The organism is Glycomyces sambucus (assembly GCF_900102815.1).
In the GTDB taxonomy this organism is placed as follows: Bacteria; Actinomycetota; Actinomycetes; order Mycobacteriales; family Micromonosporaceae; genus Glycomyces; species Glycomyces sambucus.
The window spans coordinates 113,385-224,301 of record NZ_FNGF01000004.1; the positions used below are offsets into that span (position 1 = coordinate 113,385).

At 73.1% G+C, this 110,917-nt stretch carries 104 protein-coding genes and 1 pseudogene (2 of these 105 only partly in view); 39 read left to right on the forward strand and 66 right to left on the reverse strand.

The window, feature by feature from the left end; translation table 11 throughout:
* Positions 1-639, forward strand: the 3' portion of a protein-coding gene (locus tag BLS99_RS13000) for an SAM-dependent methyltransferase (protein ID WP_091050016.1). Its footprint begins 108 nt before the window's first position; 639 of the gene's 747 nt are visible here — the last part of the coding sequence; its start codon lies beyond the left edge, outside the window; it ends in the stop codon at positions 637-639.
* 60 nt (positions 640-699) lie between these two features.
* Here the strand turns inward: BLS99_RS13000 and BLS99_RS13005 are convergent, their stop codons facing one another.
* Together BLS99_RS13005 and BLS99_RS13010 are read right to left on the reverse strand one after the other, a co-directional pair.
* Positions 700-936 (reverse strand): hypothetical protein, encoded by a 237-nt coding sequence (locus BLS99_RS13005; protein ID WP_091050019.1) that lies wholly within the window; start codon positions 934-936, stop codon positions 700-702.
* Positions 937-1,069: 133 nt separating this feature from the next.
* Positions 1,070-2,524: a family 43 glycosylhydrolase gene (locus BLS99_RS13010; RefSeq protein WP_091050023.1), complete on the reverse strand. Its 1,455-nt coding sequence runs from the start codon at positions 2,522-2,524 to the stop codon at positions 1,070-1,072.
* Positions 2,525-2,773: 249 nt separating this feature from the next.
* On the opposite strand from BLS99_RS13010, the gene BLS99_RS13015 reads away from it, so the two are divergent.
* The 3 genes from BLS99_RS13015 to BLS99_RS13025 are packed head-to-tail and all read left to right on the forward strand — an operon-like array spanning position 2,774 to position 6,736.
* Entirely contained in the window at positions 2,774-4,747 is a 1,974-nt protein-coding gene (locus tag BLS99_RS13015) for a serine hydrolase domain-containing protein (protein ID WP_091050026.1), read from the forward strand.
* Between the two features lie 31 nt (positions 4,748-4,778).
* Complete coding sequence (locus BLS99_RS13020; RefSeq protein WP_091050029.1) at positions 4,779-6,092, forward strand: sensor histidine kinase; 1,314 nt, start codon at positions 4,779-4,781, stop codon at positions 6,090-6,092.
* A complete protein-coding gene (locus tag BLS99_RS13025) occupies positions 6,089-6,736 on the forward strand; it encodes a response regulator (RefSeq protein WP_091050032.1) in 648 nt (215 codons plus the stop codon). The genes BLS99_RS13020 and BLS99_RS13025 overlap by 4 nt, the downstream gene beginning before the upstream one ends.
* Before the next feature lie 61 nt (positions 6,737-6,797).
* Here the strand turns inward: BLS99_RS13025 and BLS99_RS13030 are convergent, their stop codons facing one another.
* The 8 genes from BLS99_RS13030 to BLS99_RS13065 all read right to left on the reverse strand — a co-directional run bounded on the left by BLS99_RS13030 (position 6,798) and on the right by BLS99_RS13065 (position 14,906).
* Positions 6,798-7,724 carry an NAD-dependent epimerase/dehydratase family protein gene (locus BLS99_RS13030; RefSeq protein WP_091050036.1) on the reverse strand — a complete coding sequence of 309 codons (927 nt, stop codon included), beginning with the start codon at positions 7,722-7,724 and terminating at the stop codon, positions 6,798-6,800.
* Positions 7,725-7,796: 72 nt separating this feature from the next.
* Complete coding sequence (locus BLS99_RS13035; protein WP_091050040.1) at positions 7,797-8,729, reverse strand: N-acetylglucosamine kinase; 933 nt, start codon at positions 8,727-8,729, stop codon at positions 7,797-7,799.
* Between the two features lie 4 nt (positions 8,730-8,733).
* Positions 8,734-9,930 carry a family 16 glycosylhydrolase gene (locus tag BLS99_RS13040; RefSeq protein WP_091050043.1) on the reverse strand — a complete coding sequence of 399 codons (1,197 nt, stop codon included), beginning with the start codon at positions 9,928-9,930 and terminating at the stop codon, positions 8,734-8,736.
* A 48-nt stretch (positions 9,931-9,978) separates the two neighbouring features.
* Complete coding sequence (locus tag BLS99_RS13045; RefSeq protein WP_091050047.1) at positions 9,979-10,821, reverse strand: carbohydrate ABC transporter permease; 843 nt, start codon at positions 10,819-10,821, stop codon at positions 9,979-9,981.
* Positions 10,818-11,732 (reverse strand): carbohydrate ABC transporter permease, encoded by a 915-nt coding sequence (locus BLS99_RS13050; protein WP_091050050.1) that lies wholly within the window; start codon positions 11,730-11,732, stop codon positions 10,818-10,820. Before BLS99_RS13050 ends, BLS99_RS13045 begins: the two co-directional genes overlap by 4 nt.
* 22 nt (positions 11,733-11,754) lie before the next feature.
* Positions 11,755-13,107 (reverse strand): N-acetylglucosamine/diacetylchitobiose ABC transporter substrate-binding protein, encoded by a 1,353-nt coding sequence (ngcE, locus tag BLS99_RS13055; RefSeq protein WP_218126466.1) that lies wholly within the window; start codon positions 13,105-13,107, stop codon positions 11,755-11,757.
* A gap of 114 nt (positions 13,108-13,221) precedes the next feature.
* On the reverse strand, positions 13,222-13,992 hold the full coding sequence (locus BLS99_RS13060; protein ID WP_091050056.1) for a sugar isomerase domain-containing protein: 771 nt from the start codon (positions 13,990-13,992) through the stop codon (positions 13,222-13,224).
* Complete coding sequence (locus BLS99_RS13065; protein WP_091051370.1) at positions 13,989-14,906, reverse strand: MurR/RpiR family transcriptional regulator; 918 nt, start codon at positions 14,904-14,906, stop codon at positions 13,989-13,991. The genes BLS99_RS13060 and BLS99_RS13065 overlap by 4 nt, the downstream gene beginning before the upstream one ends.
* Before the next feature lie 277 nt (positions 14,907-15,183).
* On the opposite strand from BLS99_RS13065, the gene BLS99_RS13070 reads away from it, so the two are divergent.
* Positions 15,184-16,149 carry an NAD(P)-dependent alcohol dehydrogenase gene (locus BLS99_RS13070; protein ID WP_176953342.1) on the forward strand — a complete coding sequence of 322 codons (966 nt, stop codon included), beginning with the start codon at positions 15,184-15,186 and terminating at the stop codon, positions 16,147-16,149.
* A 71-nt stretch (positions 16,150-16,220) separates the two neighbouring features.
* Positions 16,221-17,150 (forward strand): diacylglycerol/lipid kinase family protein, encoded by a 930-nt coding sequence (locus tag BLS99_RS13075; protein WP_091050063.1) that lies wholly within the window; start codon positions 16,221-16,223, stop codon positions 17,148-17,150.
* A 70-nt stretch (positions 17,151-17,220) separates the two neighbouring features.
* Here the strand turns inward: BLS99_RS13075 and BLS99_RS13080 are convergent, their stop codons facing one another.
* The gene (locus tag BLS99_RS13080) at positions 17,221-18,237 is read right to left on the reverse strand and encodes a LacI family DNA-binding transcriptional regulator (protein ID WP_176953343.1); all 1,017 of its coding nucleotides are present in this window, start codon (positions 18,235-18,237) and stop codon (positions 17,221-17,223) included.
* Between the two features lie 246 nt (positions 18,238-18,483).
* Positions 18,484-19,041 (reverse strand): TetR/AcrR family transcriptional regulator, encoded by a 558-nt coding sequence (locus tag BLS99_RS13085; protein WP_091050072.1) that lies wholly within the window; start codon positions 19,039-19,041, stop codon positions 18,484-18,486.
* A 182-nt stretch (positions 19,042-19,223) separates the two neighbouring features.
* On the opposite strand from BLS99_RS13085, the gene BLS99_RS13090 reads away from it, so the two are divergent.
* Positions 19,224-20,435: an MFS transporter gene (locus tag BLS99_RS13090; protein ID WP_091050076.1), complete on the forward strand. Its 1,212-nt coding sequence runs from the start codon at positions 19,224-19,226 to the stop codon at positions 20,433-20,435.
* 91 nt (positions 20,436-20,526) lie between these two features.
* Here BLS99_RS13090 and BLS99_RS13095 read toward each other — a convergent pair whose 3' ends face one another.
* A complete protein-coding gene (locus tag BLS99_RS13095) occupies positions 20,527-21,552 on the reverse strand; it encodes a GNAT family N-acetyltransferase (protein WP_176953344.1) in 1,026 nt (341 codons plus the stop codon).
* Between the two features lie 267 nt (positions 21,553-21,819).
* On the opposite strand from BLS99_RS13095, the gene BLS99_RS13100 reads away from it, so the two are divergent.
* The 4 genes and pseudogenes from BLS99_RS13100 to BLS99_RS26975 form a co-directional block, all read left to right on the forward strand.
* The gene (locus BLS99_RS13100) at positions 21,820-22,815 is read left to right on the forward strand and encodes a LacI family DNA-binding transcriptional regulator (protein WP_143034787.1); all 996 of its coding nucleotides are present in this window, start codon (positions 21,820-21,822) and stop codon (positions 22,813-22,815) included.
* A gap of 278 nt (positions 22,816-23,093) precedes the next feature.
* Positions 23,094-24,479, forward strand: coding sequence for a ribokinase (locus BLS99_RS13105; RefSeq protein WP_091050086.1), 1,386 nt, complete (start codon positions 23,094-23,096; stop codon positions 24,477-24,479).
* Complete coding sequence (locus tag BLS99_RS13110) at positions 24,479-24,934, forward strand: RpiB/LacA/LacB family sugar-phosphate isomerase (RefSeq protein ID WP_091050089.1); 456 nt, start codon at positions 24,479-24,481, stop codon at positions 24,932-24,934. The genes BLS99_RS13105 and BLS99_RS13110 overlap by 1 nt, the downstream gene beginning before the upstream one ends.
* 52 nt (positions 24,935-24,986) lie before the next feature.
* Positions 24,987-26,243: pseudogene (locus BLS99_RS26975) on the forward strand (MFS transporter); the annotation flags it as partial.
* A gap of 113 nt (positions 26,244-26,356) precedes the next feature.
* On the opposite strand, the gene BLS99_RS27650 reads toward BLS99_RS26975, so the two are convergent.
* The 6 genes from BLS99_RS27650 to BLS99_RS13145 form a co-directional block, all read right to left on the reverse strand.
* The gene (locus tag BLS99_RS27650) at positions 26,357-27,091 is read right to left on the reverse strand and encodes a VOC family protein (RefSeq protein WP_091050093.1); all 735 of its coding nucleotides are present in this window, start codon (positions 27,089-27,091) and stop codon (positions 26,357-26,359) included.
* Between the two features lie 87 nt (positions 27,092-27,178).
* Positions 27,179-28,345: an ROK family transcriptional regulator gene (locus tag BLS99_RS13125; RefSeq protein ID WP_091050096.1), complete on the reverse strand. Its 1,167-nt coding sequence runs from the start codon at positions 28,343-28,345 to the stop codon at positions 27,179-27,181.
* Positions 28,346-28,421: 76 nt separating this feature from the next.
* Positions 28,422-29,756, reverse strand: coding sequence for an ABC transporter substrate-binding protein (locus tag BLS99_RS13130; RefSeq protein ID WP_218126468.1), 1,335 nt, complete (start codon positions 29,754-29,756; stop codon positions 28,422-28,424).
* The gene (locus BLS99_RS13135) at positions 29,753-32,143 is read right to left on the reverse strand and encodes a glycosyl hydrolase family 95 catalytic domain-containing protein (protein WP_091050103.1); all 2,391 of its coding nucleotides are present in this window, start codon (positions 32,141-32,143) and stop codon (positions 29,753-29,755) included. Before BLS99_RS13135 ends, BLS99_RS13130 begins: the two co-directional genes overlap by 4 nt.
* Positions 32,140-33,024 carry a carbohydrate ABC transporter permease gene (locus BLS99_RS13140; protein ID WP_091050106.1) on the reverse strand — a complete coding sequence of 295 codons (885 nt, stop codon included), beginning with the start codon at positions 33,022-33,024 and terminating at the stop codon, positions 32,140-32,142. Before BLS99_RS13140 ends, BLS99_RS13135 begins: the two co-directional genes overlap by 4 nt.
* Positions 33,024-33,977 (reverse strand): carbohydrate ABC transporter permease, encoded by a 954-nt coding sequence (locus BLS99_RS13145; protein WP_091050109.1) that lies wholly within the window; start codon positions 33,975-33,977, stop codon positions 33,024-33,026. The genes BLS99_RS13140 and BLS99_RS13145 overlap by 1 nt, the downstream gene beginning before the upstream one ends.
* A gap of 135 nt (positions 33,978-34,112) precedes the next feature.
* On the opposite strand from BLS99_RS13145, the gene BLS99_RS13150 reads away from it, so the two are divergent.
* Genes BLS99_RS13150 through BLS99_RS13165 form a run of 4 tightly spaced genes read left to right on the forward strand, consistent with a single transcriptional unit; the run spans position 34,113 to position 40,462 of the window.
* Positions 34,113-36,314, forward strand: coding sequence for an alpha-galactosidase (locus tag BLS99_RS13150; RefSeq protein WP_245712261.1), 2,202 nt, complete (start codon positions 34,113-34,115; stop codon positions 36,312-36,314).
* Entirely contained in the window at positions 36,311-36,916 is a 606-nt protein-coding gene (locus BLS99_RS13155) for an SGNH/GDSL hydrolase family protein (protein WP_091050117.1), read from the forward strand. The genes BLS99_RS13150 and BLS99_RS13155 overlap by 4 nt, the downstream gene beginning before the upstream one ends.
* Positions 36,913-38,004, forward strand: coding sequence for a mandelate racemase/muconate lactonizing enzyme family protein (locus BLS99_RS13160; protein WP_218126470.1), 1,092 nt, complete (start codon positions 36,913-36,915; stop codon positions 38,002-38,004). The genes BLS99_RS13155 and BLS99_RS13160 overlap by 4 nt, the downstream gene beginning before the upstream one ends.
* 52 nt (positions 38,005-38,056) lie before the next feature.
* A complete protein-coding gene (locus BLS99_RS13165) occupies positions 38,057-40,462 on the forward strand; it encodes a X2-like carbohydrate binding domain-containing protein (protein ID WP_091050121.1) in 2,406 nt (801 codons plus the stop codon).
* A 48-nt stretch (positions 40,463-40,510) separates the two neighbouring features.
* Here the strand turns inward: BLS99_RS13165 and BLS99_RS13170 are convergent, their stop codons facing one another.
* The gene (locus BLS99_RS13170) at positions 40,511-41,452 is read right to left on the reverse strand and encodes an anti-sigma factor RsbA family regulatory protein (RefSeq protein WP_091050123.1); all 942 of its coding nucleotides are present in this window, start codon (positions 41,450-41,452) and stop codon (positions 40,511-40,513) included.
* Positions 41,453-41,803: 351 nt separating this feature from the next.
* On the opposite strand from BLS99_RS13170, the gene BLS99_RS13175 reads away from it, so the two are divergent.
* Positions 41,804-42,604 (forward strand): SigB/SigF/SigG family RNA polymerase sigma factor, encoded by an 801-nt coding sequence (locus BLS99_RS13175; RefSeq protein ID WP_091050125.1) that lies wholly within the window; start codon positions 41,804-41,806, stop codon positions 42,602-42,604.
* Between the two features lie 63 nt (positions 42,605-42,667).
* Here the strand turns inward: BLS99_RS13175 and BLS99_RS13180 are convergent, their stop codons facing one another.
* The 3 genes from BLS99_RS13180 to BLS99_RS26230 form a co-directional block, all read right to left on the reverse strand.
* Positions 42,668-43,627 carry an anti-sigma factor RsbA family regulatory protein gene (locus BLS99_RS13180; protein WP_091050128.1) on the reverse strand — a complete coding sequence of 320 codons (960 nt, stop codon included), beginning with the start codon at positions 43,625-43,627 and terminating at the stop codon, positions 42,668-42,670.
* Complete coding sequence (locus BLS99_RS13185) at positions 43,624-43,965, reverse strand: STAS domain-containing protein (RefSeq protein WP_176953346.1); 342 nt, start codon at positions 43,963-43,965, stop codon at positions 43,624-43,626. The genes BLS99_RS13180 and BLS99_RS13185 overlap by 4 nt, the downstream gene beginning before the upstream one ends.
* A gap of 125 nt (positions 43,966-44,090) precedes the next feature.
* Complete coding sequence (locus BLS99_RS26230) at positions 44,091-44,240, reverse strand: hypothetical protein (protein WP_176953347.1); 150 nt, start codon at positions 44,238-44,240, stop codon at positions 44,091-44,093.
* Between the two features lie 140 nt (positions 44,241-44,380).
* On the opposite strand from BLS99_RS26230, the gene BLS99_RS13190 reads away from it, so the two are divergent.
* Positions 44,381-45,205: an alpha/beta fold hydrolase gene (locus tag BLS99_RS13190; protein WP_091050136.1), complete on the forward strand. Its 825-nt coding sequence runs from the start codon at positions 44,381-44,383 to the stop codon at positions 45,203-45,205.
* Positions 45,206-45,305: 100 nt separating this feature from the next.
* Here BLS99_RS13190 and BLS99_RS13195 read toward each other — a convergent pair whose 3' ends face one another.
* On the reverse strand, positions 45,306-46,058 hold the full coding sequence (locus tag BLS99_RS13195) for a TetR/AcrR family transcriptional regulator (protein ID WP_091050140.1): 753 nt from the start codon (positions 46,056-46,058) through the stop codon (positions 45,306-45,308).
* Between the two features lie 129 nt (positions 46,059-46,187).
* On the opposite strand from BLS99_RS13195, the gene BLS99_RS13200 reads away from it, so the two are divergent.
* Both BLS99_RS13200 and BLS99_RS13205 read left to right on the forward strand, forming a co-directional pair.
* The gene (locus BLS99_RS13200; RefSeq protein ID WP_091050141.1) at positions 46,188-47,423 is read left to right on the forward strand and encodes a DUF418 domain-containing protein; all 1,236 of its coding nucleotides are present in this window, start codon (positions 46,188-46,190) and stop codon (positions 47,421-47,423) included.
* Positions 47,424-47,583: 160 nt separating this feature from the next.
* Positions 47,584-48,840 carry an erythromycin esterase family protein gene (locus BLS99_RS13205; protein WP_091050143.1) on the forward strand — a complete coding sequence of 419 codons (1,257 nt, stop codon included), beginning with the start codon at positions 47,584-47,586 and terminating at the stop codon, positions 48,838-48,840.
* A gap of 48 nt (positions 48,841-48,888) precedes the next feature.
* Here BLS99_RS13205 and BLS99_RS13210 read toward each other — a convergent pair whose 3' ends face one another.
* On the reverse strand, positions 48,889-49,551 hold the full coding sequence (locus BLS99_RS13210) for a polysaccharide lyase family 7 protein (RefSeq protein WP_218126471.1): 663 nt from the start codon (positions 49,549-49,551) through the stop codon (positions 48,889-48,891).
* Positions 49,552-49,843: 292 nt separating this feature from the next.
* Between BLS99_RS13210 and BLS99_RS13215 the strand changes: the two genes are divergently transcribed.
* From BLS99_RS13215 to BLS99_RS13225, 3 genes are read left to right on the forward strand one after another with little or no spacing between them, the layout of a single operon-like run.
* Positions 49,844-50,680 carry a CPBP family intramembrane glutamic endopeptidase gene (locus BLS99_RS13215; RefSeq protein ID WP_091050144.1) on the forward strand — a complete coding sequence of 279 codons (837 nt, stop codon included), beginning with the start codon at positions 49,844-49,846 and terminating at the stop codon, positions 50,678-50,680.
* The gene (locus BLS99_RS13220; RefSeq protein WP_218126472.1) at positions 50,677-51,822 is read left to right on the forward strand and encodes a sensor histidine kinase; all 1,146 of its coding nucleotides are present in this window, start codon (positions 50,677-50,679) and stop codon (positions 51,820-51,822) included. The genes BLS99_RS13215 and BLS99_RS13220 overlap by 4 nt, the downstream gene beginning before the upstream one ends.
* Positions 51,819-52,478, forward strand: coding sequence for a response regulator (locus BLS99_RS13225; RefSeq protein WP_091050151.1), 660 nt, complete (start codon positions 51,819-51,821; stop codon positions 52,476-52,478). The genes BLS99_RS13220 and BLS99_RS13225 overlap by 4 nt, the downstream gene beginning before the upstream one ends.
* On the opposite strand, the gene BLS99_RS13230 is transcribed toward BLS99_RS13225, so the two are convergent.
* Complete coding sequence (locus tag BLS99_RS13230; protein WP_176953349.1) at positions 52,471-53,172, reverse strand: MerR family transcriptional regulator; 702 nt, start codon at positions 53,170-53,172, stop codon at positions 52,471-52,473. The two genes, BLS99_RS13225 and BLS99_RS13230, sit on opposite strands and share 8 nt — an antisense overlap.
* Before the next feature lie 58 nt (positions 53,173-53,230).
* Here BLS99_RS13230 and BLS99_RS26235 point away from each other — a divergent pair, with 58 nt between their 5' ends.
* Positions 53,231-53,866 carry a hypothetical protein gene (locus BLS99_RS26235; RefSeq protein WP_176953350.1) on the forward strand — a complete coding sequence of 212 codons (636 nt, stop codon included), beginning with the start codon at positions 53,231-53,233 and terminating at the stop codon, positions 53,864-53,866.
* 1 nt (position 53,867) lies between these two features.
* Here the strand turns inward: BLS99_RS26235 and BLS99_RS13240 are convergent, their stop codons facing one another.
* The gene (locus BLS99_RS13240) at positions 53,868-54,413 is read right to left on the reverse strand and encodes an NUDIX domain-containing protein (protein ID WP_091050161.1); all 546 of its coding nucleotides are present in this window, start codon (positions 54,411-54,413) and stop codon (positions 53,868-53,870) included.
* A 169-nt stretch (positions 54,414-54,582) separates the two neighbouring features.
* Between BLS99_RS13240 and BLS99_RS13245 the strand changes: the two genes are divergently transcribed.
* Positions 54,583-56,547 (forward strand): ABC1 kinase family protein, encoded by a 1,965-nt coding sequence (locus tag BLS99_RS13245; RefSeq protein ID WP_091050164.1) that lies wholly within the window; start codon positions 54,583-54,585, stop codon positions 56,545-56,547.
* A 91-nt stretch (positions 56,548-56,638) separates the two neighbouring features.
* On the opposite strand, the gene BLS99_RS13250 is transcribed toward BLS99_RS13245, so the two are convergent.
* The 3 genes from BLS99_RS13250 to BLS99_RS13260 are packed head-to-tail and all read right to left on the reverse strand — an operon-like array spanning position 56,639 to position 57,913.
* Positions 56,639-57,082, reverse strand: a complete 444-nt coding sequence (locus BLS99_RS13250; RefSeq protein ID WP_091050166.1) for an SRPBCC family protein — start codon at positions 57,080-57,082, stop codon at positions 56,639-56,641.
* 13 nt (positions 57,083-57,095) lie between these two features.
* The gene (locus tag BLS99_RS13255; RefSeq protein ID WP_091050169.1) at positions 57,096-57,461 is read right to left on the reverse strand and encodes an ArsR/SmtB family transcription factor; all 366 of its coding nucleotides are present in this window, start codon (positions 57,459-57,461) and stop codon (positions 57,096-57,098) included.
* Positions 57,458-57,913: an SRPBCC domain-containing protein gene (locus BLS99_RS13260; RefSeq protein ID WP_091050172.1), complete on the reverse strand. Its 456-nt coding sequence runs from the start codon at positions 57,911-57,913 to the stop codon at positions 57,458-57,460. The genes BLS99_RS13255 and BLS99_RS13260 overlap by 4 nt, the downstream gene beginning before the upstream one ends.
* 103 nt (positions 57,914-58,016) lie before the next feature.
* On the opposite strand from BLS99_RS13260, the gene BLS99_RS13265 reads away from it, so the two are divergent.
* Positions 58,017-58,547 (forward strand): P-loop nucleotide/nucleoside kinase family protein, encoded by a 531-nt coding sequence (locus BLS99_RS13265; RefSeq protein ID WP_091050176.1) that lies wholly within the window; start codon positions 58,017-58,019, stop codon positions 58,545-58,547.
* 43 nt (positions 58,548-58,590) lie between these two features.
* On the opposite strand, the gene BLS99_RS13270 is transcribed toward BLS99_RS13265, so the two are convergent.
* The gene (locus BLS99_RS13270) at positions 58,591-59,136 is read right to left on the reverse strand and encodes a hypothetical protein (RefSeq protein ID WP_143034788.1); all 546 of its coding nucleotides are present in this window, start codon (positions 59,134-59,136) and stop codon (positions 58,591-58,593) included.
* 67 nt (positions 59,137-59,203) lie between these two features.
* Between BLS99_RS13270 and BLS99_RS13275 the strand changes: the two genes are divergently transcribed.
* Both BLS99_RS13275 and BLS99_RS13280 read left to right on the forward strand, forming a co-directional pair.
* Positions 59,204-60,088 (forward strand): class I SAM-dependent methyltransferase, encoded by an 885-nt coding sequence (locus BLS99_RS13275; RefSeq protein WP_218126473.1) that lies wholly within the window; start codon positions 59,204-59,206, stop codon positions 60,086-60,088.
* Between the two features lie 3 nt (positions 60,089-60,091).
* A complete protein-coding gene (locus BLS99_RS13280) occupies positions 60,092-61,054 on the forward strand; it encodes a DMT family transporter (RefSeq protein ID WP_091050186.1) in 963 nt (320 codons plus the stop codon).
* Here the strand turns inward: BLS99_RS13280 and BLS99_RS13285 are convergent.
* The 18 genes from BLS99_RS13285 to BLS99_RS13370 all read right to left on the reverse strand — a co-directional run bounded on the left by BLS99_RS13285 (position 61,011) and on the right by BLS99_RS13370 (position 82,539).
* Positions 61,011-61,421 carry a VOC family protein gene (locus BLS99_RS13285; RefSeq protein WP_091050189.1) on the reverse strand — a complete coding sequence of 137 codons (411 nt, stop codon included), beginning with the start codon at positions 61,419-61,421 and terminating at the stop codon, positions 61,011-61,013. The two genes, BLS99_RS13280 and BLS99_RS13285, sit on opposite strands and share 44 nt — an antisense overlap.
* A 48-nt stretch (positions 61,422-61,469) precedes the next feature.
* Complete coding sequence (locus BLS99_RS13290) at positions 61,470-62,228, reverse strand: helix-turn-helix domain-containing protein (protein ID WP_176953351.1); 759 nt, start codon at positions 62,226-62,228, stop codon at positions 61,470-61,472.
* Between the two features lie 23 nt (positions 62,229-62,251).
* Positions 62,252-62,773: an acyl-CoA thioesterase gene (locus BLS99_RS13295; protein ID WP_091050192.1), complete on the reverse strand. Its 522-nt coding sequence runs from the start codon at positions 62,771-62,773 to the stop codon at positions 62,252-62,254.
* Positions 62,774-62,883: 110 nt separating this feature from the next.
* Positions 62,884-64,365 carry an aldehyde dehydrogenase family protein gene (locus BLS99_RS13300; protein WP_091050195.1) on the reverse strand — a complete coding sequence of 494 codons (1,482 nt, stop codon included), beginning with the start codon at positions 64,363-64,365 and terminating at the stop codon, positions 62,884-62,886.
* Between the two features lie 8 nt (positions 64,366-64,373).
* A complete protein-coding gene (locus BLS99_RS13305) occupies positions 64,374-65,375 on the reverse strand; it encodes a proline racemase family protein (RefSeq protein ID WP_091050198.1) in 1,002 nt (333 codons plus the stop codon).
* A gap of 55 nt (positions 65,376-65,430) precedes the next feature.
* Entirely contained in the window at positions 65,431-66,393 is a 963-nt protein-coding gene (locus BLS99_RS13310) for a dihydrodipicolinate synthase family protein (RefSeq protein ID WP_091050202.1), read from the reverse strand.
* Positions 66,386-67,801, reverse strand: a complete 1,416-nt coding sequence (locus BLS99_RS13315; RefSeq protein WP_218126474.1) for an FAD-dependent oxidoreductase — start codon at positions 67,799-67,801, stop codon at positions 66,386-66,388. Before BLS99_RS13315 ends, BLS99_RS13310 begins: the two co-directional genes overlap by 8 nt.
* Positions 67,798-68,112 (reverse strand): (2Fe-2S)-binding protein, encoded by a 315-nt coding sequence (locus tag BLS99_RS26615; protein ID WP_218126475.1) that lies wholly within the window; start codon positions 68,110-68,112, stop codon positions 67,798-67,800. The genes BLS99_RS13315 and BLS99_RS26615 overlap by 4 nt, the downstream gene beginning before the upstream one ends.
* The gene (locus BLS99_RS26620) at positions 68,109-70,007 is read right to left on the reverse strand and encodes an FAD-dependent oxidoreductase (RefSeq protein WP_218126476.1); all 1,899 of its coding nucleotides are present in this window, start codon (positions 70,005-70,007) and stop codon (positions 68,109-68,111) included. Before BLS99_RS26620 ends, BLS99_RS26615 begins: the two co-directional genes overlap by 4 nt.
* A gap of 478 nt (positions 70,008-70,485) precedes the next feature.
* Positions 70,486-71,163, reverse strand: a complete 678-nt coding sequence (locus tag BLS99_RS13330; protein WP_091050209.1) for a GntR family transcriptional regulator — start codon at positions 71,161-71,163, stop codon at positions 70,486-70,488.
* A 160-nt stretch (positions 71,164-71,323) separates the two neighbouring features.
* A complete protein-coding gene (locus BLS99_RS13335) occupies positions 71,324-74,428 on the reverse strand; it encodes a beta-L-arabinofuranosidase domain-containing protein (RefSeq protein WP_091050213.1) in 3,105 nt (1,034 codons plus the stop codon).
* Positions 74,425-75,840, reverse strand: coding sequence for an aminopeptidase P family protein (locus BLS99_RS13340; RefSeq protein WP_091050216.1), 1,416 nt, complete (start codon positions 75,838-75,840; stop codon positions 74,425-74,427). The genes BLS99_RS13335 and BLS99_RS13340 overlap by 4 nt, the downstream gene beginning before the upstream one ends.
* Entirely contained in the window at positions 75,837-77,141 is a 1,305-nt protein-coding gene (locus BLS99_RS13345) for an alpha/beta fold hydrolase (RefSeq protein ID WP_218126477.1), read from the reverse strand. Before BLS99_RS13345 ends, BLS99_RS13340 begins: the two co-directional genes overlap by 4 nt.
* Positions 77,138-77,995 carry an ATP-binding cassette domain-containing protein gene (locus BLS99_RS13350; protein WP_091050220.1) on the reverse strand — a complete coding sequence of 286 codons (858 nt, stop codon included), beginning with the start codon at positions 77,993-77,995 and terminating at the stop codon, positions 77,138-77,140. Before BLS99_RS13350 ends, BLS99_RS13345 begins: the two co-directional genes overlap by 4 nt.
* On the reverse strand, positions 77,992-78,885 hold the full coding sequence (locus BLS99_RS13355) for an ABC transporter ATP-binding protein (RefSeq protein WP_091050223.1): 894 nt from the start codon (positions 78,883-78,885) through the stop codon (positions 77,992-77,994). The genes BLS99_RS13350 and BLS99_RS13355 overlap by 4 nt, the downstream gene beginning before the upstream one ends.
* Entirely contained in the window at positions 78,882-79,880 is a 999-nt protein-coding gene (locus BLS99_RS13360; protein WP_091050226.1) for an ABC transporter permease, read from the reverse strand. The genes BLS99_RS13355 and BLS99_RS13360 overlap by 4 nt, the downstream gene beginning before the upstream one ends.
* Entirely contained in the window at positions 79,877-80,851 is a 975-nt protein-coding gene (locus BLS99_RS13365) for an ABC transporter permease (protein WP_091050229.1), read from the reverse strand. Before BLS99_RS13365 ends, BLS99_RS13360 begins: the two co-directional genes overlap by 4 nt.
* Positions 80,852-80,856: 5 nt before the next feature.
* Positions 80,857-82,539 carry an ABC transporter substrate-binding protein gene (locus BLS99_RS13370; protein WP_091050234.1) on the reverse strand — a complete coding sequence of 561 codons (1,683 nt, stop codon included), beginning with the start codon at positions 82,537-82,539 and terminating at the stop codon, positions 80,857-80,859.
* A 265-nt stretch (positions 82,540-82,804) separates the two neighbouring features.
* Here BLS99_RS13370 and BLS99_RS13375 point away from each other — a divergent pair, with 265 nt between their 5' ends.
* Complete coding sequence (locus BLS99_RS13375) at positions 82,805-84,208, forward strand: MFS transporter (protein WP_091050239.1); 1,404 nt, start codon at positions 82,805-82,807, stop codon at positions 84,206-84,208.
* 79 nt (positions 84,209-84,287) lie between these two features.
* On the opposite strand, the gene BLS99_RS13380 is transcribed toward BLS99_RS13375, so the two are convergent.
* Entirely contained in the window at positions 84,288-85,280 is a 993-nt protein-coding gene (locus BLS99_RS13380) for a HEAT repeat domain-containing protein (protein WP_091050243.1), read from the reverse strand.
* A complete protein-coding gene (locus BLS99_RS13385) occupies positions 85,267-85,941 on the reverse strand; it encodes a HEAT repeat domain-containing protein (protein WP_091050245.1) in 675 nt (224 codons plus the stop codon). Before BLS99_RS13385 ends, BLS99_RS13380 begins: the two co-directional genes overlap by 14 nt.
* Positions 85,942-86,274: 333 nt before the next feature.
* Between BLS99_RS13385 and BLS99_RS13390 the strand changes: the two genes are divergently transcribed.
* Complete coding sequence (locus BLS99_RS13390; RefSeq protein ID WP_091050249.1) at positions 86,275-86,634, forward strand: hypothetical protein; 360 nt, start codon at positions 86,275-86,277, stop codon at positions 86,632-86,634.
* 72 nt (positions 86,635-86,706) lie between these two features.
* Here the strand turns inward: BLS99_RS13390 and BLS99_RS13395 are convergent, their stop codons facing one another.
* Entirely contained in the window at positions 86,707-87,579 is an 873-nt protein-coding gene (locus tag BLS99_RS13395) for an alpha/beta fold hydrolase (protein ID WP_091050253.1), read from the reverse strand.
* A 98-nt stretch (positions 87,580-87,677) separates the two neighbouring features.
* Here BLS99_RS13395 and BLS99_RS13400 point away from each other — a divergent pair, with 98 nt between their 5' ends.
* Together BLS99_RS13400 and BLS99_RS13405 are read left to right on the forward strand one after the other, a co-directional pair.
* On the forward strand, positions 87,678-89,621 hold the full coding sequence (locus BLS99_RS13400) for an AfsR/SARP family transcriptional regulator (RefSeq protein ID WP_091050256.1): 1,944 nt from the start codon (positions 87,678-87,680) through the stop codon (positions 89,619-89,621).
* 152 nt (positions 89,622-89,773) lie between these two features.
* Positions 89,774-91,264, forward strand: a complete 1,491-nt coding sequence (locus tag BLS99_RS13405; RefSeq protein ID WP_091050260.1) for an Hsp70 family protein — start codon at positions 89,774-89,776, stop codon at positions 91,262-91,264.
* Between the two features lie 27 nt (positions 91,265-91,291).
* On the opposite strand, the gene BLS99_RS13410 is transcribed toward BLS99_RS13405, so the two are convergent.
* Complete coding sequence (locus tag BLS99_RS13410) at positions 91,292-92,038, reverse strand: arginase family protein (protein ID WP_091050263.1); 747 nt, start codon at positions 92,036-92,038, stop codon at positions 91,292-91,294.
* A gap of 34 nt (positions 92,039-92,072) precedes the next feature.
* Entirely contained in the window at positions 92,073-93,002 is a 930-nt protein-coding gene (locus BLS99_RS13415) for a LysR family transcriptional regulator (RefSeq protein WP_091050266.1), read from the reverse strand.
* Between the two features lie 119 nt (positions 93,003-93,121).
* On the opposite strand from BLS99_RS13415, the gene BLS99_RS13420 reads away from it, so the two are divergent.
* The 3 genes from BLS99_RS13420 (at position 93,122) to BLS99_RS13430 (ending at position 96,863) form a co-directional block, all read left to right on the forward strand.
* Complete coding sequence (locus tag BLS99_RS13420; RefSeq protein ID WP_091050270.1) at positions 93,122-94,522, forward strand: MFS transporter; 1,401 nt, start codon at positions 93,122-93,124, stop codon at positions 94,520-94,522.
* Positions 94,523-94,696: 174 nt separating this feature from the next.
* Positions 94,697-95,599, forward strand: a complete 903-nt coding sequence (locus BLS99_RS13425; RefSeq protein ID WP_091050273.1) for a 2-hydroxyacid dehydrogenase — start codon at positions 94,697-94,699, stop codon at positions 95,597-95,599.
* A gap of 82 nt (positions 95,600-95,681) precedes the next feature.
* On the forward strand, positions 95,682-96,863 hold the full coding sequence (locus tag BLS99_RS13430; protein WP_091050277.1) for a serine hydrolase domain-containing protein: 1,182 nt from the start codon (positions 95,682-95,684) through the stop codon (positions 96,861-96,863).
* 40 nt (positions 96,864-96,903) lie between these two features.
* Here BLS99_RS13430 and BLS99_RS13435 read toward each other — a convergent pair whose 3' ends face one another.
* The 11 genes from BLS99_RS13435 to BLS99_RS13485 form a co-directional block, all read right to left on the reverse strand.
* Complete coding sequence (locus tag BLS99_RS13435; protein WP_091050281.1) at positions 96,904-98,148, reverse strand: DUF2786 domain-containing protein; 1,245 nt, start codon at positions 98,146-98,148, stop codon at positions 96,904-96,906.
* A 50-nt stretch (positions 98,149-98,198) separates the two neighbouring features.
* The gene (locus BLS99_RS13440) at positions 98,199-98,453 is read right to left on the reverse strand and encodes a hypothetical protein (RefSeq protein ID WP_091050284.1); all 255 of its coding nucleotides are present in this window, start codon (positions 98,451-98,453) and stop codon (positions 98,199-98,201) included.
* 25 nt (positions 98,454-98,478) lie between these two features.
* On the reverse strand, positions 98,479-99,831 hold the full coding sequence (locus BLS99_RS13445) for a TRAP transporter large permease subunit (RefSeq protein WP_245712246.1): 1,353 nt from the start codon (positions 99,829-99,831) through the stop codon (positions 98,479-98,481).
* A gap of 241 nt (positions 99,832-100,072) precedes the next feature.
* A complete protein-coding gene (locus BLS99_RS13450; RefSeq protein ID WP_245712247.1) occupies positions 100,073-100,738 on the reverse strand; it encodes a GntR family transcriptional regulator in 666 nt (221 codons plus the stop codon).
* Positions 100,739-100,853: 115 nt separating this feature from the next.
* The gene (locus tag BLS99_RS13455) at positions 100,854-101,546 is read right to left on the reverse strand and encodes a molybdate ABC transporter substrate-binding protein (RefSeq protein ID WP_091050288.1); all 693 of its coding nucleotides are present in this window, start codon (positions 101,544-101,546) and stop codon (positions 100,854-100,856) included.
* Positions 101,547-101,588: 42 nt separating this feature from the next.
* Positions 101,589-102,212: a 3-oxo-tetronate 4-phosphate decarboxylase gene (gene otnC, locus BLS99_RS13460; protein WP_091050291.1), complete on the reverse strand. Its 624-nt coding sequence runs from the start codon at positions 102,210-102,212 to the stop codon at positions 101,589-101,591.
* Entirely contained in the window at positions 102,209-103,447 is a 1,239-nt protein-coding gene (gene otnK, locus BLS99_RS27435) for a 3-oxo-tetronate kinase (protein ID WP_091050295.1), read from the reverse strand. The genes otnC and otnK overlap by 4 nt, the downstream gene beginning before the upstream one ends.
* Positions 103,444-104,106 carry a hypothetical protein gene (locus tag BLS99_RS13470; protein WP_091050298.1) on the reverse strand — a complete coding sequence of 221 codons (663 nt, stop codon included), beginning with the start codon at positions 104,104-104,106 and terminating at the stop codon, positions 103,444-103,446. Before BLS99_RS13470 ends, otnK begins: the two co-directional genes overlap by 4 nt.
* A complete protein-coding gene (locus BLS99_RS13475) occupies positions 104,103-104,888 on the reverse strand; it encodes a hydroxypyruvate isomerase family protein (RefSeq protein WP_091050301.1) in 786 nt (261 codons plus the stop codon). The genes BLS99_RS13470 and BLS99_RS13475 overlap by 4 nt, the downstream gene beginning before the upstream one ends.
* 10 nt (positions 104,889-104,898) lie before the next feature.
* Positions 104,899-105,885: a phosphoglycerate dehydrogenase gene (locus BLS99_RS13480; RefSeq protein WP_091050305.1), complete on the reverse strand. Its 987-nt coding sequence runs from the start codon at positions 105,883-105,885 to the stop codon at positions 104,899-104,901.
* Between the two features lie 132 nt (positions 105,886-106,017).
* Complete coding sequence (locus BLS99_RS13485; RefSeq protein ID WP_091050308.1) at positions 106,018-106,602, reverse strand: TetR/AcrR family transcriptional regulator; 585 nt, start codon at positions 106,600-106,602, stop codon at positions 106,018-106,020.
* Between the two features lie 77 nt (positions 106,603-106,679).
* Here BLS99_RS13485 and BLS99_RS13490 point away from each other — a divergent pair, with 77 nt between their 5' ends.
* Positions 106,680-107,486 (forward strand): class I SAM-dependent methyltransferase, encoded by an 807-nt coding sequence (locus BLS99_RS13490; protein WP_091050310.1) that lies wholly within the window; start codon positions 106,680-106,682, stop codon positions 107,484-107,486.
* Positions 107,487-107,516: 30 nt separating this feature from the next.
* Here BLS99_RS13490 and BLS99_RS13495 read toward each other — a convergent pair whose 3' ends face one another.
* The gene (locus BLS99_RS13495) at positions 107,517-108,131 is read right to left on the reverse strand and encodes a TetR/AcrR family transcriptional regulator (RefSeq protein ID WP_091050313.1); all 615 of its coding nucleotides are present in this window, start codon (positions 108,129-108,131) and stop codon (positions 107,517-107,519) included.
* 114 nt (positions 108,132-108,245) lie between these two features.
* On the opposite strand from BLS99_RS13495, the gene BLS99_RS13500 reads away from it, so the two are divergent.
* The 4 genes from BLS99_RS13500 to BLS99_RS13515 form a co-directional block, all read left to right on the forward strand.
* Positions 108,246-109,220, forward strand: coding sequence for an SDR family NAD(P)-dependent oxidoreductase (locus tag BLS99_RS13500; RefSeq protein ID WP_091050316.1), 975 nt, complete (start codon positions 108,246-108,248; stop codon positions 109,218-109,220).
* Positions 109,221-109,366: 146 nt separating this feature from the next.
* Positions 109,367-109,771, forward strand: a complete 405-nt coding sequence (locus tag BLS99_RS13505) for a hypothetical protein (protein ID WP_091050320.1) — start codon at positions 109,367-109,369, stop codon at positions 109,769-109,771.
* Between the two features lie 196 nt (positions 109,772-109,967).
* Positions 109,968-110,495, forward strand: a complete 528-nt coding sequence (locus BLS99_RS13510; RefSeq protein ID WP_218126479.1) for a DUF4383 domain-containing protein — start codon at positions 109,968-109,970, stop codon at positions 110,493-110,495.
* Positions 110,492-110,917 carry the 5' portion of an alpha/beta fold hydrolase gene (locus BLS99_RS13515; RefSeq protein WP_176953352.1) on the forward strand. The gene runs 504 nt beyond the window's last position, so the window shows 426 of its 930 coding nt (coding positions 1-426); the start codon lies at positions 110,492-110,494; its stop codon lies beyond the right edge, outside the window. Before BLS99_RS13510 ends, BLS99_RS13515 begins: the two co-directional genes overlap by 4 nt.

Genomic DNA, 110,917 nt, shown 5'->3' on the forward strand with positions numbered 1-110,917 from the left:
GGCACGACGATGCTCGACCTCGCCTGCGGCAAGGGCGAGATGCTGTCCACCTGGGCGCGCGACCACGGCACGACCGGCACCGGCGTCGACATCAGCACCGCGTTCATCGCGGCCGCCCGCGAGCGCGCCGCCGAACTCGGCGTGGCCGAGCGGGTCGCGTTCGTGCACGGCGACGCCGCCGGCCACGTGGCCGCCGAACCGGTCGGCATCGCGTCCTGCGTCGGCGCCACCTGGATCGGCGGCGGCCCCGAGGGCACCGTCGAACTGCTGCGCCGCAGCCTCGCCCCCGGCGGCGTGATGCTGGTCGGCGAGCCGTACTGGCGCCTCGACCCGCCCGACCAGGCCACCGTCGCCGGCTGCCACATGTCGGCGAAGGACGACCTGTTCTCGCTCCCCGGCCTGCTGGAGCACTTCGGCGGCCTCGGCTGCGACGTGGTCGAGATGGTCCTGGCCGACCAGGACAGCTGGGACCGATACGCGGCCGCGCAGTGGCTCAATGTCAGGCGCTGGCTCGATGCCAACCCCGGCGACGAGCTGTACGGCGAGATGCGCGCCGAGCTCGACACCGCGCCCGTGAACCACGCCAGGTACCAGCGCGAATATCTCGGCTGGGGCGTGTTCGCCCTGATGGACCGCTAAGGCGGTCGGAGGCGTAAAGGAGGGGCACCGCCGGTTCCGGCGGTGCCCCTTCGCGTTCGGTCAGGCCGCGCGGGCCGAGACGAGGTCCGACTGGCGCACAGCCGCGGCGCAGCCCGCGCACTCGTGCTCGCCGTCGAGGCCCGGGGCGGTCGCCCAGCCCTCGGCCTCGGCGGCCGCGCACAGGACCGGCCAGGAGTAGTACGAGTCGTCACCGCACACGAAGACCTCGCCGCAGCGGTCGCATCGCAGCTCGTACTCGATGACGCCGTTGCTCAACTCGTAGGTCCGTCCGCTCATGGTCCGTGCTCCAATCCAGGGGCGGCCGGGGGTGGCCCGGCCGGCGCGCTTCCGGGCCACAAGTGCCCCGGTCCCCCGCGGACCAAACCCACCGGATCGGACGGCCGCGGCCCTGGGACCGCGGCAGGACGGACTATTCGAGGCGGAACGTCGCGGCCGAGCGCTCGGCGTCCGTGGTGGCCGTGAGCAGGTTCACCAGGCCGCTCGCGTTGCGCAGGTAGCGGCCCGCGAAGTTCACCGCCTCGAACGAGACCGCGCCGGCGTCGGCGAGCCCCGCGCGGCGGTGGAAGCTCGCGTCCTGGCGGAACTGCGCCGAGCCGTCACCCGCCTCCACCCACAGCTCGTAGTTCCGGTGCCGCAGGAACCGGCCCGGGAAGTTCGCCGACTCCAGCGAGACCGTGCCCGAACCCGACAGGCCCGTGACGATCCGGAACTGCGAGTCGGCCAGCAGCGCCGGGGTCGCGTTGGCGCGCAACCGGAAGTCGTAGTGGTTGAGGAACACCGTGGTCGAGCCGTGCGCGGCGAGCCGGTACGGGGTGGCGCCGTCGGCCACGGGGATCCCGAAGTCCGGCGTGCCGTCCGCCTTCCAGTAGAACTTCTGGACCCTGGTGTGGCGGTTCGGGTCGTAGAGCGGGTCGCCGCTGATGTTCTTGTAGGGCCGCGCGTGGTAGACGAGGAGGTCGCTCTGGCCGTCCTCGGAGACGGTGAACGAGTTGTGGCCGGGGCCGAACTGGCCGGTGGCGTCGCTGCTGCGCAGCACCGGCTGGGCGCTCTTGGACCAGGAGGAGGCGCTGAGCAGGTTCGCGCCCTCGGAGGCGGTGAGCAGGCCCATGGCGTAGTTCGCGTCGGTGGCGCTGGCGGAGAAGGTCATGAAGATCCGGCCGTTGCGCTTGACGACGGCGGCGCCCTCGTTCACGTTGTGGCCGATGGTCTCCCACGAGTTGGTGGGCTTGCTGATGCGGACCGGCGTGCCGGTGATCGCCCACGGGCTCGCCATGGCGGCGAGGTAGAGGCTGGTGCCGCTGCCGAGCTCGGGGTCGCTCTGGGCCCAGCAGAGGTAGCGGGTGGAGCCGTTGGTGAACGTGGTGGCGTCCAGGGAGAACGAGTCGCGCGGGGTGGTGATCTGGCCGCGCTCGGTCCAGGTCCCGCTCAGGGGGTTGGCACTGGCGTTCTCCAGGGCGTACATGCGGATGGCCCAGACGTCGTCGGCGCGCCCGGCGGCGAAGTAGAGGTACCACCTGCCGCTGATGTAGTGCAGTTCGGGCGCCCAGATGTGGGCGCTCATGGGGCCGCTGGCGTGCTTGTGCCAGACGGTGACCTCCTGCGCGGTGGCGAGGCCCTGGACGGTGGTGGCGCGGCGCATGACGATGCGGTCGTAGGCGGGGACGCTCGCGGTGAAGTAGTAGTAGCCGTCGGTGTGGCGCACCACGAACGGATCGGCGCGCTGCTGGATGAGCGCGTTGGAGTAGAGGACGCCGGGGCTCGCCGACGCCGGGGCGGCGGCCCCGAAGGGCGAGGCGGCCGCGGCGACGGCGGCCGCGCCCGCGGCTTGGAGCAGGAGCCTGCGGTTGAGGGGTGTGCTGCGCATGGGACCTCCGATGAAAGGGCAGGGTCGAGACGGGACATGGCGGCCACCAGGTGATGTTCACGGTAACTAAGCGCGGATTCCGAGTCAATACATCCATCAGCATGAATGTCGTGGGCGCGGTCTCCCCCAAAGGTCGCAAGCGTGGTTCCGCCTTGCGCCAGAAGTCGGGAAGGTCCTGTTCGGGACACGATGGTGGCGTTCACCGAATTCCCCGGCCCGCAGCGGGCCGGCGCACCCACTGGAGACGACATGGACGCCCGTCGAATCGGCCGCACCGCGGCCGCACTCGCCGCCGTCGCGGTCCTCGCGACCGCCTGCGGCGCACAGGAACCGGACCCGCCCGAACCCGAAGACCCCGCCGCACCCGAGGCGTTCACCACCGCGAACGTCGACGCCTGGCTCGACGCGACCCTCCCCGGCATGCTCGAGGACTCCGGTGTCGCCGGGGCCGCGGTCGCCGTCGTCGGCGACGGGCAGGTCCTCACCACCCGCGGCTTCGGGTACGCCGACACCGCATCCGGGGCAATGGTCGACCCCGCCGACACCCTGTTCCGGCCCGGATCGGTCTCGAAGGTCTTCACCGCCACCGCCGTCATGCAGCTCGTCGAGTCCGGCGACCTGGACCTCGACGAGGACGTGAGCGCCTACCTCGACTTCGAGATAGATCGCAACTACCCCGAGGACGTGACCCTGCGGCACCTCCTCACCCACACCGCCGGATTCGAGGAGCGCATCGCCGGGCTCATCGGCGTCGAGGGCACCGAGGTCGACCTCCGCGACTCCCTCGCGACCGACCCGCCCGAGCAGGTCTTCCGGCCCGGCACCACGCCCTCGTACTCCAACTACGGGAACTCCCTCGCCGGGTACATCGTGGAGCGGGTCAGCGGCGTCCCCTTCGACGACTACATCGCCGAGCATCTGCTCCGACCGCTCGGCATGGACTCCTCCTCGTTCGAACAGCCGCTCCCGTCCGACCTCGCCGACCGCATGTCGAGCGGGTACGCCGACAGCGGCGGGGAGGCGCAGCCGTTCGAGTACGTCGGCACCCCGCCCGCCGGGGCGCTCTCGGCGACCGCCGACGACATGGCGCAGTTCATGCTCGCCCAGCTCGGCACCCGAAGCGACGGCGTGGAACTGCTGAGCGCGGCGACCCGCGAGGAGATGTTCACGCCCGCACTGGAGTCGGACAGCCTCGCCGAGTTCGCCGGGGCGCAGCGGATGACCCTCGGCTGGTTCCAGGAGGACCAGAACGGGCACCGGATCGTCGGCCACGGCGGCGACACCAACTGGTTCCACTCCCACCTCAACCTCTACCCCGACGACGGGGCCGGGATCTTCGTGTCCTTCAACAGCTCCGGCACCGAGGGATACGAGACGCTCGGCCTGCGCGCCGACCTCATGAGCGGGTTCGCCGACCGGTACTTCCCCGGTGAGACCGCCGCGGAGGCGGGCGGGGTCGGAGCAGACGGGGCTGAAGGAAGCGGGGTTCAGGGAGGCGAGGCCGAGGCGGAGGACGTCGCGGGCGTCTACCACGCCTCGCGCGGCTCCCAGAGCACATTCCTGTCCGCACTCGACGTCCTCAACACCACCGAGGTCACCGCCCTCGACGACGGCCGCCTGTACTTTCCGGCCGACCCCGGCACGATGGAGCCGAGCGTGTTCGAACCGGTCGGCGGCGGGGTCTGGAAGGAAGTGGGCGGCGACCGCACCATCGCCGTCCGCACCGAGGACGGCGAGGTCACCGGCATCGTCCACGACGCGGCGTTCACCCTGCTGCCCTTGGAGACCGAGCGGCGGATCGCACTGCCGCTCCTCATCGCCTCGGTCGCGGTGCTCCTGCTCGCGCTCCTGGCCTGGCCCACCGCGGCCCTCTGGCGCCGCCTGCGCCGCCGCCCCGCGCCCGGCCCCGAAGGACGGCGCTGGAGGGCGCTCGTGCGCATCGGCGCCGCGTGCTCGGTGCTCGCCATCGCCGGATGGGTCGCGATCGTCCTCATGGCGATGTCGCTCCAGGAGCCCTCGGCCGCGCTCATCCGCGGCGTCCAGCTCCTCCAGCTCGTCGGCGCTCTCGGGCTGATCCCGGCGGTGGTCAAGGGCGTCGGCGAGATCCGCCGCAAGGCCGGCTGGAGGGCCGTCACCGGTACGGTGGTCGTGTTCCTGGCCCTCTCGGTGGTCGCGGACTTCGCGATCGAGTTCCACATGCTCTCGCCGAACATCACCTACTGACCGCTCCGGCGGCCGACGAAGGAGGGCCCGCATGACCGCACCCGTCAAGGGCCGCCGCGCCACCCCGGGACAGCGCCTCGACCGCGCGCTGTCCCGGATGGGGGCCGCCGGGCCGTTCGCGAGGGACGCCGTGCTCGCGGTGGCCATCGCAGCGGTCACGCTGGGGCTGTACACGATCCTGGTGCGGCTCGCCCCGGCCGAGCCGTCGTTGCAGGTCACCGCCGCCGACGTGTGGACCATGGGCGCACTCGCCTCGGCGCAGGGCCTGCTCCTGTGCCTGCGGCGGGTGCGGCCCGGACTGTGCATGGCCGCGATCGTCCTCCTCCAGCTGGGGATCATCGCGGTCGCGCCGCAGATCATGGCGCAGGGCCTGGGCCCGGCCATCGCGGCCTACACGGTCGGCGGCCTCGCGGTGCCGCGCTTCGCGGCGGCCGCGGCGGCCACCGCCGCGGTCCTGGAGACCGGCATGTCGGCGGTCGCGACCTGGGGCGAGCCGGGGGCGGCGGTCACGGTCCTGAACCAGCTCGGATCGAGCGCGCTGCTGTATGCGGCGGCCTCGTTCATCGGCGCCTATGTGGCAACGCGCCGCCGCAACATGGTGATGGCGCGGGAGCGGTCGGAGCAGGTGCTGCGGGCCGCGCGCGAGCGGGAGGAGTCCGCGATCCGCGCCGAGCGGACCCGGATCGCCCGCGAGCTCCACGACGTGGCCGCGCACCACCTGTCGGGCATGGTCGTCCAGGCGGCGGCGGTCGAGCGCCTCATCGAGCGCGACCCGGCCGCGGCCCGGGAGGGCGCGGAGTCGATCCGCATGCAGGGCAAGGAGACCCTGGCGAACCTGCGTCAGGTCGTGGGCCTGCTGCGCGAACGCGGCGGCGGGGACGGGACCGCACCGGTCCCGGGGCTGTCCGCGCTCGACGCGCTGGTGGAGGAGGCGCGGCGCCTCGGCGACGACGTGTCCTACACGTGCGAGGGCGAGCCGCTGGTCCTGCCGCCGATCGCCGACATCTCGCTGTACCGGATCGCGCAGCAGGCGTTGACGAACGCGCGCCAGCACGCGCCCGGCGCGGCGGTGGCGCTGCGGTTGGCGTACAAGCCGCACGCCGTGGAGCTGACGGCGGTCAACGGCCGGGCGCGGCGCGAGCCGGCGGACCTGGAGCACGGCGGCACCGGCCTGGTGGGGATGCGCGAGCGCGCCGACCTCGTCGGGGCCGAGTTCACGGCCGGACCGGTGGTCGACGGCGGCTGGAGCGTGCGGCTGCGGCTGCCGGTCCGGGAGGCCGACCGGGAGCGGCGCGGCGTCGAGCGCACGAGTGGTGAATTCGCGAGCGGGACAGGGGAACGATGATCAAGGTGCTGCTGGTCGACGACCAGGCGGTGGTCCGCGCGGGCTTCCGCGTGCTGCTGGAGGAGTCCGGGGACATCGAGGTGGTGGCCGAGGCGTCGAACGGTCCGTCCGCGGTGGTCGCCGCGGCGCAGTTCGCGCCCGATGTGATCTGCATGGACGTGCGGATGCCCGGCGGCGACGGCATCGAGGCCACGCGACGGATCGCGGCCGACCGCGAGGGCGAGTCGCCCGCGATCCTCATCGTGACCACGTTCGGCCTGGACGAGTACGTGTTCGGCGCGCTCGAAGCCGGGGCGAGCGGGTTCCTCATGAAGGACTGCGAACCGGAGGAGCTGGTCGACGCGGTCCGCCGCCTCGCCGACGGCCAGGGCCTGGTGGACCAGGCGGTGACGAGGAGCGTCATCACCGAGTTCGCCCGCCGCCGCAAGGCGGCGGCCGACCCGGCCGCGGCGCGGCTGCTCACGGCCCGCGAGACCGAGATCGTGCTGCTCCTGGCGCGCGGCATGTCGAACGCGGAGATCGCGAAGGAGCTGTTCGTGGAGCCGAGCACCGTGAAGTCGCACCTGAGCCGCGCCATGGCGAAGATCGGCGCCAGGGACCGGGTCCAGACCGTGGTGTGGGCCTACCAGAACGGGGTCGTCTGAGCGGCTGAACGCGGACCGGTGCGGGAGTCGGTGCCGGCTCGGCGCGTGTTCGGGGGCCGGATCAGGCCGACTCGTCCGAGAGGACCCACCGGACCTCGTCGGCGATGAGGTCGATGCCGTTCCCGACCGGTTCGTAGCCGAGGGCGCGGGCGGCGGTCGTGTCGAGCACCATCGGGGTCTGCCACGGGTGGCGCCACGGTTCGGCCCCGGCGGGAGCGGCGTCGATCGTTCCCTGCCAGGACAGCTCGGCGGCGACGGCGCGCACGATCTGCTCGGCGGTCGGGGTGTCGGGGTCGGCGGCGTTCAAGATGCGCCGGCCCGGGCGCTCGGCGACGGCCGCGATGAGGGCGGCGGCGTTCGCGGCGGCGGTGAGGTGGTCGACGGTATCCGCTCGCGTGAGCGCGATGTGCTGGTCCCCCTCGCGCATCCGCTCGATGACGGCTCTGGTACGCGCGTTCCGGGCCCAGCGCCCGTGGACCTTCGAAGGCCTGAGCACGGTGACCGGGAGTCCTGAGTCGAGGGCCGTCAGCTCGGCCGCGGCCTTGCAGGGTCCGTAGCCTTCGCGGGTGAACGGGTCCGTGCCCTCGGGGGCGGGCGGCAGCGTCGGGGCCGTCTCGGTGAGCGGGCCGCCGAACCTCGGCGGCTCGTCGCCGTTGAGGTGCCTGCCGGCGTCGTCGGTGTACACGGCCCGGCTCGACACGAGCACGGGGCAGCGCACCGCCGACATGGCCGGCAGCATCGCCCGCACGTCCTCGGCGCTGTAGGCGATGAGGTCGACCAGCAGGTCGGCGCCATCGCCGACCAGGCGCTCGACGCCGCGGACATCACCGCGTTCAAGGGCGTGGAACCGGACCCCCGCCTGAGACAGCTCCTGCGGCATCCGGGACCGGTCGCGACCGGTCGCCTCCACCTGCCACCCGGCTGCGGCTAGAAGCAGTGCGGTCGCGCCGCCGATGGCGCCGGTCCCGCCGAGCACGATGGCGCGCATGCCGTCCTCCGAACCTCGAGATGATCTGGGACTGTACAAGATCGGCCGTGCGACGGCGGGCGCCGCCCGGGGTCAGGGGGACCGGAGCGACTGGGCGGCGAGTTTCGCGGCGCCGAGTTCGGCCGGGCCGGCCTCGGTGACCGGCGCGTCGGGCCACGCGGCGGCGAGGCGGGCGCGCACGCCCTCGCGCACGGGGGCGCTGCCGCGGAGCACGCTGCCGGACAGGACGATCGGCGTGGCCTCGGCCGGATCGCGGACCGCGGCGACGGCCGTGGCGAGGTGCGCGGCGGCCTCGTCGAGGATCGCGGCGGCGCCGGCGTCCCCTGCCAGCGCGGCCTCGGTGACGAGCGGCGCCAGCCGGTCGAGGCTGCGCGGCGGGCGCCGGTGCACGGCGATGACGAACGCGTCGGATGTGTCCGGGCCGTCAGTGCGGTCGGCTGCGAGGATCGCCCGCACCACGAGTCCGGTAAGCGGTGTCGGCGGCAGGCCCGCCTGGAGTCTGAGGGCGGTGTCGGCCGCCGCCTTGCGGCCGATCCAGAACCCGGAGCCCCGGTCGCCGAGGAGCCAGCCGAGGCCGTCGCCGACGCGGGTGATGCGGTCGCCGTCGATGCGGGCGGCGGCCGAGCCGGTGCCGGCGATGAGGACCGTGCCGAGGGGTTCGTCGGTGCCGGAGGCGAAGGCCACCTGGGCGTCGCCGACGGCGCGGACCGGGCAGCGGAGGCCGGCGGCGTCCCAGGCGCGCTGGAACGCCGCCGCGGTGTCGGGCTGGTCGAAGCCGCTGACCCCGGCGAGGCCGAGGACCGCGGCGGCGACGCGGGTCGGGTCGGTACCGGCCAGGGCGCCGTGCAGGGCGCGGGCGACCTCGGCGGCGGCGAGGTCCGGCGGGACGGCCAGCGGGTTGCCCCCGCCGGCGTCGCCCCGGCCGACGGTCTCGCCGTCGAGGGTGATCACGATCGCGCGGGAGGAGGTCCCCCCGACGTCCAGGCCGAGTACCAGCTTGCTCATGAGGTCAGCATGCCCCCAGGTCGGTCCATTGCGGCGTCCAGCCCGGCTCGGAGCCCTGGGTCCACCAGTTGGCGCGCCACAGGTGCTCGCCGTCGCCGGACTTCGGGCCGCTCGGGTCGCCGTTGGCGCTGCGTTCGTGCACGACGGTGTTCCCGGCGGTGTAGACCGATCCGAAGGCCCAGTCCGGGGCGGTGGCGCAGTCGGCGCCGCCGGTCGGCGGGTCGGTCGGGTCGGTGGGCTCCTCGGTGGTGGGCGGTTCGGTGGGGCATTCGCCGCCGCCGGTGCCCACGGTGTCGGTGTGGTCGACCCCGTCGGCGCGGTAGCCGGAGACGCGGGCGTTCACCTGGGCGGGGCTGAGGACCTCGCCGGCGGTGTGCATGACGTAGTCGACCTGCTGGTGGTAGACGCTGGTGCCGCCCGCGTGGGCGGCGGTGTCGATGAACCAGAGGTTGAAGTTGACGGACATGGGGGTCTCCGGGTAGTACTTCCCGGAGTGGTCGGCGACGAGCGCGCCGTCCACGTAGTACTTGACGTGGCCGCCGGAGACGGTGAACACGAGGTCGTGCCAGCCGTTGAAGCTCTGGCGCTGGGCGGTGTGGGTGTTGTCGGCGATCCAGGGTTCGGCTTGGTAGGTCTCCCAGGTGGTCTGGTAGAAGATCGGCCCGGTCTCGCCCCAGCCGCCGTTGGGGAGGTACTCGAAGTCGATCTCGCCGTAGTCGGGGTCCATCGGGGCGTCGAGCGGCGTGATGGTGAAGAAGGTCTCGACGAGGTGGTCGCCGTCGGTGCCGCTGACGGGGGTGTCGGCGAACTTGACGCGGGCGGCGTAGGTGCCTTCGAAGAACTTCTGCTGGTGGAACAGTTCGGCGTGGCTGGTGCCGCCGCCGGTGCCGTCGGTGGCGGCGCGCAGTTGCAGGGACTTGGCGCCGTCCACGGTGGGGAACGAGACGTTGCTCGCGGGCCAGGCGGCGCCGGGGACGCCGGGTCCGCCGGCGTTGGTGCGGACGGTCCAGCCGCGGGCGGCGATGTCGGGGTCGGACGGCGAGTCGTAGGCGAAGTCGTCGAAGAGGACCCCGTCGCAGGCGGCGGGTTCGGCGGCGTCGGCGGTGCGGTCGGCCGCGGTGGTGACCGCGGCGGCCGCCGCGACCGCGAGGACCGCGGCGGCGACGCCGGCGGTGCGGCGGGTGGTGCGGGTGGTTGCCATGGTGAGCTCCCTTTCCGGTTGAACTCGGCTCGGACGGACGGGGATCGGTCAGCGGACCGCGCCGGCGGTGAGGCCGGAGCGGATCTGCCGTTGGAACAGGAGGTAGGCCAGCAGGACGGGGAGGATCGCAATGATGAGTCCGGCGAAGAGGCCGGAGAAGTCGCTGCGGTAGCCCTGGCTGACGGCGAGGGCGGCGAGGCCCTGCGCGAGGACGTAGCGGTCGGGGTCGGGGTTGAGGACGAGGGGCAGCAGGTACTGGTTCCACAGCCCGAGGAAGTTGAAGATGCCGACGCTGACCATGCCGGGGCGGGCCATGGGGAGCATGACGCGGAAGAACACGCCGGTGTGGGAGCAGCCGTCGATGAACGCGGCCTCGGCGGTGGCCGCGGGGAGGCTGCGGAAGAACGCGTGGAGGAAGAACACGGTGAACGGCAGGGCGTAGGCGGCGTACACGAGGATGAGCCCGTGGTAGGTGCCGAGGAGGCCGAGCTGGTCGACCACGAAGAACAGCGGGACGAGGGCGAGGAAGACGGGGAAGAGCATCCCGGCGACGAGCAGGTAGTAGACGAGGCGGTTGCCGGGGAAGTCGTAGCGGGCGAGGCAGTAGGCGGTGAGGGCGCCCAGGAGCATGACGAGGGCGAGTGCGCCGCCGACGACGATGAGGGTGTTGAGCAGGTACTTGCCGATGTTCGCCTCCTGCCAGGCGCGGGCCCAGTTGTCCCACTGGGGCGAGGCGGGCAGGGACCAGGGGCTGGCGAAGATCTCGGCGTCGGTCTTGAGGGAGGAGAGGACGGCCCACGCGAGCGGGAGGGTGACGAGGACGGCCCAGACGGCGAGGACGAGGTGCAGGGCGCCGTCGGTCAGGCGCGGTTTCAGGAGGCGCGGTTTCACGCGAGTTCCACCCGCTCTCTCTTGGTGGCGCGCATGGCGAGCGCAGTGAGGGTCAGGGTGATGAAGAAGAGCGTGACGCCCATGGCGGAGGCGTATCCGAACTCGCCGTAGGTGAACGCGGCGCGGTAGAGGGTGAGGCCGATGACCTCGGTGGCGTTGTCGGGCCCGCCGGGGCCGACGGACATGATCTGGACCAGCGCGAACCCGTCGAGGGCGAGGATGCCGAGGTAGACGTAGGCGACCTGGACGCTGTCCCACACCAGCGGGAGGGTGATGCGGCGGAACACGGTGAACCTGCCGGCGCCGTCGAGGGTGGCGGCCTCGACGACGTCGGTGGGCACGGACTCCATCGCGGCGGTGAAGAGGACGACGTAGAAGCCGACGGCGGACCAGACCATGACGGCGGTGACGGCGGGGAGCGCGGTGGCGGGGTCGGCGAGCCAGGACCGCTGGAGCCCGTCGAGGCCGACCGCGCCGAGGAGGCCGTTGAGGAGCCCGTTCCCGGGCGTGTAGACGAACTGGAAGAGGACGCCGAGGATGGCCACGGACAGGAGCTGCGGGAAGAAGTAGACGATGCGGTAGAGGCCGGAGCCGTGGACGCCGCGCCCGCGCCGCCGCATGCCGCCGCCGAGGGTGAGGCAGGCGGCGAAGAAGAGGGCGAGGGCGATCGTGGCGGTCGGGACGACCACGAGCATGAGGCCGTTGTTGCGCAGGGCCGCGAGGAACAGGGGGTCGCTCCACAGGTCGGCGAAGTTCTGGAGGCCGACCAGGCCGGCCTCGGCGGAGAGGCCGTCCCAGTCGGTCAGGGCGAGGTAGAACGCCTGGGCGTAGGGCGAGACGACGAAGACGCCGTAGAGGAGCAGGGGCGGCGCGAGCGCCCCGATCAGGAACCGGTACTTGCCGTGTCGCATGGCTCGGGCCTCCCCTGCGTGCTCAGCGCTCGTACTTGGCGATGGAGTCGTCGGCCGCGACGGCGTCGGCGGCGGCCTGGATGCGGTCGGCCCACTGCTCGGGGTCGGCGCGTCCGGCGAGGAGTTCGCCGGTGGCGGTGTCGACCTCGACGGCGAGCTCGGGGTACCAGGTGCGGTACTTGTAGCCGAAGACGTTGTCCCCGGCGGTCTCCAGTGCGGCGGCGACGGAGGCGAGGCCGCTGGTGAGGTCGAGGCCGTCGGTGGCGCCCTTGACGACCGGCATGGCCTTGGCGGACTCGGCGAAGCCGCGGGCGACCTCGCCGGAGAACAGGCAGCGGAGGTAGTCGAGGCCGCCGCGGGGGTTGAGGGCCTGGGCGGGGACGAGGAACGACTCGCTGCTGGCGCCCTGGACGGCGCCGTCGGGGAGGGCGTCGGCGGCGGTGAGGGCGGGGACGGCGGCCATGGCCATGTCGAAGCCCTCGGGGGTGACGCCCTGCTGCTCGCCCTCGATCCAGGAGCCGCACGGGATGAACGCGGCCTGCCCGCTGCACCAGGCGTTCTGGGCCTCGGTGTGCGAGAGCCCTTCGGAGCCTTCGAGGATGTGGCCGCCGGCGACGAGCCGGTGGATCGCGTCGGCGGCGGCGAGCACGCCCTCCTGCCTCCACGCGTCGGGGGCGAGGTTGTCGATCGCGTACACGAGGTCGAGGCCGCCGGCCTTGGCGGCGAGGGACTGGAGCGGGTCCATCATGTACTCGGGGTACTTGCCCTGCCAGGTCCACGGCGCGATGCCGGCGCCCTTGATCTCCTCGCACAGGGCGAGCATGTCGTCCCAGGTGGCGGGAAGGGTCCATCCGTGCTGGTCGAAGAGGCTCCGGGAGTACCAGATCCCCCAGACCACGTAGGAGTAGTTGAGGAAGGAGACGGTGCCGTCGAGGGTGCCGTCCTCGACCACGCCGGGGAGCAGGAGGTCTCCCACTGTCACCGCCGGGTCGTCGAGGCTGGGGGCGTCGAGGAGGTCGGCGAGGTCGGTGAGCTGCCCGGCGGCGGCGAGCGCGGCGATGTCGAGGCGCCCGGCGCCGGAGTTGTCGACCACGTCCGGCGGTTCGCCGGACACGAAGCGGGGCTGGAGGACCTCGCCGACCTTCTGGAGCCCTTCGTGGGTGACCGTGGCGTCGGGGTGGCGCTCCTCGTAGAGGGTGACGGCGTGCCGGGTGTACTCCTGGCCGTAGCCGCCGTCGAACATGACGACCTCCAGGTCGGCGCCTTCGGGGACGCCGAGCGGGTTGTCGTCGGTGACGGCGCCGGTGGCCTGCTCGGCGGGGTCGTCGCCGCCGGCGGTGACGCAGCCGGAGAGCACGGCCGCGGCACCGGCCATTGTGGACGCTCGCAGAAGCGTACGGCGGGAGGGCTGGACGTTCATGAGGGGCCTTTCTCGAGGTCGCGGGGTTGCGGGGTTGCGGGGAAGCAGGGTTGCGGGGGTTGCGGAAGGTCAGGCGGCGGTGCGGCGGATGCGCCCGGCGTACTGCGCTTCGAGGGCGAGGTTGTGGTCGTCGCCGCCGGGGATGTTGGCGGAGAGGTAGACCGGCGGGGTGCGCCCGGCGTCGAGGAGGCGCTGCACGGCCTCGGCGACGACCATCTGGGCGAGGACGGCGGCGGTGACCGAGGAGACGGCCCCGACCGCGCCGCCGCCGGGCAGCGGCATCCCGGCGTCGCCGTAGGGGGCGCCGTTGTCGAGGACCACGTCGGCGATCTCGCTCAGGCGCCGGCCCGACGGGTGGCGGGAGGGGGTCTTCGCGGAGTGCTCGGCGGAGGTGAAGGCGATGAGCGGGTGGCCCTTCTCCTTGACCAGCAGAGCGAACTCGACGATGACGCCGTTGATGCCGGAGTTGGAGGCGATGGCGAACACGTCGTCCGGCCCGGTCGGCACGGTCTCCAGGAGCCGGCGCGCGATGTCGGGGTTGCGCTCCAGGAACGGGTCGTCGAGGGTCTCGCGGGGGTGCCCGCCCTGGAGGACGAGGTCGCGCAGGGCGATCTTGTTCGAGGGCACGAAGCCCCCGGCGCGCCCGGCCAGCTCCATCGCGAGGGCTTCTGAGTGCCCGGACCCGAACGCCTGGAGGACCCCTCCGGCCCCGATCGAGTCGGCGATGAGCCGCGCGGCCTCGCTCACGGCCGCGCCCTGCTCCTCCCCCACCCGGCGGATGGTCTCGGTGGCGAGGTCGAGGTAGGCCCGGCCGGTGAGGCGGGCTGGCTGGTCGGTCACTGGTCCTCCTGGGAGCGGTTGCGGCGGTTGCGGTTCGGGTCGTCGGCGAACCGGTGGGCCTGGACGGCCCGGGCGGTCACCTCGAACGCCTCGGTGGTGCGCTCGTAGGTGCGCTGCGCGACGGCGACGTAGATGAGGTCGAGGACCAGGAGCTGCGAGTGCAGCGCCGAGAGCGCGGCGAGGCGGAACGTCGTCTCGTGGACGGCGGTCGTGAGGACCACGTCGGCGGCCTGGGCCATCGGCGAGCGCTCGAAGGAGGTCACGGCCACGGTGAGGGCGCCCTGCTCGCGGGCCTCGGCGAGGACTTCGACCACCTCGCGGGTGCGGCCGCTGTGGGACAGGCCGATCGCGACGTCGCCGGGCCGCAGCAGGGCCGCGTTGGTGAGCGCGGTGTGCGTGTCGGGCCGGAACCAGCAGGGGACGCGGATGCGCTCCAGCCGGAACGCGAGCTCCCGGGCGGCGGTGCCGCTGCTGCCCAGGCCGACGAGTTCGACGCGCCCGGCCTCGGCCACGGCCTGGGCGACCCGGTCGATGCGGTCGAGGTCCACGCGGGACGCGGTCTCCTGGATGGCGCGGGAGTCGGCGCTGGCGACGATGCCGAGCACGCGGTCGAGCGGGTCGCCCGGCTCGATCTCGCGGTCGATGTCGGTCTCCCAGCGGGCCTGCTCGGCCCGGCCGCCTTCCGCGGCGAGCGCGACGCGCAGCTCCGCGTAGCCGGAGAAGCCGAGCACCCGGCAGAACCGGGTCACGGTGGCCGTGGAGGTTCCGGCCCGCTCGGCGAGGTCCGCGATCGACGCGCGCGCCGCCCCGTCCGGGTCCTCCAGGATCTGCACCGCGACCCGTTGCAGCGCATCGGGGAGCGTCTCGAGTTCCGTTCGCAGCCGCCCGACCACCCCCTGGCCTCGCACCGTCACCGCCACTGGAATTTCCTTTCATTGAAGCTTCCTTATGAAGAAAATTACGATGAACGCTCGGCCAAGTCAACGCTTCAGGAGAATAAATTTCATCGGTGATTCCTGGCGGGGGTGTCCGAGCCGCGGGCGGCGGGCCGGGGCTCGCGGCGGCCGGGCCGCGTACGGAGAGCGAAGGCGAAGGGCCCCAACGGATGTCGATGACCTGCGGACGTCGGCGTCCGCGCCGCGGACCTGCTTTGTCTATGCTGGACATACCGTCGCGAGACAGGAGTCCGCCATGCGAGCCGTCATCCAGGAGCGGTACGGAAGCCCCGACGCCGTCGAGCTCGGCGAGCTCCCGGAGCCGGTGCCGGCCGAGGGCGAGGTGCTGATCGAGGTCAGGGCCGCGTCGCTCAACGGCTCGGACCGCGAGAACCTCGCCGGGAGCCCCTTCTACGCGCGCCTCAACGGCCTGCGGCGCCCGCGCCGGCCCGTGCCGGGGTCCGATGTGGCCGGCGTCGTGGTGTCGGTCGGGAGCGCGGTGTCCGAGTACGCGCCCGGCGACGAGGTGTTCGGGGAGCTGCTGGGCTACCGGGGCGGGCTCGCCGAGTACGCGGCCACGCCGCCGAAGCTCCTCGCCCGCAAGCCGCCGGGGCTGTCCTTCACGGACGCTTCGGCGATCCCGCAGGCCGGGTGCATCGCCTACCGGGCCACGCAGGGCGTCAAGGGCGGCGACGCGGTGCTCGTCAACGGCGCGGGCGGCGCCGGGGGCGCGCTCGTCGTCGGGCTCGCCAAGCACCTCGGGGCCGAGGTGACCGCCGTCGACCGGGCCGACAAGGCCGACTACCTGCGGGAGATCGGCGCCGACGAGGCGGTCGGGTACGAGGACGAGGACTGGGCCGACCGGCGCGGACGCTACGACCGGGTGATCGACCTGATCGGACACCGCTCGCCGTTCCGGGTGCAGCGGGCGCTCAAACCCGGCGGCGCCTACCTCATGGTCGGCGGGCACACGCGCATCCTGTTCGCGACGCTCCTCGCCGGACCGGCCGCGGGCCTGGGCGCGAAGAAGCGCGTGCGGGTGCTGGTGGTGCCGCAGTCGCGCGCCGACCTGGAGGCGGTGACGGCCCTGATCGTCGGCGGTGTCGTGGCGCCGGTGATCGACCGGGTGTACCCGCTGGACCGGGCCCCGGAGGCGTTCGCGCGCATCGCGTCGGGCGACAACCGGGGGAAGGTCGTCGTGGAGGTCGCGGCGCCCCGCTAGGCTGAGTGCTCGACGACTGCGCTACCTCAACGACTGTGCTACCTCGACGACTGCGCTGCAAGGAGAAGGTGATGGCGGGCGACCGGATCGCGATCGTGTGGAACCCGGCGAAGACCGCGCGGGAGGACCTGAGGAAGGCGCTCCCCGCCACCGACGCCGTGCTGTCGTGGCACGAGACGACCCCGGAGGACCCCGGCCGCGGCGCCGCCGACGAGGCGATCAAGTCCGGCGCCGAGGCGATCGTGGCGGTCGGCGGGGACGGGACCGTCCGCGCCGTCGCCGAGCGGCTGGCGCAGAGCGACACCAGGGCCGAGCTCGGGGTGGTCCCCCTCGGCACTGGGAACCTCCTGGCGCGGAACCTCGGCATCCCGCTGAACAACCTCGCGAAGGCGTTCGAGCGGGCCTTCGGCGACCGCGCCCGCCCGCTCGACCTCGGCTGGATCGAGGCCGAGATCGAGGGCGAGCAGGTCCGCAGCGCCTTCGCCGTCCTGGCCGGCTTCGGCCTCGACGCCCACATGATCACCCAGACCGACGAGGACCTGAAGAGCCGCGTCGGCTGGCTGGCCTATGTGGAGTCCCTGGGGCGGGCGGTGAACGCGACCGAGGTCGTCGACATCGAACTCGTCGCGGACGGCGGCGAGCCCGAGCGCACCGCCGGGCACACGCTGCTGGTCGGCAACTGCGGGACGCTCCAGGGCGGCATCCGGCTGCTGCCGGACGCGGACCCGGCCGACGGCGAGCTGGACCTGCTGCTGCTCAGCGCCGAGGGCATCGGCCAGTGGGTCGACACGCTCCGGTCCTACATGTGGGACAACGGGGTCCGGCGCCTCATCACCGGCCAGGACCGCGCCGCCAGCGCCGACACCGCCCAGCACGGGCGGGCGAAGCGGCTGGAGGTGCGGCTCTCGCAGCCGCTGGTGCTGGAGATCGACGGCGACGACCTCGGCGAGGCCGCGGCGTTCACGGTCGAGGTGCAGGAGCGGGCGCTTCACGTTCGGTAGCGGCCCTGTTCTTCAGCCGCCTTGTTTGACGACTGCCCTGCTCGAAAACTGCCCTGTTCGGTAGCGGCCCTCAGCGGCCCGGTGCGGCCACCGAGGCGCGGGAGACGAACTCGGTGGGCAGGTTGAGTTCCGCGCCGCTCGCGTCGCCGTCCTCGATGGCGCCCAGGAGCTTCGCGACGGCGCGCTCGCCCATGTCGCCCCAGGAGCAGCGGACCGTGGACAGCGCGGGGGCCGAGAGGTCGGCGCCGAAGATGTCGTCGAAGCCGATGAGGCTCAGGTCGCGCGGGATCGCGACGCCGTGCTCCCGGCAGGCGCCGAGGAGGCCGAGCGCGACGAGGTCGTTGTAGGCGAGCACGGCGGTCACGTCGGCGGCCATGACCTCCCCGAACGCCTCGGTGCCGCCGTCGCGGGTCGGCGCGGAGGACTGGATCTCGACGATGGACATGCCGCGGTCGACGGCGAGGTCGTGGGCGGTCACCCAGCGCATCCCGTTCATCCAGGAGGCTTCGGGCCCGGCGAGGTAGGCGATGCGGCGGTGGCCGAGCCCGTGGAGCAGGTCGAGGGCCTCGATCATGCCGGGCCGCACGTCGGGGGCGACCGAGGGGACGCCGGGGACGGGCCGGTTGACGGCGACGAGGGGCTTCGCGGCGGCGAGCTCCTGGATCTGGGCGTCCTCCAGGCGGGAGGCGACCAGGAGGAGGCCGTCGACGGCGATCTGGAGGCGCTCGGCGGTGGAGCGCTCGAGTTCGGCGGACTCCTGGGAGTCGGCGAAGACGAGCATGGTGTCGTGCTCGCGGGCGATGCGCTCGGCGCCGCGCACGAGGTCGAAGTAGACGGGGTTGGTGAGGTCGGAGACGAGGAGGCCGAGCGTCCCGGTCTTGCCGGTGGGGAGGGCGCGCGCCATCGGGTTGGTGCGGTAGCCGAGGTCGGCGGCGGCCTCGCGGATGCGCTGCTCGGTGCTGGCGCTGACGCGGCCGGGCTGGTTGAGCGCCCGGGAGACCGTGGAGGGGTTGACGCCCGTGATGCGGGCGATGTCGTAGATGGTCGCGGGGGCCTTGCCCTTCGGCGCAGGACGCTTGTCACCCACGGCTCCCCCTTCGGAACGTCGATCGCCGCGCATGGGTGTGGATCACCGTCCGGGCAACGCCGATCATAAGAGTTCGGGTCGTGTTCACTGCGCCTCGGGTGGCCCGCGCGCGGCTCCGTTCACCTTGCGGCGCTCTTCACGATACGGCGCTGTTCAAGATACCCGGCCGCGGCGAGCGTCGGCGGCGCCGACCGGGCGGGGCGACGACGCGGAGCGGCGACCGGGCGCCCCGGGGCTCGCCGAAGGCTATGCGCCGCCGAGGATCCGGTCGACGGCCGCGGCCACCGTGCGTGGGTCCTGCGGCTCGGTGTCGAGGGCGCGGTGGATCGTCAGGCCCTCGATGAGGGCGTCGACCATGCGGGCGGTCGCGGGATCGAAGTGGCGCTCCAGGGCGGCCCGGGAGCGGGCCATCCAGGCGTTGGTGAGGTCGCGGAACGCGGGCTCGCGGGCGGCCAGGGTGTAGAGCTCGTGGCTGAGGACGAGGTCGCGGTGGGAGTCGAAGACGGTGTCGGTGATGAGCGCGATGAGGGCGGCGCGGGCCTCGGCGGGGGTGCGGGCGGCGGCCATGGCCCGCTCGAACTCGTCGCTGACCGAGGTCGCGAAGCGCGCGAACGCCTCCCGCAGCAGCTCGTCCATGCCCGAGAAGTAGTAGGTCATCGAGCCCAGCGGCACGCCGGCGGCGGCCGCGACCTTCCGGTGGGAGGTCCCGGCGACGCCCGACCCGGCGATCACGTCGAGGCAGGCCGCGATGATGCGCTCGCGCCGGTCCGGGTCCCGGCGGCCGCGGGCGCGCTCCTGAGTCATGTGGACGACCGTACTGCGTGGCGGCCGATCGGCGGGTGCGCGGTCCGAGGCGGATGTCGGGGCGGCGGTGGGAGGGGGATCGGTGCGGGGCGCGATCGTTCGGGTGGCGGCGTCCGGGAGCGCGGCCGGTCCGGCCGGGAGTCGAGTGTACGTTCGTACATGAACCTTGTACAGTCGTACACATGAGTGCCCTCACCCTGCCCGCCCCCGAACTGCGGCGCGCCCGCGCCGCCGTCGCGGCGCTGTTTCTCACCAACGGCGCGCTCTTCGCCAACCTCATCCCCCGGCTCCCCGAGATCAAGGCCGAGTTCGGGCTCGACAACGCCGCGTTCGGCCTCATCGTGGCGGCCTTCCCCGCGGGCGCGATCACCGCCGGGCTCGCCTCGGCGGCGCTCATCAGGCGGTTCGGCTCGGCGCCGATGGCCGCGGCCGGGACCGTCCTCACCGCGGGCGGCATCCTCGCCGCGGCCTTCGCGCCCGCCCCGCTCGCCGTCGCGGTCCTGCTCTTCGCGGCCGGCGCCGCCGACTCCGTCACCGACGTCGCCCAGAACGCCCACGGCCTGCGCGTCCAGCGCCGCTACGGCCGCTCGATCATCAACTCGTTCCACGCCCTCTGGTCCATCGGCGCCGTCATCGGCGGCTCCATGGCCGCCGCCGCCATCGCCCTCGACCTGCCCCTCGGCGCGCACCTCACCGCCACCGGCGTGCTGTTCTCCGCGGTGGCCCTCGTGGCGCTCCGCTTCTGCCTGCGCGGCCCCGACGGCGAGACCGGGTCCGAGACCCGTGCGGGCGAGGGCGCTGAGCGCGGCGCGGTCGGCTCGCGCACGATCCTCGTGCTGGCCGCGCTCGTGCTCATCGCCATGGGCGGCACGCTGGTCGAGGACGCGGGCAGCTCGTGGGCGACCCTCTACCTCTCCACCGAGCTCACCGCGCCCGCCGCGCTCGCGGCCTCCGGGTACATCGCGCTCGTCGGCGCCCAGTTCATCGGGCGCATGGTCGGCGACCGCCTCGTGGACCGCTTCGGCCAGCGCGCCGTCGCCCGCGCCGGCGGTCTCCTCGCCGCCGCGGGCATGGGCCTGGCGCTGGCCTTCCCGACCGTCCCGGGCACCGTGCTCGGGTTCGCCGCCGCCGGGTTCGGCGTGGCGACCCTCGTGCCGGCCGCGATGCACGAGGCCGACGAGCTGCCGGGCCTGCGGGCCGGGACCGGGCTGACGGTGGTCTCGTGGCTGATGCGGCTGAGCTTCCTGCTGTCGCCGCCGCTCATCGGGCTGCTGTCGGACGCGACGAGTCTGCGGACGGGCCTGCTCATCGTCCCGGTCGCGGGCGTCGTCGTCGTGGCCGCGGCGGGCGTGCTCCAGTCGCGGACGGCGAAGGCGGATACCGAAGCGGCGTAGGGGTTCCGGGGTGCGGTGCGGTGCCAGACGGAGGCGCTGGAGCGCCTGTCCCGGCTCGAGTACCTCGTCCAGGCGCGTCCGGTGGATCTCGTCAGTGCTGCAGTTTGCGCTGGTAGACACTCACCGCGTCGACCGTTCTGAATCCGAGTGCGGTGTTGATCGCGATCATGCGCTCGTTGACGTCGGCGTTCTCGGCCCAGATCTCCTTGATCTGCGGAAAGCGCCGGCGGGTCTGGCGGAGGTTCGCGAGCTTGACGAGGAGGCCGAGCCGGTGGCCGCGGTGGGCGGGGTCGACGATGGTGAGGTCCTGGAAGGCGTGCGCGGTGTCCGGGTCCTCGAAGGCGCGGAGGTCGGTGAAGGCGGCGACACGACCGGTGGTGCGGTGCACTGCCGCGGCCTTGACCGGGACCTGGTGCACGGCGGCGAGTACGTCCTCTTTCTCCCGGGCGCGGCCGAGGTCGACGGCCTCTGCCTCGAGCTGCATGTCGCCCATGGGGATCTCGGTGCGGCGCTTGGCGTCCAGGCGGCACAGGGACGCGAAGAGGTCGTCAGGGGCCGGTCCCGTCCAGGTGCGCAGCTCGTAGTCGGGTCCCGAAGCCGCGACGGACCGGGCCCAGAGCCGCTGCTCCGCCTCGGGTTCGAGGGCGCTGAGGTGCAAGCGACTGCGGACGTTGACGAAGGAGACCGCGAAGCCGTTGTCTTCCAGGAACTTCGCACCGGCCTCGGGGCGGGGCGGTCCATCGCTCCAACGGGTGGGAGTCCTGAGCACGATAGCGGTGCGACCGTTCGCGGCAGCGAAGTCGATGCAGCGCCGGAGCAGCGCTGCGCCGTGGCCGCGACGGCGATGGTCGGGGTGGACCATGAGCTCCGCCGCCGCAAGGTGCGGATTGTCGTCGGTGAACAGCGAGACGCTGAGGTAGCCGATGGTGCCGCCGTCTTCTATGGCGGTCCAGTGGGCGACGTCGAGTCCCGGGCGCGGATGGAGGAGGGCGGCTCGCAGGGACTGCTCGACTGGGCGGGGGTACTCGGGGGCGTCAGCCGCGCGGACCGCCTCCTTCAGGGCGATGGCACCGGTGACGGCGCGGTCGTCTGCTGGATCGAGCATGCGGATCTGCATCGGCCGAGTATGGCGCATTCGCTGGGCCGGCGAGCCGACGCCCGGAGCCGGATGTAGCGGCGTCCGGCCCGCGAGGTCGACCGGCTTCTGCAGACCGCGCCCGAGCTTCAGAGGTACCGGCGTCACTCGAACGAGGCTTCGCATCGACTCAGGGGCGCGGGGGCGTTCTCGGCGCGGGCGCGGTTGCGCTCCTCGGCGGCCGGTGTTACGGTGGAAACGTTTCCGTCATGGAATCGTTTCCATGACTTCCGCAGAGAGGTGGGACAGTTGGCCACGATCAAAGACGTCGCGGCACGTGCCGGGGTCGCCGTCGGGACGGCGTCCCGGGTCCTGAGCGGCAGCCCCCAGACGTCCCCCGACTCGCGCCGCCGCGTCCTCGCGGCCGCCGCCGACCTCGGCTACATCGCGAACGGCCCGGCCCGCTCCCTGCGCCGCGCCCGCACCGACGTCCTCGGCCTGCTCGTCTCCGACATCCGCAACCCGTTCTTCTCCGAACTCGCCCACGCGGCCGAGCAGGAGGCCCGCGCGCACGGGTACACCGTGGTGCTCGCCAACGCGAACGAGGACGCGGCGCAGGCCGACGCGGTGCTCGACGTGTTCGCCGCGCAGCGCATCGACGGGCTCCTGCTGTCTCCGCAGGGCCCCAGGACGCCCCGGCTCGACGCGCTCCTCGCCTCGAACCTGCCGATCGTGCTGCTCAACCGGTCGATCGACGGGGTCGACGCGCCCCTGTACGGAACCGACAACGCCGGCGGCGTGGCCCAGGCGCTCGCGTGGCTCCAGCGCCGCGGGCACCGCGACGTGGCGTTCATCGGCGGTCCCGAGAGCTTCTCGACCGGTGCGGAGCGGCACGACGCCTACCTGGCCGGGCGTGCGGCGCACGGTATCAGCACCGACGACCTCCTGGTGGACGCGGGCGACTTCCTCGCCGACGGGGCCGCCGAGGCGATGCTCCGCATCCTCGACCGCGGCGCGCTGCCGACGGCGGTGTTCGGCGCCAACGGCCAGACCACGCTCGGCGCGATGCGGGCCGTCCACGAGCGGCTGGGCGCGGAGGCGGCCTCGCTCATCGAGTTCGTGTCCTTCGACGACGTGGAGTGGTTCGCCTTCATGTCGCCGCCCGTGAGTGCGGTCAGGAACGACGCCCCCGAGATCGGCCGCGCCGGAGTCAGGGGACTCCTCGAACTCATCGGCGGCGGCACCCCCGGGTCCCAGCGCATCGCCACGTCGTTCGTGGACCGGTCCGAGGGGGCCGCCTCGTGAGCGCCGCATATGAGTCCGCGCCCGCGACAGGGAATGCCGCGGGTCCGAACGCGGCGGTCGGCGCGGAGCGGCCGAACCAGGGCGAAGCGGCATCGCCCCCGTCCGCGGCGATCCGCTCGACGACGGCGCACCGGCCCGCGAACGCGGGCGGCGCTGCGCCGTTGCGATCGGATACTGCGCCCGGCCGCGAACCCGACCCCCGCTCGGCCGTTGGACTCGTACCCGACCCAGGGGCGGTCGGCCCGGTCCGGTCCGCGCCGCGCACAGCAGTCGGACCGATGTCGGCGAAGACCGCTGAGCGGTCGGCGGCTCGCGCCGACGCTGCCGCCCGGCCCGGGACGGTCGACGCTGAACTGCCGTCTCGCACCCGTGTGCTCGTGGTCGGCAGCGTGAACATCGACGACGCGGTGCGGGTGCCGCGGTTCCCCGGGCCCGGGGAGACCTTGGGCGCGCGGTCGTCGGACACCGCGCTCGGCGGCAAGGGCGCGAACCAGGCCGTCGCCGCCGCGCGGGCCGGTGCGGCCGTGCGCATGGTCGGGGCGGTCGGCACGCGGGACGGGTCCGCGGTCCTCGGCGCGCTCGACGCCGACGGCATCGACACCGAGGGCGTCGCCCGCCTTGACGACCTCCCATCGGGCCGGGCGTTCGTGTTCATCGACGACCGGGCCGAGAACTCGATCGTCATCGTGCCCGGCGCCAACCACGCGATCCCCGAAGCGGCCGTGCGGGAAGCGTGCCGCGCACTACGCCCCGGCGAGGTGCTGCTGCTCCAGAACGAGATCCCCGCCGCGACCTCGCGGCTCGCCGCGCGACTCGCCCGCGAAGCGGGCGCGACCGTCGTCTGGAACGCGGCCCCCGCACCTGAGGGGCTGCAAGAGCTGATCGAAGGGCATGACCTCCTTCTGGTCAACGAGCACGAGCTCGACCGGATCGCCACCCTACTCGGCGCCACCGACAATTCACCGAGCGTGCATCCCGGCTCGGCCACCAGTCGCGCCGCGGGTCCGCAGGGCGGCGCCGGAAGCGCCGCTCAGGCCGGAACCGGCTCGGCCCCTACGACCGCGACCGGCGGCAGCCCTCACGGCGAACCGACCGCGATCGCGCTGAGCGGCAACGACAGCCGCACCGACCCGGCCGCCGGGAGCAGTGCCGGTGCCGCGAGTGGCGCCGACCCGGCCGCGACCGGCTCCGCGCGCTCCGTCGAATCGCTCCTGACCGCGGTCGCCTCCGCGACCGGCGGGGATGTCATCTGCACACTCGGCGCCGCGGGCGCCGCCTACCGCGTCGGCGGGGTCTTCGGGCGGGCCGCGGCCCGGCCGGTCGAGGCCGTCGACACCACCGCCGCGGGCGACACGTTCGCGGGCTACTTCGCGGCGCTCGCCGATCTGCCGCTCCCCCGACGACTTCGGCGCGCGCTCGACGCCGCCTCTCTCGCGGTCACGCGACCGGGCGCCTCGCCCTCGATCCCCGCCAGGGCCGAGGTCGAAGCCCTCGAACCGCTCTCACGCGAATCGCACGCGGCCCCGCCCGAAGCCGATGCCGCGGAAACCGAGACCGCGGCCGTCAACTCGCACCGGGGCACCGGCCCCGCCGCGGCGCCCGTCCCCGATCCGGTCGCGGCGCCCGCCGCCGCGGCGAACACCACCGAAAGGAACACCACCTGATGAAGATCGCGCTCGGAGCCGACCACGCCGGCTTCCCCATGAAGGACACCGTGCGGCAGGTGATCGAAGCCCTCGGCCACGAAGTCCTCGACTGCGGGACCACCGGCACGGACCCCGTCGACTTCCCGGACATCACGCAGGCCACCTGCGCTCCGGTCCTCGACGGCCGCGCCGAGCGCGCGATCCTCGTGTGCGGCACCGGGCAGGGCGCGGTCATGGCCGCCAACAAGCTCCCCGGCATCCGCTGCGGCCTCGCCCACGAGCCGTACTCGGCGCACCAGGCCGTCGAGCACGACGACGCCAACGCCATCGCCATGGGCGCCTGGCTCGTCCCCCACGCCCTGATCCCCGACATCGTCCGCGAGTTCCTGGCCGCCGTCTTCGACGACGACGAGGACACCCGCCGCCGGGTCGCCAAGCTCAACGCCCTCGACCGGTCCGCGCCCGCGGACTGATCTGTCCACTCCCGACTGTCCTTTACCGACACTGATCAAAGGAGATCCCCCGATGTCCCAGACAGCAGCCGCCCCCGTACGGAGCCCGCTCGGCTCGAAGGACCGCGTCAAGACCGCGATCGCCGCGGCGGCCGGCACGAGCGTCGAGAACTACGACTTCATCGCCTACGGCACGGCCGCGGCGCTGTACTTCGGCCCCGTGTTCTTCCCCTCCGAGGACCCGCTCACCAGCACGCTCCTCGCGTTCGCCACCCTCGCGGTCGGCTTCGTCATGCGCCCGCTCGGCGGCGCGGTCGGCGGCTACCTCGGCGACCGCTACGGCCGCAAGCCGGTCCTGGTCGCCGCCATGATCGTCATGGGCGCCGCGACCTTCGCGATCGGCCTCATGCCGACCTACGCGCAGATCGGCATCGCCGCGCCGATCATCCTCACCGTGGTCCGCATGGTCCAGGGCCTGGCGTTCGGCGCCGAATGGGGCGGCGCGATCACCATGGCCTACGAGCACGCGCCGTGGCACCGCCGCGGCATGTTCTCCGCGATCCCGCAGTCCGGCAACCCGCTCGGCATCGCCCTCGCCAGCGGCATGTTCGCCTGGAGCGCGACCCTCGAAGGCGACTGGCAGTGGCGCACGCCGTTCCTGTTCAGCGCCGTGCTCGTCATCGTCGCGCTCATCGTGCGCTCGCGCCTGTCGGAGTCCCCGGAGTTCCAGGAGGCCCAGGCCGCCGGCAAGACCGAGAAGAACCCGTTCCTCGCCACCTGGCGCGACGACTGGCGCGGCATCCTCCGCGTCATCGCCCTGCGCGTGGTCGAGTCCTTCGCGTACTACTCGACGGCGACCTACCTGCTGAACTACATCTCCGAACGCGAACCGGACCTGCGCCCGACCGCGCTCGGGGCGATCACCGCCGCGAGCATCACCGCGATCGCCGTGACGTTCCTGGCCGGCACTCTCACCGACCGGATCGGCAGGCGCCCGATCTACATCGGCGGGTGCATCGCGGCCGCGCTGTTCGCGTTCCCCATGTACCTCTTGACGAACGACGGTGAACCGGCGCTCGTGGTCGCGGTCTTCGTGATCGGCATCGGCCTCATCCACGCCTCGCTCACCGGCACGCAGGGCGCGCTGCTGACCGAGCAGTTCCGCACCGCGACCCGCACCTCGGGCGCCTCCCTCGGCTACCAGATCGCCGCGGCCCTCGGCGGCTTCGCGCCGCTGCTCGCGGCGGCGCTGGTCGGGCGGTTCGGCTGGCCCGGCGCGTCGATGCTGTACCTGTTCGCGGCGCTGGTCGGCCTCGTCGGGATCCTGCTGACGAAGGAGACCTGGGGCCGCGAGGAGCGCGCCCGTGTGAACGCGCTCGTCGCGGAGGCTCAGCGCGACTTAGGGAAAGTGGAGGAGGGGCGGAGCCGGAGGGCTCCGCCCCTTCACGCGTCCCCGGCCCAGCTCTCCAGGTCCTCGGCGAGCCGCGCCTCGTCGGCGACCCGCTTGCGGTCCCCTTCGGACAGTTCGGGGAGGACGGCCGCGAGGTCGGCCTTCAGGCCCGGGACGCGCTCCGGTTCCCCCAGGGCCAGCGCGAGTTCGACCAGGGTCGCGTACGCGAGGGCGCGGTCGACCGGGGCCGCGTCGCCGTGGCGGCGCAGCGCGGAGGTGACGACCCGGAACGCGGCCTTGTCATCGTTCTTGAACTCGCGGTAGATGCGGGCGTTGTCGAGGGCGCGCTGGAGCGGGGGCAGGGTCTTGTCGCCGCCGTACTCGAGTTCCATGGGCTCGTCGCGCTGGATGAAGACGATGCTGTTGCCGTTGGGGTCCATGAGCGTGAACCGGGTGGCGCCGGGCCGGTAGCGGGTGAGGCGCGGCAGGCCGGTCGCGAGGACCTTGCCGTGGGCCGCGCGCATGGCGGCGGTGAAGGCCGCGTGGTAGGCGGCGACGTCGTCGACCATGACGAGACAGCCGCCAGCGTCCTCGTTCGCGGGGTCGATGCCCTTGGGGGCCTTGCCGTAGTGGAGCGCGAAGCCGCTCAGCTCGAAGACGAGGTAGAGGTAGGGCCGGTACTGCTCGTAGGTGACGGCGAAGCCGAGGGACTTGTAGAAGGCGGTGGTCTCCTCGCCGGAGGCGCACGGCAGGAGGGGGACGGTGGTCTCGTTGGGGGTCAGGCTCATTCGGGCTCCTTCGCCGGTCGGTGGTACCGGGAAGGCTAGACGGGATTTCGTCCGGCCGCCTATGAAACTGTTTCGGGTCCGGTGGGTCTAGCGGACCAGGGTGCGGATCGCCGCCGCGGCGGCGCCGCGGGCCCAGTCCTCGAAGGTGTGGGGGCGCACGGCGATCCGGCAGCGGCCGGCCGCGCCGAAGGCGTGCTCGCGGAACGCGGCGTGCAGGGGCGCGTCGAAGAGGTCGAAGTCCGCGACGCCCTCGCCGCCGATGATGACGAGTTCGGGCCCGGCGAGGTTGACCAGGCTCGCGATCGCGGTGCCGATGACGGCGGCGGCCTCGCCGAAGGCGCCCGCGGCGGCGGGGTCGCCGTCGTGGGCGAGGCGCGCGGCCTCCTCGATGCCGACGGGGCGGCCGTGGGCCTTGGAGACGGCGTCGGCGATGGCGGCGGAGGCGGCGACCGCCTCGACGCAGCCGCGGCGCCCGCACGCGCATATCCGGTCGGGCGCGGCGAGCGGCAGGTGGCCGATCTCGCCCGCGACCCCGTACGCGCCCTCGACGACCTCGCCGTTGACGTGCAGGCCCGAGCCGATGCCGCGGCCGATGGTGACGATCGCGAACGAGTCGGTGCCGAGGCCGATGCCGAACCAGTGCTCGCCGATCGTCAAGGCGCGCACGTCGTTCTCGACGACCACGGGCGCGTCGAGGCGGGCGTGCAGGCGCTCGCCGAGGTCGACGCCGGTCCAGCCCATGAGGCCGGATTCGCGGACGGTCCCGGTGGCGGCCTCCACGTCGCCGGAGACGGCGACGCCGATCCCGGCGACGCGGGCGGCGGCGGGGCCGAGCGCGGTTTCGAGGGTCGCGATGATCGCGGCGACGGCGTCCACGACGGCGTCGGGGTCGCGGTCGCGGAGGGGGGCGCGCTCGTCGGCGAGGACGCCGGTGCGCAGGTCGGTGGCGACCGCGATGACCTCGTCCACGTTGATCTTGACGCCGATCGCGGTGAGCGCGTCGGGGATCACGGCGATGGGGCTGACGGGGCGGCCGGGCTGGCCGGCGCGCTGGGTGCCGAGCCGATCGTCCACGAGCCCGGCGGCGACCAGGGGGGTCACGGTCTTGGTGACGGCGGCCTGGGAGAGGCCGGTGGCCTTGGCGATGCCGATGCGGCTGATCGGCCCGCGGGTGAGGAGCACGGTGAAGACGCGCGCGGCGGCGGCCGACGCGCCTTGGAGCAGTGCGACCCTCGCCGCGGCCTCGTCGTCCATGCGTTCTCCCTGTTCGGTTCACATACGGTAGCGGACGGAGAGCGGCGCGGCCGGTCGGCGCCGCCCTCCGGTTTCGTTACGGCGCCAGGATGTCCTCGCTGGCGGCGGCCATCTCGGCGAACACGTCCTCGTCGCGCTCGCCGGTGAAGTACGCCTCGAACATCGGCTGGATGGTGTCGACGACCTCCTGGCCGTTCACCGTGGGCGGGGCCGGGTACAGCTCGCCGTTGTCGAGGGCCTGCACGAAGCTCGACAGGTCGATGCCCTGCTCGGCCTGGGCGTCGACGGTGGCCTGGAGCGCCTCGGAGATCGAGGGCAGGAAGGTGCCCTCGACGCCCGCGGCGGTCTGGCAGTCGACGGTGCCCATCCACGAGACCCAGTCCCAGGTCTCGTCGGGGTGCGCGGTGCCGGCGAAGATGTTGTTGGCGTTGGAGTTCGAGATCATCATGCGGCCTTCGGGGCCTTCGACGGTGGGCGCGATGCCGACCGGGACGTCCGGGATCTGGGTGACCGTGGCCGCGTCCCACGTGCCGCCCTGGATCATCGCGACCGAGCCGGAGCCGATCTGCTCGATGCCGGAGACGGTGAACTGCCCGAAGCCGGGCATGAGGCCGCGGTCGGCGAGACCCCGCACGTAGTCGAGGGTCTGCGCGAACTCGGGGTCGTCGTAGGGCAGGCGCTCGGGCCAGGCGGCGGCGTCGCCGCCGAGGCGCCAGCCGAGGGTGGAGACGAACGGGTTCCAGGAGGTCTGGCCGTTGAAGTCGCCGGAGGCGAGGCTGCCGATGCCGTAGACGGCGACGTTGTCGGGGTCGAAGCCGGGCTCGTCGCCGCGCACGCCGTTCTCGTCCACGGTGAGGCGGGAGACGACGTCGTCGAAGGTGCCGCCGTCCTCGGGGTTCCAGGTCATGGTCCGCACCTGCTCGGCGGTGAGGCCGGCCTCCTCGACCTTGGCCTGGTTGAAGTAGACGGCGGCGCCGGCCCAGTCGAGGGGGATGCCGTACTGCTTGCCGTCGGTGTACCGCCAGGAGTCGACGCCGACGTCGAAGACCGAGAGGTCGTAGTCGGACTCGGCGATGAGGTCGTCGAGGGCCATGATCTGGCCCTGCCCGGCGTAGGCGCCCAGGAGCGGGACGCTGTTCTGGAACGCGTCGGGCGCGGTCCCGGCCACGAAACCGGCGGTGAGCTTGGTGAAGTAGTCGTCCACGGCGTACTGCGAGATCTCGACCCGCACGCCGGGGTGCGCGTCCTCGAAGCCGGGGACGCACGCCTCGTAGGAGGCGGCCTGGCGCTCGTCCCAGGTCCACCAGTTCACGGTGACGGTGCCGTCGTCGGACTCCCCCGACGAGCAGGCGGCGAGCCCGGCAGCGAGGGCGGTGGCGGCCGCGGCGGCCATGATGCGTTGCGTTCTCATTGGTTCCTCTGTTCGGTGCCCGGGGCGGTGCCCCCGGGAGGGGTTGCGGGGATGATCTCGACGCGCGCGTGTGCGGGGAGCCGGACCGCTTGGCGCGCATCGCGGTGGCGGACCTCCACGACCCGGTCGGCGCCGGTCGTGTCGGTGAGGGCCGCGGTGGTCGCCCGCCCGCCGGACCAGGACGCGTCGACGGTGATGCCGCCGCGCGCCCGCAGACCGGTGAACGAGCCGTTCGCCCACGCTCGGGGAAGCGCGGGAAGGAGGTCGACGGTGCCGGGGCGGCTCTGGAGGAGCATCTCGGCGATGGCGGCGGTGAAGCCGAGGTTTCCGTCGATCTGGAAGGGCGGGTGGGTGCTGAAGAGGTTCGGCAGGAGGCCGCCCCATTCGGAGCCGTCGACGGGGCCGTGGCGCAGCGCGTCGCCGCTGAACGGCGTGAGCGCTTCGCGCAGGAGCTCGGCGGCGGTCTCGCCGTCGCGCAGGCGGGCGCGCAGGGCGATCTTCCAGGCCCAGGACCAGCCCATCGCCCCGGGGCCGCGGGCGTCGAGGAAGCGGCGGGCCGCTTCGGCGAGGTCCGGGGTGGCCTCGGGGGTGACGAGGTCGAGCGGGTGGAGGCCGACGAGCGGCGACAGGTGCCGGTGGGCGGGTTCGTGGTCGGGCACGTCGGCGGACCATTCGCGCAGGCGCCCGTCGGCGCCGATCCCGACCGGGGCGAGGCGCGCGAGGGCGTCCTCGATCTCGCCGCGGAGCGGGTCGGGGCCGAGGAGGTCGATGGCGCGCAGCGAGCGTTCGAGCAGCGACCGGATCAGGAACAGGTCCATGGTCGCGGTGAGCCCGAGCGCGGCGGGGCGCCCGTCGGGGCGCGTGTACTGGTTCTCGGGGGACGTGGAGGGCGAGGTGCCGAGGCCCGCTCCGGTGTCCACGAGCCAGTCGAGGCAGAACGCGGCCGCACCGCGCAGCAGGGGCCAGATCCGCTCGCGCAGCAGCGCGGTGTCGCCGGAGTACTCGTACCGGTCCCACAGGTTGTGGCAGAGCCAGACGCCGCCGGTCATCCAGATCGCCCAGCTCGGGGCGCCGTGGCCGTTGCCCACGGGCAGGGCCCAGCCCCACAGGTCGCTGTTGTGGTGGGCGACCCAGCCGCGGGCGCCGTACAGCTCGCGGGCGGCGGGCTCGCCGTTGCGGGCGATGCGCTCGACCAGGGCGATGAGCGGTTCGAACGGGTCGTCGAGGCCGAGTGCCGGTGCGGCCCAGTAGTTCATCTGGGTGTTGATGTTGATCGTGTAGTTCGAGGACCACGCGGGCCTGGTCTCGCGGTTCCAGATCCCCTGGAGGTTCGCGGCCGAGCCGCCCTCGCGGGAGGCGGAGGCGAGGAGGTAGCGGCCCCATTCGGCGGCGGCGGTGGCCTTGAGGGCGTCGTCGGTGCCGTTGAGGAGGTCGCGGTCGACGTCCCAGGTGCCGTCGCGGCGCCCGCCGATGTCGAAGCGGGCCTTGGTGAGACCGGCCCGGTCGGCGACGTGGTCGCCGAGCGGGTCGGCGGCGGCCAGCGCGGCGCGGGCGCGTCGGCGGGCCCGGGCGCGGACGGTGGCGCGGTCGACGGCGTCCCAGGCGGCCGCGCGGTTCGCACCGCCCGCGAGCCAGTCCTCGGCGCGGGAGGCGGTGGTCAGGGCGAGGAGGACGCGGGTGGCGCCACGGACCGCGGTCTCGGTGCGGGCGCCGTCGGTGTCGAAGGCGACCGCTGCGGCGGCGTAGCCGCCGTCGGGGCCGTAGCGGTGGGCGGGCTCGCCGGGTTCGTGGAGCGGGGCGCCGTCGCAGGGGACGTCGGCCTCGACGGTGAGGAGGCCGTCCGCCGCGTGGCAGGTCATGCGCAGCGGCGTGGTCAGGGCCAGGTCGAGGTCGATCACGGGCGCGTCGGCGGTGATCTCGACGTACAGGGCCCCGGCGGGCGCGGAGGTCCAGGACCGGCGGAGGACGGCGGCCCCGCCGACCGTGAACGCCTCTTCGAGGACGGCGCGGTCGAGGTCGAGGACCCGGGCGGGGGTCGCGGCGACCGCGTCGCGGAGGGTGGCCCGGAGGTCGGCGAGGGGCAGGTACTCCTGCGTGTAGCGGCCCTCGAAGGTGAGGAGGAGGGCTTCGGCGCGGTCGAGGTCCCTGGCGGCGATGGCCTCGCGGACCTCGGCGAGCCGTTCGGGTCCGGCGCCGCCCTTGCGGAGGCGGTCGAGTTCGCGGGCGGGCCCGTCGGGGAAGCCGGACCAGACGGTGGCGTCGTTGACCTGGTAGCGGGCGTCGGGCCCGCCGAAGGCCATGGCGCCGATGCGGCCGTTGCCGAGCGGCGTGGCCTCTTCCCAGGCGGCGGCGGGCGCGGCCCAGGCGAAGCGGAGGGTCCCGGTCATTTGAGCCCCGTGAAGCCGATGGAGTTGACGATGCGGCGGCCGAACACCATGAACAGCAGGAGCATCGGGAGCGCGGCGACGAGGGTCGCGGCCATGAGTCCGGCCCAGTCGGGCTGGGACTGCGGCGAGGACTGCTTGAAGACCGCGAGCGCGAGCGTCAGGGGCTGCACGGATTCGTCGGTGGTGACCAGGAGCGGCCAGAAGTAGTCGTTCCACATGCCGATGAACCCGAGGATCGACAGGGTGGTGATGGGACCGCTGGTCATCGGGATGGTGATGCCGAAGAGGATGCGCACGCGGCCGGCGCCGTCGATGAGGGCGGCCTCCTCGGTCTCGGCGGAGAGGCCGAGCATGAACTGGCGCAGGAAGAAGATGTTGAAGGCCGAGAACAGGCCGTAGGGCAGGATCATGCCCGCGAAGGTGTTGAGCAGGCCGAGGTCGCGCACGAGCACGAAGTTCGGGAGCAGGGTGAGGATGCCGGGGACCATGAGCGCGGCCAGGAAGAGGCTGAAGACGAGGTCCCTGCCGCGCCAGTGGAGCCGGGCGAAGGCGTAGGCGGCCAGGAGCGAGAACAGGACGATGAGGAAGGTCGAGGCGGTCGCGTAGACGATGGAGTTGACGAGGTACCGGCCGAGGTCGAGGGTGGCGCCGGAGCCGCCTTCGGCGATCGACTCCTCGGCGGAGGCGAGGCCGAGGACGCGGGCGAAGGGGCCCCAGGTGAAGTCGACCGGGAGCAGCGAGGACGGGTTCCCCAGGAGCGCGTAGTTGTCCGAGAGGGCGGTGCGCAGGATCCAGTAGAACGGGAAGACCGTGACGACGAGGATGACCGCGAGGTAGATCCAGGCGAGGATCCGGCCCGGGCTGAGTCGGCGGGTGCGCATCAGGCTTGCTCCGATTCGTTGGCGCGCAGGAGTCGCATCTGCAGGAAGGTGATGGCGATGAGGATCGCGAAGAGCGCCAGCGACATGGCCGACGCGTAACCGAAGTCGAACTGGCCGAACGCCTTCGAGTAGATGTACATCTGGAGCACGTTGGAGGCGTTGGCCGGGCCGCCCTTGGTGGTGACCGAGACGAGGTCGAAGACCTGGAAGGCGCCGATCACGTTGAGCACCAGGACGAGCGCGAGGATGGGCTTGAGCAGGGGCAGCGTGAGCGAGAAGAACATGCGGGTCTCGCCGGCGCCGTCGATGCGCCCGGCCTCGTAGACCTGCGGCGGGATGGTCTGGAGCCCGGCGAAGAGGATGATCGCGGTGTAGCCGAGGTTCTTCCACACGTGGATGAACGCGATGGAGGGGATCGCCCACTCGCGCGAGGTGAGGAACTGGACGCCGTCGCCGCCGAAGGCGTGGACGACGGCGTTGACGATGCCGAGCTGGGGGTCGAGCATCCAGGACCAGACGGTCGCGGCGACGACGCCGGAGATGAGGAACGGCAGGATGATGAGGCCCCGGATCACGGTGGAGGACGTGAGCCGGTGGAGGACCGCGGCGGTGGTGACGGCGGCGATGACGGTGAGCCCGACGGCCACGACGACGAAGTAGACGGTGACGCGCAGGGAGTTCCAGAAGACGGGGTCCCCGGCGAGCTCCTGGAAGTTCGCGAACCCGATCCACTTCGGCGGGGTGAGGACCCGGAACTCGGTGAAGCTGAGGTAGATCCCGCGGAGCGTCGGGTAGACGGCGAAGACGAGGAACCCGATGAGGGCGGGGGCGATGAGGACCCACGCGAGGGGGCCGTCGCCGCGGTGGGAGGGCGACGCGGGGCGGCGCCGCGGCGCGCCCGACCCGGTCGAGAGGTCCCGGGCGGGAGCGGGCCCGGAGTTCAAGAGCGTCATCGATCTTTCCTGTTCCGCGGCCGACCCCCTGGTCAGCCGCATGTTCTGCGGGTTCTCGTCGGCGGCGCTGCGCGACCCGCTCTTGCGCCGACAGCGTAGACATGATTAATTAACGCTGTCAAGTAATTGATCGTGATGAAAGTGGGAACCGAGATGGGCCACGGCGAGGACGCCGTCTTCACACTCAGGGCCGCGGGCGCCGCGCTCGTGGTCGACGCGGCCGGGCCGGTCCCCCAGGTCCTGCACTGGGGCGCCGACCCGGGGCCGGCCGCGGGCCTGCGCGAGACGGCCGCACCGGCGCTGCTCAACAACTCCCCCGACGAGCCGCGGCGGCTCACCGTCTGGCCGGTCGAGCGCGACGGCTGGTCCGGTACGCCCGCCCAGCGCGGCCACGCCGCCGGGACCGCGACCACCCCGCGGCCCGAGCTCGTCGAGGTCCAGGCCGTGCCGGGTCGCAGCGGCGGCGGGCGGATCGCGCTGCGCTTCGCCGACCGGGTGAGCGCCCTGCGCGGCGAGATCGTGTTCGCCATGGACGAGTTCGGGGTCCTCGCGGTCGACCAGTCGGTCACCCGCGACCTCGCGCTCGCCCCGGGGGCGGCCGAGCCGTACACGCTCGACGGCCTGCGGGTCCTCATGCCCGTGCCCGACCGGGCGGCCGAACTGCTCGACTTCACCGGCAAGTGGTGCCGCGAGCGGGCGCCCCAGCGCGGCCCGCTCCGGTTCGGCACCCACGCCCGGCGCGCGCACCGGGGCAAGCCCGGCCACGACACGCCGTTCCTCATGGCCCTCGGCACCGACGGGTTCGGCTTCGGCCACGGCGAGCTGTGGACGGTGCACCTGGCGTGGAGCGGCGAGAGCGAGTACCTCGCCGAGCGCCTGCCCGAGGGCACCGGCCTGTTCGCCGCCGTCCTCGGCGCCGGGGAGCTGCTGCACCCCGGCGAGGTGCGCCTGGCCGACGGCGAGCGCTACGACGCCCCGACCGCGGTGTTCACGTGGTCGGGCAGCGGGCTCGACGGGATCGCCGACCGCCTCCACCGGCGCCTGCGCGCCCGGGCCTCGCATCCGGCCGAGCCCCGCCCGCTGGTGCTCAACACCTGGGAGGCCGTCTACTTCGACCACGACATGGACCGGCTCACCGGGCTCGTCGCCCGCGCCGCGAAGGTGGGGGTCGAGCGGATCGTCCTCGACGACGGCTGGTTCCGGGGCCGCCGCGGCGACCACGCCGGCCTCGGCGACTGGTACGTGGACGAAGGCGTGTGGCCCGAGGGCCTGCGGCCCCTGGTCGACCTCGTGCGCGGCCACGGCATGGAGTTCGGGCTGTGGTTCGAGCCCGAGATGGTCAACCTCGACTCCGACCTCGCACGCGCGCATCCGGACTGGGTGCTCGGCCCCGCGCAGGGCCTCGGCCCGGCCGCGCGGCGCCAGTACGTGCTCGACCTCGCCCGGCCCGAGGCGTACGCGCACGTGCGCGACCGGATCTCGGCGCTGGTCGGCGAGTACGGCATCGACTACCTCAAGTGGGACCACAACCGGGACCTGCTGGAGGCGGTGAGCCGCCGCGACGGCGCCGAGCGCTCCAGCGTGCGGGCCCAGACCCTCGCGCTCTACCGGCTCCTCGACGAGCTGCGCGCGCTCCATCCGGGCCTGGAGATCGAGACCTGCTCGGGCGGCGGCGGCCGCATCGACCTGGGCATCCTCGACCGCACCGACCGGCTCTGGGCCTCGGACTGCAACGACCCGGTCGAACGCGCCCAGATCGAGCGGTGGACGCGGATGCTGGTGCCGCCCGAGCTCATCGGCTCCCACCTCGGGGCCGCCCGCTCGCACACCACCTCGCGGACCACCGACCTCGCGTTCCGCCTCGCGGCCTCGCTGACCGCCCACGCGGGCATCGAGATGGACCTCCAGACCGCCTCGGACGAGGAGCTGGAGCGGGTGCGCGCCTGGGCCGGCATGTACCGCGAGCTGCGACTGCTCATCCATTCAGGACGGATCGTGAACGCCGACCTCGCCGACGACGCGGTGCAGCTCACCGGCATCGTCGCACAGGACGGCGCGCACGCCCTCTACACGTGGGCCCGCACCGCCACCTCCCCCGCGGGCCAGACCGGGCGGGTGCGCCTGCCCGGACTCGACCCCGCCGCCCGCTACCGCATCCGTGTGCGCGGCGACCTCGGCGACCCCAGCCGCCACCAGGGCCGCGACCCCGGGTGGATCGCCGCCGCGGCGGCGGACTGGATCGACCTCGACGGCGGCGTCCTCGCCGTCGCCGGCGTCCCGCTCCCCACCCTGAACCCCCAGCAGGCCATGATCTTCGAACTCAGGAGGCTCCCGTGAGCACCGCACCGCTCGTCCTCTTCACCGGCGACAGCATCACCGACTGCGACCGCCGCACCGACCCCGAGGGCCTGGGCGACGGCTACGTCCGCGTCCTCGCCCCGGTCCTCGCCGCCGAGGGCTTCCGGGTCCTCAACCGCGGCGTCTCCGGCGACAGCGCGAACGACATGACCAGGCGCTGGGAGGCCGACGCCGTCGCCGAGGCGCCCGACGTCGTCAGCATCCTCGTAGGCATCAACGAGGTCTGGCGGCCGCACAACGGCGGCGCGCACACCCCGACCGCCGACTACGAGGCCGACTACCGGCACCTCCTTGAACGGCTCCCGAATGCGCGCTTCGTGTTCATCGAGCCGTTCCTGCTGCCCGCCGACGAGGACCAGCGGACCTGGCGCGGGGACCTGGAGGACAAGATCGCGGTCGTGCGGCGCCTCGCCGCCGAGCACGGCGCCCCGCTCCTGCCCGCCGACGCGGCCCTGAACGCCCTCGGCGACGCCGCCGCGCTCGCCCCCGACGGCGTGCACCCGAACGCGAACGGCCACACCGCTCTCGCGAACCTGTGGCTCGCCGAGACCGCCGCGCTGCGCGAGGAGCTGGCCCCGTGAGCGACCGGATCACGGCCGCCGAGGCGTGGCTGTGCGAGCTGCCCGTCGAGCGGCCCCGCACCGACGCGATGCAGTCGTTCCGGGCGCAGGAGACCGTGTTCGTGGAGCTCACCTGCGAGTCCGGGGCCACGGGCCTGGGCTACACGTACACGATCGGCACCGGCGGGCCCGCGGTCCTCAGCCTCCTGCGCGCCACCGTGCTCCCGGCCGTCGCCGGCCTCGACGCGACCCGGCCCGAAGCGGTGTGGGAGGCCATGGCCGCCTCGACCCGCGCCACGATGACCGGGGCGATCACCTCGCTCGCGTTCGCGGCCGTCGACACCGCCGTGTGGGACGCCGACGGGCACCGCACCGGCCGCTCGCTGTGGCGCGCGGCCGGCGGCGCCCAGGAGTCGGTGCCCGCGTACGACACCGAGGGCGGCTGGCTCCACCTCGACACCGAGGAACTGGTCGAGGGGGCGCTCGCGGCCCGCGACGCCGGGTTCGCGGGCGTCAAGCTCAAGGTCGGCAGGCCCACCGCGGTCGAGGACGCGAACCGGATCGGCGCGGTCCGCGACGCGGTCGGCGAGGACTTCGCGATCATGCTCGACGCGAACCAGTGCTTCACCCTCGGCGAGGCGGTCCGGCGCGCGGACGCGTTCGCGCCCTTCGGGATCGAATGGTTCGAGGAGCCGCTGCCCGCCGACGACCCGCTCGCGCACCAGCGGTTGGCCGCCGCCACCGCGATCCCGATCGCGGTCGGCGAGAGCCTGTACTCGCTGCGGCAGTTCCAGACCTACGCGCGCCTCGGCGCGGCCGCGGTCCTCCAGCCCGACGCCGCGCGGATCGGCGGCGTCACGCCGTGGCTCAAGGCCGCGCACCTCGCCGAGGCCCACTCGCTGCCGGTGGCCCCGCACTTCCTCATGGAACTCCACGCCTCGCTCGCCGCGGCCGTCCCCAACGGGCGGTACGTCGAGCACATCCCCCAACTGCGCGCCGTCGCCGCCGACACCGTCCGGCTGCGGGACGGCCGCCTCCACGCCCCCGACGCGCCCGGCCTCGGCATCGCCTGGGACCGCGACGCGATCGCAGGGCTCCGGCTCGACTGAGATCCGTCAGCACCGAGACCGGAGCGGTCAGCGCCGACCCCGAAAGGAACCCATGCAACGCAACCAGATCCGACGGCGGCTCTGGGGAGCGACCGCGGCGGCCGCCGCCGCGGCCTCCCTCGCCCTCGTCGCCGTCCCGCCCGCGTCCGCCGAGACCGGCGACCCGGCCGAACCCCTGGGCGAGCGGCCCTACATGGGCTGGAGCAGCTTCTCCATGCAGGTCTACACCGGTGAGAGCCAGTGGATCAGCGCCGAGCAGCTCACCGCCCAGTCCGACGCCATGCACGACAAGCTGCAGGAGCACGGTTACGAGTACATCAACGTCGACGCCGGCTGGAACGGCGGCGTCGACGGGTACGGCCGCCCCGTCCCCAGCGACACCCTCTACCCCGACGGCCTCCAGGCCGTCATCGACCACGTCCACGGCAACGGCCAGAAGTTCGGGCTGTACATGATCCCGGGCCTGTCGCCGCAGGTCTACGAGGACGACCTCCCGGTCTACGGGGCGCCCGGGTGCACCACCGGCGAGATCGCGATGCAGCCGCTCCAGCAGGCCGACTACTGGGACCTGGGCTACCGCATCGACTTCGCGAACCCCTGCGCGCAGGCGTACGTCGACTCGATCGCGGACGAGATCGCCGCGTGGGGCGTCGACTTCCTCAAGTTCGACTCCGTGACGCCGGGTTCCGGGATCGGGGACCTGACGCTCGACTCCCGCGACGACGTCGCCGCCTGGTCGCAGGCCCTGGAGCCGCACGGGATCTGGCTGGAGCTGTCGTGGGCCCTCGACATCCGCTACGCCGACCTGTGGGCCGAGCACGCGCAAGGCTGGCGCGTCGACTGGGACGTGGAGTGCTACTGCCCCGGCGAGGCGCTGACGACCTGGGAGAACGTCGACCGGCTCTTCCCGCGCGTCGCCGACTGGTGGCGGTACGCCGGCCCCGACCGCGGCTGGAACGACCTCGACTCGCTCAACGTCGGCAACGGTCGGATGGACGGACTCACCCGGGACGAGCGGCGCGCCGCCATGACCTTGTGGGCGGTCGCGGCCTCCCCGATCTACCTGGGCAACGACATGACGGACCTCGACGAGTTCGGGATCGAACTGCTCACCAACGACGAGGTCATCGGCGTCCAGCAGGCCGGCGTCCCCGCCCGGCCCGTCTCGATCGCGACCGACCGCCAGACCTGGTACGCGCACAACCCGGACGGGACGATCACCGTCGCCCTGTTCAACCTGGGCCGCACCGAGGCGGACATGGCCGTCGACTTCGGCGCGATCGGCCTCGACGGCTCCGCGAAGGTCCGCGACCTGTGGACGCAGCAGGGCCGCGGGACGCACGAGGACGAGTACGTGGCCGAGGACGTTCCGGTCCACGGCGCGCGCCTCTTCACGCTCACCCCGACGAAGGGCTCCGAGGTCACCGTCAACGACGACGAGCTGCGCGTCGGCTACGAGGGCGACTGGGCCCGCAACGGGAACCAGGAGGTCGCGGCCGCGAGCCAGCCGTTCGTGATCGGCGTCGGCGACTCGTCCACCGGCGAGACCCCGGTCCCGCCCGCGGCGTCGCCGGTCACGCAGGTCAACGACCCCGACACCGGGATCGTCTACACCGGGGCCTGGGGCCACAGCACCGGCCGCGGCCTGGGCGACACCGGCGACGACGTCCACTACACTGAGGCGGACGGGGACGGCGCCGAGTACACCTTCGTGGGCACCGGCGTCGACTACGTCACCGAGACCCACGAGTCCCAAGGGGAGGTGGAGGTCTACCTCGACGGCGAACTCGTCGACACCGTGGACACCCACCGGGACGAGGGCCGCGGCGTCCAGCAGGCGGTCTACAGCGTCCGGGACCTCCCCAACGGCGCGCACACCATCAGGATCGTCAAGAAGTCGGGCACGTTCATGCTCCTCGACCGCTTCGACGTGGTCAAGGAGCGCCTGGTCGAACCCGGCAGCGCCGCCTTCGACCGCGCGCGGCCGGCCGACCTCGACGTGCAGGTGCTGCGCGACCCCGGCGAACTCGCCGGGATCGGCTACGGCGGCACCGCACTCGAAGCGGGCACGGACTACACCTTGGCCGGGGACACCGTCACGCTGTCGGCGGCGTACCTCGCGACGCTGCCGGACGGCGAGGCCGCGCTGGACTTCCGGTTCCGGGGCGACCACCTGGACGACGTGCACGCCACGGCGGTGGACGGCGACGCCGTCGAGTTCGCGTTCAAGGGCGGCGCCGTGACCTGGACCGGGCCGCTCGCGCCCGACCAGGGCGAGGTCGACGTGTACGTGGACGGCGAGCTGATCGGGCGCGTCGACACCCACGGCGAGGTCCGGACCACCGGGCAGGTCCTGTTCGCGCTCGACGGCCTCGGCGGCGGCGAGCACGTGTTCCGGGCCGTCAAGGTCTCCGGGGACGTCATGCGCACCGACGCGATCACGTACACGGTCAAGTGAGGAGCGCGGTGCGGCGGCCCGGGTACCCGCCCGGGCCGCCGCACCGTCTCAATCGGACAATCGAAGGTACAGGCGCTGCGTGGTGCCCTCGGGGCCGGAGCGGGTGCGGAGCAGGTCCACGACGGCGTTGACGAGGAGCAGTCCCCCGCCCTGGGAGTACTCGTCCACGGGCCGCCGGCCCGCCAGCGGATCGGTGATGCGGCCGGAGTCGGCGACCTCGCACACGAGGTGGCCGTCCTCGGTCCAGATCCGCAGCAGCCCGCCGCCGGCGTACATGACGCTGTTGGTGACCAGCTCGGTCACCGCGATCTCCAGGTCGACCAGCCGGAGCGCGGAGAGCCCCGCGTTGCGCCCGTACGCGGCGGTGAACCAGCGGGCGTTGTCGACGGAGTCGCGGTCGACGCTGCGCTCGACGGCGTGGCGCGGCGGGGCCGGGAGCGGGCGGTTGTAGCGGTCGATGATCCGCTGCGGGTCGAAGTCCCCGCTGTCGCGGGTCCCCTTGGCGTCGATGAGGACCGGGTGGGTGGCGAGGGAGTCGGCGAGCGCGCGGTCGTCGAGGCCGTCGACGTCGTAGGGGCACAGGATGGCGGCATCGCGGCCGGCGAAGGCGAGGTTGATGAGCGCCTCGTGCTGGGCGCAGGCGGGGTACTCGACCTCGGTGCGGGAGGGCCAGATCGGCTCGCCGATGATGCTGACGCGGCGGCCGGGGTGGCGGTCGGCGAACTCGCGGAGCACGCCGGGGATGATGCGGCCGGGGTTGGCGCCCTCCTCGGTCATGTCGAGCATGAGGACGTGTCCGCTCGCGGGGCCGAGGGCGTCGCGGAGGAGGTCGAGATTGGGCCCGGGCACCGACACCGCGACCGGTTCGCCCGCCGCGAGGGCGGTTTCGACGAAGGGGACGGTGCCGGCGAGGTATTCGGCGGGTCCGGAGTAGTACAGCGCAGGGTGATCGAACGGTTGCGCATTCGTACGTTCTGGACCGACTGGCATCCCTGGTCGCCTCCGATATGTCTGGGAACAGTGGCAACGTGTTTCAGAGGACCTACAAGAGCGATTGCAGAAGTCCTACAGTGAGTCCGTCGACTCGCGTTCAATGGTGCCACAGAATGACTACTCTCAATCATTGCGGCCCATGCGAATTCAATATGTGATGTGCATCACAAACAGGTTTATAAAATAGGTTACCACCCGGTAGGTGACAATCCGATCGGCAGCTCCTATGATGAGGACTACGACGTTCGGAGGGCACCCCGGCCCTCTGGACCAATGGAGCAAATAGACGGACAGGCAACATGGCGTCTGCGCCCCGGCCCCACAGAGAAACGGGAGGACGACGATCTCATGACCGAGACACGACAAGAGCAGCGTTCGAAGAAGTCCGACGACTACGCGCACCTGGAGCCCCTCTTCGCGGAGCTCGCCCGACTGGAGCCCGACGACCCCCGGCGCTCCGAGGCCAGGGACGAACTCGTCACCGGGTACCTGCCCCTCGCCGAGCACATCGCCCGGCGCTACTCCGGTAAGGGCATCGCCAAGGACGACCTCGTGCAGGTCGCCTCGGTCGGACTCATCCACGCGGTCGACCGCTTCGACCCGAGCAAGGGCTCGGACTTCCTCTCCTTCGCCGTCCCCACGGTGATGGGCGAGGTCCGGCGGCACTTCCGCGACACCACCTGGCCGATGCGCGTCCCCCGCCGTCTCCAGGAGCTGCGGCTCTCGCTCAACAACGCCGGTGCCGAACTCTCCCAGCGCCTCGGCCGCCCCCCGACGGAGGCCGAACTCGCCGAGCACCTCGGCGTCACCGAGCGCGAGGTCCTCGAAGGACTCGAAGCGCGCCAGGCGTACCGCCCCGTCTCGCTGGACGAGTCCCCGTTCGAGAGCGACGGCCGCCTGCCGCTGGCCGAGACGATGGGCGACGAGGACGCCTCGCTGGAGTTCGTCGAGAACCACGAGTCCCTGGCCCCCCTGATCCAGGAGCTGCCCGAGCGCGAGCGCAAGATCCTGGCGCTGCGCTACTTCGGCGACATGACCCAGACGCAGATCGCCGAGGAGATCGGCATCTCGCAGATGCACGTGTCGCGGCTGCTGAGCCGCACGCTGAACGAGCTCCGGGAGGAGCTCGCCGACTCCATGGACCGCTGAACCACGTAGGGCCTGTCCTGCGGATCAGGTGCCGGACGACCGGCCTGATCCGCGGGACGGGCCCTAAGTGGTCGGAAGCCGCAGGTAGAACCGAACAGTGGTCCCGCGAGGGCTGGTGTGTACGAGGAGCAGGTCGACGATCTGGTTCACGAGCACCAGCCCTCTGCCGTGGAACTGGGAGTCGTCGGTCGGCATCCGCCCGGCGAGCGGGTCGGTGATGTGTCCGGCGTCGCTGACCTCGCACACCAGCTGCGCGTCCTCGGCCCAGATGCGGAACAGGCCCTCGCCGCCGCCGTGGCTGATGGAGTTGGTGAGCAGTTCGGTGATGACGATCTCGAGGTCGATGAGCTGCATGCTCGACATGCCGGCGGCGCGGCCGTAGGACGTGGCGAACCAGCGCGCGTTGTCGAGGGTGTGCCGGTCGGCGCTGCGCTCGACGGCCCGCCGCGGGGCGGGGTCGAGGGGCCGGTTGTAGGCGTCGAGGATCCCGTCGGGGTCGTACTCGTCGCTCGGGTGGCGGCCGGTGCTGTCGATGAGCAGCGGGTGGGTGGCCTTGGCGTCGGCGATGGCGCGCTCGCTGAGCCCCTGGGTGTCGTAGGGGCACAGCTTGGTGACCGGGCGGCCGGTGAAGGCGAGGTTGAGCAGCGCCTCGTGCTGGACGCACGCGGGGTACTCCAGTTCGCTGCGGCCGGGCCAGATCGGCTCGCCGATGATGCGGACCCGGGTCCCCTTGTGCGCGTCGATGAAGGAGCGCAGCACGCCGGGGATGATGCGGGCGGGGTTGGCGCCGGCGTCGGCCATGTCGACGAACTCGACCCGCTCGGCGTCGGTGCCGAGCGCGCGGCGCAGGGCCTCGAGGTTGTGCCCGGGGACGGCGGCGGCGACCGGTTCGCCGGCGCGCAGCGCGGACTCGATGAACGGCACGGTCCCGGCGAGGTACTCGTCCGAGCCCGAGTAGAAGAGGGCGGGGTGCTCGAACCCGTCCTGCACGCCTGGTTCCCCGTGGGCGGTCCCGGTGGTCATCGTTCACCTTCGATCGCGATCGCGGTCCCGGCCTCCGGCCACAGGACCTTCATGACGCGTTGCAAACCGGGCGGCGCCTCGTGCACGACGATGCGCTTCCCGTCGCTCAGGCCGTCGGCGATGTTCACCAGCAAGGTCACGCCGCGAACATCGATGAACCTGAGCTCGGCGAGATGGAGATGGACGGCCGCGCTCCGGCCGGTCGCCAGCCGCAACGCGTGTTCCCATTCGTCGTGGCCGTTCAAATCTATCTCACCGGAGACGGTGAGACCGTCCCTGTGACATTCACATTCCTCGATCCGCAAGGGCCAGATGCCGATCGTGGGATCTGCCGTCACGACTCCTCCCAATGGGTCTCTACTGCTCCGGCGGATGACGCTGACGAATGCTATCACCGGGCAGCGAGCGCCCGTCCGGAGTCGTCGTGCCGATCACCGGTCGGGAAGGTCGCGGAAGGAGGGTGTCAGCCCTTTCGGAGGCGGTGTTTCTCCTGCTTGGCCTCCATCTTGCGTTCGGACTTCTTTTCCGCGTGGTGCTCGACCGCGTACTCGAGCAGTGCCCTGGCGACGGCCAGTCCGACCGTCCACGCGACGGTCCTGATGATCACCATCATGGCGATTCTCCTCCCATCTCCGCATTTCCACTCAGAGCGTTCCCGAGGCCGCAAACGGTCAAACGCGTACCGGTCGGCCCGCCGTTCACTTCCAGTGGCGGTATCCTCGCTCTGGCACTGTGACGTCGGACAGGGGTGCGATGCGCGACTGGAACTGGAAGCACCTCCGCGAGCACTACCGGCTCGCCGCCGCCGCGCCGCGGCCGGACGCGGTGTTCGAGAGCCGCTGGACCGAGGTGGACGGGGTGCGGCTGCACCACCGGGCGAGCCGGGAGGACCCGCCGGGGACGCCGGTGCTGCTGGTGCACGGCCTGGCCGTGTCGCACCGGTACATGATGCCGCTGGCGGCGCGGCTCGCCGGCAGCCGCCCGGTGCGGGCCCTGGACCTGCCGGGCTTCGGCCTGAGCGGCGATCCGGGCCGGGTGGCCGACGTGGACGGCCTGGCCGGCTGGATCGCGGCCTGGCTCGAGGCCGTGGGCGAGGGGCCGGTGGCGGTGCTCGGCAACTCCTTCGGTGCGCAGGTCGCGACGGCGCTGGCGGCCGAGTACCCGGCGCTGGTGAAGAGCCTGGTCCTGGTCGGGCCCACCATGGACTCGGCGGCGGCGACCAAGCCGCGGCAGATCTGGCGGTGGCTGCGCGGCCTCCCGCACGAGGACCCGGGGCAGCTCCCGGTGATCCTGCGCGACCTCGCCGACGCGGGGGTGCGCCGCGCGTGGCGGACCTTCGGCATCGCGCTCGACGACCGCATCGAACAGCGCCTCCCGGCGGTGAAGGCGCCGGTCCTCATCGCGCGCGGCGCGAAGGAGACGGTGGCGCCGCAGCGCTGGGTCCGCGAGCTCGACCGGGCGCTCCCCCGGGCCGAGACCGCCGTCGTCCCGGACGCCCCGCACGACGCGAACTACACGAGCCCGGACGAGCTCGCCGCCCTCGTGATCCCGTTCCTGGAGCGCACCTCGGCGCAGTGAGCGGCGGCGGCCGGGCCTCCGGGCACCTGCCGCCGGCACGGGAGCTCCCGGGTCCGCGGACGTGTGATGCCATGCGGCCCTGGGCTTCGCACTGGGCCGCTCAGCCGTCCCCTGCTTCGGCGACCGCGACCGCGATGCCGTCGAGCAGCAGCTCCAGGCCGAAGCGGAAGTCGTTCTCGCCGGTCTCGTCGCCGGTGTCCTCCAGGAGCCCGCCACTGAAGAGGGCCGCCGCGTCCGGGTACCGCTCGGGGTCGACGAGGCGGGCCATGGCGCGGCCGTACTCGCGCTCGGCGGCGGCCTGGTCCAGGCCGGTGCCCTCGCGGCCGGCGGCGAGGGACTGCGCGAGCTGCGCGGCGCTGGCGACGTAGCCGCCGACGATCATGAGCGCGCCGACCTTGGCGCCCCAGTCGAGGCCCGTCAGGCGCAGTGCGCGGAGCCCGGCGTCGAACCAGTCGATCCCGTTGGGGCCGTTGGGCGGGCCGGAGGGCTGGACGTGGGCGAGCCACGGGTGCGCCGCGAGGACGTCGAGGTGCGCGGTGGCCCACATGCGCATGCGCTCGCGCCAGGGGCCGGTGCCGGCGAGCGCGTCGGGGACGGGGCCGGTCGCGCTGTCCCGCATGAGGTCGAGCAGTTCGTCCTTGGAGCCGACGTGCCGGTACAGGGACATCTTGGTGACGCCGAGGGACTCGGCGACCCGCGGGAGGGTGGCGGCCGCGAGGCCCTCGCGGTCGGCCAGGGCGACCGCGGCGTCCACGACGGTCCCGACGTCGAGCTTGGCCGGGCGGCCGAGCTTCGAATCGAGTGGGATGCGCCACATTCGGGCCAGTTCGAGCGGGACGCGGTCCTGGTCCATGGCCTGGCGGTCCTCCTTCCGGTCCTCGCGGTCGATGCGGGGCCATCATTGCACACCCTATTAGTGTCCCACGTATAGTATCCTTCAGACACTAACTTGATCCACCGGAACTCGAAACGAAGGAACGACATGACCACCCCAGTCGCCACCGCGCCGCCCGCCCGGCCCGGCACCGCCCGCGGCCCCGTCCGCACCGGGGAGCGCGCCCTCGCCCCCGACCTCGCCCGCGGCGCCATGCTCCTGCTCATCGCCCTCGCCAACAGCGCCGGGTACTTCCTCGCCAGCGCCCCCGGGGTCGCGATCGACCCGCAGGGCGCCGAGCGCGTCTACAACTTCCTCATGGTCGAGCTCGTGCACGCCCGCGCGTTCCCGCTGTTCGCCCTGCTCTTCGGCTACGGCCTCGTGCAGCTCTCGCGGCGCCAGGAGCAGTCCGGCGCCTCGGCCCGGCAAGTGCGAAACGTGCTGCTGCGCAGGGGCCTCGCCCTGTTCGCCTTCGGCGCCGTCCACGGCGTCCTGCTCTACTCCGGCGACTTCCTGGGCGCCTACGGCATCATCTGCGTCCTCTTCACCCTGCTGCTGCTCCAGCGGTCGGACCGGGTGCACCGCTTCGCCCCCTGGTACCTCGCGGTCGGCGGCGCCTACACGCTGGTCCTCGCGGCCATGACCACGATCGGCCTCCTCGGCGGCGGCAGCGGCGCTGAAGTGCCGGTGTCCCCGTTCCCCTCGGTCCTGGCGGGCACCTACCTGGAGTCGCTGACCGAGCGGGCGGCCGAGTGGCCGGTGCACACGCTGACGATCGTGCCGATGATCCTCATGGTGTGGGTCGGCGCGTGGGCCGCGCGGCACCGCGTCCTCGAAGCGCCGCAGGAGCACCTGCGGCTGCTGCGCACCACCGCGATCGGCGGCCTCGCCGTCGCGATCACCGCGGGCATGCCGATGGCCCTGCTCACCGCCGGTGCGATCAGCGTCGACGAGGGCACCGCCGGGTCGGTGAAGATGCTGTACGAGACCTCCGGGTTCTTCGGCGGCCTCGGCTACGGCGCCCTGTTCGGCCTGATCGCGTACGCGGTCGGCCGCCGCCGGGACTCGCACGGCCCGGTGCTCACGGCGATCGCGTCCCTGGGGCAGCGCTCGCTGACGGGCTACCTGTTCCAGTCGGTGGCGTGGCTGGCGCTCGCGGCGCCGTTCGCGCTGGCTCTGCCGGAGCGCACGGACAGCCCGCTGCTGGTGTCGGGGCTGTGCGCGGTCCTGGTGTGGGCGTTCACGGTCGTCGCCGCCGACGTCATGCGGCGCCTGCGGTACCGGGGCCCGGCGGAGATGCTGCTGCGCCGGCTCGTGTACTTCCGCAAGGCGGGCGAGCGCTGAACCGAGACGGCATGAGCGAGGCCCGCCGGGTGACCGGCGGGCCTCACTTTCGTCAGGTGGGTTTCGGTCGTTCGACAGATGCGGCCCCAGTCGACCCCCTCGTAACTTGGCCTCAGGAAACCGCACCACCGCGAGACCGCATCATCACAAGGAGGCCGTCATGAACACCACGCGCGAATGGATCCGCGACCACGCCCGACCCCTCGCCGACCCGGGGCCGGTCCTCGCCGCCGCACGGGCGGCCGCGGTCGTGGCGATCGGGGAGAACACCAGGGAGTCGGCCGAGATCGACCGCCACCGCGTCGATCTGACCACGGCGCTGGTCGAGGAGGCCGGGTATCGGATCGTCGTGATCCCCGACAGCGCCAACGTGGCCGAGCGCATGGACCAGTACGTGCTGGGCGAGCGCGAGGACCTGCACGAGGTCGTGCGCAGCGGCTGGCTGCCGAACCGCACCGAGGCCAACGCCGAACTGCTGCGGCGGCTCCGGGCGTTCAACACGGCGCACGCCGACGACCCGGTGCGGGTGATCGGCAACGGCCCCAGGCAGACCGAGCCCGGAGACTACGACCGGGTGCTGGAGGCCGCGGAGCGGACCGACCCGGCCGCGGCGGCCGCGATCCGCGAACGGTACGCGGTGATCCGCACCGCGCACGAGGTCAACGAGCACCTCCAGATCCACCAGGGGACCCATCCGGGCCGGCCGTTCGCCGAGCTGGCGAGCGAGGCGCTGGACCTGGTGCGGGTGCTCGCGCCCGAGCCGGGGGTGCTGGCGCTGGCCGAGGAGATCACGGGCTTCCATGCGCACTCGGTGGCCGCGAATCCGGACTTCGGGGCGATCTCGCGGGGCATCGCGGAGCGGATCACCGCCGCGCACGAGGAGGCCGGGGGGAAGGTCGTGTACTTCGACGGGGTCGCGATGACCGGGGTCCTGTCGGAGGCCGAGGTCGCGGTGAGCCCGGGGCGGCCGTTCATCACCTCGGGGCGGCTGCTGCGCGAGCGCTTCGGCGCCGGGTACGTCTCGGTGCTCCTGGCGTTCGGCCACGGGGTGATCCGCGACGGGCTGGTGATCCCGGAACCGGCGGAGGGCAATGTGGAGCGGCTGCTCCTCGACGCCACCGCGGGGAGCGGGGTCGGCGGCACTGCCGACGGCGCCGAGGGGAGTCCGGCCGGTGGGGACGCCCGGAGCGGCGATGGGGGCGCTGCGGGGACCGGGGGCGTCCTGCTGCCGCTGGCCGACGGCGGCTGGCCGGGCGGGGCGACGCGGCTGCGGATCATCGCGGGGGTCTACGACCCGGCGGAGGACGGCAAGCACTCGATCGACCTGCCGTCCCTGCCTGAGGCGGTGGACTACCTGGGCTTCGTCCGGGAGATCACCCGGTCGCCGTCGGTCGGGGAGGTCGCCGTGGCTCGATGATGCGGTGCCGGGTGAGGGGCCGCCGCCCCCGTGAGCGGCGGCCGGGGGTCACTTGGTCCAGTACTTGAGGTTGCGGAAGCGCGCCTCGGCGCGGCCGGAACCGTGGTGGTAGACGCCGTTCTTGAAGTAGCGCCGCGCCGGGCCGCGGTCCTGGAAGGAGCCGATCCAGCGGTCGTCGATCCACACGCCGAGGGTGCCGCTCTGGGTCCAGTGGGCGAGCTTGAAGTTGAACCACCGGTTCGCCATGCCGGTGGCGAGGACCTGGCCGAAGTCGTAGTAGCGGATGCTCCCGCCGTTCGCGGCCTGGAACCAGAACATGATGTCCGTGGCGGGCGTTCCGGCGGGGCGGTCCTCGCGGAGGATCTGCACGATGCTGGGGCCGTCGGTGCCCGAGGGCACGAAGACGTCGCCGTCCCACATGTGCTGGCCGGTGCTGAACTCCTGGTGCCAGCGCAGCTCGGTGCGCGGGTCGGTGGGGCTGCCCTGGGTGTGCGGCTGGTCGGTGTCGTACACCCACATCGTGTGGACCCCGCCGGAGTGGGAGTACCGGTCGTTCACGTTGAGGTTCCAGGGCTTCTGGACGGTGTAGGTGAAGTCGGTGCGGGTCCAGCCGTCGGTGGGGGCGGCGTGCGCGGCGCCGGGGAGCAGCGTCGCGGCGGTGGCGCCGGCGCCGGCACTGGCGGCGAGGCCGAACAGGGTCCTGCGGTGCATGGGTCCTCCAGGGGGCGTGGGTGTCCGCTGCGTGGCTGGGATTACTTAACCATGTTCAGTATTTATATGGAAGGATTTGAATCGATTAATCCGAAAGTTTCTTTACGAACCGCTTGTCCCCCGGTGCGGGCGACATGGGGACGGGCGGCCCGCGGCGACCGCCACCGTGCTCGTCCCCCGTGCGAGCTACGCCGAAGAGCGCTCTCGACGGTGATGCGGGCAGAAGCGCTGATCCGTAGCGTTCCAGGCAGATCGCGGCGACCCCCGCCGCGGCATCCGCGAAGGAGTGCGCATGAGACTCGTATGGCAGCTCGCGGCGGTCGCCCTGATCGCCTTCCTCGGCGGGCAGGCGCTCAACGCCGCCGACGGGACCCCCTGGCTGGTCCTGGTGATCGGCCTCGCCACGGCCGTGCTGGCGGTGATCGCCTACCGGTGGGTGGTCGCGAAGACCGAGCGGCGGCCGGTGACCGAGCTGGGCCGGCCCGGCGCGGTCGGGCAGACCTCGCTGGGGACGCTGCTGGGCGTGGTGATGTTCGGGTTCGTCATCGCGAACATCGCGTTCCTCGGCCACTACACGGTCGACGGGCTCGGCTCCCCCGGCGGCGCGGTCGGCCTGCTCGGGTTCATGGCCGCCGCGGCGGTCACCGAGGAGCTGCTGTTCCGCGGCGTGCTGCTGCGGATCGTGGAGGGCCGCTTCGGGTCCGGCATCGCCCTGGCGTCCGTGAGCCTCCTGTTCGGACTCATCCACCTGGTCAACCCGAACGCGACCCTGTGGGGGGCCGTCGCCATCGCGATCGAGGCCGGCGGGATGCTCGGCGCCGCCTACATCGCCACCCGGAACCTGTGGCTCCCGATCGGCCTCCACTTCGGATGGAACACCGCCGCCTCGGCGCTGTTCAGCACCGAGGTCTCGGGCAACGGCACCCCGCAGGGCCTGCTCGACGCCGCCACCTCCGGGCCCGTGGCCGTCTCCGGCGGCGCCTTCGGCCCCGAGGGCAGCCTGTACGCGGTCGGCTTCGGCGCCTTGATGACCGTGGTCTTCCTATGGATCGCCAAGCGGCGCGGCAACCTCCAGCCGATCCGTCGCCGCGCCGACCGCACCGCCGCCGCGGCTACACTGCCCCGGTGATGGAACTCCGGCGGATCCCGGACCGCTGGCGCCGCCTCGACGTCGCGGTCCGGGACCTCCCCCTCGGACTGCTGCTCGCCGCCCTCTCGTTCCTCCCGGTGCTCCGCGGCCACGAGACCCAGGTCGGCGACCTCCCCGGCCGCCCGCTCGACGCCCTGGGCCTGGCGATCATGGCCCTCGAATGCCTCCCGCTCGCCTTGCGCCGCAAGCGACCGGCCCTCTCGATGGCACTGGTCGCGCTCGGTTTCACGCTCGCCTCGCTCGGCAGCTACCACACGGTCGCGGGCACGGCCCTGCCGATCGCGGTGCTGAGCGCGGGCGCGCACCTGGAGCGCTTCCGGCGCACGGCGATCGCGGTGCTGACGGTGGCGTACGCGGGCCTGGCGCTCGCGCTCGTGCGGCTCGGCTCCACCGAAGGGGCGGCGAGCTTCGCGGTGTTCTACGTGCTGCTCGCGGCCACCTGGGGCGTCGGCGCGTGGCTGCGCGCGACCCGGGCGGCCGAAGTTGAGCGGCGCCGCCGGGTCGCCGAGGCCACCCGCACCGCCGAGCGCACGAGCATCGCCCGCGAACTCCACGACGTCGTCACCCACCACGTGACCGCGATGATCGTCCAGGCCGAGGCCGCGCGCTACCTGGACGGCGACCGCCTCGACCAGGCCCTGCACGCCGTGGGCGACACCGGGCGCCGGGCCACGGCCGATCTGCGGCACCTCCTCGACCTCCTCGACCCCGATCACGGAGCAGAGCCGAGGACGCCTCCGGTGGGCCGGCTCCTCTCGCTCGTGGAGCAGACCCGCCGCGCCGGGCAGCCCGTGGACTTCACCGAGCAGGGCGAGCCCGCCGCCGCGACCGGCAGCGCCGACCTCGTCGCCTACCGCGTGGTCCAGGAGGGACTCACCAACGCGCTCAAGCACGCCCGCGGCGCCGACACCGCAGTCCTGGTGCGCCACCGCGGCTCCGAGATCGCCGTGGAGGTCCGGTCCGGCCGCTCGGCCGCCGGGCCCGCGGCGGAGGGCTCGGGCCGGGGCCTGGCCGGGCTGCGCGAGCGGGTGGACCTGCTCGGCGGGGAGTTCGACGCCGGTCCGGGCGCCGACGGCGGCTTCGTCGTGCGCGCCCGCATCCCCGCGGGGAGCCCGTCGTGAGCGATCCGATCCGCGTCCTCGTCTGCGACGACCAGATGCTCGTGCGCACCGGCCTGGTCACCATCATCGACGCCCAGCCCGACCTGGAGGTGGCGGGCGAGTGCGGCGACGGCAGGACCGCCGTCGACCTCGCCCGGCGCCTGCAACCCGACGTGGTCGTCATGGACGTGCGCATGCCGGTCCTCGACGGCATCGAGGCCACCCGGCTCCTCGCCGGCTCGACCGCGACCGAGCCGGTCAAGGTCCTGGTGGTGACCACGTTCAACCTCGACGAGTACGTCTACGAGGCGCTGCGCGCGGGCGCGAGCGGGTTCCTCCTCAAGGACGCGCCGCCCCCGAAGCTGCTGCAGGGCATCCGGACCGTGGCAACCGGCGCCGCGCTGCTCGACCCGGAGGTGACGCGTGCGCTCGTCGGCCGGTACGCCGCCCGCATCCGCCCCGGCGGCGCGGCCGACCCCGAGTCGCCGCTGACGCCGAGGGAGCTGGAGGTGCTGCGGCTCCTCGCGGACGGGCGCTCCAACGGCGAGATCGCCGCCGCCCTGGTCATCAGCCCCGAGACGGTGAAGACCTTCGTCTCGCGCATCCTCGCCAAGCTCGGCCTGCGCGACCGCGTGCAGGCCGTGGTCTACGCCTACCGGCACGGCCTGGTCAGCTGACCGGGACCTCCAGGACCGTCACGCGCGCACCGTCCCCGTCGGCAAGCCGCTCCTCGAGCGCTGGCCCGGCGACCGCGAGGCCCTGGCGCGCGAGCCAGTCGAACAGCTCCAGGCCCGCCGGGACCAGCCCGTGCCCGGGGGGCACGACGGCGCGGACCACCCGCCGGGCGGGGAGCGTCAGCACCTCGGTGCCGTCCACGGCGGCGAACGCGGCGTCGAAGCCGCCGTCCGGGGCGCCGGTGAGCCAGCTCAAGAGCGCGCCGGGCGATGCGCCGCAGACGGCGGCCAGTTCGGACGGACGGCCGACCCGGACCCGTTCGATCCGCATGCGCCGCTCCCCCACCGCGGTCTCCTGCGGCAGGATCGCGGGGGCGACCGCGAGCCGGTCCTCGGCGGCGGCGAGCGCGGCGGTCAGGTCGGCCAGGTCGCGCCGCAGGGCGATCACGGTCTCCGCAAGCAGCGCATGCACTTCCGGTTCGGGCGCGTCGACGGCGTCGTGGATCTGGCGCAGCGAGAGGCCGAGGCGCTGGAGGCCGCGGATGCGCTCCAGCCGGGCGAGTTCGCCCGCGCCGTACCAGCGGTAGCCGGACTCGCGGCTCACCGCGGCGGGCGGGAGCAGTCCGATCCGGTCGTAGTAGCGGAGGGTCCGCTCCGAGACCCCGGTCATGCGCGCGAGCGCGCCGATGCGCCACATGGGATGCCACCTCCGGGCTTGACCTTCTCCCTGCGTCAGGGTTCTAGCGTCCCAGGACATGAACGAAGAACGCAATCGTCCCCTCGGCGCGCTCCTGGCCGCCGCCATCGTCCTCATGGTCGCCGGCGCCGCCATCGTCGTCCCCGCCGGGCTCACGCTCAACCCCGCCGACACGGCCGCGACCCTGGCGGCGGTCCGGGCGAGGCCGGGGCTCCACCTGCTGGAACTCGGGCTCGACGTGCTCGGCTGGCTGGCGCTGACGACGGCCGGACTCGCCTTGGCGGCCAGAGAACTCCGGGTGCGGCCCGGGGTGCTGGTCCCGGCGGGCCTGCTGGCCCTCGCGGGGGCGGCGGGCCTGCTCCACGACGCCGGGAACCTCGCCGTCACCCAGTTGGCGGCCGCCCCTGACGCCGTGCCGGCCGCGCAGGCGGTGCTGCTGACGGCGAAGTGGTCGGTGAACCTCGCGGGTCTGCTGTGGACGGCCGCGACCGCGGCGGCGGCCCTGGTGCTGCCGCTGCCGGAGGTGCTGCGCCGCATCGGTGCCGCGGCGGCCGTCTCCGGTCTGGCGGCGGTGGTCCTGCCGTGGACGGCGGGCACGGCCGGTCCGGGCCCGGCCTTGGAGCAGGTCGGTTACGCCCTCCATCTGCCGGTGCTGGCGTGGTGGGCGGTCCTGGCGTGGCGGTGGCTGCGGTGAGCTACCAGCGGATGTGGATCGGGGAGGCGGGCGGGCCCTCGTCGAGCAGGCGCCGCAGGAGGCCGGGGAGGCCGCGCGGGAGGATGCGGTGGGGTGCGGCGTCCATGCCGTCGGGGTCGAGCCAGGCGTGTCCGGCGGTCTCGGCGTGGGCCGCGGAGGCGAACGCGATGTCGGCGGGGTCAGCGTGGAGGAGGAAGAACACGTCGTCGGCGGCGACGAACGCGCCGGTGTCGATGCGCTGCTGGAGGCTGTAGCAGGTGGCGACCGGGGAGCCGAGGTCCGCCGGGGCGACGCGCAGGCCCAGTTCCTCGTCGAGTTCGCGCGCGGCGGCCTCGGCCGGGGTCTCGCCGGCCTCGACGGCCCCGCCGGGCGTGTAGAGGCAGCGGTCGCCGACGTCGCGGATCTTCGCCTCGCGGTCGAACAGGAGCGCCCGGCCGCCGGGGTCGAGGACGAGGGCGCGGGCGGTGTTGCGGCGGACGGCCCTGGGGCCGGGGTCGTCCGGTCCGGGGCGGGCCGCGGCCGCGCGGTGTGATGCTGCGATGGTCATGGCACTCAGCGTAAACGCGGTGTCCGACATGAGGCTGTTCGAACCGGTCGTCCGATTGCCGCCGCGGGGCCGCGACATGCGCGGTGTCCCGGCGCGGGATGGCCGGTCCGGCGTAGCCTGTGCTGTCGGCGCCGCCGCGCCGCCTCCCCGCGTCGAAAGGCCGATCCGCATGACCGAGCTGCTCCTGTCGGTGTTCGGCGTCGCCGTGAACACGGCGGCCGTCGCGTACGTGGCGACGCGGCTGCTGGACGTGCGGTACACGGTGTGGCGGCTCATCGTGGTGAGCGTGTGCGGCTACAGCGTCATGCAGTACGGGCTGCTGCCGTCCCTGATGGACTCGTTCCGGTACCGCGAGCCCACGGCCGACGAGATGCCGGGCGCGTTCGCGATGTGGGGCCTCATCTTCGTGACCGCGCCGGTGATGGCGATGATCATGCTGGTGGTGTGGGAGGCGGTGGTCCCGACGGGGGCGGTGCCGCCGGTCCGGACCTGGTTCAAGGGCGTGCGCACGCGGGCGCGGCGCACCCGCCGGTACCTCCAGATCCTCGCGATCGCGGCGCGCCACGGGCTGACCGGGCTGCTGCGCGGGCGGCGCCAGGCGGCGCAGGACGCGGAGATGGCGCGGGCGCTGCGGCTGGCGCTCGACGACGCCGGGGTGACGTTCGTGAAGCTGGGCCAGATCCTGTCGACGCGCCGCGACCTCCTTCCGGCCGTGTACATCGCGGAGCTGTCGAAGCTCCAGGACCAGGCCGCGCCGGTGCCGGGCCGGGACGCGGTGCGGCTGGTCGAGGCGTCGGCGGGCGCGCCGGTCGGCGAGCTGTTCGCGCGGTTCGACCCCGAGCCGATCGCGGCGGCGTCGATCGCGCAGGTGCACACCGCGGTCCTGCCCGGCGGCGAGGCGGTCGTGGTGAAGGTCCGCCGCCCCGGTGCGGCACAGGCGGTCGAGCGCGACCTGGACATCATCCGGCGCCTGGCGAAGAGCCTCGACCGGCACACCTCGTGGGGGCGTTCGATGGACGTCCTCGGGCTGGCCGACGGGTTCGCGGAGGCGCTGCGCGAGGAGGTCGACTTCACCGTGGAGGCCCGCAACCTCGCGCAGGTCGCGGCCGCGCACGACCGGCGGAGCGCGGAGGTGCGGGTGCCGCGGCCGTACGCGGACCTGTCGGACGAGCAGGTGCTGGTGATGGAGCGCCTGCCGGGCGTCCCGCTCGCCTCGGCCCGGCCCGCCGACCGCGGGCTCGACGGGCGCGCGCTGGCCGCCTCGCTGCTGCGGGAGGTGTTCGACGAGATCATGGTCGACGGGATCTTCCACGCCGACCCGCACCCGGGGAACCTCATGCTCCTCGACGACGACCGGATCGGGCTCATCGACTACGGGTCGGTGGGGCGGTTGGACCGGGAGCTGCGCGGCTCGTTCGAGGCGATCCTCCAGGCCGTCGACCGCCAGGACGGGCCCGCGCTCGCCGACGCGCTCATCGGGGTCTCCAGCCCGCCCGACGAGCTCGACCGGACCGCCTTCGAGCGGGCGCTGGGGTCGTTCATGGCCCGCCACCTCGTCCCCGGCGCGGCCCCGGGCATCCGGATGTTCACCGAGCTGTTCCGCATCATCGCGAAGCACCGCATCGTGATCCCGCCCGAGCTGGCGGCGGTGTTCCGGACCCTGGCGACCCTGGAGGGGTGCCTGACGGCGATCGACCCGGGCTTCGACCTCATCGCCGAGGCCCGCCACATCGGCCAGCGCTACGCCGAGCGGCGGCTGCGCCCCGCGGCGGTGCAGGACCTCGTCATGGAGGAGGTCCACGACCTGCTGCCGGTGCTGCGCAAGCTCCCCCGGCGCCTGGAGCGGCTGCTCGCGTCGGTCGAGTCGGGCCAGCTGTCGGTGAACTTCCGGCTGTTCGCGAAGGCCGAGGACCGGCGGACGGTGACGGCGTGGCTGCACCAGACGCTGCTGACGGTGCTGGCGGCCGCGTCGGGGGTCATGGCGGTGATGCTGCTGGGCACCGACTCCGGGCCGAGCCTGTCGGCGGAGTTCACGCTGTACCAGTTCTTCGGCCTGTCGCTGCTCGTCATCGCCTCGGTGATGGCGCTGCGGGTGCTGGCGGACATCTTCACGAGGCGGTCGCGGGAGGACTGAGCCGCAAGCGGAGGGACAGAGCCGAAAGAGATCGCGGACGGCCGGCGGCCCCTCCCCGATCGATCGGGGAGGGGCCGCCGGCCTGCGAAGGTCACTTCCAGTTGTCGACGTACACGTCGCCGGGGGCGGGCCGACCCTTGCCGTCCTCGATGAGCGCCTTGAGGCTCAGCAGGAACGAGGCCCACTTGGTGGAGCAGTGGTGCATGAACTCCACCGGCTCCCTCCAGCCCTCGTGCTTGAACAGGACGACGGCCCATTCGTCCTCCTGGCGCAGGTCCCAGTGGATCCTGGTGCCGATCCACTCGGGAGTGCCGCCGACGACCTCCCAGAGGACGCGTTCGCCCGGTTCGGACTCCAGGACCTTCATGTCGAAGCCGCCCTGCGGGAAGCGGAACGCGATCTCCTCGCCCTTCCCGGTGCCGCCGGTGGTGTCCTCGGTCCACCAGCCGGTGAGGCCGTCGATGGTGGTGAGCGCCTGATACACGTCGTCGGTGGTGTGGTGCTCGACCGCGATGCGGTGCAGGATGTCGACCATTGCCTTGCTCCTTCTACTCGTCCTCTTGCCGGGTCTTCCGGTTCTTCCGGTCTTGGGTCTGCTGGATGGTCTCGGCGATGCGCTTGATGCGGTCGAGCCGCGAGTCCCAGGCGTCGCCGACGGCGCTGAGCTGGGCGACGGCGCGGGCGAGCTGCGCTTCGTCCACGCGGTAGCGGCGCTCGCGGCCGGCGGTGGCGGCGTGGACGAGGCCGACCCGGTCGAGCACGGCGAGGTGCTTGGCGACCGCCTGCCGGGTGACCGGCAGCTGCTCGGCGAGGCCGGTGGCGGTGGCCGCCCCGGCGAGGAGCAGGTCGATCATGCGGCGGCGGATCGGGTCGCCGACCGCCGACCACAGCTCGTCGTCGACCTGGGCGCTCATCGCGCGGCCTTCTCGGCGGCCGCGGGCAGGCGCGGCAGGAAGAAGTCCCAGCCCGAGACGTGGGCGGCGTGCTCCTGGGCGGCGACGGCCTCGGTCCAGCCGCGTTCGCGGAAGCCGGTCTCGGTCATGCGCAGGACGGTGCCGGCGCCTTCGGGTTCGAGTTCGAACACGACGAGGAACGAGTTCCCCTGGGCGGCGGTCTCGCCTTCGGCGTGGGTCCAGCGGAAGGAGAACAGGCGCGGCGGCTGTGCGTCGACGACGGTGAACTGCTCCCATTGGACGCTGCCGTCCTCGTTGCGGAAGCCGATGCGGCCCGCGGCGCCCGGGACCGAGCCGTACTCGGCCTCGTCGGGCCACCAGTCCTTCAGGTGCTCGGGGCTGCTGACGACGTCGAAGACGACCTCGGGGGCGGCCTCGATCCGGATCTCGCGCTCGATGCTGGCGTACTCCATGTCCCTCTCCTAACGTGCAACCTTTAGTTGCCTATGACGGTACCACCCGCGGCGAGTACGCGCAACCTTTTGTTGCAAATCAGGGACAGGGTATGAAGGACGGTTGCAAGCAACCCCTGCCGCACAGGTCATCGCGTTCACCGGGCTTCCCGGCACCGGGAAGTCGACCCTCTCCGAACGCCTCGCCCGCACCCTCCGCACGCCCGCGTTCGCCGGGGACTGGATGATGGGCGCGCTCACTCCCTACCGCATCCTCGACGACCTCGACCGCGACGCGTTCATCTCACTCCACGACCACGTCCTGGAGACCCTGATGGTGCGCCAGCTCCTGCTCGGCCAGTCCGCGATCACCGACTCGGTGCTCTCCGACGCGGTCGCGAAGCAGTGGGCCGCGATCGCCGCCGAGCACGGGGCGGCGTTCCGGGTGGTCGAGTGCGTGTGCAGCGACGTGGACCTGCACCGGTCCCGCATGGACGGCCGCGTCCGCGGCATCCCCGGCTGGCACGAGATCGACTGGGACCACGTCGAACGGCTCAAGACCTGGCTCCCGCCGCTCACCGTCGAGCGCCTCCAGGTCGACGCGGTCGACCCCGTCGAGGCCAACCTCGCGAAGGTCCTCGACTACATCTCCTGAAAGCGTGGCCCGAAAGCGGAGCCTGAATCCGCGGCCCGGCGGCTCACTTGCGCGGGTGGTCGGCCGTGCACCAGACCTCGGCGTCGGCGATGAACGCGCTCGACATCGGAGCGGCCTCGTCAACCCGCGCCGCACCCGGCAGCGGCGCCCCGCCCACCGCGATCGAACCCGCGCGGCACGGGATCCACACCGTGGACAAGAGGTGCGGGACGCCGCCGAGGTCGTAGTCGTCCTTGCGCGTCAGGTACCGCTCGATCGGGCCGGTGATCGCCACCTCCACGTCGTCGGCCGCCGCCGTGAACCCGGTCGCCAGGTCGAGCCGGAAGTCGACCGGGGCCGTGGTGGACTCGGGCTCGGACCACGGGATCTCCCCCTCGAGCCTGATGTGCCGGTTGAACTCCGCGCCGAGCCAGCGCCCCAGGTCCGGGTCGGGCCCGATGATCCGGACCCGGCCGGGCTCGGCGAGCACCAGGGCGCTCCCGCTGCCGCGCACCGACCAGTCCACGCGCCAGACCGAGGCGTACGCGACGGGCAGGCCGCCGTCGAAGAGGGTCACACAAGGGTTGGCGCCCATGAGGAGCAGGGTCATGGGGCCACCCTAGCCCGGCGCGGCGAGGTGGGGCCGCCGCCCGCGGGGCCGTGAGTATGGTGGCGCTGTGGCGAATGAATCGATGCGGCAGAACTGGACCGACGGCGCGGCGGGGTGGGTGGCGAACCAGGCGGTGTTCGACGCCGTGTTCGCGCCCGTGACGGCGGCGATCCTCGCCGCCGCGGCACTGGAGCGCGGCAGCCGGGTCCTCGACGTCGGGTGCGGGACCGGGACGCTCCTCGCCGCCGCCGTCGCCGCCGGGGCCGAACCCGTGGGGGTCGACATCTCCGAAGGCATGGCCGCCGCCGCGCGCGAACGCGTGCCCGAGGCGGGCGTGCTCGTGGCCGACGCCCAGACCGCCGACCTCCGCGGCGACGGGCCCGCCTTCGACCGGGTCGTCTCCCGCTTCGGCGTCATGTTCTTCGAGGACCCGCGGGCGGCGTTCGCGAACCTCCGCCGCGCCGCCGCCCCCGGCGCGCGCCTGGTCTTCGCCTGCTGGCGGGGCCTGGACGAGAACCCGATGTTCAGCCTCGGCTCGGGGCTCCTCGCCGACCGGCTCGACCCACGGCCCGAACCGTCCGCGCCCGGCGCGCCCGGACCGGACGCGTTCGCCGACCCCGAGCGCCTGCACAAACTGCTCGACGGGGCCGGATGGGACGGGATCCGGATCGACCCGCTCGACTTCACGTGCGACTACGGCTTCGACGGCACCGACGGCGTCGAGGAGCGGCTGACCCAGATCCGCGCCGGCGGCGTCGGCCGCCTCGCGGAGGCGCAGCTGGTCCCCCGCATCGGGACCGACGGGTGGGAGGCGGTCCTGGACGAGGTCCGCCGCGAGCTGCGGGGCCGCCTCGTGGACGGCGTCCTGCGCTTCCCCGGCGCGGTCTGGCTGGTCAGCGCCGCGAATGCTGCCGCGAACCCCGCCGCCGGCCCCGCCGCAAACGCCGCCTGACCCGTGCGACCCCTCGCCACCGCCCCCGCGACGGCCCCGACGCGCCGCGCCGTCTGGACCGCCGTCGCCGCGCTCGTCGGCGCGACCCTGTTCTGGGCCGGGAACTACATCGTCGGCCAGCGCGCGGTCGAGACCATCGACCCGGTCAGCCTGGTCCTGCTGCGCTGGGCGCTCGCGCTCGTGCCGCTCGCGGTCATCGCGCAGCTCGTGGAGCGGCCGCGCTGGCGCGAGGTGGCGCGGGCGTGGCCGTGGCTGCTCGCGTTGAGCGCCTTCGGAATCCTCGGCTACAACCTGTTCCTGTACGCGGCGCTGGAGCACACCGACGCGTTCAGCGCCTCGCTCGTCAACGCGTTCAACCCGGCCCTCATCACACTCGCGGCGGCGGTGTTCCTGCGCGAGCGGCTGACGCCGCTGGCGGTCGGCGGGGTGCTCATCGCGCTGGCCGGGGTCCTGGTGGTCCTCGGCGACGGGGACCTCGGGTCCCTGTTCACGGGCGGGTTCGGGGTGGGCGAACTGCTCATGGTCGGGGCGATCGGAGCGTGGACGGCGTACACGGTGGCGGGCCGGCGGGGGCCGCGGCTGCCGCCGGTGACCTCGACGGCGGTGCAGGCCGCGGTGGCGGTGGTCGTGCTGGTGCCGTTCAGTCTCGCCGCGGGCGGACCGGCGCTGCCGGCGTCGGGGGCGGCGCTCGGGTCGCTGCTGTTCATCGCGGTGTTCCCGTCGGTGCTGTCGTACCTGCTGTGGAACCACGCGCTGACGGCGATCCCGCCGGGGCGGGCGGGGGTGTTCCTCAACCTCATCACGGTGTTCACGGCGGTGTTCACGATCCTCGCCGGCCAGCCGTGGACGGCGGCCCAGGTGGCCGGCGGAGCGATCGTCATCGGCGGCGTAGTGCTCACGAACGCCGGGGCCTTCCGCCGGGCTACTCCGGAGCGCCGGGCATCTGCGACGGGTCGTACGACATGAGCTCCCAGCAGTGGCCGTCCGGGTCGTCCACGGCGCGGTTGTAGAGCCAGCCCATGTCCTGCGCGGGCCGAGGCTCGGTGCCTCCGGCGGCGAGGGCGGCCTCGACCAGGCGGTCGACCTCGTCCTTGGCTTCGGCGGCGAGGGCGTTGATGGCCTCGATGGGGCCGTTGGCGATCTCGCGCTTGGTGAACCCGGAGAACTGCTCGCGGGTCATGAGCTGGACGGCGATGAGGTCGCTCAGGAGGATCTGGGCGGAGGTCTCGTCGGTGAACTGCGGGTTGAGGGTGCCGCCGAGGGCGAGGTAGAAGGCCTTGGCGGCCTCCAGGTCGGCGACGGGAAGGTTGATGTAGATCTGGGTGAAGGCCATCGGGGTCTCCTCGGTTCGAGCGGCCGGTCGTTCCGGCCTGGTTCGAATCTAAGGCTTGACCTCGGCGTCGGTCTTGTACAGAAGCGACAGCATCTCGTCGGGGGCGGGTTTCTGGAGCTGGGTGGCCTTGCGTCCGACGAAGCGGGCCATGGACCGGGCGAGGTGGGGCTGGTCGTGGTAGCCGACGAGGTGCACGACGTCGGCGGCGGCGCGGCCTTCCCGCAGGAGCATGGCGGTCTGCCTGGCGCGCTCGATCTGGCGGATGGCGCCCTGGGTGAGGCCGGTCGCGGCGGCGACGCGCCGCTGGACGGACCTGGGGGTGACGAGCAGGGGGGTGTCGCCGGCGAGGACGTCGGCGACGAGGGGGTCCCGTACGAGGAGCCCGGCGCGCACGAGGCGGTCGACGAAGGTCTCGGCGTTCCCGTAGGCGGGGATCTCCCATTCGTCGCCGGCGAGGACGAAGGTGCGCGCGGTGGTGCGGGGGCTGCGCACGGCGGTGTCGACCAGGTCGGCGACGGGGAGGTTGCGCAGGTGGGCGCCGTGGCGGAAGACGACGCCGAACGCGCCGTCCATCCGGCCGCCCATCGGGACGACCGTCGGGCGCGTCTCGGGGCCGCGCACGGAGACGTTGGTGACGCCCTCGGCGGTCCAGGCGATGAGCTCCCAGTTGGAGTTGGCGACGGAGACCATGCGCTCGGGCGCGGCGCCGTCCCCGCCCTCCTCGACCCGGTAGACGCGCTCGACGTACGGGGAGTCGGAGGGCCGGTGCTCCAGGCCGGGGAGGTCGCCGGTGGATACGTGGGCCACGCCGCCGATGATACCGGCGCGGGCTAGGCGGCGGCCTCGATGCGGCTGGCGGCGGTCCAGTCGAGGAGCCACTGCGGCAGCGCGGCCTCGGGGAACCCGCCCGCGACCTGCGCGAGTTCGTCGTGTTCGACCGAGCCGCCGCCGCGCTTGAGGAACCGGGTGCGCACGTGCGCCTGCGCGTACACGGTGGCGCCAGCGCGGAACGTCTGCTCGATGTACCCCCACCGGTCGTCGAACCCGAGGACGCGGGTGTGGACCTCGAACCGCTGCCACGGCTGGAGGGACTTGCGGTAGGTGATGGTCTGCCCGGCGACGACCGGGTACCAGCCGGCCCGCTGCATCTTCTTGAGGAACCCGGAGCGGAGCATGAGGTCCATGCGGCCGACGTCCATCACGGTGAGGTACTTCCCGTTGGTCATGTGCCCCAGGGGGTCGAGATCGGTCGGCACCACCCGGAACGGCGTGACGGCCGTGTCCCACAGCCCGACCGGCCCCCGCCTGCGCGCCCGGAGCCACAGCCCCAGCAACCGGAAGTACATGTTCATGAGCCCACCGCCGGACGTCGGATCCAAAGAAGTTACCCGACAGTAGCAAACGCGGCGGTCGCGCACCACCCGCGGCCGCATCCGGAAGGGGGCGTCCGCGCCTCCCCCGCTCAGCCGATCGCGTCGCCCCAGGTGGTGGACTCGCCCGCGGGGGCGATGCGCTGCGGGACGTTCCAGGGGTTGGCGTCGAGCAGGGCCGGCGGGAGGGCGTCGTCGGGGGCGTTCTGGTAGGCGACGGCGCGCACGAAGCGGGCGATGGCGGCGGTGCCGACGCTGGTGCCGCCGAGGGTCGTGGCGGGCCAGGGGCCGCCGTGCCGCATCGCGGGGGTGACGGCGACGCCGGTGGGCCAGCCGTCGAAGAGGACCCGGCCCGCGCGGCGGGCGGCGGCGCGGACGAGCGGCGCGACGTCGTCGCCGTCGGCGCGGTGGACCGCGACGGTGAGCTCGCCTTCGAACAGCGTCTCCAGGAGTTCGGCGTAGTCGGTGCCCGCGGGCGACTCGACCAGGATCGTGATGGGGCCGAAGCACTCGTCGAGGAGCGCGTCCGGGTGCGGTCGGAAGACGTCGAGGCGGACGGCGGCGATCGTGGGCGTCACCCAGCCCTGGCCGTCCTCGTCGGTGCGGACCGTGCCGGGGGCGATGAGGCGCACGCCCGCGGCGGAGAGGATCGCCGCGCGCCGCTCGGTGTAGTTCGCGGCGATGCGCGGGTCGAGCATCCGGTGCTCCCCGATCGCCGCGGCGGCGGCGATGGCCTCGTCCAGGCCGTGGTCGTCCGGGAGGAACACCAGGCCGGGCTTGGTGCAGAGCTGCCCGGCCGAGCCGCCGACGCTCGCGGCGAGGCCCGCCGCGAACTCGGGGCCGCGCGCCGCGATGGCGGCGGGGGTCGCGAAGACGGGGTTGACGCTGCCGAGTTCGCCGTAGAACGGGATCGGCGCCGGGCGGGCGGCGGCGATGTCGGCGAGGAAGCGGCCCCCGCGCAGGGACCCGGTGAAGGACGCGGCCTTGATCAAGGGGTGCTTGAGCATCGCGACGCCTTCGTCCACGCCTTCGATGAGCTGCAACGTGCCCGCGGGCAGTCCGGCGCCTTCGAGGGCTGCGGCGGCGAGCGCGGCGGTGCGGGCGGCGAGGCGCGGATGGCCCGGGTGGGCCTTGACGATCACCGGGTTGCCGGCGGCGAGGGCGGCGGCGGTGTCGCCGCCCGCGACGGAGAACGCGAACGGGAAGTTGCCCGCGGCGAAGTTGAGGACCGGCCCGATCGGCTCGTTGCCGCTGCGCACGTCCGGCCTGGGGCCGAGCGCGAAGTCGGGGTCGGCGCGGTCGATCCTGACGTCGAGGTAGGCGCCGTCGACCACGGTCTCGGCGAAGAGCCGCAGCTGGACGGCGGTGCGCTTCAGCTCGCCGCGCAGGCGCGCCTCGGCGAGGCCGGTCTCCTCCATGCCGAGGGCCACCAGTTCGTCGGCGTGCGCGGGGAGCGCGTCGGCGACGGCGACGAGGGCCTTGGCGCGCACGGCCGGTGCGGTGTCGGCGAGGGCGCGGGCGGCCGTGTCGGCGGTCTGCGCGGTGGTGTCGATCGGGTGCGACTGCGTTGTCATCAGGGCTCCTAGAACTGGAATCCGGTCGGGAACGGGTCGGTCGGGTCGAGCGTGTACTGGGCGGTGCCGGTGACCCAGGCGCGGCCGGTGACCGTCGGGATCACGGCGGGCCGGCCGCCCACGGTGGTCTCGGCGATGAGCCGCCCGACGAAGCGCGAGCCGATGAACGACTCGTTCACGAAGTCGGTGTCCAGGGCGAGCTCCCCGCGCGCCCACAGCTCGGCCATCCGCGCGGAGGTGCCGGTGCCGCAAGGGGACCGGTCGAACCAGCCGGGGTGGATCGCCATGGCGTGCCGCGAGTGCTTCGCGTCGGAGCCGGGCGCGATGAACTCGACGTGGTGGCAGTGGTCGAGCCCGGCGATGTGCGGGTGCACCGGCGCCGCGGTCGCGTTGATCGCGTCCATGATCGCGAGCCCGGCGGCCAGGATGTCCTGCTGGCGGGCGCGGTCGAAGGGCAGGCCCACGGCGTCGAGGTCGACCATGGCGTAGAAGTTGCCGCCGAAGGCCATCGAGTACGGGACGGTGCCGTAGCCGGGGACCTCGACGGCGGTGTCGAGGGCGTCCACGTAGCTGGGGACGTTCTCGATGGTGACCGACTCGGCGCGCCCGTCCTTCACCGCGACGCGCGCGGTCACGGGCCCGGCCGGGGTGTCGAGGCGGATCTCGGTGACCGGCTCGACCACGTCGACCATGCCGGTCTCGACCAGGACGGTGGCGACGCCGATCGTCCCGTGCCCGCACATCGGCAGGCACCCGGAGACCTCGATGTAGACCACGCCCCAGTCGCAGTCGGGCCGCGTCGGGGGCTGGAGGATCGCGCCGCTCATCGCGGCGTGGCCGCGCGGCTCGTTCATGAGGAACAGCCGCAGGTCGTCCAGGTGCTCGATGAAGTGGAGGCGCTTGTCGTTCATGGTGGCGCCGGGGATGACGCCGACGCCGCCGGTGACCACGCGGGTCGGCATGCCCTCGGTGTGCGAGTCGACGGCGCTGATGAGCCGGTTCGTTCTCATGTTCATCCTTCCGCTGGGCGCCCTGCACGGCGGTGCCACCGTACAGGGCGGGGCGCTATCGGGCCGCCGCGAAGTCCAGGGCGCGGCGGGTGTCGCGGACGACCTGCTCGCGGTGGGCCGCCGAGAGGGGGCCGCGCGGCGGGCGGGTGGGGCCGCCGTAGCTGTGGCCGGCGATGTCCATGGAGAGCTTGATGGCCTGCACGAACTCGGTCTTGGAATCCCAGCGGAACACCGGCACGAGCCCGCTGTAGAGGTGGCGGGCCTCCTCGATACGGCCTTCCCGCACGAGGGTGTAGATCTCGACGGCCTCCTTGGGGAAGGCGTTGGGGTAGCCGGCGAACCAGCCGGTGGCGCCCACGACGAGGGACTCGAACAGGAGGTCGTCGGCGCCGGCGATGACGTCGATGCCGCAGCGCTCCTTGATCTCCAGGACCCGGCGGATGTCGGTGGAGAACTCCTTGATCGCGACGACGTTCTCGAGTTCGTAGAGCTCGGCGACGAGGTCGGGCACGAGGTCGACCTTGGTGTCGATCGGGTTGTTGTACATCATGATCGGCAGGCCGACCTCGTTCACGCGAGAGTAATGCTCCAGGACCTCGCCGCGGTTGGCGCGGTAGATGGTGGGCGGCAGGAGGAGCACGCCGTCGGCACCGTCCTCTTTGGCGTACTCGGCCCACTGGACGGCCTGGTGCCAGCCGACGCCGTGGACGCCGGCGACCACGAGGCCGCGGTCCCCCACGGTCTCGACGGCGACCTGCACGACCTTGCGGCGCTCCTCGTCGGTGAGGGAGGAGTACTCGCCGAGCGAGCCGTTGGGGCCGACGCCGCGGCAGCCGTTCCGGATGAGGAAGTCGCAGTGCTCGGCGAACCTGTCGTAGTCGACCGCGAGGCCGCCGGGCGCCTTCGGGTCCTCCTTGAACGCCAGGGTCGTGGCGACGACGACGCCGCCGAGGTCGAAGGCGGCGCTGTCGAAGGTGGCGCTGTCGAAGGCGGCGCTGCCGGAGTGCTTGTCAGACATGGGTGTCCTTCCCAAGGATGGTGGCGAGCCCGGCGAGGTCGCCGAGTCGGATGGGTGCGGCCAGGGGCCGCCGGTCGGTGGTGTCCTCGGCGCGGGCGCCGCCCGCTCCGGTGAGGTCTTCCAAGGTGCGCCCGCACATGCGGGCCTGGCAGATGCCGAGCCCGGCCCGGGTCGTGAGCTTCACGGAGCGCACGGAGGTCTGGTCCGTCGCCGCGGCCGTGTCGCGGAGGCGCCCGTACGGGACCTCCTCGCAGCGGCAGACGACGGTGTCCTCGCGCAGCCACGAGGTCCACCCCGGCCGGATGCCGTGGGCGGCCTCGATGCGCCGCGCGAAATCGGTGGTGCCGCGGCGGCGGCGCAGGTCGGCGGGGTCCGCTTCGCGCCCGGCGGCGCTGCTTCCGGCGACGCGGCCTTCCACGAGGGCGGCGTCGACGCCGCCGATGCCGGTGATCTCCCCTGCGGCCCAGACGTTCGGGACGCTGGTGCGCTGCTCGGCGTCGACCTCGACGAAGCGGTCGGGGCCGATCGCGCACCCGGCGGCGATCGGGAGTTCGAGGCGCGGGGTGAAGCCGTGCGAGACGCACACGGCGTCGGCGGCGATGGTCCGCTCAGTGCCGGCGATCGGGGCCCAGTCCGCGTCGAGGCGGGCGGTGACGACCTCTTCTACGTGGTCGTTCCCGCGGGCCTCGACCACGGCGCGGCCGAGGCGGTAGGGGATGCGGCGGGCCAGGTGGTGTGTCACATATCCCGCGAGTTCGGGGCCCTTGTGCGAGGCGGAGAGGAGCTGCCAGGGCCGCGGCAGCCACCCCTTCGCCAGCGCGGCGGGGCGGGCGGCCTCGTAGACGCCGATGACGTGTGCGCCTGCGGCCGTGAGCGACTGGGCCACGGGCAGCAGGAACGGCCCGGCCCCGGCGACCACGGCGCGGCGTCCGACGGCGATCCGCTCGCCTTTCGCGAGCGCCTGGGCGGCCCCGGCGGTGAAGACGCCGGGAAGGTGCCAGCCGGGGAAGGGGAGCGTGCGGTCGTGGGCGCCGGTGGCGAGCACGAGCGCGTCGGCGGTGAGGGTGCGGGCCTCGCGCTTCCCCGCGTCGGCGGGGCCGATGAGCACGTGGACGCGGACGGGGGCGGTCCGCTCGATCGCCCAGACCTGGGCCTCGGTGACGACCTCGACCGCCTGGCCGTCGGCGGCATCGTCGCGGAGCCGGTCACACAGGTGTTCGAACGTGGACCAGCCGTGGTGCAGTCGCGACTCGCGGCCGCTCGGGCGCTGCGGCGGCAGGTGCCGCCAGTACTGGCCGCCGAGGCCGTCGCCGGAGTCGAGGATCGTGACCCGGGCGCCCGCGTCGCGGGCGGCGACCGCGGCCGACAGCCCGGCGGGGCCCGCGCCGATGACGAGGACGTGATTCACCGGGCCTCCCGGATGGTGTCGTCCTGGGTCGTGACCGCGTCGCCCTCTTGGGCGCGGCGCATGCACAGGCGCACGTCGGATTCGCCGTTCACGGTGGCGATGCAGTCGAAGCACACGCCGATGCCGCAGAAGACGCCGCGCGGGCCGCCCGCGGTGGTGGTGCGCCAGGCGGTGCGGTCCTGCGCCAGCAGCACTCCGGCGAGGGACTGGCCTTGCAGCCCTGCGACTTCCTGACCGTCCACAGTGATGTGTACCGGTTGCGGAGGTTCGGGCCGGATCGGGTCGGTCCGCCAGGGGACGATGCCGCTCATGCGGTGCCTCCCTTCAGTGCGGTGTCGGTCGGTGCAGTGTCAATCGGTGTGCTCTCAGTCGGCCTGGTCTCGGCCAGTGCGGTCCCAGTCGGTGCCGTCTCGGGTTTGAGGTGGGCGGCCAAGGTGGGGCGGGAGGGCAGGAACGGGGCCGGGTCGAGGGCGGGTTCGGCGCCGGTGAGCTGCGCGCACAGGAGGTCGCCGGTGACGCCCGCGAGGCCGATGCCGGCGCCTTCGTGGCCGGTGGCGTACCAGAGGCCGGGGCGGCGGTGGTCCTCGCCGATGACCGGGAGGTGGTCGGGCATGTAGGGGCGGAAGCCGCCGTAGGCGCGGATCACGGGCGTGCCCTCCAGGAACGGGAACAGGCGCAGCGCCCGCTGCGCGACCTGCGCCAGGACCTCGACGCGGAGCCGGTCGTCGAAGCCGATCTGCTGGCGGCTCGATCCGATGAGCACGGTCCCGCCGGGGGTCGACTCGACCACGCTCGACGTCTGGAGGTCGGCGTCTGCCGACTGGGTGGCGCCGAAGTAGTCGCCGTCGTAGACCTTGTGGAACACGCGCTGGGGCATGCGGGAGGTCACCAGGACCATGCCGCGGCGGGGGCGCACGGGCAGGTCGGCGCCGAGGGCGTCGGCGACCGCGCCGGACCAGGGCCCGGCCGCGACCACGACGGTGTCGGTGCCGATGGTTCCGGAGGAGGTGCGGACGCCGGTGATCCTGTCGCCGGCGCGTTCGAGGCCGACCACTTCCTGGCCGGACAGGATCCGCACCCCGGCGAGGCGCGCGGAGGCGAGGAGGGCTTCGGTGGCGACGACCGGTTGGAGCTGGGCGTCCTGCGGATAGTGGACGGCGGCGGTGATGGCCGGGTTGAGATGCGGCTCAAGCGAAAGCGCTTCGGCGGGGCTCAGGTGCTCGACCTCCACCCCGACCGCCGCCTGGCTGCGCGCGAACGCCCGCAGCGGCTCCGCACCCGCCTCGGTGGTGGCGACGACGATGCCGCCCTTGCGGTCGTACTCGATGTCCGGGAACCCGGCCGCGACGACGGTAGCCGCCGGGCTCGCGGTTCCGGATCTCGATGGCGTGATCCCCGCGGGCGTGGGGCTGGCAGGGGCAGTCTGCCCCGCGCCGGTCTCGGCCCCGGATCGCAGGTCGGCAGGTGCGGCGGTCGATCGCGTGATCGCCCCGGATGTGCGGCCGGCAGGGTCGGCCTGCCCCGCGCCGGTCTCGGCCCCGGATTGGAAGTCGGCAGGCGCGGCGGTCGACCGCGTGATCGCCCCGGATGTGCGGCCGGCAGGGTCGGCCTGCCCCGCGCCGGTCTCGGCCCCGGATTGGAAGTCGGCAGGCGCGGCGGTCGACCGCGTGATCGCCCCGGATGTGCGGCCGGCAGGGTCGGTCTGGCTCGCGCCGGTATCAACTGATCGCAGATCCGCGGATCCGGAACTCGATCGCGTGATCGCCCCGGTCGTGCGACCGTCAGCGGCGGGCCGCCCCGCGCCGGGATCGGCAGATCGCAAGTCGGCGGCTCCCGCGCTCGATCTCGTGATCGGCCCGGAGGTGCGGCTGGCAGGTGTGGCCTGCCCTGCACCGAGATCGGCGGATGCGACAGCCGACGCATTGTGGCGCATCGAAACACGCGAGGCGCCGGTTTGGTTCGTGCCCAGCTCGTCGGCGAGTTCTGCGGCGAGGACGGGCCAGTGGGCGGAGGCGAGGAGGGCGAGGTCGAGTTCGGGGCCGGGGGCCTTGTCCGAGACCAGGAGGTTGCCTTCGCCGCGGGCGCTGGTGGCGCTGGCGGGGGCCGCACGGTCCACGATCACGACGCTCATCCCCGCACGCGCCAGCGCGCGAGCGCACGCGGCCCCGATGATGCCGGCGCCGATGACCACGACGTCTGCGTTCACATTCCCCTCCTCTCAGTAGGTGTCTCCCGATCAGCCGGCCGGCCGATCGGTCGAAATGCTCGTCGGTCTTCCCCCGTGCCACCGCACCGACCGGCAAGCCGGTCGGTCGCGCACGGTCTTCGCTCCCGCCTTCGGATCGGCCGGCTTGCCGATCGCCCGCGGTCTTCCGTCTTCACTCCTGCCGCCAGATCGGCCTGGTTACCCCGGTCCCACCTGATCGGCCTCGTTACCCCGGTCCCGCCTGATCGGCCGGTCTCGCCGATCCCGCCTGATCGGCCGGCTTCGCCGGTCGCTCGGGCGGACCTCGGTCCGCTGCGGCAGTCGGTTCGGCCGATGGGTTCGGCCGGTCTCGGTGCCGCTGGATCGTTCCGGTTCGCGAACTCGATCCGCTCTGTAATATGTCACATATTTCTATCGCGCCGGGTGGTCCTGTCTCTACCACCCTGCGTGTACGTGCGTTGGCCGACAGGCGAACGGCTCAATCCGCCGCGGATTCCTCCGTCTTGCCCGCCCACCAGCCGATGGCGTGGCGAATGTGCTGGCGCATGAGGTCCGCGGCCGCGTCGGCGTCGCCCCCGGCGAGGTGGTCGAGGAGGCCGTGGTGCTCGGCGGCCGAGACGTCGAGCATGCTCGTCTCCACCAGCGACACCAACCCGACCAGGCGGGTCCGCGCCCGCAGCTCGGCGATCGTCTCGACCAGGACCGGGTTGCCGAGCAGCGCGGTGAGTTCGAGGTGGAAGCGCTGGTCGGCGAGCAGGTACGCGGTGAGGTCGCCGGAGCGCGCGCCCGCGACGATGTCGTCGGCCTGCGCCCGCAGCGCCTTGAGCCGGTCGGCGGGGAACGCCTCGGCGAGGCGCGCCATCGCGGGCGGCTCCAGCAGCAGCCGGATCTCGACGATGTCGTGGAGGAGGTCGTCGCTGACGGCCGTCACCCGGAAGCCCTTGTTGCGCACCGGCTCCACGAACCCGCGCTTCTCCAGGTCGAGGATCGCCTCGCGCACCGGGGTCGCCGACACGGCGAACTGCTCGGCCAGCCGCGGCACCGTCAGGAGCGCGCCCGGGGCGAGTTCGCCGGAGATGATCGCGAGCGACAGCGTCCGCTCCACGCGCACCCGCAGGCTCTCGCCCGGTTCGAGTCGATTGTCAGAGGTCAACATGCTGCTCCAGCTTCCCGTTCGCGCGGCCCCGGCTGCTCGGGGACGCGTGCCGCACGCCTTGCCAGGCGCGCACGCGCCTCACGCCCTACGTTGGGCACACGTGTCCCACACCGGCGTGCAGCGTACCCCGACTCGGCCCGTCGCCGCCTGTTTGCGGAGGTCACGGCCGGTCCCGCTTCCCGGGGATCACGAGGCGCCGCCGGGGCTCCTCGTTGCCGGCGCGGTCGGTCGCGGCGTACTCGATGACCTGCGGCTCGTCGTCGATCGCGCGGACGAACGCCTCCTGGAACGTGCCCCAGAAGGTGCCGGGCCCCTCCCACTGGACGCGCTCGACCCCGGAGACGCCGTCGTCGGCGTGCAGGGTGATCTCGACGCTCGCGCCGAGGTCCTTCACCACGGCGCGCGAGACCGGCGGGGTCGTGTCGACGCTGACCTCGCGGGAGGTGGTGCCCGTCAGGCCGTCGGGGTCAGTCACGCGGGCCTCGACGAGGTGCACGCCTTCCTCGGTGAGCGCGACCGGTGCCTCGTAGGGGGTCCAGTCGCCGCCGGAGATCCGCAGTTCGAGGCGGAGCCGGTCGGCGGTGTCGGGACGGTCGATGTCGAAGCCGCGCAGGCGGATGCGGGGCGCGGTGGTGAACCAGCCCGAGGGGGCGGGCTGGTCGAGGATCTCGATCGCCACGGCAGGGGGGACTGCGCCGGGATCGGCGACGGCCGGGATCTCGGCGGCGTTGAACGCGCGCGGGCGACCCGTGGCGCCGTCGAAGGCCGCGGCGGCGGTGAGGACGGTCGCGAGTTCGTCGCGGCCGAGGAGCCCTTCGGCCCGGACGCGGGCGGCGACGATCGCGACCCGGGCGAGGAAGACTTCCCGGCTCGGGAAGGCCTCGGGCGCCCAGAGTTCGTCGAGGAAGGTACCGCCGTCCGACCGCTGCCGGTTGGGAACGCCAGTCCCGTTGCCGCCGAACGCGATCTCGGCGTCTGAGGACCGGACGTACATGTGGTACCGGCTGTCCTCCCCCGACCAGCACGGCTCGAACGCGATGCGGTGGTGGGCGCTGGTGCTGCCAGGGTGGGCGATGGCGGGACCGGCGGCAGAGGCGCGGGAGCCGGTGGGGGCGGAGGCTGCGGAGTCGGGGCTGGAGCCTGAGCCGGGCCCGGGGGTGTGGTCAGTGGGGAGGGCGGACGCCGCAGAGCCGGTCTCGCCGGAATCGGCGCCGCCGGGGTGGTCGTGGTCGAGCACAGTGCTGTCCGGGAGGGTGTTGTCGAGTTCGATCGCGCCGTCGCGAGCGAGTTCGGCCAGGAGTTCGGCGCCGGTGCGGCCGGTGATGAGGCTGCCGTCGAAGGCGCGGCGGCCGTTGAGGCCGAAGGGAAGGCTCGTGGTGGCCTCCGACTGCGCGAGCAGGAGGGTCGGGCCGAGGAACAGCGCGCACTGCCGAGGATCGTCGATGGCCGGTTCGGCGCGGAGCGACACCGGGGTGTGCAGCACGAGTTCGTCGCCGGGCGCCCAGGTGCGGGTGACGGCGGCGTACTCCCCCGGGGCGGCCGAGAGGTCGAGCAGTTGACCGTTGAGGCGGAGTTCGGGCGCTCCCGCGACCCACGCGGGAATGCGGAGCTGGACCGTCCGCTCGGTGCCATGTGACATGGCATCGTTCGGCGCGATACCGCCCGCATCCTTGCCGACCTGAGTGCCATGTGACATGGCACTGTCCGGCGTAGTGCTGCCCGACTGCATGTCAGCTTGAGTGCCATGTGACATGGCACCGTCCGGCGCGATGGCGCCCGATTGCCCACCAGCCTGAGTGCCATGTGATGTGGCACTGGGGCCCGTGGCGGCGTGCCCTGCATCCGATGCGGGGTCGAGGGCGGCGAATCGCAGGGTGGTGGATTCGCCCAGGGGGAAGTTCGATCGCTGGGTGACGCGGAGGCCGGCATCGGCCCAGTCGAGGTCGGCGTCGACGGGGAGGTTGGCGTACAGGGTGCCCGGGGCCGTGAGGAAGACCGTGTCCTGGTACTTGACGTGGTTCTCCAGGCCGGTGCCGCCGCAGCAGGTGCCGACGTTGTCGTACTCGCGGATCGCGCCCGGGTGGACCGGGAACATGTAGGTGACCTCGGGGCCGGTGTCCGAGCGGACGGCCCGGCGGGAGCCGAGGATGTGGTTGAGGACAGTCCGTTCGTAATATGTCATATATCGCGGGTCCAGCGTGTGCGCGAACAGCTTCCGGGCCAGCTTGAGCAGGTTGTAGCTCGCGCAGGTCTCGGCGTTGCGGTGGCCCACGTCGCCGGCCACCGTGTCCGGCGGCCCCCACAGCTCGCTCTCCCCCGTGCCGCCATGGGCGTAGACGCGGCCCGGGACGATCTGGTCCCACAGGCCGACCGCGGCGTCGAGGTAGCGGCGCTCGCCGGTCAGCTCGTACTCGTCCACGTAGCCGATGAGCTGCGGCAGATGCTGGTTCGCGTGCATGTCGGTGAGCACGTCGGTGCGCGAGGCGCCCGCCGCGAGCAGGTCCTCCTGGTCGAAGAACGCGGCGGTCCCGAGGAACCGGGGCTCGTCGGCGGCGGCGCTCAGGCGGGCCATGGTCTCGTTCATCCCGCCGAACTCGCCCGCGATGTACAGCGACCACATGCGCTGGCGCCGTTCGGGATCGAGCCGCGCCAGGCGCCCGTGGACCCAGTGCCCCATGGCCGTGGCGACGGCGAGCGCCTGTGCGTTCCCGCACTGCTCGTACGCGTCGAGGAGACCGGCCATGATCTTGTGGGTGGTGTAGTACGGCGCCCAGATCTCGCCGTAGGGCGCGAAGTCCTCCAGCCGCGAGAACTGCCATTCGCCGTAGGCCGCGAGGAATCCCGGGTGGGAGTAGCGGCCGGTCGCCGCCAGCGCGGCCTGGACCTCGGCCAGGCCCGCGACGAACTCGTCCACTTTGGCCGCGAGGGACGGGTCCCGCTCCCCCGCCGCGGCCAGTGCGAGCAGGGACAGGAAGTGGCCCGCGTAGTGCCCGCGCAGGAGGTTCGCGGTCTGGGCGTGCTCGCGGCCGGGGTAGTCGTGCTCACTCCAGGCGTCCTCGGCCGGGTGCCCGAAGTCCTCCCAGTTGCCGGGCGCGAGCGCGCCGCGGGTGTCGAGTCCGGCGTTGCGCCGGAAGACCGCGAGGAGGCGGTCGACCGGGTACACGCGGGCGAGGTGGAGCAGTTCATCGCGGGCGCGGGCGAAGACGCTCGTGTCGGCGATGCGGGCGGCGCCGAGCGGGACGGGGCGCAGGATCGGTGCGGTCATCGCTGCTGGGCCTTCGTCCACGCCTCGATGCCGTCGGCGTCGATGGGGAGCCCGGCGGAGAGGACTTCGGAGCCGGCCGCGGTGACGAGGACGTCGTCTTCGAGCCGCACGCCGATGCCGCGCAGTTCCGGCGGGACGGTGAGGTCGTTGGCGTGGAAGTAGAGCCCGGGTTCGACGGTCATGACGACGCCGGGTGCGAGCGGGGCGCCCATGTAGTCCTCGTATTCGGCCTTGCCGCAGTCGTGGACGTCGAGGCCGAGGTGGTGGCCGATGCCGCAGGCGAGGTAGCGGCGGTGCTGCTGGCCGCCCGGGGAGAGCGCTTCGTCGACGGAGACGGGGAGGAGGCCCCAGTCGTGGAGGCCGGTGGCGATGACTTCCATTGCGGCGAAGTGGAAGTCGAGGTATTCGGTGCCGGGTCGGATCTGGGCGAGGCCGGCGCGGTGGGCCTTTTCGACGAGGTCGTGGACGTCGCGCTGGCGGGGGCTGAAGGTGCCGGAGGCGGGGAGGGTGCGGGTGACGTCGGCGGTGTAGAGGCTGCGGGCCTCGACGCCCATGTCGAGGAGGAGGACTTCGTCGGGGAGGACGGGCCCGTCGCAGCGGACCCAGTGGAGGGTGGGGGCGTGGGGTCCGGAGCCGACGATGGTGGTGTAGCCGGTGCCGTTGCCCTGGGTGCGGGCGTGGCGGTCGAAGGTGCCTTGGAGCCAGCGTTCGCCGAGGCCGTCGCCGATGGCGCGCGGGATCTCGGCGGCGACGGCGGCGAAGCCGGTGACGGTGGCGTCGACGGCGTCGCGGAGCTGCTGGATCTCCCAGGGGTCCTTGATCATGCGGAGGCGGGAGAGGTGCCGGTCGAGGAGCGGGGAGGGTTCGAGGCCGTGTTCGGTGACGAGTGCGGCGCCGGCGCTGCCGGTGGTGAGCGCTCCTGAGGGGACGGTGAGGTCGGCGAGGTCCTGGACGGGGAGGCCGAGGGCGTCGGACCATTCGGGCAGGCCCGGGGAGGCGCCGACCCAGAGTTCGCCGTGGGCGGCGTCGGCGAAGAAGCCGGTGTCGCCGGGCCGGAATGGCGGCGGCATGTGGAGGCGGGCGTCGTGGCCGCCGGGCCGGGGGGTCATGACGAGGACGGCGCCTTCGATCTGGCCGCCGGTGAGCCAGGTGAAGTCGCTGTCGGCGCGGAACGGGTAGTCGTTGTCGTCGTTGCGGACGGGCGCGGTGCCGGAGGCGACGACGACGGCCTGGCCGGGGAGGCGTTCGCTGAGCCGGTCGCGGTGTGCGGCGGCGGCTGCGGCGGCGCCGGGGACGGTGGTCGCGGGCACGGGTCCGTTGCCCCAGCCTGCGGCGATGTGCTCCGTGAAGGCGGGGGTCTCGGCCAGCCTGGGGTAGCGGGTGCCGGCGTACGGGGGGCGGGTGTCGGTCATCGCCGTTCTCCTCCTCGGTCGCGCACCAGGTCGCGCAGGCGGGTGAGGACCCGGCCCGATCCGATGCCGTCGTGTTCGAACTCGTTGGTGACCCATGCCTGGGCATTGCCGACGCCTTTGAGGGTGTCGAGCTGGAGCCCGGAGTCGACGTACATGTCGTCGAAGTAGACGGCGGCGGCGACGGGGACCTCGTTGGCGGCGAGGCGGTCGGCGTCGAGGATCGGGCTCCATTCGGTGCGGGCGGCGAGGGCGTGGACGGCGGGCGCGAAGCCGCGCAGCAGTCTGACCTCGTCGAACATCCAGGGGAAGGCCATCTCGCCGGTGAAGGGGAGGGGCCGGCGGTCCTCGCCGAACTCGGGGCGGCGGTCGCGTTCGCGCTGAGCGGCCCATGCGGTGGGGCCGTTGGGGCCGTCGCCGTAGATGGACTCCTGGAGGGTCCAGAAGAGGGGGTTGGCGGCGGAGGAGGTGCGGGCGAGGACGTCGGCGAGGAAGCCTTCGGAGAGGCGGCCGTCGCGGATGAAGGCGTTCTCGACCAGCCAGTGCATGCGTTCGAAGCCGGGTTTCATGCCGAAGTCGATGCCGAGGGACTGGAAGCGGCGCACGGTGAGGACGTCGCCGTCGGGGAGGTGGACGGGGTCGGCGGCGAGGCGGTCGGCGATGGCCGCGACCCGGTCGGCGTCGTGGGGGTAGCGCCGGTAGTACTCGGCGGTCTTGAGGGCGACCCGGTCGAAGGTGCGGCGGTAGACCTCGTCGGCGCTCATGGGGTTGCCGGGGATGCCGCCGCACACGTATGCGGCGCTGAGGGCTTCGGGTGCGCGGGAGAGGTAGGCGAGGGTGAGCCAGCCGCCGTAGGACTGGGCGAGCGTCGTCCACTTCCGTCCGTTGTAGACGGTGGTGCGGACGTGTTCGAGGTCGCGGACGATGGAGTCGGCGCGGAAGTGCGCGAGGAAGTCCGCGCCGGCTTCGGCGTCGCCGGTCGCGGCGACGATCTGCGCGTCGAGGGGCGTGCTGCGGCCGGTGCCGCGCTGGTCCACGAGGACGACCCGGTAGTCCTTGAGGGCCTCCTCGATCCAGCCGTCGGCCTTGAGGGGGCGCGGGTTGGCGCCGCCGGGGCCGCCCTGGAGGTAGGTGAGGAGCGGGAGGTCGTCGCCGCGGCGGTCGGGGTCGACGAGTTCGCGCACGAACACCTCGATCCCGCCCGCGGTCGGGTCGTCCCAGTCGAGGGGGACGGGCACGTGGCGTTCGCTGACGCGCATGCCCGGCATCGAGTACTCGACCGTGCCCACTGCTGCCGTGCTCATGTCGCGGCCTCCTGTCGTTCGGTGCGGGCGCGCTCGTTGCGGCGCCGCGCGGCGTCCCATTCTGGCCGGATGCGCGGGACCGCCGCGAGCAGTTTGCGCGTGTACGGGTCCTGCGGGTCGCCGAAGACCTGGTCGCGGTCGCCGGTCTCGACGATGCGGCCGCCGTTCATGACCGCGACGCGGGTGGCGATCTGGCGGACCACGGCGAGGTCGTGGGCGATGAACAGGTAGCTGAAGCCCTCCTCGTCCTGGAGCCGCCGCAGCAGGTTGACGACTTGGGCCTGGACGGAGACGTCGAGGGCGGAGACGGCCTCGTCTGCGATGATGAGCCGCGGCGAGACCGCCAGCGCGCGGGCGATGCCGATGCGCTGGGCCTGGCCGCCGGAGAACTGGGCGGGGAAGCGCGCGGAGTGGTCGGGGTCGAGGCCGACCCGTTCCATGAGCTCCTTGGTGAAGGCGCGGGCGCCGCCGGGGACGGGCCGCTTCTGGTAGACGAGCGGGGCGGTGACGATGCGCTCGACGGAGTGCTTGGGGTTGAGCGAGGAGTACGGGTCCTGGAAGACGACCTGGACTTCGCCGCGGTAGGCGTGGAGGTCTCTGCCGGTGAGGGCGTGGACTTCGCGGCCGGCGAACTCGATGGTGCCGCTGGTGGTGTCGATGAGGCGGGCGATGAGGCGCGCGGTGGTGGACTTGCCGGAGCCGGACTCGCCGACGAGCGCGAGGGTCTCGCCGGTGCGGACTTCGAGCGAGACGTCGTCGACGGCGCGGAACCTGGCGGCGGTGCCGAGGAGGCCGTTGCCGCGGACGGCGAACTCCTTGACGAGGTTCGCGGCGCGGAGCAGGGGTTCGCTCATCGGTCCTCCTCGGTGGTGATGGTGCGGAGCTGGCCGATCTCGTCGTCGATGCGGGGGACGGCGTCGAGGAGCATGCGGGTGTAGTCGGCCTGCGGGTCGCAGAAGATCCGCTCGGCGGTGCCCTGTTCGACGAGGTCGCCGCCGCGCATGACGATGATCTGGTCGGCGACCTCGCTGACGACGGCGAGGTCGTGGGTGATGAGGATGAGGCCGGCGCCGGTGTCGCGGCGGATCTCGGCGAGGAGGTCGAGGATCTGGGCCTGCACGGTGACGTCGAGGGCCGTGGTGGGCTCGTCGGCGATGATGAGGTCGGGTTCCATGCTCAGGGTCATGGCGATCATGACGCGCTGGCGCATCCCGCCGGAGAACTGGTGCGGGTAGTGGTCGACGCGGCGGGCGGCGTCCTGGATGTGGACGCGTTCCATGGCCTCGATCGCGATGCGGCGGGCCTGGCGGCGGGTGACGCCGGTGCGGTGGGCGCGGTACGCCTCGGCGATCTGGGTGCCGACGGTGTAGTACGGGTTGAGCGAGGACAGCGGGTCCTGGAAGACCATGGCGATGCGGTCGCCGCGGACGGCCTGCATCTGGCGCTCGCGCAGGCCGGTGAGTTCGGTGCCGTCGAGTTCGATGGAGCCGGTGCGCTTGGCGCCCTTGGGGAGCAGGTCCATGATGGCGAGGCTGGTCATGGACTTGCCGGAGCCGGACTCGCCGACGATGCCGAGGGCGCCGCCGCGCGGGAGGTCGAAGCCGAGGCGCTTGACGACGTCCACGTCGCCGGTGGCGGTGGTGAAGGAGACGGTGAGGTCGCGCACGCGCAGCAGCGGGCGGTCGGCGGCGGTGCCCGCATCGGGTGCGATGGGCTCGGGTGCGGTCGTTTCGGGCGTGCTCATGTCGCGCTCCCCACTCGCACGCGCGGGTCGATGGCGGTGTACAGCAGGTCGACGACCATGTTGCCGACGACGACGAGGAACGCCGCGAGGAGCGTGACGCCCATGATGACGGGCTGGTCGTTCTTCGTGATCGAGTCGGAGGCGAGTTTGCCGACCCCGTTGAGGCCGAACACGGTCTCGGTGATGAGGGCGCCGCCGAGGAGCCCGGCGAAGTCCATGCCGAAGATGGTGACGATCGGGGTGAGGGCCGGGCGCAGGGCGTGCCGGCGCCACACGAGGCCGGGGCTGAGGCCCTTGGCGCGGGCGGTGCGCACGTAGTTCTCCTGGAGGGTCTCGATGACGTTGGCGCGCGTGAGTCTGGTGTAGACGGCGGCGGCCCCGATGGAGAGGACGATCCAGGGCATGAGGAAGTTGAGGAACCACCGCCCGGGGTCCTCGCCGAACGGCACGGCCTGCGGGAACGGCAGCCATCCGAGGGTCACCACCAGTAGGAACTGGAGCAGCAGGGCGAGGACGTAGTTGGGGACGGACATGCCGGTGAGGGTGAGGCCGGTGATGAACCGGTCGGCGAACTTTCCTTCCTTGACGGCGCTGACGAGGCCGGCCGAGACGCCGGCGAGCAGCCACAGCACGGCGGCGCCGACGGCGACCGTGGCGGAGACGGGCAGGCGCTGGAGGATCATGTCGGTGACCGGCTGGCTGGTCTGGAACGAGTAGCCGAGGCACGGTGCGGCGCATTCGATCGCGTTGGCGCCCGTCCCGTAGGTGCGGCCGGCGAACAGGCCGGAGAGGAACGTCCAGAACTGGGTCCAGAACGGCTGGTCGAGGCCGAGGTTCGCGCGGATCCGGTCGATGGCCTCGGGGTCGCAGTTCTTGCCGCAGATCTGCACGGCCGGGTCGGGCGAGAGGACGAAGAAGATCACGTAGGTGAACAGGCACACCAGGAACAGCACGACGGCCATGCCCAGCAGGCGGTTGGCGAGGAAGCGGATCATGCGCGGCCCTCCCCGGACTCGGCGATCTTCTTGATGCGGTCGCCGAGGACGGTGAACGACAGCACGAGCAGGAACAGGAACGCGCCCGGGAACAGGAAGTACGCGGGGTCGACGGCGTACCAGGGCACGGAGGAGGCGATCATCTGGCCCCACGAGGGGGTCGGGGGGACGACGCCGACGCCCAGGAAGGACAGTCCCGCCTCGGTGCCGACGTAGCCGGGCACGGCGAGGGTGGTCATGACGATGATCGTGGAGGAGAGGTTCGGGAGGATCTCCTTGAAGATGATCTGGGCGCTGGAGGCCCCGGACGCCTTCGCGGACTCGACGAACTCGCGCTGCTTGAGCGACATGGTCTGGCCGCGCACGATCCTCGCCAGGTAGGGCCAGCCGAAGAAGGAGATCACGACGACCAGGAGCGCCTGTCGGTTCTCGGCCGGGAGGGCCGAGAGGACGGCGATCATGAAGATGAGGGCCGGGAAGGCCATCAGGAACTCCATGACACGGGAGACCACCATGTCGACGCGCCCGCCGAAGTACCCGGCGATGAGGCCGAAGACCACGCCGAGGACGCTGGTGAGCGCGGTGGCGAGGAGCGCGATCGTCATGGACACCCTGGCGCCGTAGACGATCCGGGCGAAGATGTCGCGCCCGTTGCCGGGCTCGACGCCGAACCAGTGGTCCGCGCCGATCCCGCCGCCCCAGCCGAGCGGGAGCCCGCCGAGGTTGGAGTCGACGGCGGCCTGGTCGAACTCGAGCGGGCCGTGGCCGCTGAGCGTGACCAGGAGCGGCGCGGTCAACGCCATGAGGACGACGATGAGGATGTAGGCGCTGCACGCGACCGCGACGCGGTCGTTGAGGAAGGTGCGGACCAGGCGTCGCCCGGAGCGGGGCGGCGAGGCCGACGCGGGGTCGCCGGTCGCCTCACCACCCGCCGCGCCTTCAGCTTCGAGTGGTGTCGGAGTGAAGGTCATCGGAATCAGCCCGCGGACGGGTCCTTGAGCCCGATGATCGTCAGGTCCGTCATGCTGGTGTTGGGGATGTACCCGGCGACGTTCTCGCCGGGCAGGAAGACGCCCTTCTCCCACAGCAGCGGGGCCATCGGCGCCAGCGCCATGACCTCCTCGTCGAAGTGGCCCCACTCGACGTTCGCGGCGTCGAGGTCGGTCATGGCCTTGATCTCGTCGATGCGGGCGTTGATGCCCTCGTCGTTGAGCTGGGCGAGGTTGTTGTTGCCCTTGTCGGTGATGAGGCGGCCGTCGACCAGCGGCGGGACCATCGTGGACGCCGAGGACGCCCAGTCGGGGCACCAGCCGGTGATGGCGGCGTCGGACTGCTGCGAGGGCGTGCCGATCGTCTCGTAGTAGGTCGAGGTGTCGATGACGTTGAGCTCGACGGTGACGTCGATCTGCGCGAGCGCCTGCTGGATCGACTCGGCCTGGGCCTGCATGGCCGGCTGGGAGCGGATGTCCAGGGTGAAGGAGAAGCCGTCCTGGAGGCCGACGGAGGCCAGGAGTTCCAGGGCCTTGTCGGGGTCGCCGGTGCCGTCGTCGCTCGGGTAGAGGTCGAAGTCCTTGTGACCGTTCACCGCCGGAGGCGTGATCGTGGTGGCGGGGTCGGCGAGCTGGTTGCCGCCGGAGGCGGTCTGGAGGGAGGCGCGGTCGATGGCGTAGTTCATCGCCTGCCGGACCTCGACCTGGTCGAAGGGGGCCTTGGTGGTGTTCATGCCCATGTAGGTGGTGCAGTAGGCGTCGGCGGTGAGGACCCGGTCGGCGAGGTCCGGGGACTGGAGGCGCGCGAGCGTGGCGGGCTGGATGCGCCCGGAGATCGCGTTCACGTCGGTGCCCTGGCCGGCCATGAGGCGCTCGTCGATCGTGGCGCCGTCGAGGCCGATCTCGAACTCCCACGCGTCGGGGTACGCCTTGCGGACGTCGTCGGTGGCCGCGTCCCAGTGCTCGTTGCGGACGAGCTCGATGAGGCTGCCCGGGGTGTAGGTGTCCAGCGTGTAGGGGCCGGAGGCGATGATGTCGTTGATGAACTCGTCGCCCGCGCCGGTCCCGACCGGGAACGGCACCGCGTTCGGCTGGGCCAGGACGGAGTCGAACTCGGGGAACGGCGCGATGAGGTGGAAGACGATGGTGTGCTCGTCGGGGGTCTCGATGCCGGGGTGGTCGCCGGACTGGTACGGGCCGGCGTAGTCGGCGGGGGCATCGACGGTGTTGCGCAGCCACGGGGAGCCGATGCCGATCTCGGGATCCCACGCGCGGGAGATCCCGAATTCGAGCTCGGCGGAGGTGATGGGGTCGCCGTTGTCGAACTTGAGGCCGTCTTTGAGGGTGTAGGTCCAGGTGAGGCCGTCTTCGGAGGCTGTACCGAGGCTTTCGGCCATGTCGGGGACGATCGCGTTCGGGTCCTCGGCGTCGCCGGACGCCTGCATGGTGAGGCCGCGGTAGACGAGGCGGTAGAACGCGTTCACGCCGCCGTCCCAGCCGCGGGCCGGGTCCAGGTACGAGAAGTCGGCGTTCTGCAGCATGTGCACGGTCCCGCCGGAGACCGGGTCGTCGCCCGCGGCACCGCCGGCGTCGTTCTGCCCGTTGCAGGCGGTCAGGAGCAGCGCCGCGGCGACGAGGACCGCCGGTGCGCGCGTGAGCTTCTTCAGCATGGGGGATTTCCTTTTCGGTTGTTCGCGCCGATGACCGCTCCTTTGACCCGGGGGGCGGGCGTGGTCGGAGCCGTCTCGCCGGTGCGTTGCGGCGCCGGCTCGCAGTAACATATCACATATCACATATCACTGATCCGGAGTGAGATTCGGCGGCGGATCGGCGGCGACCGCGCCGGTCCCGACCGATGAATTCCGGGGCCGGGCCCGGTCTTAGGGGGAGAGACGGTTCAGAGCGAACCGGACCCCTGCCGAAAGGACCACTCCGATGACCGAGGCGACGATGGACCCGCACTCCCCCGCACCGGGAAGGGCCGTGCCTCCCAACGGGTTCCGGACCTTCCTCCACGTGCTGGCGAACACCGCCGTCGCCAACGTGACGACCAGCTTCCTGTGGTTCGCGCTGACGTTCTGGATCTACGTCGAGACGCGCAACGTCATCGCCACCGGCGTGATCGGCGCGTCGTACATGCTGTTCCTCGCGGTGTTCGGGATGTTCTTCGGGACGCTGGTCGACCGGTTCCGCAAGAAGGCCGTGATGATGTGGGCCACGGTCGCCGCGCTCGGGGTCTTCGTCCTCGACGCCCTGTTCTTCTTCGCGGCGGGCGCCGACCGCATCAAGGACCTGGGCGCGCCGTGGTTCTGGATCTTCGCCGTGGTGATGCTCGCCGGCGCGGTCGTGGAGCAGCTGCGCGGCATCGCGCTGTCGACCACGGTCACGCTCCTGGTCCCCCAGGAGCGCCATGCGAACGCGAACGGGATGGTCGGCACCGTCCAGGGCGTCGCGATGCTCGTCACGAGCGTCCTCAGCGGACTGTCGGTCGGGTTCCTGGGCATGGGCTGGACCCTCGTCATCGGCATCACCGCGCTCGCGCTGACCCTCGTCCACCTGATCCCGCTGCCGATCCCCGAGGAGCGGGCCGAGCGGTCGGGGCCGGTCGAGAAGTGGGTCGACGTGCGCGGCGGCTGGCTCGCGGTCCGGGCCGTGCCCGGCCTGCTGGCGCTGGTCCTGTTCTCCTCGTTGAACAACCTGTTCGGCGGGGTCGCGATGGCGGTCATGGACCCGTACGGGATCGACATGTTCGGCGTGGAGGGCTGGGGCTTCTGGTTCGCCGTGGCCTCCACGGGGTTCATCGCGGGCGGCGCGGTGGTCGCCAAGTGGGGCATCGGGAAGAACCCGATCCGCACCATCCTGATCGTGGTGATCGTCCTCGGCGCGGCGGGCGCGGTCTCGACCCTCCGCGAGTGGGCGTGGCTGTACATCGCCGGCGTGTGGCTGTTCATGGCGCTCATCCCCGCGGCCGAGGCCGCCGAGCAGACCGTCATCCAGCGCGTGGTGCCGTTCGAGAAGCAGGGCAGGGTCTTCGGGTTCGCGATGACCTTCGAGGCCGCCGCCGCGCCGATCACCGCGCTGTTCATCGCGCCGCTCGCCGAGCTGCTGGTGATCCCCTACATGAGGACGGATGACGGCCAGCGCCAGTGGGAGTGGCTGCTCGGCACCGGCGAGAGCCGCGGCATCGCGCTGCTGCTCCTCATCGGCGGCGTCGCCACCGCGGCCTTCGCCTGCGTCGCGCTCCTGGCGCCGCAGTACCGCCTGCTCAGCGAGCGCTACCAGGCCGCCGCGGCGAAGGAGACCGCCGAGGCCGAGGAGCATGAGAAGGTCCCGGCGTAGCGCGAACGGCATGGCTCAATCGGGTCGGCCCGGTTCCATCGGGTCGGCCCGTCCGACCGGGCCCTTGCGATCAGCCCGGTCAGCCCCGTTCGATCAGGTCCGCGAGGGCCGCGGCCGTGCGTGCCACGGCCGGGTCCTCGTCAAGGGCCGCAACATGAAGCAGCTCCAGCGCGAGCGGAGCCGGGAGCTCCGCGAGGGCCTGGACGATCCGCAGCCGAACCGCCGCGTCCCCAGTGGACGCGGCGAGTTCGCCTGTCAGGGCCGCTTTGATCCGGTCCGGCCCCTCCCCCGCCAGCGCGCCCAGCACCTCGGCGGCCTCCACGTCGTTCGCGCCCTCGACCACCATGCGGACCAGCACGGGCACCGCCTCGGGCCGGCCGCGCGAGCCGAGCGCGAGGGCCGCGTGGGCGCGCACCCGCGCGTCCGGGTCGTCGAGGGCGCCGGTCAGTGCGGTCGCGGCCTCGTCGTCGGGGAGTTCGGCGAGGGCGAGGACCGCGCGCCGCCGCACCTCCACGTCGCCGGAGGCCAGCCCGGGGGCCAGGCTCGCCGCGACGTCGTGGTCGGCGCGTGCGAGCGCCCAGCGCAGCGCGCCCGCGACGTTGGTGTCGGCCTCGGTGAGGATCGCCTCCGCCAGCGCGGGCGCGGGCACGTCGGCGGCGGGGGCAAGGACGGCCTGCTGGCGGCGGGCGGCGTCGGGCGAGGCGAGGCCGTGGAGGAGTTCGACGATGCGCAGGACCTCCTCCCATCCGGCGGGTTCGCTGGAGTCGACGGCCTTGAGCCGCTTGAGGAGTTCGCGTTCGCGCTGGAGGCGGTGCTCGGTGGCCGCGATGAGGTCGCCGATGAGCGCGGCGGGCGCGAACCCGGGGTCGTCGAGGACGCGGCCGATCTGGCGCAGCGACAGGCCCAGGGTGCGCAGGCTCTCGACGTGGAAGATCCGGCGGATGTCCTCGTCGGAGTATTCGCGGTAGCCCCCGACGGTGCGGCCCGTGGGCCGCACCAGTCCGAGGGTGTCGTAGTGCCTGAGCATCCTGGTGCTGACGCCGGACCGGCGCGCGACCTCACCGATCAGCATCGGGTTCCCTGCCGCCGAGGGCGAAGGCGCGCTTGGCGGTGCCGACGTTGAGCTCGAACGCGGCCTCGGGGTCGCGCAGGAGCCGTTCGGTGGCCTTGGCGTGCGCGGCGACCTCAGGGTCGGTGCTGTCGAGCGCAATGCGGATCGCGGGTTCGGCGTGCTCGCCGAGGGCGACGAGGGCGCGGCTCAGGCTGAGCCGCACCTCCCGGTCGCCGCGCGCGAGCTGCCGGGCGAGTTCGGCCGCGAGCGCCTGCTCCTGCCCTTCGGGGACGAGGACGACGGCGGCGCGCCAGGCGGCGCGGGCGACCTCGTCGTCCGGGTCGCGCAGGAGGCCGGTGGTGACCGCGGGCCAGGTGCTCGGGTCGCCGATCTTGGACAGCGTGTGGAGCGCCTGGCTGCGGGCCTGGCTCCGGTCGGCGCCGAGTTCGGCGAGGAGCTTCGGCACGGTGGCCGCGGCGGGGAACCGGGTGAGCGCCCATGTGAGCATGTCGCGCACGTAGAAGTCCGGCTCGACGCCGCACCGGGCCACGAGCGCGTCGACGTACGCGGGCTCGGGGTCGGTCCCGGCCGCCAGCGCGGCCTTGAGGCGGGTGGACGCGTCCTTTGCGCCCAGCGCGTCGATCAGGCCGATGGCCTGCGGATTCGTGTGTGACGTGTGCATCGGGTAAGCACCTCCGCAACCAAGGAAACACCTTGTCACCGTGTCAATGTCAAGCCTTTCCCGAATCGGGTCCGCGTTCGCGCCTCGCGGGGCGCGCATCCGGCCGCGCGGGGCTCGTTCGGCGCTGTCCGACGGGCCGGGGCGCCTGGCGTGCGTGCGGTGTTCCTGCCGCTGTCTTGCCGGTGTTCGGCCTTGTTCGGGGCGTGCACCGGCGCCAGACTGATTGCTGCGGCGACGGCCCGGCCTGGTCGTCGCGCCCGGTGGGCCGGGTCTTGGATTCGGGTCTCCTCCTGGGAGAGCGGACTGCGCAACGATTGCAGCGGAAGGAACACGATGTCCCTCAACAGCGTTCTCAAAGACAGCGTCTTCAAAGGCAGTGTCCTCGAAGGCAGTGTCTTCAAGAGCGGCGTCCGAAGGGTCTCGGCGACGCTCGTCGGGCTCGTGATGGCGGGGTCCCTCGCGGGAGTCGCCGTCGCCGGCAGTGCTTCGGCGGCTCCCGATGCCGATCCGGCCTCGCCAGTCACCGGCGAGTACACGGCCCAGGTGCAGTGGTTCTACGAGTCCTACTTCGCCCGCCGCGTCACCTGCGTGACGAAGGGCGAGATCTACGAGGACGAGGGCTATCTCTACCAGTGCCGGACGGCGGAGCGCAACAACCGGGTCGTCTACGAGCTGTGGCTCGGCATCGGCTGACGCCGTTCCCACGATGCGTCGAGGGCCCCGGGGCGCAAGCCCCGGGGCCCTCGGCGGCGGTGGGCCGGGCGCTCAGCGGGCCAGGAGTGAGCGCAGGGCCCCGGTGATCTCCGCCGGAGCCTCTTCGGCCATGAAGTGGCCGGCGGTGGTGAGGCGGTGGTCGAGGTCGGGGGCCCAGGCGCGCCAGAGGGCGGCGGCGTCGTAGCCGAGGGCGGCGCCCCAGTCCTGCTGGACGACGGTGACCGGCATGGTGAAGGCGGCACCGGCGGCGAGGTCGGCGCGGTCGTGGTCGATGTCGACGCCCGCGGAGGCGCGGTAGTCGGCGACGATCGAGGGGACGGCGGCGGCCGAGGCGCGGAGGTACTCGGCGCGGACGGCGGGCGGGATCGCGGCCGGGTCGCGGGTCCAGACGTCGAGGAAGTGGCCGAAGAAGGCGTCGGCCTCGGCGGCGATCATGCGCTCGGGGAGGCCGGGCGGCTGGGCCATGAGGTACAGGTGGAAGGCGACGGCGGCGCCGGCGCCGTGGAGGACGTCCCACATGTCGAGGGTGGGGACGACGTCGAGCATCGCCAGGTGGGTGACGGCGCCGGGGTGGTCGAGCCCGGCCCGGAAGGCGACGAGGGCCCCGCGGTCGTGTCCGGCGAGGGCGAAGCGCTCGTGGCCGAGCGCGCGGGCGAGGGCGGTGACGTCGGCGGCCATGGTGCGCTTGCTGTAGGTGTCGGGCCCGGCCGCGGCGGGTTTGTCGCTGTCGCCGTAGCCGCGCAGGTCGGGGCAGATGACGGTGTGGTCGGCGGCGAGGTCGGCGGCGACGTGGCGCCACATGAGGTGGGTCTGCGGGAAGCCGTGCAGGAGCACCACCGGGCTGCCGGTGCCGCCGACGGCCGCGTTGAGCGCGACGCCGTCGGCGACGGGGACGCGGTGCCGCGTGAAGCCGGGGATCGTCATGGTGGTCTCCTTCGTGTTCGGTGGGTCCGTTCGATCGTCTCCGGCCTCGATGAGCGTTCGATGAGCGATAGGTTGGGCGTCGGCGGGAGGGGTGCGCGGTGCGGGTGGGTTTCGGGGTGCTGGGGCCGGTGGCGGCGTGGGACGGCGAGGGCCGGGCGCTGGCGCTGCGGGGCGCGCGGCACCGGTCGGTGCTGGCGCGGCTGATCGCGGCGCGGGGCCGGACAGTGTCGGTGGAGCGCCTGGTGGAGGACGTGTGGGAGGTGCCGCCGGACGGGGCGGTGGGCGCGGTGCGCACGTTCGTGGCCGCGCTGCGCCGGGCGGTGGAGCCGGAGCGGGCGCCGCGCGCGCCGGCGCGGGTGATCGTCACGGACGGGCGCGGGTACGCGCTGCGGGCCGGGGACGGCGCGGTGGACGCGTGGCGGTTCGAGGCCGCGGTGGCGGCGGCCGCTGAGGCGGGCCCGCAATCGGTGTTCACGGGTCTCGATGCGGCGCTGGGCTGGTGGCGCGGCGGCGCGTACGCGGATCTGGAGGACCGGCCGTGGGTGCTCGCCGAGCGCCGCCGCCTTGAGGAGCTGCGGTTGGACGCGGTGGAGCGGCGGGCCGGGGCGCTCGTGGCGCTGGGCCGGGCCGGGGAGGCGGTCGCTGAGCTGGACGCGCATGTGGAGGGCCACCCGTGGCGGGAGGAGGCGTGGCGGCTGCTGGCGCTCGCGCTGCACCGGAGCGGGCGGCAGGCGGAGGCGCTGGAGGTGGTGCGGCGGGGCGGCGCGCTGATCCGGGACCGGTTGGGGCTCGATCCCGGTCCGCGCCTGCGGGATCTGGAGGTGGAGCTGCTGCGCGGGGGCGGGCCCGCCGCCGACGCGCACGCGGCGGTGTGGGCGCAGGCGGCGGCGTCGCTGGACGGTTCGGTGGGGGCGCGGGCGGTGCTCGACTCGACGGTGGGCCTGCTGCGGCACCTGGCGGTGACGGGCGCGGGCGGCCTGGAAGCGGCGGGGGCGCGGCGGATCGAGGCGATCGAAGCGGCCGAACGGCTCGGCGATCCGGTGCTGACGGCGCGGGTCATCGGCGCGTACGACGTGCCGGCGGTCTGGACGCGGTCGGACGATCCGGCCCGGGCGGCTCGGATCGTCGCGGCGGCCGAGCGGACCCTGGACGCGCTCGGCACAGACGCGTCGGCGGTGACGCGGGCGCGCCTGCTGGCAACGGTCGCAATGGAGTCGAGGGGCACCGGAGGCCCGCGCGCACTGGCGGCGGCGCGGAGTGCCGAGACGATCGCGCGGGAGCTGGGCGATCCGCCGCTGCTGGCGTTCGCGCTCAACGGGGTCTTCATGCAGTCGTGCCACCGCGCGGGGCTCGCGGCGGTGCGAGACGCGGTCGGCGCGGAGCTGACCGCGCTCGCCGCCCGGCACGACCTGGCCTCCTACGAGGTCCTGGGGCGGCTGGTGCGGATGCAGGCGCGGAGCGCGCTCCGGGACTTCGCGGGCGCGGACGCCCACGCGGGCGCCGCGGACGCGCTCGCCGACCGCCACGAGCGGCCGCTCACGCGGGTGTTCACGGCCTGGTACGCGGCGATGCGCGCGGCCGCGACCGGCGGCCCGGAGGAGGCCCGGGAGGCGTACGCCGCCGCGGCGGACCGGCTCGCGGGGGCCGGGATGCCGGGCGTGGAACGGGGTCTGGAGCCGCTGGCGCGCCTGTGCACGATCATCCACTTCGGACTGCCGGTGGAGGCGCGGAGCGGGGAGGACTGGGGCCCGTACCGCCCCTGGGCGGCGCCGCTGCTGGCCCTGGCGCGCGGGGACCGGGACGGGGCGGCCGCGGCGCTGGAGCGGGTGCCCGCGCCCCCGGGCGACCTCATGCTCGAAGCACTGTGGACACTGACGGCGCGGGCCGCGATCGGCCTGCGGCACAGGGACGGCATCGAGCGGTCGCTCGCCGCGCTCGGGCCGGCCGCCGCCGAACTCGCCGGGGCGGGTTCGGGAATGCTCACGGCGGGACCGGTGGCCCGGCACCTCGCCGATCTGCGGCGCGCGCGAGCGGAATCGTGACCGGATTCGCGCAATGCAAGCGCTACCACTGTGGATCGCTTGCGCATTCCGAATGATACCGACAGGTAACACTTCGGCCGACCGAATACAAGTCGCACGGATCGCGCGAGACCTATTGAATCCCTTCGTATTCACGCAATAGACTCACGGGCATGCCTTCCTCCCCCCGAACGGTCGCCGTCGGCGTCGACCTCGGCTCGGCGACCACCACCGTGTCCACCCGCCGCGACGGCGGCGCCGCGGAGGACGTGCACCAGAGCCCCACCACCGCGAACGGCGAGGAGCCGCAGCCGATCCCGGCGGACGAGCCCGCGCTCATCGGGCTCGCCGTCCCTGCCACCTGGAGCACCACCCGGCGCCGCGCCCACGCCGAGGCCGCCGCGAACGCGGGGTTCGACGCGGCGTTCCTGGTCTCCGAGCCCGAGGCCGCCGCCAGGCACTACGCGGCCGTCCAGGGGCGCCGGCTCGAAGCCGGTGCGCCCCTGGTGGTCTGCAACCTAGGCGCGGCCTCATGCCATGCGGCCGTGGTGCGCCGCGAGGGCGAGCGGTACCAGATCGAGGCCGCGAAGACCGCCGACGACATCGGCGGGCGGGCCTTCGACCAGCTCCTGCTCGACCACCTCGCGGAGCGGCTGCGCCGCACCGACCCCGATTATCTGGCGCGCGTGCAGAACCCGGGCGAGACCGCGCTGCGCGCCGCCGTGCTCGACGAGGTGCGGCGGGCCCGCGAGCGCCTGTCGGACCACCCCTCGGCCACGGTCGGGCTCCCCGGGCTCGACCGCGAGCTGCGCCTGACGCGCGAGGACGCCGACCAGTGCCTGACCCCGGCGGCGCTGCGCACGGTGAGCCTCATCGAGGAGGCGATGCGCGACGCCGGGATCGAGGCCGACCAGATCGCGGCGCTGCTCCTGGTGGGCGGGGCGAGCCGCACGCCGCTGCTCGCCGACGTCATCGGCCACCACTTCGGGGTCGCGCCGGTGCTCCCCGACCTGCCCGACCTCGTGATCGCCGAGGGCGCCGCGCTCGCGGGCCTGGCGCGGATCGGCGACGGGGACGAGGAGGAGTCGGCCGCGGCGGCGCCGTTCATCCGGATGCGCACGAGCCCCGAGGTGATCGTGACGATGATGGTCGTGGTGCTCGCGGTCCTGTCCTTCGCCGGGGTCGCGCTGCTCAACCGCGAGGGCCCGGACGTGCAGGACGTGGACGCCGCCACCGAGACCCCGCTGCCGGAGACCGGCGGCGAGGAGTCGGTCGAGCCCACTGCCGCAGGCGCCCAACCGGAGTCGGACCAGATCGAGGAACCGGAGCCCACGGCGCCGGTCGAGGAGGACGCGCCCGCCTCGCCGACCCCCGAGACCTCCGCGACCCCGTCGCCGGAGCCGACGAACCGCTCGGCGACGCCCGCGGGCGAGAACGGCGTCGCGGTCCCCGACGTGCTGGGCGAGTCCCTGGAAGCGGCGCGGGCGATCCTCGCGGAGGCGGGGTTCACCGCCGTCACGGCCACCGGGGAGCAGCGCGAGGGCAACGGCCAGGACGCCAAGAACTGCGAGGTCACGGACCAGACGCCGGGCGGCGGCGCGGCGCACTTCGCCGACGAGCCGATCGCGCTCACCTACGCCTACACCGGGAACGATTCCTGCTGAGCGTTCAGGCGGCGCACGGAGCACGGTTCAGGCGGTGCACGCCTGGACGAGCGCGGGGACGAGGAGGCGCAGCATGGCCTCGTCGGGGTCCGAGGCGGGGTCCGCTGCGGACGGCGCGTACTCGGTGATGCCGATCCCGGCGATCTCGTGGCGGGAGGCGAGGCCGATGACGGCTTCGAGCAGCGCCTTCGGGGTGAGGCCGCCCGGTTCGGGGTAGCAGACCGCGGTGATCCCGTCGAGCACGTCGAGGTCCACGTGGACGTAGACGACCGCGTCGGGGTCGAGGGTGTCGAGCCCGCCGATGCCGTGGCGGGCGATGTGCTCGGCCTCGCCGGGGTCGATCGAGCGGGCGCCGGCCAGCGCGATGCGCGAGGGCCGGAGCGCGGGCGCGGCGGTGAGGCCGTCGGGGCCCTCGCCTTGCAGCGCACGGAGGATCATGCCGTGGAACGCGCCGGAGGGCGAGGTCTCGGGGGTGTTCATGTCGGGGTGGGCGTCGAACCAGGCGACGGCGAGGCGGTCGCCGTGGCGTTCGAGGGCGGCCTGGATCGCGGCGAGTTCGATCCCGCAGTCGCCGCCGACGGTGCAGGTGAAGTCGTCGTCGGGCAGGGCGGCGCGGACGCGTGCGGCGGTGTCGGCGAGGGTCGCGCCGGGTTCGACGCGCACGTGCCGGTCGGCGGGGATCATGGCCGCGAGGCGGGCGGCGCCGGTGGCGAGCCGGGCGGCGTCCGGGGCGGTGGAGCCGCGGTGCTCGGGCACTTCGACGACGGTGGTCATGGGGTCCCCTCTCGTTGCGGCCCAGCGTATCGGGTCAGGCCACGCTGGTGAGGGCGGTGGTGGTGAGGGCGGTGGTGCGGGCGGCGGCCTCGGCGGCGGCGAGCGCGGCGAAGGCGTCGACGGCGGCGGTGTTCTCGCCCGCGCGCCAGACGAGGCCGTAGCGGACGGGTTCGGCGTCGACGACCGGGACGTGGGCGACTCCGGGCCGGGCGTGGTAGGTGCCGGTGTGGGCGGCGGTGAGGAGGGCGCCCTTGTCCGCGGCGACGAACATGAGGGCTTCCTGGAGGCTGGAGACGTCGGGTCCGGCGGGCACGGGCAGGCCCGCGGGGGTGCGGCGCGGGGCCTGGAGGGCGCGGCGGTAGTCGGGGATGTCGCCGTCGATGCCGATGAGGCTGGCGCCGGGGAGGTCTTCCATGGTGAGCCAGGGCCGGGCGGCGTAGGGGTGGGCGGCGGCGACGGCGAGCATGCGGGCCTCGGTGAGGATGGTGGGGCTCTTGGCGAGGTCGTCTTCGCGGACGGGCAGCTCCATGAGCAGGACGTCGTAGTAGCGGTCGCGCAGCTGCGCGTACGGGTCGTTGAAGGACATCTCGCAGATCTCGACGGCGAGTTCGGGGTGCTCGGCGCGGAGGGCGTCGACCGCGCGCATGGCGATCTCGCCGGTGAACGGGGCGGAGAAGCCGACGCGGAGGGTGCCGCCGAAGCCGCGGGCGGCGGCCGCGGTGCGGGCGAGGGCCTGCTCGATGGCGCGGTGGTGGGGTTCGACGTCGGCGCGGAAGCGGGCGCCGAGCTCGGTGAGGACGACGGTGCGGCTGGTGCGTTCGAACAGGGGCGCGCCGAGGCGCCGTTCGAGCCGCTGGACGAGCTGGCTGACGCGGGCGCGGGAGAGGCGCATGCGCACGGCGGTGCGCCCGAAGTGCAGTTCCTCGGCCAGGATCAGGAAGCACTCGAGTTCGTCGCGTTCCATGGCGTCCTCCGTATCGGTAAGTCTGACTGAATGAACGTTGCCGCGATCGCCGTTGTTCCCGCGCCGGTCCCGACCGACGATTGCACGACCACCGCAACTGCGTTCGTCAAGGAGACACCGTGAAAGCCCGTGAATGGGGTGTGCTGCTCGTCCTTTCAGGAGCGATCTTCCTGGAGGGCATCGACATCGCCATGCTCAACATCGCCCTGCCCTCGATCCGCGACGACCTGGGCCTCTCGACCGGGTCGCTCCAGTGGGTGGTGAGCGCCTACGTCCTCGGCTACGGCGGCTTCATGCTGCTGGGCGGCCGGACCGCCGACCTGCTGGGGCGCCGCCGGGTGTTCCTCATCGCGCTCCTGGTGTTCCTGCTGTTCTCCGGCCTCGGCGGGCTCGCCGAGAACGGGGCCACGCTCATCGCCGCCAGGTTCGTCACCGGCCTCGCCGCCGCGTTCATGACCCCGGCGGGCCTGTCGATCATCACCACCGGGTTCGAGGAGGGCCCCAAGCGCGACCGGGCCCTGATGGTCTACGGCGCCATCGGCGCCGGGGGCTTCACCCTCGGCATGGTCATCGGCGGCCTGCTCACGACGCTGGACTGGCGCTGGGTGTTCTTCATGCCGGTGGGCCTGTCGCTGGTGCTGCTCATCGCCGCGTCGGTGCTGATCCCGCGGTCGCCGCGCCCCGACCGCACCGGCAAGCGGTTCGACCTGCTCGGCGGGCTCACGATCACCGCGGCCGTGGTGCTGCTGGTGCTCGGCGTCGAGCGCGCCACGCATGTGGGGGTCGGCTGGACGGTCGGCGCGATCGCGGCGAGCCTGGCGCTCGTCGGGGCGTTCGTCGCCGTCGAGCGGCGCACCGCCTCGCCGCTGGTGCGGCTGGGGATCTTCCGCTCCGGTTCGCTGGTGCGCGCCAACGTGATCGGCATGATGTTCATCGCCGGGTTCTTCGGCTTCCAGTTCCTGGTGGTGCTGTACCTCCAGGAGCTGCGCGGCTGGTCGACGATCGAGGCGAGCCTGGCGATGCTCATCATGGGCATCGACGTGGCGCTGGCCCCGACGCTGACGCCGAGGCTGGTGCGCCGCTTCGGGAACGCCCCGGTGCTGCTGGCCGGGCTGGTGTTCGCGCTCCTCGGGTTCGCGCTGTTCCTCACCGCCGGGACGGGCACCTCGTACTGGGGGATGCTGCCGAGCCTGGTGTCGATGGGGATGGCGTTCACGCTGGCGTACGGCCCGCTGACCATCATCGCCACCAACGGGATCGACGAGGAGGAGCAGGGGCTCGCGGGCGGGCTGCTGTACACCTCGTTCCAGTTCGGCGCCGCGATCGGCCTCGCGGGGGTCGCGGCGGTCAACGTCGCCGCCACCGCGTCGGGGGCCGACCAGGACCTCCTCGCCGGCTACCGGGCCGCCATGGTCGTCCCGCTCGCCGCGGCCGTGATCGCGGTCGTGGTGGGGGCGTTCAACCTCCGGGGCCGGGCCAAGGAGGCGGCGGCCGAACCGGAACTGGTCGGCGTCGCGTAAGGGACGAGGCCAGCGCCTGAGCGGGGCGCCGGTGCCGCGGAAGCGGGACCGGCGCCCCTGGTCGTGTGCGGCGACGCGGGCCGAGGGCGCCTCCCGCCGTCGTGATGTGACCGCTCGTCCCACTTACCGGTCGGCAGGGTGGTGTGCGGCGGCGGGGGCTCTAGGATTGGCCGCATGAAGGTCTGGATCCCTCACGAAGCAGGGCTCGCCTACCTGGGCGTGCTCCCCGAAGACGTCGACGTCGAGATCTGGGAGGGCGGCGCGCACCCCTCCGACCCCGGGGACGTGCGGCTCCTCGTCCCGCCCGGCGGCCCGACTCCTGAGCAGGTCTTCGCCGACCTGCCCGCGCTGGAGGCCGTGCAGCTGCTCAGCGCCGGCGCCGAGCAGTGGGTGCCGCACACGCCCGACCGGATCGCCCTGTGCGACAACCGGGGCGCGCACACCGAGGCCACCGCCGAGTGGATCCAGACCGCCACGCTCGCGTCGATCCGGCGCTTCGACGCCTTCGCGCGGCGGCAGGCCGAGCGCGACTGGGCGCCGACCCGCACCGGGTCGCTCACCGGCGCGACCGCGCTCATCGTCGGCGCCGGGTCCATCGGCGAGTCCGTGGCCAGGCGCTTCGAGGCGTGCGGCACCGAGGTCCTCAAGATCGCCCGCACCGCCCGCGCGGGCGTCCACACCCTCGCCGACCTCCCCGACCTGCTCCCCAAGGCCGATGTCGTGGTCGTCATCGTGCCGCTGACCCCCGAGACCGAGCGCCTGGTCGACGCGGCGTTCCTCGCGCAGATGCGCGACGGCGCGCTGCTGGTCAACGCCGCGCGGGGCCGCGTGGTCGACACCGACGCGCTCACCCGCGAGGTCGCCTCCGGGCGGCTGCGGTGCGCGCTCGACGTCACCGAGCCCGAACCGCTCCCGGCCGACCACGAGCTGTGGGGCCTCGAAGGCGCCCTCATCACCCCGCACGTCGGCGGCGCCGTCGAGGGCTTCCTCGGGCGCGTCTACCCGCTCGTGGGCGACCAGATCCGCCGCCTCGCCGCCGGGGAGCCGCTGGCGCACGTCATCGAGAACGGGTACTGACCGGAGGGTAGGGCGGGCCGTACCCCGGTTCGGGGGGCTCGCATCATCGTCGCGTCCCGTTGCGGGCCATAGTGTTCGATCAATGAGAAAACGAACCGCCATCACCGCCGCGGTCGCCGCGGTCGGACTCGTCGGCGCACTCGCGGCCACGCAGGTCGCGAACGCCGGGACCGACCGCGACCGCGGCCCCGACACCGCGCTCCTGGAGGACCGCCTCGCGGACTTCGCCGCGCTCACCGACGGCTCGGTCCTCGTCGAGGTCCGCGACGGCCGCCACACCTGGCGCGAGGCCGAGGGCCCGCGGAGCCTGGACGAGGACGCCCGCGACGCGCGGCCGGGCGACCGGGTCCGCATCGGCAGCGTCACCAAGTCGATGGTCGCCGCGGTCGTCCTCCAGCTCGAAGCCGAGGGCGAGGTCGACCTCGACGCCGCGATCGACGCGTACCTGCCGGGCCTGCTCCCCTACGACGAGCAGCCCACGGTCCGCCAGCTCCTCCAGCACACCGGCGGCGTCCCCGACTGGGTGCAGCTCGCGTACCCGGGCATGGAGGAGGGCGACCTCACCGAAGTCCGCGCGGGCCTGGGCGAGTACTACGAGCCCGAGGAGCTGGTGGCGATCGCCGCCGCCGAGGACCCGCTGTTCCCCCCGGGCGAGGGCTGGGCGTACTCCAACACCGGGTACACGCTCCTGGGGCTGCTCGTCGAGGACCGCACCGGGCACAGCCTGCGGCACGAACTCCGCGAGCGGGTCTTCGAGCCGGTCGGCATGGACGACACGGAGCTGCCGCGGCCGGACACCGCGGGCGTCCGCGGCGCGCACTCGGTCCCGTACCTCACCACCGGCGACCCCGCCGACCCGTACTTCGACGCGACCGGGGCGTCCAACTCGCAGCTCTGGGCCTCCGGCGGCGTCGTCTCCACCGTGCGCGACGTGAACGACTTCTACGACGCGCTCACCGACGGCACCCTCGTCTCCGCGGATCAGCTCGCCGAGGCCACCGCCTTCACCGACACCGGCGCCGGGTTCCAGTACGGGCTCGGCCTCGGCGGGGTCGCGCTCGGCTGCCCCGAGGCGCCGGAGGAGGTCTTCCTCGGCCACGTGGGCGACGGCATGGGCCACCAGACCCAGACCTTCCACTCCTTCGACGGCGACCGCCAGATCACTATCTCCTGGAGCATCGACGACAAGCACGGCTACCACGACCCCGACGCGTTCGACCAGGCGCTCTTCGGGCTCTTGAGCGCGGGGCTCTGCGAAGCCTGAGCGCGCGGTGCGGGGCCGCCTCCGGGTCGGGGGCGGCCCTTCAGCGCCGGGCGATGGGCTCCTGGGCGCTGAGGCGGGCGGCGTCGGCCGCGGCGAGGCCGGCCACGTGGCCCTCGTAGTTGGTGATGCGCGTGGAGCGGCCGAACTTCAAGCGCGGGAACAGCTCCTCGGTGCGCGCGTCCACCCGCTGGTCGCGTTCGCGCATGACCGGGACGAGGTCGGTGCCGGTCTCCTCGGCCACCTCGCGGGCGGTGTCGTCGGCCGACTCGCGCAGGCGCTCGCCGATGCGCATCGCGAAGGAGGCCAGGAACGACTGCCGGAACGAGCGGGTCTGGGACTTGCCGCCGCGCTTGGCGGAGGCCGAACCGACCCGGGACATCGCGGAGGTCGCCTGGACCAGCAGCGAGTGGTACAGCAGCTCGACCGAGCGCAGGTCGGCCCGGTCGCCGATGAGCGTGGTGAACCCGCCGTCGGGCCAGTACACCGAGCGGCAGTGGTTGGCGTCGGCGATCTGCGCGATGAGCTCGGACTTGGGCTGCTCGTAGGGGCGCTCGACGACCACGCGCAGCGCCTCGGGCTCGCGCTTCGCCTCCCCGGACTCGGCGAGCAGGGCCTCGTTGATGCTGTGGCGGGCGATGAGCTCCTGGGCCTTGGCGGTGAACGCCTCGGCCTCGGCGTCGGAGTCGGTGGACTCGGCCTTCGCCAGGAGCGCGCGGATCTTCTGGTACTCGCGGGAGGACTCGGCGACGCCGAGCGCGTGCGCGATCAACGGCGTGCCGGGCAGGGGCTCGACGCGCGGGATCTTCGGGAGGGCGCCGATGAACTCGAGGGCTTCGAGGACGGCCGCCCACAGGACGATCCGGTCCCAGCGGCCCTCCCCGGCGGCCGCCTCGGCGACCCCGGCGAACTGGACGGCGGCGGCCAGCTCCTCGCGGTGGACGTTCCAGCGGTCGCTCAACTGCGACTCGCTGTAGCGCCGGAGCTGGCCGCGCATCATGACGGCGCCGGCCCTGGCCGCCTCGGGGGTGAGGGACTTGCGCAGGGCGCTGGTGACCTCGCGGGGCATCCAGCCCCACTCCCAGGAGCGGAGGACGGCGTCGTCGCCGAGTTCGTCGAAGACGCGGGCGAGCGCGGCGGGCCAGCCGGGCTCGTCGGAGGCGCCTTCGAGGGCGGAGGCGGCGTCGACCCAGTCGGTGCGGACGCTGCGGGCGCGCTGGAGGACGCCGAGCACGGCGTGCCGTGCGCGGCCTTCGGGCGGCAGCCCGCCGAGTTCGTCCTGTTCCACCGGTCCCCCGAACGTCGCGAGCGCGAAAGGGCCGAGTCTACCTGCGGGTCTCAGGCTTCGTCGGTGTCGATGTCGTCGCGGGTGACGTCGGCCCTGCCCTCCTCGGTGTACATGCGCAGGAACGCGAAGATCCCGGCGAGTCCGGCGATGACGCAGACGGGCGCGAAGAGGGTGGTGCCGCCGAAGATCACCGTGTCGGCGTCGCCGATCGCGATGCCGATCACCTGGGTGAAGGTGACGACGAAGCCCCCGAGGACGAGGACGACGATGCAGATCCGCGACGCGGCGGAGAGCAGGCTGCTCATGGGTCGGTTCTCCTGACTTTCCGGCTCACGGGACCCAGGCGATGCCGACGGCCATGAGGACGCCGAGCACGAACGTGGGGATGAGGTAGTAGGCGATCACGGGCTTGAAGGTCTTGACCGGGTTGACGTCGGCGATGCCGGCCGCGACGTAGAGCGGCGCGGCCCCCGGCGGCGAGGCGCTTTCGGAGGCGGCCCAGACCAGGACCGAGGCGTACGCGGCGACGGGAGCGACCCCGACCGCGGTGAGCGCGGCGTAGCCGACGCCGCCGACGGCCGCGATGGTGCCGGTGGTGCTCAGCGGCCCGGCGATGACGATGATGAGCGCGCCGACGACGATCGCGGCGACGACGGTGGGGACCCCGCCGAGCCGTTCGAGGATCGGGGCGAGCTGCTCCCCCAGGCCGAGCTCCGAGATGACCTCGGAGGCGGAGAACGCGGCGATCATGGTGACCGCGACCAGGCCGAGCTTGGGGCTGACGTCGCCGAGGAAGTCCCACCACGCGCGGGTCGTCTTCGGCAGGAGCCTGCGTCCGACGATGAGGCCGGGGATGAGCATGGCGACCGGGAGCCAGAAGAGCACCGGGATGGTGTCGGCGGCCTCGGTACCGATGCGGGCGGTGACGGCCTCGCCGGAGGAGCCGTTCGTGGCGAGGATGGGCACGGCAATGGCGAGGAGCACGATGAACGACGACCAGCCCGCTTTCGCGGTGCGCCGCAGCGGCTGGAGGTCGGCGGGGTCCATGGCGCCGACGCCGCGTTTGCGGATCATCACGTACGCGGCGATGACGCGGGAGGCGAGGAACCACAGGGCGGCGATGAACATGGTCAGGATGACGTCGTTCGAGGAGAGGTCGCCGACGACCGTGGGGAAGGCCAGGAGCAGGAAGAACGCACCACTGAAGGGGAAGACCGCGCCGATGCCGGCGTTGCCGCCGAGGACGGTGGCGGCGGTCTCGCCGCTGGCGTTGGAGCGCTTGATCCACGGGATCGTGATCGAGCCGACCGTGGCGGCGGTGGCCGCGCCGTTGTGGGCGACCGCGCCGAACAGGGCCGAGCCGAGGGTCGCGGCGTAGATCGAGCCGCCGCGGAAGCGGCCGATCATGGAGCTGAGGACGTCGACGATGCGCTGGACGACGCCGACGCGGACCAGGAGCTCGCCGACGATGACGAACGCGAGGGCCGCGTAGGTGACCTCGTTCATGAGCCCGGAGAGCAGGCCGGTCCACAGGGCGGGGAGGAAGTCGGCGCCGGCGAACAGGGCGCTCACGACGAACCCGGCGGTCATGGACTCGCCGATGTTGCGCTTGAGGACCACGTTCCACACGACGATGGTGCCGATGAAGGCGGCGAGGGCGATGACCGCGATGTAGTCGCTCACGAGGCGGCTCGCGGGGCGGGCGGGCCCGGGTCGGACCGAGGGGTACGGGGACGGGACATGGTCTGGCCTCCACTTTGAAACCGGATTGGGCTGTTGCCCGATCGACAATACTATAGTTTGAATCAAGATCAAACAGTATCGAGCCCTGAATTCCAGCGCGTCGTCCTCCGGGATGCACGCACGCCGAAACCCGGCCCGTCGCGGTGGACGGGCCGGTGAGGCGGTGCGGAGGAGTGCGGAACTAGGCGAGGACGCGGAGCTTGGCGCCCTCGATGTGGCCCTTCATGAGTGCGGCCGCGCGCTCGGCGTCGCGGGCGAGGAGCGCGTCGAGGATGAGGCGGTGCTCGCGGGCGGCGTCGCCGACCCCGGTGCGCCCGCGCTTGGTGAACAGGCGGAACCGCTGCATCTGGCCGTCGAGGGAGTGGAGCGCCTGCTCCAGGAACGGGTTGTCGCTCTGAGCGGCGATGAGCCGGTGAAAGGCGTCGTCGGAGGTCCAGTAGTGCCGGAAGCCCTCGGGGTCCTCGTCGGCGTGCGGGACGGTGGCGTCGAGGTCGTCCACGGTGGCGCGCAGCTCGTCCAGGAACTCGGGGGTGGTGCGCAGGCCCGCCTGGAGCGCCAGCTCGGGCTCGATCACCATGCGCGCCTCCATGAGCTTGGCGACCTCGCGGTCGGTGAGGGCGTCGGCGACCTGGTAGCCCTTGAGCGCTTCGCGGCGCACGAGGCCGGTGTGCTCCAGCCGTGCGAGTGCTTCGCGCAGCGGGGTCTGGGAGACCTCGAGTTCGCGGGAGAGGGCGCCGATGTTCAGCGGCTCGCCCGCGGTGCGCCGGCCGTCGAGGAGCTGCTGGAGGAGCACCCCGTACATCCGGTCCGCCACCGGTTCGCGGGTCGACCGCCTGCTCGTGACCACTGGAACGCTCCTTCTCCTTCGGACCCCCGATTCTGCCATACAGGATCGGGCCGGATTCGATACCAGTGGCGGCGATCCCCGAGCGCGGAGGCCGCCGGGCGGCCTCCGCGGCGCGCTACGCGACGGGTTCGAGGTTGGTCTGCCCGTAGGCCGCGGCGGCGGTCGGGCCGGTCAGGTACCGCACGAGCGCTTGGGCCGCTTCGGAGGCGGGGCCGGCGCTGAGGGTCGCGGAGAACTCGGTGTAGTGCTGGACCTCGGGCGGGAACGGGCCGACGATCTTGGCCGCGGGCACGAAGAGCAGTTCGCTCAGCTGCTGGATCGCGATGTCGGCGCGCCCGTCCACGACGGCTTCGGCGATGAAGCCCTTCTCGATGATCGTGGCGCGCTGGTTGAGGCGGTCGGCGATGCCGAGGTCCTCGATGAGCTGCGCGAAGTAGATGCCGCTGGCGCCGGTGACGGAGTAGGCGACGCTGCGGGCGTCCAGGAGCGCCTGCACGAACGCGTCCTTGGTGGCGATGTCGGGCTCGGGCGCGTCCGAGGTGACGGCGAGGCCGATGCCGCTGCGCGCGATGGGGGTGCGGGAGGCGAGGTCCACGATGCCGCGCTCGGCGAGCGGGTCGAAGGAGCCGGTCACCCCGATCATGACGTCGAAGGTCTCGCCCGCGTCGATGCGGCGCACGAGCTGCACGGTCGGGTCGAACACGGTGGTGACCTCGATGCCGGTCTCGGCGGTGAACGCGGCGAGGACGACGTCGTCGAGGGCCTTGCGGACGGCGAGGGTGGAGAACAGCGTGATGGGGCCGGACATGGCGGTTTCCTTCGGTCGGTTGGTGATCGGGAACGGCTGGGACTAGGACGGGCGCAAGGCGGCGGCCTGCGCGGCGGTGAGTGGCCGGGTCGGGGAGCCGCGCAGGAGCAGGTGGAGTTTCGCGGTCTCCTCCAGTTCCTCGACGGCTTCGACGGCCGCGGCGAGGCTGCGGCCGGAGACGACCGGGCCGTGGTTGCTGAGCAGCATCGCGTGGTGCCCGCGGGCGGTGGCCTCGGCGAGCGCTTCGAGCGAGGCGTCGCCGGGCGCGTGGTACGGCAGCAGCGGCAGGCGCCCGATCCGCATGGCGTAGTAGGCGGTCAGCGGCGGCAGCGCGTCGTCGGGATCGAGCCCGTCCAGGCACGAGACGGCGGCGGCGTATGTCGAGTGCGTGTGCACGACCGCGCCGTCACCGGGCCGGGCGCGGAGCACGGCCGCGTGCAGGAACGCCTCTTTGGACGGCCGCGGGCCGTCGAGGTGCGCGCCGTCGGCGCCGATGAGCGAGAGGTCGGCGGCGGTGACGGTGCCGAGGCTGGAGCCGGTGGGTGTGATGAGGATGCCGTCGGCGGTGCGTACCGAGAGGTTCCCGGTGCTGCCGTGGGTGAGTCCGCGGCCGAACAGGGAGCGCGCGGCGGCGACGATCTGGTCTGCGGCGGTGTCGGTGGTCATCGCGCCTCCGAGGCGGTGAGCAGGAGGTCCGGTTCGCCGAAGTTCCCGGACTTGAGCAGCACGTCGAGGCCCCGGCCGGTGTGGATCCAGGGCACGCCCCGGGCGGCCTCGGCGCCGATCACGCCGCCGTCGACGCCGAGCGCGGCGACGATCGCCCCGGAGGTCTCGCCTCCGGCGCACACGAAGCGGGTGACGCCCCTGTCCTTGAGGCCCAGGGCGACGCGCGCGATGGCGGCTTCGAGGACCTGCGCGGAGCGCTCGGTGCCGAGGGCGTCCTGGACGGCGGCGAGGTCGCCCGGCGGCAGGGAGGAGTAGACGAGCGGCGCGGGGCCGGGCGCGAGCGCGTCGTACCAGGAGAGGGCGGTCGCGGCCAGCGCGTCGGGGTCCGGGGAGGCGAGCGCGTCGAGCCGGTGGGCGGGGCGCCCGGCGCGTTGCAGGTGCGCGATCTGTTCGAGGGTGCGCGCCGAGCAGCTTCCGGCGAGGACGGCGGCGGGGCCGCCGGGGGGTTCGGGGTGTGCGTCGGCGGCGGTGCCGCGGCGTTCGGCGGCGACGGCGGCGAGGGCTCCGGCGAGGCCGGCGCCGCCGCCGGTGAGCGGTTCGTCGGCGACGGCCCGGGCGACGGCGAGCAGGTCGGCGTCGGTGAGGGCGTCGGGGAACAGGTAGCGGGAAGTCCGGCGTGCCTTGGTGATCGCGGCGGCGATCGCTGCGGTGCCTTCGCGGACGACGGCGTAGGGGACGGCGGCGCTGCCTGGGGCGGCGGTCTGGGCGTCCATGAGGCGCGGCAGGTTCGCGTCGCGCATGGGGGTGAGCGGGTGGTCGCGCATGGGCGAGTCGGAGAGGAGCCGGTCGTGGACGAACAGGTGCCCTTGGTAGGCGGTGCGGCCGTGCTCGGGCGAGGCCGGGGTGTGGACCACGGCGTCGGTGCCGGTGAAGGCGGTGAGCGCGTCGAGGACGGGGCCGATGTTGCCTTGGGAGGTGGAGTCGAAGGTGGAGCAGTACTTGAAGTAGAGCCGGTCGGCGCCCGCGGCGCGCAGGCGCGCGGCGGCGGCGAGGCTGTCGGCGACGGCGTCGTCGGCGGGGGCGGTCCGGGTCTTGAGCGCGATGACGACGGCGTCGAGGTCCGGGTCGACGGCCTCTGGGAGTCCGAAGTAGACGGCGGTGCGGAGTCCCTGGCGGCGGAAGGCGACGGCGGCGTCGGTGCCGCCGGTGACGTCGTCGGCGATGGCGCCGATCATGACCCCTCCTCGGTGAGGAGGCGGCGCAGGGCGGCGGCGGCGCTGGCGGGGCCGGAGACGACCGGGAGGCCGATGGCCGCGCTGAGCCGGTCCCCCGCGGGGGCGAGGGAGTACTGGGCGAGGAAGACCGCGTCCACGTCGGCGGCGAGGGGGCGGCAGGCGTCGGTCAGGGCGCTGACGAGTCCGTCGTGGTCGCCGGCCTTGGTGGCGGTCATGGCGGCGGGGACGGCGACGCCGGTGACCTCGGTGGCATCGCCGAGGGCGGCGGTGAGGCGGGCGGCGGAGTCGTCCTTGGCGGTGTCGAAGGAGGCGACGACGAGGACGCGGCGGTAGCCGGCGGCGGCGATGTCGGCGACGGCGTCCTCGTCGGGGGCGAGGACGGGCTTGTCGGCGGTGAAGGCTTGGGCCACTTGGCCGTAGAGGGAGCAGGTGAGCAGGACGCCGTCGGCGCCGCCGGCGAGGGCGAGGGTGATGAGGCGGTTCATGCGCTCGCGCAGGTCGTCGTCGAGGCCGCCGCGGGCGTCGGCGTCGGTGAGGAGGCGGTCGTCGAGGAGGTTCCACACCTCGGCCTGCGGGAACACCTTGGCGAGGGCGTCCTGGGCGGGCGGGATGGAGGCGGGGACGGCGTTGATGAGGGCGATCCTCGGTGCGGTGCTCATGCGGTGTACTCCTTCATCCAGGCCAGGCCCGGGACGGTCTCGTTGCGGGGGCGGTATTCGCAGCCGATCCAGCCGGTGTACCCGGATTCGGCGATCGCGGAGAACAGTGCGCGCCAGCCGATCTCGCCGGTGCCGGGCTCGTGCCGCGAGGGCGGGTCGGCGATCTGGAGGTGGAGGACGAGGTGCTGGAGCCGCTGGTAGGTGCGGATGAGGTCGCCTTCGTCGATCTGCGCGTGGTAGAAGTCGAGGAGGAGGCCGGCCCGGTCGGGGCCGACGGCCTCGACCACGGCGGCGGCCTGGTCCTGGGTCTCCAGGACGAACCCGGGGGCGTCGCGCTTGTTCTGGGCTTCGAGGAGCAGGCGCACGCCGGTGCCGGCGGCCTGGTCTGCGGCCCAGGCGATGTTGGCGGTGTAGCGGGCGAAGGCGCGGTCGCGGGTGACGCCGTCGGGGACGATGCCGCCGACGACGTGGAGGAAGGGCGCGCCGAGCGCGGTGGCGTACTCGAGGCCGCGCAGGACGCCGTCGCGGTACTCCCCCACCGCGTCGGGCAGGCACGCGAGTCCTTGGCGGGTGGGCGATCCGGCGGGGCCCATGGGGGTGTTGACGAGGATCTGCTCGAGGCCGTTGTCGGTGAGGAGGCGCGCGAGGCGCGCGGGCTCGTACTCGTAGGGGGAGGGGTACTCGACGGCGGTGAACCCGGCGTTCGCGGCGGCGGCGAAGCGGTCTTCGAAGGCGTGCTCGGTGAAGAGCCACTTGAGGTTGGCGTCGAAGCGGAGTGTCATGGCGGGCTCCTCAGGGGGCGGTGCGGGCGTCGGCGCACTCGGGGTTGACGGTCTGCGGCGGGATGAGTCCCCTGAGTCCGTCCACAACGGACTGTGCGGCCATCATGCCCGAGCGGGCGCGGGATTCGACGGTGGCGGCGCCGATGTGCGCGGTGACGAGGAGGTTGTCGAGGCCGCGGAGGGGGCTGTCGGCGGGGAGGGGTTCGGTCTCGACGGTGTCGAGGGCGGCCCCGGCGAGCCTGCCGGAGGCGAGGGCGGCGGCGAGGGCGTCCTCGTCCACGACGCCGCCGCGGGCGGCGTTGATGAGGTAGGCGCCGTCCTTCATGCGCGCCATGGCGTCCGCGTCGATGAGGTGGTGGGTCTCGGGGGTGAGGAAGAGGTGGAGGCTGACGAAGTCGGCTTCGGCGAGGAGGTCGTCGAGGGTGGCTTCGCGGATGCCGTGCGCGTCTGCGAAGGCGCGGTCGAAGTAGGGGTCGTAGGCCACGACCCGCATGCCGATCCCCTGGGCCATGGTGGCGACGAGCTTGCCGATGGCGCCGAGGCCGACCACGCCGAGGACGGCGCCGCCGAGTTCGCGGCCGGAGACCTGGTCCCAGCCGCCGGCGCGCACGGTGGCGACGTTCTGGGGGATGGTGCGGGCGGCGGCGAGGAGGAGGCCGATGGTGTGCTCGGCGACGGATTGGCGGTTGACGCCGGGGGTGGGGCAGACGGCGATGCCGCGGGCGGTGGCGGCGGGGACGTCGATGTTGTCGTAGCCGACGCCGGTGCGGCCGATGACGCGGAGGTTCGGCGCGGCGTCGAAGAGCTCGGGGGTGAAGGGGTCGGTGCCGGCGACGATGGCGTCGAAGGGGCCGACGAGGTCGACCAGGCGCTCGCCGGTCTCGGCGCGGTCCTTGAAGGAGCTGTGCACGACGTCGAGGCCGGCGTCGCGGAGGTGGCGGTCCACCGCGTCCCCCGGTCGCAGCCATGCCGTGGTGACGAGTACGCGTCCAGTCATCTCCGTCGGTCCTTCCGTCGCATCCGAACGTTAATAAAATACTATAGTAGTCGTTCGTATCGTACACGACAGCCGCGGCACACGCGTGCCACGGCGGATCGCAGTTCTGGAGGACGGGGCTGGACGAGGCGACTAGGTGAGGACGGGGCCGACCACCGAGGCGGTCATCTTGCGCACGGCCGCGGCGTCGGGCCGGGCGTCGCGGTCGGCGAACAGCAGGTGGGCGGTGCCGATGAGGGTCGGGGCGAGGCCGTCGACCTCGGCCTCGGGCGCGATGCGGCCGAGGTCCCGCTCCTCGGCGAGGTAGGCGGCGACCATCTCGACGCCCTCGGTCAGCACGGGCACGCCCACGGGCCACGCCTCGCGCAGGCGCGCGCGGAGCTGGACGCGGAAGGTCAGGAGCGGCACGATCGCCACGGCGACCGAGCCGAACAGCGCGGTGACCGCCTCGGCGAGGTTGTCGACGACGTTCCCGGTGCCGGCCGCCGTGCGGAGCGCGGCGGCCTGGGCGTCGAGGCGCTCGACCCGGTCGATGACGAACCCGGCGAGGAAGTCGTCGAAGTCAGTGAAGTGGCGGTGCAGGACGCCCTTGGCGACCTGGGCCTCGTCGGTGACGGCGCGGCTGGTCAGGGCGCTGGGGCCGTCGCGCAGCAGGACGCGCTCGGCCGCGTCGAACAGCTGCGTCCGCGGATCGCGGAGGGCCACCCCTGTCGGCACCGCGCGCCTCCCTTGCCTCGGTTCCCCCGAATTCTGCCAGATTGACAAGTGGGCAATCGCCCATTTAGAGTGGGCGCATGACCACTCCTGTACCCGAACCCCACCAGGTGCGCGAGGCCGCGGAGTCCTTCGGGGTCGACGCCGCCCGCTACGACCGCACCCGTCCCTCCTATCCGGACGACATGATTGGCCGCATCGCGGCGGCGGCCCCCGGCCCCGACCTGCTCGACGTCGGCTGTGGCACCGGGATCTCCTCGCGGCGGTTCGCGGCGGCGGGCTGCCGCGTGCTCGGCCTCGACGCGGACGCGCGCATGGCGGCCTTCGCCGAGCGCGCGGGCACCGAGGTCGAGGTGGGGCGGTTCGAGGAGTGGGAGGCACGAAGCCGCACCTTCGACGCGGTCGCCGCGGCCCAGACCTGGCACTGGGTCGAGCCCGTCGCGGGGGCGGTGAAGGCCGCGGAGCTGCTGCGGCCCGACGGCATCCTGGTCGCGATGTGGAACGTGGCCCAGCCGCCGCCGGACCTGAGCCGCGCCTTCGCCGAGGCGAGCCGCGAGGCCATGCCGCCGCAGCTCGCGCAGTTGCTCGCGGGGTCGAACGCGGGGAAGTCCGCGATGGACGGCTACCGGCCGATGTTCGACACTGCGGCCGAGGGGATCAGGGCCTCGGGCGCGTTCACCGGGCCCGAGGAGTGGCGCACCGCCTGGGAGCGCGAGTACACCCGGGACGAATGGCTCGACCAGCTCCCCACCAGCGGGATCTTCACGCGACTCCCCCGCGCCCGGCTCGACCCGCTGCTCGCGGCGGTCGGCGCGGTGATCGACGCGGCGGGCGGCGCGTTCACGGTGGCGTACACGACCGTCGCGGTAGTGGCCGTGCGCGCCTAGAACCCAAGTGCGCCTTGGACTCCGGCACGCCTAGTCCCCCAGCGAGTCCAGGGTCGTCAGGGCGATCGCGGCGGCGCGGCGCATGGCCTCGGTGACGGCGGCCGGGTCGCCGTCCTCGCGCAGGGCCGCCATGGCGGCGGCGCTGACGGCCCCGACGACCGCGCCGAGCACGGCGGCGGCCGTGGTGCGGTCGAGCTCATCGGGGTAGGCGTCGAGGAGGGCGTCGGCGATGCGGGCTTGGCCGGCGAAGGCGGTGTGGAGGACCCGGGCCTGGACGGCGGGCGACTCCACGATGAGGCGGGCGCGGAGCGCGGCCATGCCGGTGGGCAGGTCGCGCGCGGCGGTGTCGTCGATCATCGCGGCGAGCGAGGCGGCGAGGGCGTCGCGCAGCGGCGTGCCGGGCGCGCGCTCCTCGATGACGCGGATCGCGAGGTCGAGGCGGGCCCGGCCGTCGCTGAGGAGCACGTCCTCCTTGGTCGGGAAGTGGAGGAAGAAGGTGCGCTTGGAGACGTCGGCGGCCTCGGCGATGTCGGCCACGCCGGTGGCCTCGTAGCCGCGCTCCTGGAACAGCCTTGCGGCCGTGGCGATCAGGGTGTCCCTGGTCTGCTGCTTCTTGCGTTCGCGGCGCCCCGGTCCCTCCGTCACCGGGCCAGCATAGTGCAGCCCGGATATCGTTGCACCCGGAATATCAATGCACTCGGTATACTCATATACTCGGATCACTGAACGCGCGGTCGCGCGGCACGAGAGGAGTACGCGATGGGGAGCATGGACGGGCGCACGGTGCTGGTCACGGGCGCCGGAAGGGGCATCGGGCGGGCGGAGGCGCTGCACCTCGCCTCGCTCGGCGCGAACGTGGTCGTGAACGACCCGGGCGTGGACACCGACGGCCGGGGCGGTGACGCGGGGGTGGCCCAGGCGGTGGTCGACGAGATCACCGCCCTCGGCGGCCGGGCGGTGGCCGACCGCGGCAGCGTCGCCGACTGGGGCGGCGCCGAGCGCATGGTCGAGCGGGCCGTCGCCGAGTTCGGCGACCTCCACGCGGTGGTCAACAACGCCGCCACCGAGGTGAACAAGGGCGTCGAGCGCCTGGAGGAGGCCGAGTTCGACGACGTGGTCGCCGTCAAGCTCAAGGGCACCTTCGCGGTCAGCCGCTGGGCCGCCGTCCACTGGCGCCGCCGCTGGGAGGCCGGGGACCGCGCGCCCCGCGCGATCGTGAACACCGCCTCGGGCTCGGGGCTGTTCAACTCCCTTCCCGCCCAGTCGAACTACGCCGCCGCGAACGCGGGCGTCGCGGCCCTGACCACGGTCCACGCCCTCGAACTCGGGCGCCTGGGCGTGCGCGTCAACTGCGTCGCGCCCTCGATGGTCCGCACCCGGCTCACGCACGGCGTCCCGGGCATGGACGAGGCCCCCGCCGAGGGCCCGGACCCGAATGACCCCGCGATGGTCGCGCCGCTCGTGGCCTACCTCGCCGGTCCCGACTGCGCGTTCACCGGGCAGGTGCTCTCGATCCGCGGCGGCACCGTCCTCGCCTCGCACCCGTGGACCCTCGGCGAGCACGTCCACAAGGAGGACGGCGCCTGGACGGTTGAGGAGCTGGCCGAACGCCTCCCGGGGCTCCCCCTGGACGACCCGTTCGACACCCTCGCCGCGGCCCTCGGCGCCGCGCTCGGCGAGCACGGCCGCGAGGCGATCCAGGCGATGGTCGCCGCCGAGCTCGACAAGCCCTGACCTGCGGACCGGCCGCCCCTGACGTGCCGCGGGAGGCACTGTCAGGGGCGGTCAGCGCGGTGTCAGTGCGGTGTCAGGAGGCGGCCCCATAGTTGCCTCATCAAGGCGAACCGCCACCGAGAACACCGCTTGAAGGAGCACCCGAGATGACGACCACCACCTTCTCCGCCCAGGACGTCACCACCATCCGCACCGCCGCGTGGGGCGCCGTGTCGCTCATGTCCGCCGCCGGGATCGCCGGGTCCGCGCACCGGGTCGGCACCGATGCCTCCCTGGCGCTCGTCGCCGCCACCGGCCCCGTCGGCCACGTGGTCGCCAGCGCCAAGGGCGCCAAGCTCAAGGGCAAGTCCACCGCCGAGCTGGCCGACCAGGTCTTCCCCGCGCTCACCGCGAGCGTCGCGCTCCTGGAGGCGCGCGACCCGGCCGAGGCCGAGGAGTTCCGCTCGCTGATCGGCATCGTCGTGGAGGCCGCGAACCGCGCCCACCGCGGCGGGCCCAGCCCGGTCATGGACGACATGTCCCGCAAGATCGCCGAGGCGATGAACGCGTAACCGCCACCTCCCCGGTGAACGAGGGGGCCGACCGCACTGCGGCCGGCCCCTCGTCTTGTTCCGGGGCGCAGTCGTGTTCTGGGGCGCAGTCGTGTTCCGGGCGGTGCGGTTGCGGACGGCGGGTCGCGTTCGCGCCGATGTGTTCCCGGGGCTCCCTTCGGGTACCCGGCCGGGGCCACACCGAGAGGAGATCGCCATGAACTCGCGACCGATGTCGACGACGGGGCACCACTGGTGGGAGGCGGAGCGGCGGCGCACCACCGCCGTCCAGCAGGGGCTGAACGCCGTCTCCTGGGTCTTCCTCGTGATCGGTGTCATGGGCTTCGTCCCCCTGTTCACCTCCGACTTCTCCGGGCTCGCGTTCGCCGGCCCGGACTCCACCGCCGAGCTGTTCGGGGTCTTCGCGACCTCCGTGCTCGCCAACCTGGTCCACCTGCTGTTCGGCGTGCTGGGCTTCATCATGTCGTGGATGGCGCGGTTCGCGCGCCGCACGCTCATCGGCGGCGGCGTGCTCTTCGCGGTCCTGGGCCTGATCGGACTGATCGCGGATGCGGCCGGCGACGGCGGCTTCCTGCCCTCGAACTGGGCCACGGGCCTGCTGCACCTGGGCCTGGGCGTCCTGATGCTGGTCATGGGCTTCGTGCTGCACCGCCGCCTCCCCCGCGAGAGCGAGGCGCGCGGCGAGGGCGACTTCGGCGAGACCAACCGCGGCGCGGCGCGTTGACCGCCTTCTTCCCCGGCTTCGAGGAGTGGGACGTCGAGGCGACGCCGGGCGTGGTCCTGCACGGGCGCTCGGGCGGGTCGGGCCCGCCGGTGGTCCTGCTCCACGGCCATCCGCGCACGCACACGACCTGGCACCGGGTCGCCCCGGCCCTGGCCGCGGGCGGGTTCACGGTGGTGTGCCCCGATCTGCGCGGCTACGGCCGCTCCTCGAAGCCCGATCCGGACGCCGAGCACCTGCTGTACAGCGACCGCGCGATGGCCGCCGACGTCGCGGGGCTCATGAGCGTGCTCGGACATGAGCGGTTCGCGGTGGCGGGGCACGACCGGGGCGCGTACGCGGCGTTCCGGACCGCGATGGACTTCCCCGAGCGGGTCGCGGCCCTCGCGGTGTGCGACGGCGTGCCGATCCTGGAGGCGCTGGAC

Excerpts from the sequence above, each read along its gene's own strand:
- BLS99_RS13300 (WP_091050195.1), bottom strand. The coding sequence starts at position 64,365 with ATGACAACGCAGTCGCACCCGATCGACACCACCGCGCAGACCGCCGAC.
- otnK (WP_091050295.1), bottom strand. The coding sequence starts at position 103,447 with ATGATCGGCGCCATCGCCGACGACGTCACCGGCGGCACCGACGCCGCC.
- BLS99_RS13170 (WP_091050123.1), bottom strand. The coding sequence starts at position 41,452 with ATGCCAGTCGGTCCAGAACGTACGAATGCGCAACCGTTCGATCACCCT.
- BLS99_RS13250 (WP_091050166.1), bottom strand. The coding sequence starts at position 57,082 with ATGGTCGACATCCTGCACCGCATCGCGGTCGAGCACCACACCACCGAC.
- BLS99_RS13295 (WP_091050192.1), bottom strand. The coding sequence starts at position 62,773 with ATGAACATGTACTTCCGGTTGCTGGGGCTGTGGCTCCGGGCGCGCAGG.
- BLS99_RS13200 (WP_091050141.1), top strand. The coding sequence starts at position 46,188 with ATGACCACCCCAGTCGCCACCGCGCCGCCCGCCCGGCCCGGCACCGCC.
- BLS99_RS13415 (WP_091050266.1), bottom strand. The coding sequence starts at position 93,002 with ATGGAACGCGACGAACTCGAGTGCTTCCTGATCCTGGCCGAGGAACTG.
- BLS99_RS13040 (WP_091050043.1), bottom strand. The coding sequence starts at position 9,930 with ATGGCAACCACCCGCACCACCCGCCGCACCGCCGGCGTCGCCGCCGCG.
- BLS99_RS13355 (WP_091050223.1), bottom strand. The coding sequence starts at position 78,885 with ATGAGCACGCCCGAAACGACCGCACCCGAGCCCATCGCACCCGATGCG.
- BLS99_RS13005 (WP_091050019.1), bottom strand. The coding sequence starts at position 936 with ATGAGCGGACGGACCTACGAGTTGAGCAACGGCGTCATCGAGTACGAG.
- BLS99_RS13015 (WP_091050026.1), top strand. The coding sequence starts at position 2,774 with ATGGACGCCCGTCGAATCGGCCGCACCGCGGCCGCACTCGCCGCCGTC.
- BLS99_RS13190 (WP_091050136.1), top strand. The coding sequence starts at position 44,381 with ATGCGCGACTGGAACTGGAAGCACCTCCGCGAGCACTACCGGCTCGCC.
- BLS99_RS13440 (WP_091050284.1), bottom strand. The coding sequence starts at position 98,453 with ATGAGCAGCCTGCTCTCCGCCGCGTCGCGGATCTGCATCGTCGTCCTC.
- BLS99_RS13430 (WP_091050277.1), top strand. The coding sequence starts at position 95,682 with ATGAGAAAACGAACCGCCATCACCGCCGCGGTCGCCGCGGTCGGACTC.
- BLS99_RS13455 (WP_091050288.1), bottom strand. The coding sequence starts at position 101,546 with ATGTCCGGCCCCATCACGCTGTTCTCCACCCTCGCCGTCCGCAAGGCC.
- BLS99_RS13360 (WP_091050226.1), bottom strand. The coding sequence starts at position 79,880 with ATGATCCGCTTCCTCGCCAACCGCCTGCTGGGCATGGCCGTCGTGCTG.
- BLS99_RS13130 (WP_218126468.1), bottom strand. The coding sequence starts at position 29,756 with ATGAGAACGCAACGCATCATGGCCGCCGCGGCCGCCACCGCCCTCGCT.
- BLS99_RS13425 (WP_091050273.1), top strand. The coding sequence starts at position 94,697 with ATGAAGGTCTGGATCCCTCACGAAGCAGGGCTCGCCTACCTGGGCGTG.
- BLS99_RS13110 (WP_091050089.1), top strand. The coding sequence starts at position 24,479 with ATGAAGATCGCGCTCGGAGCCGACCACGCCGGCTTCCCCATGAAGGAC.
- ngcE (WP_218126466.1), bottom strand. The coding sequence starts at position 13,107 with ATGGCCGGTGCCGCGGCCGTGCTCTCCGGCTGCGTCACCGCCGGCGGC.
- BLS99_RS13350 (WP_091050220.1), bottom strand. The coding sequence starts at position 77,995 with ATGAGCGAACCCCTGCTCCGCGCCGCGAACCTCGTCAAGGAGTTCGCC.
- BLS99_RS13245 (WP_091050164.1), top strand. The coding sequence starts at position 54,583 with ATGACCGAGCTGCTCCTGTCGGTGTTCGGCGTCGCCGTGAACACGGCG.
- BLS99_RS13270 (WP_143034788.1), bottom strand. The coding sequence starts at position 59,136 with ATGACCCTGCTCCTCATGGGCGCCAACCCTTGTGTGACCCTCTTCGAC.
- otnC (WP_091050291.1), bottom strand. The coding sequence starts at position 102,212 with ATGACCACCGACACCGCCGCAGACCAGATCGTCGCCGCCGCGCGCTCC.
- BLS99_RS13020 (WP_091050029.1), top strand. The coding sequence starts at position 4,779 with ATGACCGCACCCGTCAAGGGCCGCCGCGCCACCCCGGGACAGCGCCTC.
- BLS99_RS13075 (WP_091050063.1), top strand. The coding sequence starts at position 16,221 with ATGGCGGGCGACCGGATCGCGATCGTGTGGAACCCGGCGAAGACCGCG.
- BLS99_RS13380 (WP_091050243.1), bottom strand. The coding sequence starts at position 85,280 with ATGCTGATCGGTGAGGTCGCGCGCCGGTCCGGCGTCAGCACCAGGATG.
- BLS99_RS13165 (WP_091050121.1), top strand. The coding sequence starts at position 38,057 with ATGCAACGCAACCAGATCCGACGGCGGCTCTGGGGAGCGACCGCGGCG.
- BLS99_RS13340 (WP_091050216.1), bottom strand. The coding sequence starts at position 75,840 with ATGACCGACACCCGCCCCCCGTACGCCGGCACCCGCTACCCCAGGCTG.
- BLS99_RS13490 (WP_091050310.1), top strand. The coding sequence starts at position 106,680 with ATGACCACTCCTGTACCCGAACCCCACCAGGTGCGCGAGGCCGCGGAG.
- BLS99_RS13095 (WP_176953344.1), bottom strand. The coding sequence starts at position 21,552 with ATGCAGATCCGCATGCTCGATCCAGCAGACGACCGCGCCGTCACCGGT.
- BLS99_RS13230 (WP_176953349.1), bottom strand. The coding sequence starts at position 53,172 with ATGTGGCGCATCGGCGCGCTCGCGCGCATGACCGGGGTCTCGGAGCGG.
- BLS99_RS13480 (WP_091050305.1), bottom strand. The coding sequence starts at position 105,885 with ATGACTGGACGCGTACTCGTCACCACGGCATGGCTGCGACCGGGGGAC.
- BLS99_RS13035 (WP_091050040.1), bottom strand. The coding sequence starts at position 8,729 with ATGAGCAAGCTGGTACTCGGCCTGGACGTCGGGGGGACCTCCTCCCGC.
- BLS99_RS13390 (WP_091050249.1), top strand. The coding sequence starts at position 86,275 with ATGTCCCTCAACAGCGTTCTCAAAGACAGCGTCTTCAAAGGCAGTGTC.
- BLS99_RS13470 (WP_091050298.1), bottom strand. The coding sequence starts at position 104,106 with ATGAGCACCGCACCGAGGATCGCCCTCATCAACGCCGTCCCCGCCTCC.
- BLS99_RS13345 (WP_218126477.1), bottom strand. The coding sequence starts at position 77,141 with ATGAGCACGGCAGCAGTGGGCACGGTCGAGTACTCGATGCCGGGCATG.
- BLS99_RS13025 (WP_091050032.1), top strand. The coding sequence starts at position 6,089 with ATGATCAAGGTGCTGCTGGTCGACGACCAGGCGGTGGTCCGCGCGGGC.
- BLS99_RS13500 (WP_091050316.1), top strand. The coding sequence starts at position 108,246 with ATGGGGAGCATGGACGGGCGCACGGTGCTGGTCACGGGCGCCGGAAGG.
- BLS99_RS13255 (WP_091050169.1), bottom strand. The coding sequence starts at position 57,461 with ATGAGCGCCCAGGTCGACGACGAGCTGTGGTCGGCGGTCGGCGACCCG.
- BLS99_RS13310 (WP_091050202.1), bottom strand. The coding sequence starts at position 66,393 with ATGTCTGACAAGCACTCCGGCAGCGCCGCCTTCGACAGCGCCACCTTC.
- BLS99_RS13135 (WP_091050103.1), bottom strand. The coding sequence starts at position 32,143 with ATGACCGGGACCCTCCGCTTCGCCTGGGCCGCGCCCGCCGCCGCCTGG.
- BLS99_RS26615 (WP_218126475.1), bottom strand. The coding sequence starts at position 68,112 with ATGAGCGGCATCGTCCCCTGGCGGACCGACCCGATCCGGCCCGAACCT.
- BLS99_RS13030 (WP_091050036.1), bottom strand. The coding sequence starts at position 7,724 with ATGCGCGCCATCGTGCTCGGCGGGACCGGCGCCATCGGCGGCGCGACC.
- BLS99_RS13260 (WP_091050172.1), bottom strand. The coding sequence starts at position 57,913 with ATGGAGTACGCCAGCATCGAGCGCGAGATCCGGATCGAGGCCGCCCCC.
- BLS99_RS13125 (WP_091050096.1), bottom strand. The coding sequence starts at position 28,345 with ATGGACGACGAGGCCGCGGCGAGGGTCGCACTGCTCCAAGGCGCGTCG.
- BLS99_RS13410 (WP_091050263.1), bottom strand. The coding sequence starts at position 92,038 with ATGACCACCGTCGTCGAAGTGCCCGAGCACCGCGGCTCCACCGCCCCG.
- BLS99_RS13285 (WP_091050189.1), bottom strand. The coding sequence starts at position 61,421 with ATGGCCTTCACCCAGATCTACATCAACCTTCCCGTCGCCGACCTGGAG.
- BLS99_RS13070 (WP_176953342.1), top strand. The coding sequence starts at position 15,184 with ATGCGAGCCGTCATCCAGGAGCGGTACGGAAGCCCCGACGCCGTCGAG.
- BLS99_RS13150 (WP_245712261.1), top strand. The coding sequence starts at position 34,113 with ATGAAAGTGGGAACCGAGATGGGCCACGGCGAGGACGCCGTCTTCACA.
- BLS99_RS13175 (WP_091050125.1), top strand. The coding sequence starts at position 41,804 with ATGACCGAGACACGACAAGAGCAGCGTTCGAAGAAGTCCGACGACTAC.
- BLS99_RS13145 (WP_091050109.1), bottom strand. The coding sequence starts at position 33,977 with ATGACGCTCTTGAACTCCGGGCCCGCTCCCGCCCGGGACCTCTCGACC.
- BLS99_RS13085 (WP_091050072.1), bottom strand. The coding sequence starts at position 19,041 with ATGACTCAGGAGCGCGCCCGCGGCCGCCGGGACCCGGACCGGCGCGAG.
- BLS99_RS13205 (WP_091050143.1), top strand. The coding sequence starts at position 47,584 with ATGAACACCACGCGCGAATGGATCCGCGACCACGCCCGACCCCTCGCC.
- BLS99_RS13195 (WP_091050140.1), bottom strand. The coding sequence starts at position 46,058 with ATGGACCAGGACCGCGTCCCGCTCGAACTGGCCCGAATGTGGCGCATC.
- BLS99_RS13395 (WP_091050253.1), bottom strand. The coding sequence starts at position 87,579 with ATGACGATCCCCGGCTTCACGCGGCACCGCGTCCCCGTCGCCGACGGC.
- BLS99_RS13180 (WP_091050128.1), bottom strand. The coding sequence starts at position 43,627 with ATGACCACCGGGACCGCCCACGGGGAACCAGGCGTGCAGGACGGGTTC.
- BLS99_RS13510 (WP_218126479.1), top strand. The coding sequence starts at position 109,968 with ATGAACTCGCGACCGATGTCGACGACGGGGCACCACTGGTGGGAGGCG.
- BLS99_RS13105 (WP_091050086.1), top strand. The coding sequence starts at position 23,094 with ATGTCGGCGAAGACCGCTGAGCGGTCGGCGGCTCGCGCCGACGCTGCC.
- BLS99_RS13305 (WP_091050198.1), bottom strand. The coding sequence starts at position 65,375 with ATGAGAACGAACCGGCTCATCAGCGCCGTCGACTCGCACACCGAGGGC.
- BLS99_RS13210 (WP_218126471.1), bottom strand. The coding sequence starts at position 49,551 with ATGCACCGCAGGACCCTGTTCGGCCTCGCCGCCAGTGCCGGCGCCGGC.
- BLS99_RS13330 (WP_091050209.1), bottom strand. The coding sequence starts at position 71,163 with ATGTTGACCTCTGACAATCGACTCGAACCGGGCGAGAGCCTGCGGGTG.
- BLS99_RS13365 (WP_091050229.1), bottom strand. The coding sequence starts at position 80,851 with ATGACCTTCACTCCGACACCACTCGAAGCTGAAGGCGCGGCGGGTGGT.
- BLS99_RS13215 (WP_091050144.1), top strand. The coding sequence starts at position 49,844 with ATGAGACTCGTATGGCAGCTCGCGGCGGTCGCCCTGATCGCCTTCCTC.
- BLS99_RS13385 (WP_091050245.1), bottom strand. The coding sequence starts at position 85,941 with ATGCACACGTCACACACGAATCCGCAGGCCATCGGCCTGATCGACGCG.
- BLS99_RS13335 (WP_091050213.1), bottom strand. The coding sequence starts at position 74,428 with ATGACCGCACCGATCCTGCGCCCCGTCCCGCTCGGCGCCGCCCGCATC.
- BLS99_RS13240 (WP_091050161.1), bottom strand. The coding sequence starts at position 54,413 with ATGACCATCGCAGCATCACACCGCGCGGCCGCGGCCCGCCCCGGACCG.
- BLS99_RS13405 (WP_091050260.1), top strand. The coding sequence starts at position 89,774 with ATGCCTTCCTCCCCCCGAACGGTCGCCGTCGGCGTCGACCTCGGCTCG.
- BLS99_RS13375 (WP_091050239.1), top strand. The coding sequence starts at position 82,805 with ATGACCGAGGCGACGATGGACCCGCACTCCCCCGCACCGGGAAGGGCC.
- BLS99_RS13505 (WP_091050320.1), top strand. The coding sequence starts at position 109,367 with ATGACGACCACCACCTTCTCCGCCCAGGACGTCACCACCATCCGCACC.
- BLS99_RS13050 (WP_091050050.1), bottom strand. The coding sequence starts at position 11,732 with ATGCGACACGGCAAGTACCGGTTCCTGATCGGGGCGCTCGCGCCGCCC.
- BLS99_RS26235 (WP_176953350.1), top strand. The coding sequence starts at position 53,231 with ATGAACGAAGAACGCAATCGTCCCCTCGGCGCGCTCCTGGCCGCCGCC.
- BLS99_RS27650 (WP_091050093.1), bottom strand. The coding sequence starts at position 27,091 with ATGAGCCTGACCCCCAACGAGACCACCGTCCCCCTCCTGCCGTGCGCC.
- BLS99_RS13370 (WP_091050234.1), bottom strand. The coding sequence starts at position 82,539 with ATGCTGAAGAAGCTCACGCGCGCACCGGCGGTCCTCGTCGCCGCGGCG.
- BLS99_RS13090 (WP_091050076.1), top strand. The coding sequence starts at position 19,224 with ATGAGTGCCCTCACCCTGCCCGCCCCCGAACTGCGGCGCGCCCGCGCC.
- BLS99_RS13140 (WP_091050106.1), bottom strand. The coding sequence starts at position 33,024 with ATGCGCACCCGCCGACTCAGCCCGGGCCGGATCCTCGCCTGGATCTAC.
- BLS99_RS13475 (WP_091050301.1), bottom strand. The coding sequence starts at position 104,888 with ATGACACTCCGCTTCGACGCCAACCTCAAGTGGCTCTTCACCGAGCAC.
- BLS99_RS26230 (WP_176953347.1), bottom strand. The coding sequence starts at position 44,240 with ATGATGGTGATCATCAGGACCGTCGCGTGGACGGTCGGACTGGCCGTC.
- BLS99_RS13010 (WP_091050023.1), bottom strand. The coding sequence starts at position 2,524 with ATGCGCAGCACACCCCTCAACCGCAGGCTCCTGCTCCAAGCCGCGGGC.